125 protein-coding genes, 1 tRNA gene, 2 pseudogenes, 3 riboswitches and 1 other annotated feature (2 of these 132 only partly in view) are annotated in these 111,920 nt (G+C 46.7%); of the genes and pseudogenes, 81 read left to right on the top strand and 47 right to left on the bottom strand.

The features are described from left to right. The 4 genes from addA to HWY38_RS11425 all read left to right on the top strand — a co-directional run. Positions 1-927, top strand: partial view of a helicase-exonuclease AddAB subunit AddA gene (addA, locus tag HWY38_RS11440; protein ID WP_224181943.1) — the 3' end only. 2,778 nt of this gene lie to the left of the window's left edge; 927 of the gene's 3,705 nt are visible here — the last part of the coding sequence; the start codon falls outside the window, past its left edge; it ends in the stop codon at positions 925-927. Between the two features lie 64 nt (positions 928-991). After that, positions 992-2,164, top strand: coding sequence for an exonuclease subunit SbcD (gene sbcD, locus HWY38_RS11435; protein WP_003155146.1), 1,173 nt, complete (start codon positions 992-994; stop codon positions 2,162-2,164). Continuing rightward, complete coding sequence (gene sbcC, locus HWY38_RS11430; protein ID WP_224181872.1) at positions 2,161-5,553, top strand: exonuclease subunit SbcC; 3,393 nt, start codon at positions 2,161-2,163, stop codon at positions 5,551-5,553. Before sbcD ends, sbcC begins: the two co-directional genes overlap by 4 nt. A 15-nt stretch (positions 5,554-5,568) precedes the next feature. Further along, positions 5,569-5,862 carry a hypothetical protein gene (locus HWY38_RS11425; RefSeq protein WP_007610512.1) on the top strand — a complete coding sequence of 98 codons (294 nt, stop codon included), beginning with the start codon at positions 5,569-5,571 and terminating at the stop codon, positions 5,860-5,862. A gap of 43 nt (positions 5,863-5,905) precedes the next feature. Here HWY38_RS11425 and HWY38_RS11420 read toward each other — a convergent pair whose 3' ends face one another. The 7 genes from HWY38_RS11420 to HWY38_RS11390 all read right to left on the bottom strand — a co-directional run bounded on the left by HWY38_RS11420 (position 5,906) and on the right by HWY38_RS11390 (position 8,260). Beyond that, complete coding sequence (locus HWY38_RS11420) at positions 5,906-6,124, bottom strand: spore germination protein (protein ID WP_003155143.1); 219 nt, start codon at positions 6,122-6,124, stop codon at positions 5,906-5,908. A gap of 39 nt (positions 6,125-6,163) precedes the next feature. After that, a complete protein-coding gene (locus HWY38_RS11415) occupies positions 6,164-6,559 on the bottom strand; it encodes a spore germination protein GerPE (RefSeq protein WP_224181871.1) in 396 nt (131 codons plus the stop codon). Further along, positions 6,559-6,735, bottom strand: coding sequence for a hypothetical protein (locus HWY38_RS11410; RefSeq protein ID WP_003155141.1), 177 nt, complete (start codon positions 6,733-6,735; stop codon positions 6,559-6,561). The genes HWY38_RS11415 and HWY38_RS11410 overlap by 1 nt, the downstream gene beginning before the upstream one ends. Next, complete coding sequence (locus tag HWY38_RS11405) at positions 6,732-7,349, bottom strand: spore germination protein GerPC (RefSeq protein WP_003155139.1); 618 nt, start codon at positions 7,347-7,349, stop codon at positions 6,732-6,734. Before HWY38_RS11405 ends, HWY38_RS11410 begins: the two co-directional genes overlap by 4 nt. A gap of 35 nt (positions 7,350-7,384) precedes the next feature. After that, the gene (locus tag HWY38_RS11400) at positions 7,385-7,621 is read right to left on the bottom strand and encodes a spore germination protein GerPB (protein ID WP_007409164.1); all 237 of its coding nucleotides are present in this window, start codon (positions 7,619-7,621) and stop codon (positions 7,385-7,387) included. Positions 7,622-7,633: 12 nt separating this feature from the next. Further along, positions 7,634-7,855: a spore germination protein gene (locus tag HWY38_RS11395; protein ID WP_003155135.1), complete on the bottom strand. Its 222-nt coding sequence runs from the start codon at positions 7,853-7,855 to the stop codon at positions 7,634-7,636. A 189-nt stretch (positions 7,856-8,044) separates the two neighbouring features. Then, on the bottom strand, positions 8,045-8,260 hold the full coding sequence (locus HWY38_RS11390) for an aspartyl-phosphate phosphatase Spo0E family protein (protein WP_007610516.1): 216 nt from the start codon (positions 8,258-8,260) through the stop codon (positions 8,045-8,047). A 217-nt stretch (positions 8,261-8,477) separates the two neighbouring features. On the opposite strand from HWY38_RS11390, the gene HWY38_RS11385 reads away from it, so the two are divergent. Together HWY38_RS11385 and HWY38_RS11380 are read left to right on the top strand one after the other, a co-directional pair. After that, complete coding sequence (locus HWY38_RS11385) at positions 8,478-9,383, top strand: fumarylacetoacetate hydrolase family protein (protein ID WP_031378473.1); 906 nt, start codon at positions 8,478-8,480, stop codon at positions 9,381-9,383. Between the two features lie 93 nt (positions 9,384-9,476). Next, positions 9,477-9,833: a YisL family protein gene (locus HWY38_RS11380; protein ID WP_007409161.1), complete on the top strand. Its 357-nt coding sequence runs from the start codon at positions 9,477-9,479 to the stop codon at positions 9,831-9,833. Here HWY38_RS11380 and HWY38_RS11375 read toward each other — a convergent pair. Continuing rightward, a complete protein-coding gene (locus tag HWY38_RS11375) occupies positions 9,830-10,063 on the bottom strand; it encodes a hypothetical protein (RefSeq protein ID WP_224181870.1) in 234 nt (77 codons plus the stop codon). The two genes, HWY38_RS11380 and HWY38_RS11375, sit on opposite strands and share 4 nt — an antisense overlap. Positions 10,064-10,098: 35 nt before the next feature. Beyond that, positions 10,099-10,641: a DUF2777 family protein gene (locus HWY38_RS11370; RefSeq protein WP_038456447.1), complete on the bottom strand. Its 543-nt coding sequence runs from the start codon at positions 10,639-10,641 to the stop codon at positions 10,099-10,101. A gap of 175 nt (positions 10,642-10,816) precedes the next feature. On the opposite strand from HWY38_RS11370, the gene asnB reads away from it, so the two are divergent. Both asnB and HWY38_RS11360 read left to right on the top strand, forming a co-directional pair. Continuing rightward, positions 10,817-12,658, top strand: a complete 1,842-nt coding sequence (gene asnB, locus HWY38_RS11365; RefSeq protein WP_012117256.1) for an asparagine synthase (glutamine-hydrolyzing) — start codon at positions 10,817-10,819, stop codon at positions 12,656-12,658. An 85-nt stretch (positions 12,659-12,743) separates the two neighbouring features. Then, positions 12,744-13,484: a squalene/phytoene synthase family protein gene (locus tag HWY38_RS11360; protein WP_224181869.1), complete on the top strand. Its 741-nt coding sequence runs from the start codon at positions 12,744-12,746 to the stop codon at positions 13,482-13,484. A gap of 35 nt (positions 13,485-13,519) precedes the next feature. On the opposite strand, the gene HWY38_RS11355 is transcribed toward HWY38_RS11360, so the two are convergent. Then, the gene (locus HWY38_RS11355; protein ID WP_032875187.1) at positions 13,520-14,887 is read right to left on the bottom strand and encodes an MATE family efflux transporter; all 1,368 of its coding nucleotides are present in this window, start codon (positions 14,885-14,887) and stop codon (positions 13,520-13,522) included. A 122-nt stretch (positions 14,888-15,009) separates the two neighbouring features. On the opposite strand from HWY38_RS11355, the gene HWY38_RS11350 reads away from it, so the two are divergent. Beyond that, positions 15,010-15,873 (top strand): AraC family transcriptional regulator, encoded by an 864-nt coding sequence (locus HWY38_RS11350; protein ID WP_224181868.1) that lies wholly within the window; start codon positions 15,010-15,012, stop codon positions 15,871-15,873. 26 nt (positions 15,874-15,899) lie between these two features. Further along, positions 15,900-16,550 (top strand): annotated as a pseudogene (locus HWY38_RS11345) (Gfo/Idh/MocA family oxidoreductase); the annotation flags it as partial. A gap of 45 nt (positions 16,551-16,595) precedes the next feature. On the opposite strand, the gene HWY38_RS11340 reads toward HWY38_RS11345, so the two are convergent. The 5 genes from HWY38_RS11340 to HWY38_RS11320 all read right to left on the bottom strand — a co-directional run bounded on the left by HWY38_RS11340 (position 16,596) and on the right by HWY38_RS11320 (position 21,218). After that, positions 16,596-17,090, bottom strand: a complete 495-nt coding sequence (locus tag HWY38_RS11340) for a DinB family protein (protein WP_224181867.1) — start codon at positions 17,088-17,090, stop codon at positions 16,596-16,598. A 154-nt stretch (positions 17,091-17,244) separates the two neighbouring features. Next, positions 17,245-17,871 carry a pentapeptide repeat-containing protein gene (locus tag HWY38_RS11335; protein WP_224181866.1) on the bottom strand — a complete coding sequence of 209 codons (627 nt, stop codon included), beginning with the start codon at positions 17,869-17,871 and terminating at the stop codon, positions 17,245-17,247. A 179-nt stretch (positions 17,872-18,050) separates the two neighbouring features. Then, a complete protein-coding gene (locus HWY38_RS11330; protein WP_044802790.1) occupies positions 18,051-18,491 on the bottom strand; it encodes a GNAT family N-acetyltransferase in 441 nt (146 codons plus the stop codon). An 82-nt stretch (positions 18,492-18,573) separates the two neighbouring features. Further along, a complete protein-coding gene (locus HWY38_RS11325) occupies positions 18,574-20,415 on the bottom strand; it encodes a bifunctional homocysteine S-methyltransferase/methylenetetrahydrofolate reductase (RefSeq protein WP_224181865.1) in 1,842 nt (613 codons plus the stop codon). 89 nt (positions 20,416-20,504) lie between these two features. Beyond that, a riboswitch (SAM riboswitch) is annotated at positions 20,505-20,626 on the bottom strand. A 100-nt stretch (positions 20,627-20,726) separates the two neighbouring features. Then, entirely contained in the window at positions 20,727-21,218 is a 492-nt protein-coding gene (locus HWY38_RS11320) for a YajQ family cyclic di-GMP-binding protein (RefSeq protein WP_003155112.1), read from the bottom strand. Positions 21,219-21,317: 99 nt separating this feature from the next. On the opposite strand from HWY38_RS11320, the gene HWY38_RS11315 reads away from it, so the two are divergent. The 4 genes from HWY38_RS11315 to HWY38_RS11300 all read left to right on the top strand — a co-directional run bounded on the left by HWY38_RS11315 (position 21,318) and on the right by HWY38_RS11300 (position 26,393). Continuing rightward, positions 21,318-22,214, top strand: a complete 897-nt coding sequence (locus HWY38_RS11315; protein ID WP_176364447.1) for a S1 RNA-binding domain-containing protein — start codon at positions 21,318-21,320, stop codon at positions 22,212-22,214. Positions 22,215-22,386: 172 nt separating this feature from the next. Continuing rightward, positions 22,387-23,364, top strand: coding sequence for a BMP family protein (locus tag HWY38_RS11310; protein WP_224181864.1), 978 nt, complete (start codon positions 22,387-22,389; stop codon positions 23,362-23,364). Then, positions 23,361-25,010, top strand: a complete 1,650-nt coding sequence (locus tag HWY38_RS11305) for a methyl-accepting chemotaxis protein (RefSeq protein WP_224181863.1) — start codon at positions 23,361-23,363, stop codon at positions 25,008-25,010. Before HWY38_RS11310 ends, HWY38_RS11305 begins: the two co-directional genes overlap by 4 nt. A gap of 132 nt (positions 25,011-25,142) precedes the next feature. Then, a complete protein-coding gene (locus tag HWY38_RS11300) occupies positions 25,143-26,393 on the top strand; it encodes a cytochrome P450 (protein WP_224181862.1) in 1,251 nt (416 codons plus the stop codon). A 48-nt stretch (positions 26,394-26,441) separates the two neighbouring features. Here HWY38_RS11300 and HWY38_RS11295 read toward each other — a convergent pair whose 3' ends face one another. Together HWY38_RS11295 and HWY38_RS11290 are read right to left on the bottom strand one after the other, a co-directional pair. Then, positions 26,442-26,564, bottom strand: coding sequence for a hypothetical protein (locus HWY38_RS11295; RefSeq protein WP_003155105.1), 123 nt, complete (start codon positions 26,562-26,564; stop codon positions 26,442-26,444). 48 nt (positions 26,565-26,612) lie between these two features. After that, positions 26,613-27,464, bottom strand: coding sequence for a DegV family protein (locus HWY38_RS11290; RefSeq protein WP_014304769.1), 852 nt, complete (start codon positions 27,462-27,464; stop codon positions 26,613-26,615). A 125-nt stretch (positions 27,465-27,589) separates the two neighbouring features. Here HWY38_RS11290 and HWY38_RS11285 point away from each other — a divergent pair, with 125 nt between their 5' ends. Both HWY38_RS11285 and HWY38_RS11280 read left to right on the top strand, forming a co-directional pair. Next, positions 27,590-28,432, top strand: a complete 843-nt coding sequence (locus tag HWY38_RS11285) for a YitT family protein (protein ID WP_003155101.1) — start codon at positions 27,590-27,592, stop codon at positions 28,430-28,432. A gap of 14 nt (positions 28,433-28,446) precedes the next feature. Beyond that, positions 28,447-28,908, top strand: coding sequence for a BsuPI-related putative proteinase inhibitor (locus HWY38_RS11280; protein WP_003155099.1), 462 nt, complete (start codon positions 28,447-28,449; stop codon positions 28,906-28,908). A 37-nt stretch (positions 28,909-28,945) separates the two neighbouring features. Here the strand turns inward: HWY38_RS11280 and HWY38_RS11275 are convergent, their stop codons facing one another. The 3 genes from HWY38_RS11275 to HWY38_RS11265 form a co-directional block, all read right to left on the bottom strand. Next, positions 28,946-29,143 carry a DUF3813 domain-containing protein gene (locus HWY38_RS11275; protein ID WP_003155097.1) on the bottom strand — a complete coding sequence of 66 codons (198 nt, stop codon included), beginning with the start codon at positions 29,141-29,143 and terminating at the stop codon, positions 28,946-28,948. Next, a complete protein-coding gene (locus tag HWY38_RS11270; RefSeq protein ID WP_003155094.1) occupies positions 29,143-29,292 on the bottom strand; it encodes a hypothetical protein in 150 nt (49 codons plus the stop codon). The genes HWY38_RS11275 and HWY38_RS11270 overlap by 1 nt, the downstream gene beginning before the upstream one ends. Positions 29,293-29,378: 86 nt before the next feature. Continuing rightward, a complete protein-coding gene (locus tag HWY38_RS11265; RefSeq protein WP_007610550.1) occupies positions 29,379-30,191 on the bottom strand; it encodes a Cof-type HAD-IIB family hydrolase in 813 nt (270 codons plus the stop codon). A 120-nt stretch (positions 30,192-30,311) separates the two neighbouring features. Between HWY38_RS11265 and HWY38_RS11260 the strand changes: the two genes are divergently transcribed. Continuing rightward, the gene (locus tag HWY38_RS11260) at positions 30,312-31,079 is read left to right on the top strand and encodes a prolyl oligopeptidase family serine peptidase (RefSeq protein WP_007409140.1); all 768 of its coding nucleotides are present in this window, start codon (positions 30,312-30,314) and stop codon (positions 31,077-31,079) included. A 62-nt stretch (positions 31,080-31,141) separates the two neighbouring features. Continuing rightward, positions 31,142-31,450, top strand: a complete 309-nt coding sequence (locus HWY38_RS11255; protein ID WP_003155088.1) for a metal-sulfur cluster assembly factor — start codon at positions 31,142-31,144, stop codon at positions 31,448-31,450. A gap of 108 nt (positions 31,451-31,558) precedes the next feature. On the opposite strand, the gene fosB is transcribed toward HWY38_RS11255, so the two are convergent. Then, entirely contained in the window at positions 31,559-31,981 is a 423-nt protein-coding gene (fosB, locus tag HWY38_RS11250) for a metallothiol transferase FosB (protein ID WP_014304771.1), read from the bottom strand. Positions 31,982-32,317: 336 nt separating this feature from the next. Between fosB and HWY38_RS11245 the strand changes: the two genes are divergently transcribed. The 10 genes from HWY38_RS11245 (at position 32,318) to HWY38_RS11200 (ending at position 44,077) form a co-directional block, all read left to right on the top strand. Next, complete coding sequence (locus HWY38_RS11245; RefSeq protein WP_014304772.1) at positions 32,318-33,754, top strand: FAD-dependent oxidoreductase; 1,437 nt, start codon at positions 32,318-32,320, stop codon at positions 33,752-33,754. Then, the gene (locus HWY38_RS11240; protein ID WP_003155082.1) at positions 33,751-34,293 is read left to right on the top strand and encodes an MFS transporter; all 543 of its coding nucleotides are present in this window, start codon (positions 33,751-33,753) and stop codon (positions 34,291-34,293) included. The genes HWY38_RS11245 and HWY38_RS11240 overlap by 4 nt, the downstream gene beginning before the upstream one ends. 132 nt (positions 34,294-34,425) lie before the next feature. Beyond that, positions 34,426-35,463 (top strand): N-acetyl-gamma-glutamyl-phosphate reductase, encoded by a 1,038-nt coding sequence (gene argC / locus HWY38_RS11235; protein WP_224181861.1) that lies wholly within the window; start codon positions 34,426-34,428, stop codon positions 35,461-35,463. 22 nt (positions 35,464-35,485) lie between these two features. Further along, the gene (argJ, locus tag HWY38_RS11230) at positions 35,486-36,703 is read left to right on the top strand and encodes a bifunctional ornithine acetyltransferase/N-acetylglutamate synthase (protein WP_082997829.1); all 1,218 of its coding nucleotides are present in this window, start codon (positions 35,486-35,488) and stop codon (positions 36,701-36,703) included. 14 nt (positions 36,704-36,717) lie between these two features. Next, the gene (gene argB / locus HWY38_RS11225) at positions 36,718-37,494 is read left to right on the top strand and encodes an acetylglutamate kinase (RefSeq protein WP_038457598.1); all 777 of its coding nucleotides are present in this window, start codon (positions 36,718-36,720) and stop codon (positions 37,492-37,494) included. After that, complete coding sequence (locus HWY38_RS11220) at positions 37,491-38,648, top strand: acetylornithine transaminase (RefSeq protein WP_224181860.1); 1,158 nt, start codon at positions 37,491-37,493, stop codon at positions 38,646-38,648. The genes argB and HWY38_RS11220 overlap by 4 nt, the downstream gene beginning before the upstream one ends. A gap of 68 nt (positions 38,649-38,716) precedes the next feature. Beyond that, on the top strand, positions 38,717-39,775 hold the full coding sequence (locus HWY38_RS11215) for a carbamoyl phosphate synthase small subunit (protein ID WP_012117273.1): 1,059 nt from the start codon (positions 38,717-38,719) through the stop codon (positions 39,773-39,775). Then, entirely contained in the window at positions 39,768-42,863 is a 3,096-nt protein-coding gene (locus HWY38_RS11210; RefSeq protein WP_224181859.1) for a carbamoyl phosphate synthase large subunit, read from the top strand. Before HWY38_RS11215 ends, HWY38_RS11210 begins: the two co-directional genes overlap by 8 nt. Then, a complete protein-coding gene (argF, locus tag HWY38_RS11205) occupies positions 42,851-43,822 on the top strand; it encodes an ornithine carbamoyltransferase (RefSeq protein WP_082997831.1) in 972 nt (323 codons plus the stop codon). Before HWY38_RS11210 ends, argF begins: the two co-directional genes overlap by 13 nt. Before the next feature lie 75 nt (positions 43,823-43,897). Next, the gene (locus HWY38_RS11200) at positions 43,898-44,077 is read left to right on the top strand and encodes a YjzC family protein (RefSeq protein WP_003155070.1); all 180 of its coding nucleotides are present in this window, start codon (positions 43,898-43,900) and stop codon (positions 44,075-44,077) included. A gap of 36 nt (positions 44,078-44,113) precedes the next feature. Here the strand turns inward: HWY38_RS11200 and HWY38_RS11195 are convergent, their stop codons facing one another. Continuing rightward, complete coding sequence (locus HWY38_RS11195; protein WP_007409129.1) at positions 44,114-44,299, bottom strand: YjzD family protein; 186 nt, start codon at positions 44,297-44,299, stop codon at positions 44,114-44,116. 260 nt (positions 44,300-44,559) lie between these two features. Between HWY38_RS11195 and HWY38_RS11190 the strand changes: the two genes are divergently transcribed. From HWY38_RS11190 to HWY38_RS11175, 4 genes are all read left to right on the top strand, one after another. Next, a complete protein-coding gene (locus tag HWY38_RS11190; RefSeq protein WP_224181858.1) occupies positions 44,560-45,294 on the top strand; it encodes a hypothetical protein in 735 nt (244 codons plus the stop codon). A gap of 82 nt (positions 45,295-45,376) precedes the next feature. Further along, entirely contained in the window at positions 45,377-45,943 is a 567-nt protein-coding gene (locus tag HWY38_RS11185) for a hypothetical protein (RefSeq protein ID WP_224181857.1), read from the top strand. A gap of 89 nt (positions 45,944-46,032) precedes the next feature. Then, on the top strand, positions 46,033-46,986 hold the full coding sequence (locus HWY38_RS11180; RefSeq protein ID WP_007610578.1) for a BMP family ABC transporter substrate-binding protein: 954 nt from the start codon (positions 46,033-46,035) through the stop codon (positions 46,984-46,986). Between the two features lie 12 nt (positions 46,987-46,998). Continuing rightward, positions 46,999-47,190 carry a ComZ family protein gene (locus HWY38_RS11175; RefSeq protein ID WP_003155061.1) on the top strand — a complete coding sequence of 64 codons (192 nt, stop codon included), beginning with the start codon at positions 46,999-47,001 and terminating at the stop codon, positions 47,188-47,190. Between the two features lie 28 nt (positions 47,191-47,218). On the opposite strand, the gene HWY38_RS11170 is transcribed toward HWY38_RS11175, so the two are convergent. Further along, entirely contained in the window at positions 47,219-47,437 is a 219-nt protein-coding gene (locus tag HWY38_RS11170) for a hypothetical protein (protein ID WP_007409123.1), read from the bottom strand. Positions 47,438-47,604: 167 nt separating this feature from the next. Here HWY38_RS11170 and HWY38_RS11165 point away from each other — a divergent pair, with 167 nt between their 5' ends. The 9 genes from HWY38_RS11165 to HWY38_RS11125 all read left to right on the top strand — a co-directional run bounded on the left by HWY38_RS11165 (position 47,605) and on the right by HWY38_RS11125 (position 57,375). Continuing rightward, positions 47,605-48,543, top strand: a complete 939-nt coding sequence (locus HWY38_RS11165; protein ID WP_007409122.1) for a beta-ketoacyl-ACP synthase III — start codon at positions 47,605-47,607, stop codon at positions 48,541-48,543. Positions 48,544-48,565: 22 nt separating this feature from the next. Continuing rightward, positions 48,566-49,804 (top strand): beta-ketoacyl-ACP synthase II, encoded by a 1,239-nt coding sequence (gene fabF, locus HWY38_RS11160; protein WP_007610580.1) that lies wholly within the window; start codon positions 48,566-48,568, stop codon positions 49,802-49,804. 82 nt (positions 49,805-49,886) lie between these two features. Beyond that, the gene (locus tag HWY38_RS11155) at positions 49,887-50,672 is read left to right on the top strand and encodes a DUF2268 domain-containing protein (RefSeq protein ID WP_029325951.1); all 786 of its coding nucleotides are present in this window, start codon (positions 49,887-49,889) and stop codon (positions 50,670-50,672) included. Between the two features lie 172 nt (positions 50,673-50,844). Next, positions 50,845-51,831, top strand: coding sequence for an ABC transporter ATP-binding protein (locus tag HWY38_RS11150; RefSeq protein WP_105937873.1), 987 nt, complete (start codon positions 50,845-50,847; stop codon positions 51,829-51,831). After that, positions 51,828-52,817, top strand: a complete 990-nt coding sequence (locus HWY38_RS11145) for an ABC transporter ATP-binding protein (RefSeq protein ID WP_007610590.1) — start codon at positions 51,828-51,830, stop codon at positions 52,815-52,817. Before HWY38_RS11150 ends, HWY38_RS11145 begins: the two co-directional genes overlap by 4 nt. 77 nt (positions 52,818-52,894) lie before the next feature. Beyond that, a complete protein-coding gene (locus tag HWY38_RS11140; RefSeq protein WP_224181856.1) occupies positions 52,895-54,523 on the top strand; it encodes a peptide-binding protein in 1,629 nt (542 codons plus the stop codon). 66 nt (positions 54,524-54,589) lie between these two features. Beyond that, on the top strand, positions 54,590-55,540 hold the full coding sequence (locus HWY38_RS11135) for an ABC transporter permease (RefSeq protein WP_003155051.1): 951 nt from the start codon (positions 54,590-54,592) through the stop codon (positions 55,538-55,540). A 21-nt stretch (positions 55,541-55,561) separates the two neighbouring features. After that, positions 55,562-56,476, top strand: coding sequence for an oligopeptide ABC transporter permease (gene opp4C / locus HWY38_RS11130; protein ID WP_003155049.1), 915 nt, complete (start codon positions 55,562-55,564; stop codon positions 56,474-56,476). 146 nt (positions 56,477-56,622) lie between these two features. After that, a complete protein-coding gene (locus tag HWY38_RS11125; protein WP_014304784.1) occupies positions 56,623-57,375 on the top strand; it encodes a YjbA family protein in 753 nt (250 codons plus the stop codon). A gap of 32 nt (positions 57,376-57,407) precedes the next feature. On the opposite strand, the gene trpS is transcribed toward HWY38_RS11125, so the two are convergent. Beyond that, positions 57,408-58,400 (bottom strand): tryptophan--tRNA ligase, encoded by a 993-nt coding sequence (gene trpS / locus HWY38_RS11120; protein ID WP_224181855.1) that lies wholly within the window; start codon positions 58,398-58,400, stop codon positions 57,408-57,410. A 55-nt stretch (positions 58,401-58,455) separates the two neighbouring features. Continuing rightward, positions 58,456-58,667, bottom strand: a binding site (T-box leader). Positions 58,668-59,143: 476 nt separating this feature from the next. Here trpS and HWY38_RS11115 point away from each other — a divergent pair. The 8 genes from HWY38_RS11115 (at position 59,144) to spx (ending at position 67,302) form a co-directional block, all read left to right on the top strand. After that, positions 59,144-60,778: a peptide ABC transporter substrate-binding protein gene (locus tag HWY38_RS11115; RefSeq protein WP_224181854.1), complete on the top strand. Its 1,635-nt coding sequence runs from the start codon at positions 59,144-59,146 to the stop codon at positions 60,776-60,778. 104 nt (positions 60,779-60,882) lie between these two features. Further along, complete coding sequence (locus HWY38_RS11110; protein WP_014417417.1) at positions 60,883-61,818, top strand: ABC transporter permease; 936 nt, start codon at positions 60,883-60,885, stop codon at positions 61,816-61,818. A gap of 3 nt (positions 61,819-61,821) precedes the next feature. Then, positions 61,822-62,739, top strand: coding sequence for an oligopeptide ABC transporter permease OppC (oppC, locus tag HWY38_RS11105; protein WP_007409113.1), 918 nt, complete (start codon positions 61,822-61,824; stop codon positions 62,737-62,739). 12 nt (positions 62,740-62,751) lie between these two features. Continuing rightward, the gene (locus HWY38_RS11100) at positions 62,752-63,828 is read left to right on the top strand and encodes an ABC transporter ATP-binding protein (protein ID WP_003155039.1); all 1,077 of its coding nucleotides are present in this window, start codon (positions 62,752-62,754) and stop codon (positions 63,826-63,828) included. Then, on the top strand, positions 63,821-64,738 hold the full coding sequence (oppF, locus tag HWY38_RS11095; RefSeq protein ID WP_003155037.1) for an oligopeptide ABC transporter ATP-binding protein OppF: 918 nt from the start codon (positions 63,821-63,823) through the stop codon (positions 64,736-64,738). The genes HWY38_RS11100 and oppF overlap by 8 nt, the downstream gene beginning before the upstream one ends. 106 nt (positions 64,739-64,844) lie before the next feature. Beyond that, a complete protein-coding gene (locus HWY38_RS11090; RefSeq protein ID WP_088037069.1) occupies positions 64,845-66,032 on the top strand; it encodes a putative glycoside hydrolase in 1,188 nt (395 codons plus the stop codon). Between the two features lie 117 nt (positions 66,033-66,149). Next, complete coding sequence (locus HWY38_RS11085; RefSeq protein ID WP_003155035.1) at positions 66,150-66,728, top strand: GNAT family N-acetyltransferase; 579 nt, start codon at positions 66,150-66,152, stop codon at positions 66,726-66,728. 178 nt (positions 66,729-66,906) lie between these two features. Further along, positions 66,907-67,302, top strand: coding sequence for a transcriptional regulator Spx (spx, locus tag HWY38_RS11080; RefSeq protein WP_088037070.1), 396 nt, complete (start codon positions 66,907-66,909; stop codon positions 67,300-67,302). 57 nt (positions 67,303-67,359) lie between these two features. Here spx and HWY38_RS11075 read toward each other — a convergent pair whose 3' ends face one another. Further along, entirely contained in the window at positions 67,360-68,016 is a 657-nt protein-coding gene (locus HWY38_RS11075; protein WP_003155033.1) for a TerC family protein, read from the bottom strand. Between the two features lie 275 nt (positions 68,017-68,291). On the opposite strand from HWY38_RS11075, the gene mecA reads away from it, so the two are divergent. From mecA to pepF, 3 genes are all read left to right on the top strand, one after another. Next, entirely contained in the window at positions 68,292-68,948 is a 657-nt protein-coding gene (gene mecA, locus HWY38_RS11070; RefSeq protein ID WP_003155032.1) for an adaptor protein MecA, read from the top strand. A 150-nt stretch (positions 68,949-69,098) separates the two neighbouring features. Next, the gene (locus tag HWY38_RS11065) at positions 69,099-70,259 is read left to right on the top strand and encodes a competence protein CoiA family protein (protein ID WP_224181853.1); all 1,161 of its coding nucleotides are present in this window, start codon (positions 69,099-69,101) and stop codon (positions 70,257-70,259) included. A gap of 227 nt (positions 70,260-70,486) precedes the next feature. Continuing rightward, a complete protein-coding gene (gene pepF, locus HWY38_RS11060; RefSeq protein ID WP_003155028.1) occupies positions 70,487-72,316 on the top strand; it encodes an oligoendopeptidase F in 1,830 nt (609 codons plus the stop codon). Positions 72,317-72,353: 37 nt separating this feature from the next. On the opposite strand, the gene HWY38_RS11055 is transcribed toward pepF, so the two are convergent. The 5 genes from HWY38_RS11055 to HWY38_RS11035 form a co-directional block, all read right to left on the bottom strand. After that, positions 72,354-72,521 (bottom strand): hypothetical protein, encoded by a 168-nt coding sequence (locus HWY38_RS11055; RefSeq protein ID WP_003155026.1) that lies wholly within the window; start codon positions 72,519-72,521, stop codon positions 72,354-72,356. Between the two features lie 285 nt (positions 72,522-72,806). Continuing rightward, complete coding sequence (gene spxH / locus HWY38_RS11050; RefSeq protein WP_032874464.1) at positions 72,807-73,709, bottom strand: protease adaptor protein SpxH; 903 nt, start codon at positions 73,707-73,709, stop codon at positions 72,807-72,809. Continuing rightward, the gene (locus tag HWY38_RS11045) at positions 73,706-74,104 is read right to left on the bottom strand and encodes a thiol management oxidoreductase (RefSeq protein ID WP_032874466.1); all 399 of its coding nucleotides are present in this window, start codon (positions 74,102-74,104) and stop codon (positions 73,706-73,708) included. Before HWY38_RS11045 ends, spxH begins: the two co-directional genes overlap by 4 nt. A 228-nt stretch (positions 74,105-74,332) precedes the next feature. After that, entirely contained in the window at positions 74,333-75,019 is a 687-nt protein-coding gene (locus tag HWY38_RS11040; RefSeq protein WP_032874468.1) for a lytic transglycosylase domain-containing protein, read from the bottom strand. 4 nt (positions 75,020-75,023) lie between these two features. Next, entirely contained in the window at positions 75,024-75,596 is a 573-nt protein-coding gene (locus HWY38_RS11035; protein WP_224181852.1) for a CYTH domain-containing protein, read from the bottom strand. Positions 75,597-75,720: 124 nt separating this feature from the next. Between HWY38_RS11035 and HWY38_RS11030 the strand changes: the two genes are divergently transcribed. The 4 genes from HWY38_RS11030 to HWY38_RS11015 are packed head-to-tail and all read left to right on the top strand — an operon-like array spanning position 75,721 to position 78,475. Continuing rightward, positions 75,721-76,086, top strand: a complete 366-nt coding sequence (locus HWY38_RS11030) for a hypothetical protein (RefSeq protein WP_003155020.1) — start codon at positions 75,721-75,723, stop codon at positions 76,084-76,086. Positions 76,087-76,113: 27 nt separating this feature from the next. Continuing rightward, the gene (locus HWY38_RS11025) at positions 76,114-76,749 is read left to right on the top strand and encodes a GTP pyrophosphokinase family protein (protein WP_224181851.1); all 636 of its coding nucleotides are present in this window, start codon (positions 76,114-76,116) and stop codon (positions 76,747-76,749) included. Between the two features lie 17 nt (positions 76,750-76,766). Then, complete coding sequence (locus HWY38_RS11020) at positions 76,767-77,567, top strand: NAD kinase (protein WP_003155018.1); 801 nt, start codon at positions 76,767-76,769, stop codon at positions 77,565-77,567. A gap of 14 nt (positions 77,568-77,581) precedes the next feature. Further along, entirely contained in the window at positions 77,582-78,475 is an 894-nt protein-coding gene (locus HWY38_RS11015; RefSeq protein WP_007610628.1) for an RluA family pseudouridine synthase, read from the top strand. A gap of 33 nt (positions 78,476-78,508) precedes the next feature. Here HWY38_RS11015 and prpE read toward each other — a convergent pair whose 3' ends face one another. Further along, positions 78,509-79,258 (bottom strand): bis(5'-nucleosyl)-tetraphosphatase PrpE, encoded by a 750-nt coding sequence (gene prpE, locus HWY38_RS11010; protein WP_224181850.1) that lies wholly within the window; start codon positions 79,256-79,258, stop codon positions 78,509-78,511. A 228-nt stretch (positions 79,259-79,486) separates the two neighbouring features. Here prpE and HWY38_RS11005 point away from each other — a divergent pair, with 228 nt between their 5' ends. The 10 genes from HWY38_RS11005 (at position 79,487) to HWY38_RS10960 (ending at position 88,377) form a co-directional block, all read left to right on the top strand. After that, complete coding sequence (locus HWY38_RS11005) at positions 79,487-81,331, top strand: monovalent cation:proton antiporter family protein (protein ID WP_224181849.1); 1,845 nt, start codon at positions 79,487-79,489, stop codon at positions 81,329-81,331. A gap of 53 nt (positions 81,332-81,384) precedes the next feature. Continuing rightward, positions 81,385-81,493: riboswitch (TPP riboswitch) on the top strand. Positions 81,494-81,580: 87 nt separating this feature from the next. Next, the gene (gene tenA, locus HWY38_RS11000) at positions 81,581-82,288 is read left to right on the top strand and encodes a thiaminase II (protein WP_224181942.1); all 708 of its coding nucleotides are present in this window, start codon (positions 81,581-81,583) and stop codon (positions 82,286-82,288) included. Then, positions 82,266-82,883: a thiazole tautomerase TenI gene (gene tenI, locus HWY38_RS10995; RefSeq protein WP_012117296.1), complete on the top strand. Its 618-nt coding sequence runs from the start codon at positions 82,266-82,268 to the stop codon at positions 82,881-82,883. The genes tenA and tenI overlap by 23 nt, the downstream gene beginning before the upstream one ends. After that, on the top strand, positions 82,867-83,976 hold the full coding sequence (gene thiO / locus HWY38_RS10990) for a glycine oxidase ThiO (protein ID WP_224181848.1): 1,110 nt from the start codon (positions 82,867-82,869) through the stop codon (positions 83,974-83,976). The genes tenI and thiO overlap by 17 nt, the downstream gene beginning before the upstream one ends. Then, positions 83,973-84,176: a sulfur carrier protein ThiS gene (thiS, locus tag HWY38_RS10985; protein ID WP_150941122.1), complete on the top strand. Its 204-nt coding sequence runs from the start codon at positions 83,973-83,975 to the stop codon at positions 84,174-84,176. The genes thiO and thiS overlap by 4 nt, the downstream gene beginning before the upstream one ends. Beyond that, a complete protein-coding gene (gene thiG / locus HWY38_RS10980; RefSeq protein WP_224181847.1) occupies positions 84,173-84,943 on the top strand; it encodes a thiazole synthase in 771 nt (256 codons plus the stop codon). Before thiS ends, thiG begins: the two co-directional genes overlap by 4 nt. Further along, positions 84,940-85,950 carry a thiazole biosynthesis adenylyltransferase ThiF gene (thiF, locus tag HWY38_RS10975; protein ID WP_224181846.1) on the top strand — a complete coding sequence of 337 codons (1,011 nt, stop codon included), beginning with the start codon at positions 84,940-84,942 and terminating at the stop codon, positions 85,948-85,950. The genes thiG and thiF overlap by 4 nt, the downstream gene beginning before the upstream one ends. 22 nt (positions 85,951-85,972) lie before the next feature. Then, the gene (gene thiD, locus HWY38_RS10970) at positions 85,973-86,785 is read left to right on the top strand and encodes a bifunctional hydroxymethylpyrimidine kinase/phosphomethylpyrimidine kinase (protein ID WP_007610664.1); all 813 of its coding nucleotides are present in this window, start codon (positions 85,973-85,975) and stop codon (positions 86,783-86,785) included. A 130-nt stretch (positions 86,786-86,915) separates the two neighbouring features. Beyond that, positions 86,916-87,692 (top strand): enoyl-ACP reductase FabI, encoded by a 777-nt coding sequence (fabI, locus tag HWY38_RS10965; RefSeq protein WP_003155001.1) that lies wholly within the window; start codon positions 86,916-86,918, stop codon positions 87,690-87,692. A gap of 97 nt (positions 87,693-87,789) precedes the next feature. Continuing rightward, positions 87,790-88,377 (top strand): CotO family spore coat protein, encoded by a 588-nt coding sequence (locus HWY38_RS10960; RefSeq protein ID WP_317986219.1) that lies wholly within the window; start codon positions 87,790-87,792, stop codon positions 88,375-88,377. A 58-nt stretch (positions 88,378-88,435) separates the two neighbouring features. Here HWY38_RS10960 and cotZ read toward each other — a convergent pair whose 3' ends face one another. From cotZ to HWY38_RS10935, 5 genes are all read right to left on the bottom strand, one after another. Beyond that, positions 88,436-88,879 (bottom strand): spore coat protein CotZ, encoded by a 444-nt coding sequence (gene cotZ / locus HWY38_RS10955; protein ID WP_003154997.1) that lies wholly within the window; start codon positions 88,877-88,879, stop codon positions 88,436-88,438. A gap of 145 nt (positions 88,880-89,024) precedes the next feature. Further along, entirely contained in the window at positions 89,025-89,507 is a 483-nt protein-coding gene (locus HWY38_RS10950) for a CotY/CotZ family spore coat protein (RefSeq protein WP_003154995.1), read from the bottom strand. Between the two features lie 150 nt (positions 89,508-89,657). Then, on the bottom strand, positions 89,658-90,158 hold the full coding sequence (locus HWY38_RS10945) for a spore coat protein (RefSeq protein WP_017417463.1): 501 nt from the start codon (positions 90,156-90,158) through the stop codon (positions 89,658-89,660). Between the two features lie 92 nt (positions 90,159-90,250). After that, positions 90,251-90,565: a spore coat protein gene (locus tag HWY38_RS10940; protein WP_224181844.1), complete on the bottom strand. Its 315-nt coding sequence runs from the start codon at positions 90,563-90,565 to the stop codon at positions 90,251-90,253. 38 nt (positions 90,566-90,603) lie between these two features. Next, entirely contained in the window at positions 90,604-90,990 is a 387-nt protein-coding gene (locus HWY38_RS10935; protein ID WP_003154992.1) for a spore coat protein, read from the bottom strand. Positions 90,991-91,160: 170 nt separating this feature from the next. Between HWY38_RS10935 and HWY38_RS10930 the strand changes: the two genes are divergently transcribed. From HWY38_RS10930 to HWY38_RS10915, 4 genes are all read left to right on the top strand, one after another. Further along, positions 91,161-91,517 (top strand): DUF1360 domain-containing protein, encoded by a 357-nt coding sequence (locus HWY38_RS10930; protein WP_014417437.1) that lies wholly within the window; start codon positions 91,161-91,163, stop codon positions 91,515-91,517. Positions 91,518-91,803: 286 nt separating this feature from the next. Beyond that, a complete protein-coding gene (locus HWY38_RS10925; RefSeq protein WP_012117306.1) occupies positions 91,804-92,001 on the top strand; it encodes a hypothetical protein in 198 nt (65 codons plus the stop codon). Between the two features lie 91 nt (positions 92,002-92,092). After that, entirely contained in the window at positions 92,093-92,254 is a 162-nt protein-coding gene (locus HWY38_RS10920; protein WP_007610678.1) for a YjcZ family sporulation protein, read from the top strand. 165 nt (positions 92,255-92,419) lie between these two features. Then, positions 92,420-92,674 (top strand): stage VI sporulation protein F, encoded by a 255-nt coding sequence (locus HWY38_RS10915; protein ID WP_003154986.1) that lies wholly within the window; start codon positions 92,420-92,422, stop codon positions 92,672-92,674. Positions 92,675-92,742: 68 nt separating this feature from the next. On the opposite strand, the gene HWY38_RS10910 is transcribed toward HWY38_RS10915, so the two are convergent. Then, positions 92,743-95,028 carry an ATP-dependent helicase gene (locus HWY38_RS10910; protein ID WP_224181843.1) on the bottom strand — a complete coding sequence of 762 codons (2,286 nt, stop codon included), beginning with the start codon at positions 95,026-95,028 and terminating at the stop codon, positions 92,743-92,745. Between the two features lie 120 nt (positions 95,029-95,148). On the opposite strand from HWY38_RS10910, the gene HWY38_RS10905 reads away from it, so the two are divergent. Next, positions 95,149-95,403: a hypothetical protein gene (locus HWY38_RS10905; protein ID WP_032874485.1), complete on the top strand. Its 255-nt coding sequence runs from the start codon at positions 95,149-95,151 to the stop codon at positions 95,401-95,403. Positions 95,404-95,472: 69 nt separating this feature from the next. After that, complete coding sequence (gene bla, locus HWY38_RS10900) at positions 95,473-96,222, top strand: subclass B1 metallo-beta-lactamase (RefSeq protein ID WP_224181842.1); 750 nt, start codon at positions 95,473-95,475, stop codon at positions 96,220-96,222. A gap of 41 nt (positions 96,223-96,263) precedes the next feature. Here bla (HWY38_RS10900) and HWY38_RS10895 read toward each other — a convergent pair whose 3' ends face one another. The 6 genes from HWY38_RS10895 to HWY38_RS10870 form a co-directional block, all read right to left on the bottom strand. Beyond that, positions 96,264-96,986, bottom strand: a complete 723-nt coding sequence (locus HWY38_RS10895) for an ABC transporter permease (RefSeq protein WP_224181841.1) — start codon at positions 96,984-96,986, stop codon at positions 96,264-96,266. After that, complete coding sequence (locus tag HWY38_RS10890) at positions 96,979-97,716, bottom strand: ABC transporter ATP-binding protein (protein ID WP_224181840.1); 738 nt, start codon at positions 97,714-97,716, stop codon at positions 96,979-96,981. The genes HWY38_RS10895 and HWY38_RS10890 overlap by 8 nt, the downstream gene beginning before the upstream one ends. After that, on the bottom strand, positions 97,717-97,950 hold the full coding sequence (locus tag HWY38_RS10885; RefSeq protein WP_007409078.1) for an AbrB/MazE/SpoVT family DNA-binding domain-containing protein: 234 nt from the start codon (positions 97,948-97,950) through the stop codon (positions 97,717-97,719). Positions 97,951-98,108: 158 nt separating this feature from the next. Further along, positions 98,109-98,540, bottom strand: a complete 432-nt coding sequence (locus HWY38_RS10880; RefSeq protein WP_224181839.1) for a GNAT family N-acetyltransferase — start codon at positions 98,538-98,540, stop codon at positions 98,109-98,111. Positions 98,541-98,544: 4 nt separating this feature from the next. Further along, the gene (locus HWY38_RS10875; RefSeq protein WP_007610690.1) at positions 98,545-99,060 is read right to left on the bottom strand and encodes a YjcG family protein; all 516 of its coding nucleotides are present in this window, start codon (positions 99,058-99,060) and stop codon (positions 98,545-98,547) included. 25 nt (positions 99,061-99,085) lie between these two features. After that, positions 99,086-99,808: an esterase family protein gene (locus tag HWY38_RS10870; protein ID WP_224181838.1), complete on the bottom strand. Its 723-nt coding sequence runs from the start codon at positions 99,806-99,808 to the stop codon at positions 99,086-99,088. Between the two features lie 175 nt (positions 99,809-99,983). Beyond that, positions 99,984-100,109: riboswitch (SAM riboswitch) on the top strand. A 69-nt stretch (positions 100,110-100,178) separates the two neighbouring features. Between HWY38_RS10870 and HWY38_RS10865 the strand changes: the two genes are divergently transcribed. The 5 genes and pseudogenes from HWY38_RS10865 to HWY38_RS10845 all read left to right on the top strand — a co-directional run bounded on the left by HWY38_RS10865 (position 100,179) and on the right by HWY38_RS10845 (position 104,571). Next, complete coding sequence (locus HWY38_RS10865; protein WP_224181837.1) at positions 100,179-101,300, top strand: methionine biosynthesis PLP-dependent protein; 1,122 nt, start codon at positions 100,179-100,181, stop codon at positions 101,298-101,300. After that, positions 101,293-102,468: a cystathionine beta-lyase gene (gene metC / locus HWY38_RS10860; RefSeq protein WP_082997850.1), complete on the top strand. Its 1,176-nt coding sequence runs from the start codon at positions 101,293-101,295 to the stop codon at positions 102,466-102,468. The genes HWY38_RS10865 and metC overlap by 8 nt, the downstream gene beginning before the upstream one ends. 138 nt (positions 102,469-102,606) lie before the next feature. Continuing rightward, positions 102,607-102,679, top strand: a tRNA-Val gene (locus HWY38_RS10855). Positions 102,680-102,935: 256 nt separating this feature from the next. Continuing rightward, positions 102,936-103,742 (top strand): annotated as a pseudogene (locus HWY38_RS10850) (LysM peptidoglycan-binding domain-containing protein); the annotation flags it as partial. 253 nt (positions 103,743-103,995) lie between these two features. Next, positions 103,996-104,571, top strand: a complete 576-nt coding sequence (locus HWY38_RS10845) for a sce7726 family protein (RefSeq protein ID WP_224181836.1) — start codon at positions 103,996-103,998, stop codon at positions 104,569-104,571. A gap of 26 nt (positions 104,572-104,597) precedes the next feature. Here the strand turns inward: HWY38_RS10845 and HWY38_RS10840 are convergent, their stop codons facing one another. The 3 genes from HWY38_RS10840 to HWY38_RS10830 form a co-directional block, all read right to left on the bottom strand. Continuing rightward, positions 104,598-105,497 carry a beta family protein gene (locus tag HWY38_RS10840; RefSeq protein ID WP_224181835.1) on the bottom strand — a complete coding sequence of 300 codons (900 nt, stop codon included), beginning with the start codon at positions 105,495-105,497 and terminating at the stop codon, positions 104,598-104,600. A 761-nt stretch (positions 105,498-106,258) separates the two neighbouring features. After that, the gene (locus tag HWY38_RS10835; RefSeq protein WP_007610697.1) at positions 106,259-106,594 is read right to left on the bottom strand and encodes a hypothetical protein; all 336 of its coding nucleotides are present in this window, start codon (positions 106,592-106,594) and stop codon (positions 106,259-106,261) included. A gap of 21 nt (positions 106,595-106,615) precedes the next feature. Then, positions 106,616-108,454, bottom strand: coding sequence for a T7SS effector LXG polymorphic toxin (locus HWY38_RS10830; protein WP_224181834.1), 1,839 nt, complete (start codon positions 108,452-108,454; stop codon positions 106,616-106,618). A 516-nt stretch (positions 108,455-108,970) separates the two neighbouring features. Here HWY38_RS10830 and HWY38_RS10820 point away from each other — a divergent pair. The 4 genes from HWY38_RS10820 (at position 108,971) to HWY38_RS10805 (ending at position 111,678) form a co-directional block, all read left to right on the top strand. After that, positions 108,971-109,333, top strand: coding sequence for a hypothetical protein (locus tag HWY38_RS10820; protein ID WP_038457666.1), 363 nt, complete (start codon positions 108,971-108,973; stop codon positions 109,331-109,333). Between the two features lie 293 nt (positions 109,334-109,626). Further along, entirely contained in the window at positions 109,627-110,013 is a 387-nt protein-coding gene (locus HWY38_RS10815) for a VOC family protein (RefSeq protein WP_007407334.1), read from the top strand. Positions 110,014-110,354: 341 nt separating this feature from the next. Beyond that, the gene (gene bla, locus HWY38_RS10810) at positions 110,355-111,275 is read left to right on the top strand and encodes a class A beta-lactamase (protein ID WP_224181941.1); all 921 of its coding nucleotides are present in this window, start codon (positions 110,355-110,357) and stop codon (positions 111,273-111,275) included. Positions 111,276-111,396: 121 nt separating this feature from the next. Beyond that, positions 111,397-111,678, top strand: a complete 282-nt coding sequence (locus tag HWY38_RS10805; RefSeq protein WP_411908472.1) for a putative quinol monooxygenase — start codon at positions 111,397-111,399, stop codon at positions 111,676-111,678. Positions 111,679-111,777: 99 nt separating this feature from the next. Here HWY38_RS10805 and HWY38_RS10800 read toward each other — a convergent pair whose 3' ends face one another. Next, positions 111,778-111,920: the 3' portion of an MDR family MFS transporter gene (locus tag HWY38_RS10800; protein WP_224181832.1), read on the bottom strand. It continues 1,270 nt past the right edge of the window; the window shows 143 of its 1,413 coding nt (coding positions 1,271-1,413); the start codon falls outside the window, past its right edge; its stop codon occupies positions 111,778-111,780.

Genomic DNA, 111,920 nt, shown 5'->3' with positions numbered 1-111,920 from the left:
CACCGTGACATGGAGGCGCACAGGACGCCGGGACTTTCTTCGACTGAGGATATCGCGCGCGACCCGTCGCGTTTTCACATCCGGATGCTGCAGCAAAGTGAATTGCTGGAAGAGAATCCAAAAGAACGTGCAGAAGAAAAGAGCAAACGTCTCAAAGCGATTCAGCAGGGCGAGCCGATTCCTGATTCGTTTTCATTTGATGATCAGGCGCGCCGTCTGCTTGAATGGGAATATCCGTACCGAGAGCTGACGGCTATCAGAACGAAGCAGTCAGTTTCTGAGCTGAAGAGAAAGCAAGAATACGAGGATGAATACAGCGGCCGCTCTCTCATCAAACCGTCAGGAGACACGCTTTTATACAGGCGTCCCGGTTTTATGATGAAAAAAGGGCTGACAGCCGCCGAAAAAGGGACGGCGATGCATACGGTGATGCAGCACATACCGCTGACGCACGTTCCGACTGCCGAAGAAGCGGAGCAGACGGTCCGGATGCTTTACGAAAAAGAGCTGCTGACAGAAGAGCAGCAGGAAGCCATTGATATAGAAGAAATTGTTCAGTTTTTCGAAACTGAAATCGGGAAAGACCTTCTCGGGGCGCTGCGGATTGATCGGGAAGTGCCGTTCAGTATGGCGCTTCCGGCCGGCGAGGTGTACAAGGATGCCGAAACGGCCGGTGAACCGCTGCTCGTGCAAGGGATTATTGACTGCCTCTACGAAACTGCGGACGGTCTCTATTTGCTGGACTATAAAACAGATCGGATAGAGGGGAAATTCCGGAACGGATTTGAAGGCGCGGCTCCGATTCTGCAAAAAAGGTATGAAACACAAATCGAATTGTATACAAAAGCGGTTGAACAAATTACAAAAACGAAAGTGAAAGGGCGTGCGCTCTATTTCTTCGATGGAGGTCACGTTCTTACACTGTAACAAGATCCGAAGCTCCTTTTTGGAGCGGATCTTTTTTTCTATCAAAAAGTGAGGTGAATGCGGTATGCGCATTTTACATACAGCTGACTGGCACCTCGGCAAAACGCTGGAAGGCAGAAGCCGGCTGAGCGAGCAGGCCGAGGTATTGGAAGAGCTGAATACCATTGTCAAGGAAGAAAATATTGATGCGGTCATTATGGCGGGGGATGTATTTGATACGGTCAACCCGCCTGCGCTCGCTGAACAATTGTATTACGAAAGTCTTTCCGCGCTTTCTGACGGCGGAAAGCGCCCGGTTGTCGTCATTGCCGGAAACCATGATAATCCTGACAGGCTGGCGGCGGCTTCTCCGTTAACAAATGAGCGCGGTATTCATTTAATCGGCTATCCGCGGACAGAACCCGTGCATATTGAGGTGCCGTCGGCGGACGAGCTGTTAGCCGTAGCCGCGCTGGCATATCCGTCAGAGGCGAGATTAAACGAAGTGCTTTCTGATACGTTTGAGGAAAAGCTTCTTCGCGATCATTACGATGTCAAAATCAGAGAGGCGTTTGCTCACATGTGCGGACTGTGCCGGAACGATGCCGTGAAAATCGCGGCGAGCCACATTTATGTCGCGGGGGGAAATCAGACCGATTCAGAGCGTCCGATTGAAGTCGGGGGCGCTTACACGGTCGCCGCTGACAGCCTGCCGGCTGATGCGGCTTACGTGGCTCTCGGCCATCTCCACCGTCCGCAAACGATCAAGCGCGCCAAGACGGCTGCCCGTTATTCAGGCTCTCCGCTCGCATACAGCTTTTCAGAAGCCGGTTATGCCAAATCGGTGACGGTGGTAGAAGCGAAGCCCGGCGGAGAAGCGAAGTGGGAAGAGATTTTCCTGTCTTCCGGTAAACCGCTCGTCAAATGGAAAGCACAGGGGCTGAGCGAGGTTCACGGCTGGCTCGATGAAGGGCGTGACCGGAATGCCTGGATCGATCTTGATATCCATTTGACGGATCAGCTTTCTCTCGAGGAAATTCATCGGCTGAGAAAGGCGCATCCCGGCTTTATCCATATCAGGCCGGTTTTTGAAGAAAAAGAGACCGAAAATGACCGGATTGAAGTGAAACACACATCAATTGAGGATCGATTTAAGAAGTTTTATGAAAAACAAACGGGCGGCGGCGTGCCGGATGAGGAGATGGTCAAGCTGTTTTTAGAGCTTGCGTCAGCAGATGATGAGGAGGATGCGACATGAAGCCGATTCTGTTAACGATAAAAGGGCTCCACAGTTTCAGGGAGGAACAGACCATTGATTTTGCCGGACTGTCAGGAGCCGGGGTGTTCGGGATTTTCGGGCCGACCGGAAGCGGGAAATCGTCGATCCTTGATGCCATGACACTCGCTTTATACGGAAAAGTGGAGCGCGCCGCAAATAATACGCACGGCATCCTGAATCATGCCGAAGATCAGCTCGCCGTCTCATTTACATTCGCGCTTCAATCCGGTCACCGGGTTTCCTACAAGGTCGAGCGCGTTTTTAAGAGAACGGATGAAACGAAAGTAAAAACCGCCCTCTGCCGCCTGATTGAAATCAAAGATGAACAAACGGTGCTGGCCGATAAAGCGAATGAAGTGAACAAAAAGGTGGAAGAGCTTCTTGGCCTGACCATTGACGACTTTACAAGAGCCGTCGTGCTGCCGCAAGGAAAGTTTGCCGAGTTTCTGTCGCTTAAAGGCGCGGAAAGAAGACATATGCTCCAGCGCCTGTTTAATCTGGAACAGTACGGGGACAGGCTTGTCAAAAAATTGCGGCGGCGGGCGCAGGAAGCGGCAGCGAAAAAAAATGAAATGCTGGCCGAACAATCCGGCCTCGGAGACGCAGGAGAAGATGCGCTGAAGCAGGCTGAACAGCAGTTTCACGAAGCGAACGAACGGCTTGAAGAAGCTGAGAAGAAACGGGTCCGGGCAAAAGAGCGTTTTGAGAATCACCAGGAAATTTGGAACCTGCAGACAGAAAGAGATGAATATGAGCGCCGGGAGAAAAAGCTTGAGGAAAGACGCCCGTACATCACGGATTTGACTGAGCGTCTTAAAGAAGCGGAGACCGCTCTCGCCCTTGAGCCGTACGCAGACCGCTGCACAGAAGCCGTCCGCCGGAAGCAGCGCGCCGAACAGGAACACGAACTGGCCAAACGGAAATCAGAGGCGGAAATCGTTTCATTTACCCGGCAAAATGAAGCCTATGAAGCATGGCGGGCCCATAAGGCCGAACGGGAGCCGAAGCTTGTCAAGGAAGAAGAGCTGTATCAAAGACTTTCAGCCATTGAACAAAAACTGCTTGAAGCGAAAAAAGAAGCGGAAAAAACAAATGCGGAACACAGCAAAAAAGAGGAAGAATACGAAGCCGCCTCGAAACAGCTGGCCGCAGTGAAAGACCGCCTGACCCGCGGCCAAAACAGGCAGAATGAGCTGAAAGAAGAGCTGAAAGCAGTTCAAGTGACCGCCGATGAACGGAAAAAATGCCAGACCGCAGCACAGCTGGCGGCGGGCTTTCAGCAGACACAGGAACAAATCACGAAAGAACGGGCCAATCTGACAACGCAGCTGAAAAACATGGAGAAGCTGAACGGAGAAAGCGAGTCGCTCACAGCGAAAGCGAAAACGGAAGAGGAAGACATTACGCGCGCTTATCAAACGCTTCAAACCGTTTACCATATGGTCTGTGAAACGGAGCGTTCACTGAAAGCCGCAGCCGAACGGGCTGACAAAACGCAAGCCGATCTCCGCAGGCGCTCAGAGGAAGCGAGAACGGCTGCATTAACAAAAGAATTATCGGAAAAACTAATCGAAGGAAAGCCTTGTCCTGTATGCGGCTCGACACAGCATGACCGCCCGCGTTCCGCTCATGAAACATTCTTGCCTGATACAGCTGTGCAGGAACAGTTGCAGCAGGTTGAAGCGCTGCTTTCTGAGGCGGCGGCTCTTTCTCAGGAAGTGCTGACAGCCAAGGTTGCATTAGAACAACAGTCGGGGCGTTTTACCGAAGAATGTCCGTTTCTGCAAAGCGCCCGGGTTCCGGAGCTGGAAGCCGCTTCTTCCATCAGCGGACGCCCGCTTGATGAAACGTTCAGCGCCGTCCGCTTGGAGTGGAAACAAATGAAACAGGATATGCTGTCGGTAAAAGAGAAGGTCACAAGACTGATCAGCGCGCATCAGCAGACGGTGAGACAAGCTGAGCAGCTTGCCGAACGAATCCGCTACGAGGAAAAAGAAGCCGACCGTCTCAGACATTCATTAGAAGAGCTTGAATCGCTGTCAGAAAGCCGATTGAATCAGTACAACGAAGTCTGCGGTGATATTCCGCCAAACCGGATTGACGCCTGGCAGACTTCGATAGATGAGAAGGACAGGCAGGCAGAAGAATGTGAGAAGCGCATTGAAACAAGCATCGCATTCCTCAAGGAACATGAAGAGGAGAAAGAACGCCTGCAGGAGATGAAGCATCGGCTTGAACGGGAACGGCTTGAGCTTCACTATGCGTCTGAGCGCCTGCAGCAGGTGATTGACGGATATGAACAAGAGCTCGGAACAGCAGCTGAAGAAACATCAATTTCCGCAAAGCTTGAAGCGGTGCGGCAGGAATTACAGCTGTTAAAATCGAAAGAACAGTCCTTATTCGACGCGCTGAAGCAGGCGCAGCAATCACTGAATGACGCAAAAGGCCGGGAATCCGGCAGTCTCATGTCACTCAGGGATGCTGAGACCTCCCTTGAGAAAGCGCAAAACGACTGGCGTGTGAGGTCAAAAGACACCGGGTTTGCCGAGCCGGACCAAGTCAAAAAAAGTCTGCTTCCGCAAGGGCGTGCAGAGGAAATGAAAAAAGAAATTGATGAGTTCCTGGACACCTCAAAACAGCTATCGGCAAATATCAGCCGTGTTACTGATAAATTAGCCGAGCGCCGGATATCGGAGGAAGAATGGACAGCATCCGTTTCTCTGCTGAAGCAGGCAGAGGATGAGTCAGGCGCCGCCATGGAGGAAAAAGGAGCACAGGCAAAAGCCTTCGCGGTTATGCAAAAACAGCATAAGCGCTTTAAAGAGATTGAAGCCGAACTGAAAAGCTGGCAGACACAGATTGACAGGCTTGATAAGCTCCAGTCTGTATGTAAAGGCAATACATTCGTCGAATTTTTAGCGGAAGAACAGCTGGAAAGCGTGGCTCGGGACGCCTCTGCCCGTCTCGGAGCGCTGACAAGGCAGCGGTATGCCATATTAGTCGATTCAGAAGGCGGTTTCGTCATGCGTGATGACGCGAACGGAGGCGTCAAACGGCCCGTATCAAGCCTTTCCGGCGGGGAGACGTTTCTGACATCGCTGTCGCTTGCGCTTGCCTTGTCCGCCCAGATTCAGCTGCGGGGGCAATACCCGCTGCAATTCTTTTTCTTAGATGAAGGATTCGGGACTCTTGACCAAGGGCTCTTAGACACCGTTGTCACAGCGCTCGAAAAGCTGCAATCGGACAACTTATCCGTCGGGGTGATCAGCCATGTGCAGGAGCTGAGAGCGCGTCTGCCGAAAAAATTAATCGTTCATCCGTCCGAACCGGGCGGGAAAGGCACCCGGGTCACATTGGAGATCATGTAGAAAGGAGAAGGAATCATGGCCGATTCTGCCGAGGGCACATGTGAATTATGCGGCCGCCATCATGTGCGGCTGACGGAGCACCACTTAACGCCTAAGGAAGAAGGCGGGACATTCCTTCCGACCGCAATGCTCTGCATCCCTTGTCATAAACAGGTTCACGCGCTCTATACGAATCAGGAGCTTGCGGCAAGGCTCGCGGGAATAGAAGAGCTGCGGCGTGACCCGAAACTCGCGCGGTTTGTGAAATGGATCAGAAAACAGCCGCCGGAAAAGCTTGTAAAAACAAAAAAAGCAAATGAACGAACATAACGCTGAACCAAAAGCAGCCCTCTTCTGAAAGAGCGGCTGCTTTTTAGGCGTTTCCGACCACATTTTGATCGCTGACATCGGGGTCTATATAGTTTGTCGCATTGACAACGTTGTTTAATAACAGGAAATCTCCGGTATTGCCTGCTCCCGAACCGAGCGCAGATTTAGAAGAGCTTTTTGGAGAAAGGTAAAAGGAATCACCAAAGTTTACGACTCCGCCCGATATGGAATTGATAGCTATAGGTCCGGTAATTGCTGGCATAAACGACACCCTTTATAGAAGTCTCACCGTCATTATATGTCAGGGCTGCTGTGATTGTGAGCTTGGTGTGACAATCTGCCTAATATGTTTCAGCCGCGAATCTCCCAGAACGATCGACGTCGATCCGATTTGAACCACGGACGCTGACGATACCCCTTGAACTTTCAAATTCCTTACCCGAATTGAAGGGTTTTCATGGCAGAATGCGCTTTGGACTCCCGTTTCCGGTAACGGCATGACAGCCGGCTGCCGAAAGATCTGGTATTCTTTTTTGTTAAATGAGCCTTCATCGTCTCTGTATAAGGCAATAGTACGCTGATCGGCCAATACTTTGATCCGCATATTGATTTCATTCGTATCGCCTGCTTGAAAGACACTCGCAATCCCGACTGAATTGATTTTGGCGTTCCGGAGGCGTGAAATGCGCTTTAGCATTATTCCGGCGCCAGCGGCACATAAGGCCCGATAATAAGAGATTCCGGAGGTGTGTCAAAGATGGAAGACAGATAGACGGAATCGGTGTCGCCGATTAATAATAAGGAAGAACTGGACACACCGGTAGACCGGATGTCGCCGACTTCAATATTCCGGTTAATCACTGTAAAAATCATGACGGATCATCACCTTTCATTTCACCAGGTATGTGTTTAATAAAGTGCTCGACAGCCCTGACAATATCACGCTTCACATGTTCGGCAATCTGCTCGGCATATTGCGCGGGCGCCGTGTTTTCTTCTTTCGGGACATGGGACAGATAATACTGAATCCGGCTGTCCATCTGCTTTCTGATATCTTCAATAATATGATATTTGTTCGTTTCGTCCAGCCTGCTCTCATACTGAGTTTCGAGCTGTTCTAAAAGCGCGGGGATTTCTTCATTCAGGTACATATCGACGTTTTGACGGATTTGCTGCATTTGCTGGCCCGCCTGTTCCTGCTGCATCATTCCGACCTGCGGAGATGTCTGGCCGACTTCGAAGTTTTGCACGGCATTCGGATCAGTCGGATTCAATCCGATATTCAGCGTTCCTTCCAGCCGTTCAATTTTCAGCTGATCAAATTTATACTCGAGCCGATCGATTCTTGTAGAAGGCTGCTGTTTCAGCGTTGAAATTTCATTTTGGAATTCTTTCAGCTGCCGTTCGAGCTCCTGAATCTGCTGCGCCTGCTGCTGGACGAAAGAATTTAAATTCTGCAGGTAGGATGAAACGGATTGATCATACATGACATTCACCTCGCGTCTCGTTTCCTTCATTAAAACTACCGGCTTGGCGGCTGGAGCGGTACAAATGATGAGGTGCCGGGACCTCCCCCTGTTGTTACAGTCTGCTGCCCCGCGGTGACAGGCGGCGCCGGCTCAACATAACTCCCTGTATTGTACAGATTGGAAAGAGATTTAATTGAACCGGCGCTTCCGATTTGCAGTATGGAGGAATTGCTGACAGATTCTACACGCATGTAATTGATATGGATCGACTGATTGACGTAAAAATTCATACGGCGCCTCCTTTATGCGTTTCCTGCCATCGGCTGATCGATTACATCATTATCGTACACATTCGTTGAATTCCTGTAATTTGTCAGTGTGAGATTGTCTCCGGTATTGAAGCTGCCCGCTCCGGCAAATGTCTTAACCTCTGCTTTTGGAGAAATGGTGATGCAGTCGCCTATATGAACGACTCCGCTCGTACCGACGGCATTAATTTTAAACGCTCCGACAATTGCGGGCATACGAGCACATCCTTTTCGTGAAGATTTTCATGACTGCACTCCAGGAGCTTATCTGGGCTGCCTGCCTAAAATAGCTTATGACAAATGCACATTTTTGTGAGCGGAAAAAACTTTAGACGTAAAAACACCGGCGCTTTATGCATGCCGGGTCTTATACATAAATGATACAGATTTATATACATATCACGTTTATGAGAAAACCTCTTTTTTTCCTGCGGTGCGGCCGTGCTCAATCTGTGCGGACGGGTTCAGCCCGCTGTCTTTCGTTTGTTGAATGAGCCCGCCCCGGCACCCGTTTAAAAGGCTGTCCAGCTCCTGGCTGCACCTGATGGTCTCCGTCGCATTGATTCCGAATTTTTGCGCTGTCTCGAATAAAGTTAATCTTTTTTCTTCAATTTTGTTCATCGTGTGATCTCCAATTCTCGATTATTTTGGAAAACATAGGATGATAATAGTATAACCCATTTTGTGCAAGAAGGTTTTATTTCGTCAATATGACTAAAAAAGTGACAATTTTTGATACTCTTTTACACTTATTTTCAGCCTGTTTAAAAGAGGAATTTCCCGCCCGGAGGAAGAATACATAAAGGAATGCCAGATTTAAAAATGATGGGGGATTAACATGAAATTTGCGACAGGGGAACTGAACAGCCGAACATTTGTCGGTCTGATCATTGATGATGACAAAATCTTAGATCTGCAAAAGGCTGAAAAAAAATTGTTTGAACTTGAGACGATTCCGGGTTCGCTGATCGAGTGCATTCAAAAAGGAGATAAGTTTGTCGCGCATGCCGGACAGCTTGCGGAATGGGCGAAAAAACCGAATGACGAGTCGGGTTCATTTATGTATGCGCTGTCAGACGTAAAGCTTTGTGCGCCTATTCCGAGACCTTCAAAGAACGTGATCTGCATCGGGAAAAATTATCGTGATCATGCCGTTGAAATGGGGAGTGAGGCGGATATACCGGAGCATCCCATGGTTTTTACGAAAGCCCCCGCTGCCGTTACAGGACACGGAGAAACAGTGGACAGCCACTTGGACGTAACGGAGCAGCTTGATTATGAAGGGGAGCTTGCGGTAATCATATCAAAAAGCGGATCGCACATCTCCAAAGAACATGCGCTTGATCATATATTCGGCTATACAATTGTAAATGATATAACAGCGCGCGATCTGCAGAAAAAACATAAACAGTTTTTTATCGGCAAAAGCCTCGATACGACATGCCCGATGGGCCCGGTCATTGTACATAAGTCGGCCGTCAGTGATCCGCAAAGCTTGAAAGTTGAAACGCGGGTGAACGGAGAACTGCGCCAATCAGGATCAACGGGTGACATGATTTTTCCGATAGCTGAATTAATCGAAACACTGTCAAAAGGAATGACGCTTGAAGCCGGTGACATTATAGCGACGGGGACGCCGTCCGGTGTCGGAAAAGGATTTAAGCCGCCGAAATTTTTAAAGCCGGGGGACCGCATTGACATTACAATTGAACCGATCGGCACGCTGTCGAACCAAATCGGATAATTGTGTGTCTTTCGCACGATTGATAATGCTCCGATCGGCTTGTTGTGGTACCATAAGTGAGGCAGATTGATCTGATAGGGGGAATTGAACATAATGACACATTGGCATATTACTTCATGGGTCGTTGCGCTTATCCTGGTGTTTGTCAGCTACGGGCTGTACGGTTCCGGAAAAGCGAAGGGCGCAAAAATTACGCATATGATTCTGCGCTTATTCTACATTATTATTATTCTGACCGGAGCTGAGCTTTTCGTCCGTTTTGCGAATTGGAACGGTGAGTACGCCGGAAAAATGCTGCTCGGCATCATTACCATCGGACTGATGGAAATGCTCGTCATCCGCAAGAAAAAAGGCAAATCAACCGGCGGACTGTGGATCGGTTTTATTATCGTACTCGTCCTGACGGTGCTGCTCGGCCTTCACTTGCCGATCGGCTTTCACGTATTTTAATCAATCGCTTGAAAAACCCGGATGCATCCGGGTTTTTTTAGTTGCGCATACATTTTGCGCAACTGTGCCGCTGAATGAGAAATGCCGTGACAGGGGGATGTTGATGAGGCGAAGGAGATGTGCAGGATGCCAAAAGCGCCAATCACTCTCGTTACCGCAAAAGCTACGGCTGTGAAGGGTAAAAGCAAACGCCGGCCGTCAATCAGCGTGAAAAACAAAGCTGAATACATCAGGCGGCACCTATTTAAAAGGTGCGGCCTGTTTGTTACGCGGTGCCGTCTTGTCTTGCCGCTGAATACATAATGGAGCGCCGCCCGTCAGATGCCGTCCATTCAAATCTGTCGTGTTTACCCGAGCTGCCGCGGTGATGCTGCAGGGCGCATTGTGCGTCATCCGCCGAGAAGTGATAAAACGAAACGCCTTCACCGGAAAACAGCGCCTGATTGTAGGAAAATACGCAATCATATACAGACAGGCCGAACCCGTGAAGATGGCTGAGAAACAGCAGAAACGTTTCATCGTCCAGCGAATCGAGCAAGGTTAACAGCGGCCGTTTGACCGCCTTTTCATAACGGATTTCTTCCCCGCCGAGCAGGGGGATGGTGTCTGCGCCGATTTCGGCCGCACCGCCGCAAATCCGTGCCGGCTGCCATCTGCCGCCGCGTTTCATCAATACGTCTGCGTTTCCTAGACTGTCTGCAAGCAGGATATCGCCTTCATCGTTTTCGACGAGGCAGATGCCGTCCTCTATCATCAGGGTGCCGCGCCCCCATTTGTTTTTTTCTGAGAAAAGCTGTTTTCGTTTCATAACCGTGCCGGTCTCCTTTGTTTGTTTCTTCTCTTCCGTTCTTTCCAAATCGGGCTTGTCTCATACAACTCTTAGTGGGACAAATCAACTATCTGCGTTTCTTTGCATAAACTGGGTAAAGTGCTGATAGAAACGAATTTGATACCGACAGAAACGGGATTGGAGCTGATATCACATGTGTGGAATTGCGGGTTGGGTCGATTTTCAAAAGCAGCTCGTCCAAGAGAAACATATTATGAACAATATGATAGACACTCTTTCAAAACGAGGGCCTGATGATTCAAACGTCTGGGGAGAGCCCCATGTTTTATTCGGACATAAAAGACTTTCGGTCGTTGACATTGAAGGCGGCCGCCAGCCGATGGCCTGCACGCATCAAGAGGAAACGTACACCATCATTTATAATGGCGAGCTGTATAACACGGAGGAATTGCGGAAGGAGCTTCAGGCGAGGGGCCACCGTTTTGAGAGGACCTCTGATACAGAAGTGCTGCTGCACAGCTATATTGAGTGGCGGGAGGAGTGCGTGGACCGCTTGAATGGTATTTTCGCTTTTGCCATCTGGGATGAAAAGCGCAAGCGGCTGTTCGGGGCAAGAGACCGGCTCGGCGTCAAACCGTTTTTTTATAAAGAACACGGCTCTTCCTTTCTGTTCGGGTCGGAATTGAAAGCCATCCTTGCTCATCCTGATGTGAAAGCCCGCACAGACAGCGGCGGACTTGCGGAAGTATTCGGACTCGGGCCGTCCAGAACTCCGGGCTGCGGGGTGTTTAAAGGAATTCACGAGGTGCGTCCCGCCCATGCGTTCACTTTCTCAAAGGACGGTTTGTCCATATGGCGTTATTGGAATGTAAAGAGCGAAAAGCATACAGACAGCCTCGATGAAACCGCGGCTCACATTCGGTACTTATTTCAGGATGCAGTGACACGCCAGCTCGTATCTGACGTGCCGGTTTGCACGTTTTTATCAGGGGGGCTTGATTCGAGCGCGATAACCGCGATAGCCGCCGCTCATTTTGAGAAACAAGGCAGAGATCCCCTTCATACTTATTCAATTGATTATGAGGAGAACAGCAAATTTTTTAAAGCGAGCGCCTTTCAGCCGAATGATGACGGCCCGTGGATCGATAAAATGACAAATGCATTCGGCACACAGCATCATAAGTGCGTGATTACGCAGGATCAGCTGGTTGAACATCTGGAAGAATCCGTTCTCGTCAGAGACCTTCCGGGCATGGCTGATGTTGATTCCTCGCTATTATGGTTCTGCCGGGAAATTAAAAAAGATTTTGTCGTGAGCCTTTCCGGAGAATGCGCGGACGAAATTTTCGGCGGATATCCGTGGTTTCACACCGCGGCAGAAGAAGACGGATTTCCTTGGATGAGGTCGACTGAGGAGAGAATCACGCTCTTGGATGAAAAGTGGCAAAAACGGCTGAATCTTAGAGAATACGTGAATGCGAGATATGAAGAAACCATTGCGGAAACGCCGCTGTTAGATGGTGAGACGGGAACAGATAAAGCGAGACGGCAGCTGTTCTACTTAAATATGCTTTGGTTTATGACCAATCTGCTCGACCGCAAAGACCGCATGAGCATGGGCGCAAGTCTTGAAGTACGGGTGCCGTTCGCCGACCACAGACTTGTGGAATACGTTTGGAATATTCCTTGGGAAATGAAAATGCATGGCAGCCGGGAAAAAGGCATCTTGCGGAAAGCGCTTGAAGGACTGCTTCCTGAAGATATTTTGTACCGCAAAAAAAGCCCTTATCCGAAAACGCATCACCCGAAATACACCCAGGGGGTCACAGAATGGCTGAAAACGATTTTACAACAGAAAGATTCTGTGCTTCACACTCTGCTTGACAGAAAGAAGCTGGAAATGCTGTTGGAGACAGAAGGTTCATCTTTTCAGGTTCCGTGGTTCGGCCAGCTGATGAAAGGCCCGCAGCTGATCGCCCATCTTGCCCAGATCCATACATGGTTTGAGGCGTACCGTATCGATATAGAAGAATAACAGTGCTACGACCGGTTTCCGCTGAAGGATATCGGTCTTTTTATTGTGAAACATATGGTACACTAAAAAACAGAGGAGTGATACCATGACCGAATACGAAACATGCGCCCAGCTTGCCGAGGCGCACTTTCCTTTATATAAACGGACTTTCTCATCCCTGCCGCCAAAAAACAGGCGGGCCGCATGGGCGGTGCTTGCTTTGTTTCACGAAGCTGATCGGCTTGATGTGCAGGAACTTGGAGGATTTGAACAGGCGGCACAAGACTTTCTGAACGGGACACACGCCGACGGCTTTTTGTGGGAGGCGCTCACCGATGTGCGGCAGCAATTTGCGCTTGAAGAAGAGCCGTTACGTGAGTTTATCGCCGGCCAAATCTCTGACAGAGAAAAAGTAACTTATCAAGAGTTTGATGACCTGCTGATGTACGCGGGCCAAACAGGCGGAGCCCTCGGCCTGCTGCTGCTGCCGGTTTGCGCGCGCCGGAACCAAGAGAAACTCCGCCATGCAGCCGTTTCATTAGGAGCTGCCATTCAGCTGACCCGGGTGCTTCTGGGGGTCCATACGGATGAGCGGGCGAAAAAGCGTCTCCCGCGCCAGGTGATGAAGCAATTCGGCTATACGGAAGAAGAGCTGGAGAGCCATACCGTCAACAAAGCTTTTATGAATGTATGGGAGTACATCGCATTCGAGGCCGAGGCATATTTCGAGGAGGCGTCTGAAGAGCTGGAGCTGTTTCCGTTATACTCAAGGCCCGCCGTTACCGGTTTGCTGGCACATTACCGGTCAGAGCTCGGTGACATGAGAAAACAGCTTTCACAAGCATAAAAAAACGCCCGGCTTCATAACGAAGCTTCGGGCGTTTATGCAATCCCTTTTTGAATCCAAATCCGCGACCGCCATCTTCTGTACATAAGAATGCCTCTGACCCATTCATCCGCGATAAATGAAATCCAGATGCCCATAAGCCCTAATCCGAAATGAATGCCGAACAGATAAGCGAGCGGCAGTCCGATACCCCACATGGAAATCATCGCCATGTAGACGGGGAATTTTGCATCTCCGGCAGCCCGCAGTGAGTTGATGATAATGACATTAAATGAACGGCCAGGCTCAAGAATGATCGTCATGGCGATCAGCATGCTCGCCGTCGCAATAATGTCAGGGCTGCTTGTGAAAATTCCGATCAGCTGCTTTGAAAACAAGGTCATGATCACGGATGTCAAAGCGGCAATGCCAAGCGCCCAGTACAGACTTTTCATGCAGCGGTCATAAGCGTCGTCAAACCGTTTGGCGCCGATATATCTGCCGATCAAAATCTGTGTGCCCTGGCTGATCGCCGTTCCGAACAGCAGGATAAACATGGTGATGTTTTGTGTATAAACCTTTGTTGTAAGCGCCTGAGCGCCCATAATGGCGATAAAATAAGTGACAACCATTTGTGAAATGTTGTAAGACAGCTGTTCGCCGGCAGACGGAATCCCGATTTTCAGGAGTTTCCGCAAGTGCTCTTTATGGACGTGAAAAATCTTTTGCCATGTCAGACCGAGTCCGATGCGTTTTTTGACGATCACAATCATCGCGATCAGCCCGATGAACCGCGCAAAGGACGTTGACATCGCAACACCGGCGACGCCTAACACCGGAAGGCCGAGCGGCCCGAAAATGACAAGAAAGTTTCCGGCAATATTTAAAATATTCATCCCGATCGTAACGAACATCGTATCCTTCGTATGACCGTAGCTTTTTAAAATGGCGCTGAACGTCATAATCAAAGCCTGAATGAAGGACAGCCCGCCGACCACCTGCAAAAAGACTTTAGCATCCGGCATCAATTCATTGGAAAGACCCATCACATGAAGCAACGGAACGGCCGCAAAAAATATGGCGGCGCTGATGGCGAGACTGATGACAAAGTTCGCTCCTATTGATACATAAGCCACTTCCTGCGCCTCTTTTTTCTGTTTAGATCCTAAAAACTGTGAAATCACAATTGTCGTACCCGTTGCGATAAAGCTGAACATCACGATAATTAAATTTAAAATCTGATTGCTGACACCCACGGCCGCCACACTGTTGTCAGAGTATTGGCTAAGCATAAGAGTGTCGGCGTTTCCCATAAACATATATAATGAAACCTCAATAAATATCGGCCAAGTCAGCGCGTATAATGAGAGTTTGTGATCAGAGGATTGTTTGAATGCAGCCCGTTTTAAAATCGCTTGTTTCATTTCTTTTAACCCCTTTCCTGAAAAAATCAACGTTTAAAAGTGTACCTCCATTTTCTTATAATAAAAAGGGAGAGAAACGAAACTTCTTGCAAAAATCCGACTTAAAAAGGAGGGCCGGAAATATGTCCTTTCTCGAGTTCACAGTCCCTCCGTTCCCGGTCTTTATCGCTGCGGGAGAAGGAGTGTTCAAAAAAGGCGAAACCCATGTGAGACGGGTCTTCCCGGTGTTTGATCTGCTGTATGTGAAAGAAGGCGTCCTCTACATTACAGAAGACGAAAACGCCTTTTCCGTTGAAGCGGGAGAATATATTCTGCTTTCTCCCGGGCTTGAACATTACGGAACAAAAGGCAGTGAAGAAACGACATCCTATTCGTGGCTTCATTTTGAGGGAGCGGATTATGAGGTGACGGAAACAACCGGGAACAACTGGTCAGAGCTGAGGCGAAAAAAAGGGAGCTTTGAAGAGCCGTCCCGCTACCGCCTGTCCCTGCCGCAAAAAGGGAAGGTGAGACGTCCGCAGTTTATGGCCGGGCAATTCAGTGTGCTGACAGATGACAGCGCCGAGAACTCCGACCTGCCGCTCAGAAAGCAGATTCTGTTTGAAGAGCTGCTGCTCCATCTTCAGAAGGAGGCGTTCCAAATCCCGTCCGCAAAGGAAAGAGTCGCATGGGAGGCCGCCCGGTACCTGCAGGAGCACTATCAGGAGAAAATAACCATCAAAGCGCTTTCATCGGCTCTTCATTACAACCAAGACTACGTGACCCGCTGCATGCAGCAGGTGCTCGGCGTCACGCCCGGCCAGTATACGAATAAAGTCAGAATGACGGAGGCGAAACGTCTTTTGTCCGCAACCAATGACAAAATGGGGACAATCGCGGATGCCATCGGTATGGAAGACCCGACCTATTTTTCCAAACTGTTTAAACAGATTGAAGGCATTTCGCCGCTTGAATACCGCAAATTCGTAAGCCGGAAAACGGACTGACCTAATACCAGAGAACAGAAAGTAGGAGGCGGTCTGACCCGGTATACGACGCGAAAAGAAGAATCGGCGCAGGGGAAATCGGCCGACCCATTTATTATAAAGGATTTACAAGAGATCAAGGCGCACCGCCCGCGGAATTTATCAAACATAGCGGAGGGCTTTTCATTGACTGTTCGATTCATGATTACGACATCGCGAGATATCTCATGAATGCCGAAGTTACGTCCGTGAGCGGGCACGGGAGAATGTTAAAGCACCCGTTCATAGAAGAGTGCGGCGACGTTGATCAGGCATTAACATATCTTGAGTTTGATTCAGGCGCGGCCGGCGATGTGGAGGCAAGCCGAAATTCTCCGTGCGGCCATGACATCCGCGCCGAAGTGATCGGGACGGCGGGAAGCATCTTGGTCGGTACGCTGCGGAAAAGCCATGTCACCATTTTAACGGAGTCAGGCAGCAGCTGCGAAATTATTCCGGATTTTCAAGCACGTTTTAAAGACGCTTACCGTCTGGAGCTTGAGCATTTTTCCGAATGTGTGAAAAAAGGGGAAACGCCGATTGTGACAGACATCGATGCCGCGATTAACTTAGAAATCGGGATCGCCGCGACGGAATCTTTTAAAACCGGAAGGCTTGTAAAGCTCACCCCGGGCGCCTCCGGCTATGCCGGATTATGATAGATTCGAAGTAAAAAAGCAAAGGCCCGGGAGGCCTTTGCTTTTTTATGATTCGTATGAGAAAAAAATGTAGTCAGTCGGCACGCCTTTATAGCCCATTTGGTGAAGCATCGCGGTGATATTGCCGCGATGGTATGTGCCGTGATTCACAACATGCCGGATCACATCGGCATATGTCGTCTGAAGCGTCCCCAGGCGCGGATGAGAAATAGAGATCGGATCTTCCGGGTTCTCCATTTCTTTTAAAAATTCGCTGAATTCTTTGTCTAGTTCAGTCATTCTATGTTCAATCGCCTCAAAATCTCCGTCAAGCTTTTCAAATTGATCAAACTGCGAGACGATTTGTTCGAAAGTTTCTCCGTAAAGCACGTGAAGCCAAATGTAATCAGCCCGGTATATATGCACAAGCACGGCGTTCACAGTCGGAAAAACACTATCCAGTTTCTGCTGTAAGCTTGCCGCGGGGAGGGTCTTCAAATGCTGAATAACTTGCTCATTTGCCCATCTGTGGTAGTGATACAGTTTTAAAATGTCTGACATTCCAATTCCCCCTCTTCCTTCCGGTACATTCAACATAGCCTGGCCGAATTCCTTTTATCGAAACAAAAGCGCCGCAAAATAAAAAGCAGCACCCCACATTACCAATGCCGAGCATTTATTCAGGATGCCGACCGCCGTTTCGTTTAATAAAAGATCACGTCACAATGGCTCCGAGCGCTTCTGCGAATGTCACGGCATGCGCCGGAGAGATGCGGCATCCTTTCAGCTTATCAAGTGAGACGTGCAGGTGATCAAATGTGCACGTGCTGATATCCATATTAAAAAGAGACGTGCCGATAAAATTTGAGCCGTTCAAATCACAGGCGTCAAGATCTGTGTATTCAAGAACGGCATCATTCCACTCACTTTCTGAAAGGCCGCACGAGTCAAACCGGACATGCTTCATATTGGAATAGCTGAAGGAGCTGTAATGTGCGAGGCAGTCTTCAAACCGTACATGACGCATGGCGGAATCCGCCAGATTCAAGCCGAGAAGTTTTGAATGCTGAAACGCTGTTCTATGGATGATGCTTCCGCTGAAATCAGCGTTTGAGACATCACATTTTTCAAACAGGACATCCGTACATTCCATATGTCTGAAAGAGACATCCGTAAAAACGGTGTTTCTGAAAATGACTTTTTCGGCGCGCAGGCCGTCCAGTTTGCCGCTTATCACGGCGTTTTCTATGACGACTTCTTTGATGAGGTCGTCCTGAAGCGCTTCTGTGAAAGAAAGCACCGGCAATTCTTTCGGGATTTTCGGTTTTTGGATCGTATTCATCTCATACTCCCTTTTCTAAACATAATAGCTGAAATCGGCAATTGACAGATATCGTTTTCTGCCTGCCATTCTTGTTGTTGCGTAAAAGCGGGAAGGCGTCAATAATGTCGCATATAAAAGCAGACGTGACATTAAAAGTAATGCCCTTAGAGACATGTCCCCAAAGGCTTTAGTCTGTTTCAGGCGAGTTCTTTATACATGATCACATGCGGGCCGATGCCGGGTATGTCAAAGGGGCTGCCCGTGCTTTTCCAGCCGAGCTTTTCGTAATATCCCTTTACGTGACATCTGGCGTTGCACCAGACAAGCGCTGCCCCCATTTCTGCCAGTTTCCGTTCTGCATAGGCGATTAACGTGCTTCCCGCTTTTTGCGTCCGGTATTCCTCTAGCGTCGCCATGCCGCGCAGCTGGTAGGCGGGCGCTGCCTGTAAAGCCTGTTGGTTCTGCGGGTAGAAAGAAGCGATGCTGATCAATGTCCCGTCGTAAAAACCTCCGAGATGAAAGGCTCCTTTGACGCTGTCCTGATCATATTTACAATCCTCAATCGTCTGATGGGGGCGCAGCACACTGTGTCTGATCGCGTATGTGTCTTCTGCGGTGATGGGTTTTACTTCAACCATGAAAAAATCCTCCTTTGCTTGATTCTTTTTCTGTATCGTACCACGAAAAAGCCGCCTGTCATATCAGGCGGCCTCTTCCGCGTCAATGCAAATATACATCAGCCCGCTTTTCATCCTTTTGCTTAATATAAGCTGCAAGCTCTGACGTCAAATCAGAACGAAGAAACGGGGTGATTAAATAAATTCCGTTAAACAGTTCGCACGCCGTGTCGAGAAGCGATTTGGCGATGGCGAGGCCTTCGGCTTTCTGCTTTCGCTTGTCTTCACCGGCGAGCGCCATTTTTTCGCGGATGCTGTCTGACAGCTTAATGCCCGGGATTTCATGATGAATGAACTCTGCGTTGCGGCTGCTCGTTAACGGCATGATTCCGATATACACCGGTGTTTTGAGATGCTTCGTTTCATGATGAATGTCAATGAGCTGCTGCTCCGAGTAGACAGGCTGGGACACGAAGTAGTCAGCTCCGCACTCGATTTTTTTCTCCAGCCGTTTGACTGCCTTATCCAAATGGCGGACATTCGGATTAAACGCCCCGGCTACGGAAAAGTTCGTTTTCTTGCCGAGCGGTTTCCCTGATAAAGAAATACCCTCGTTGAATTGTTTAATCAGCCTGATCAAGTCAAAGGACGTTAAATCATAGACGGAAGTAGCCCCCGGAAAGTCGCCGATTTTTGAAGGATCGCCCGTGATGGCTAAAATGTCGGTGAGCCCGAGCGTATCCAGCCCCATTAAATGTGACTGAAGGCCGATGATGTTGCGGTCTCTGCATGTAATGTGGACGAGAGAACGGATATCAAGGCGCTCTTTCAGCAATGAACCGCAGGCGGCATTGCTGATCCGCGGTGTCGCCAATGAATTGTCGGCGAGCGTCAGCGCTTCTATGCCGGTTTCTTTTAATTCAGCCGCTGCTTGCATAAATTTTTCAAAATTCAATTTTTTCGGAGGATCAAGCTCCACGATAATTGACCGTTTTTGAGCGGCGATTTCGTTTAAACCCGGCTCGGTCCGTTCGTTGCTGACTGAGATGACTTCTTCTTCCCGTCTGATTTTCACTTCTTTCTCAGTGACGGGGGAAAGGCCGCGAACCGCTTCAGCCATGGCTCTGATATGGTTGGGCGTCGTACCGCAGCAGCCGCCGATAATGCGCGCGCCCTGAGTGCGGAACTGTACGGCGCTCTCCCGGAAATAGGCATCGTCCGTATCATAAACAAGCCGGCCTTCTTCTAAAGACGGAAGGCTGCTGTTCGGATAGACCGATAAATAAGCGTCACGGAAAATCGGCACTTCGGTGAGCGCTTCAATCATGTGGTACGGGCCGAGCCGGCAATTGATTCCCGTTATGTCAGCGCCGAGATCGGCAATTGACCTGAGGGCTTCCCGAAGCGGCGTTCCGTCCTGCAGCACGCCCTGTTCGTGCATGGATACGTTCAGCATAATCGGAAGTTCCGTTTCTTTTCTCGCTATCTTCAGCACTTCGCGGGCCTCTTCTAAATCATAGTATGTTTCCAGAAGCAGGCCGTCCGGCTCTTCGTGCAGCAATAAATAAAGCTGCTCACGAAAGCTGCGTTTAATCTCCTCCAGGCTGTAGGCGTTTTTGTTAAAGGTGCGGATACCGCCCATCGTTCCCAATACATAAGCGCCGTCTGAGGAAGCGCGCGCGATTCTGACCGCCTCCTGGTTGATTTTTTTCGTTTCATCCTCAAGTCCGTATCTTGAGAGCTTAATAAAATTCGCGCCGTACGTATTTGTCTGGATGATGTCTGCCCCGGCTTCCACGTAAGCCTTATGTATCCGCTTGATTTCTTCGGGCTTTGATACGTTCAGTTCCTCAAAACATCTGTCAATGCCGTAGGAATAGAGGAGAGTGCCCATCGCGCCGTCACCGATTAAAATCCGTTCTTTTAAGTCTTGTAATAGTCCCATTGTTTGCCTCCTTCGTCACATTCAGCAAGGAAAAAAGAGAAATAAAAAAAGTCTTCTTAAGAAGAAGACTTTGTAATCATTTGTCTCTCTTCTTATCTTCCAAGCTGTTTTTAGCTTGCTGGATTTAGCACCTTGGTCATGGTTTGGGTAAACCACTACACCGGTTGCTGAAGCGTCGTCGGGCCAGTCCCTCGGCTTCTCTTGATAAGAACGTTCATGTAATTGTCATGGGTTTCCAAAACTTAACCGTGAAAATCCCTTTCTCCAAATTTACCGAAAATAGAGACAATAATCAATAGGAATCACATAATTTATCTAAAATTAATAAATTGAACGTCAATCGGCAGGTCTGCTCCGCGGACGGCTGCGATAATCTGCTGCAGATCATCTTTATTTTTTCCGGTGACGCGTACTTGGTCGTCCTGAATCTGCGACTTGACCTTCAAGCCGGAGTTTTTGATCACCGCGTTGATTTTTTTGGCGCTGTCTTTATCAATGCCCTGTACAAGCTTCGCGCGCTGGCGCACCGTGCCTCCCGAGGCATTTTCGATTTTGCCGTATTCAATGTTTTTCGTCGGCACGTCCCGTTTGATCAGCTTGCCGCTCAGCACATCTTTGAGCTGATTCAGTTTAAACTCGTCATCAGAAATCAGGACAAGTTCTTCCTTTTCTAAAGTTACATCGCTTTTCGATCCTTTAAAGTCATAGCGCGTGCCGATTTCTTTCAGCGTCATCTGAATCGCATTCTGCACTTCGGGAAATTCAACTTTCGATACAATATCAAAAGAACTTTCTTTTGCCATGAGAAAACCTCCTATAACATTTCACTTATGAGTTGATTATAGTAGAATAAAGAGAAATGTCCAACAGCATAAAGCATGAATTTATGCATATTGGAAAAAATGAGAAAAACATCAGCCTCATACGGGCGAATCAGGAAGGACGATAACATGAGACCAGGGCAGCAGCTCACGCTTAGTATAGATCACCAAACCGATTTCGGTTATTTTTTAACCGACGGCGAGGATACGGTTCTTTTACATAACAGTGAAATCACAGAGGATATCGAAGACAGAGATGAAGTGGACGTATTTATTTACGTCGATCATCAGGAAAGACTCGCGGCGACGATGAAAAAGCCGCTCATCAGCTTTTATGACTACGGATGGGTGGAAGTGACGGACGCTGTGGAAGATATGGGCGTATTCGTCGACGTCGGTCTGTCAAAAGACGCGCTCGTCGCAACGGAGCACCTGCCTCCGTACAAATCCGTCTGGCCGCAAAAAGGAGACAGACTGTATTGCATGCTGAAGGTGACAAGCCGCGGGCGCATGTTTGCCAAGCCGGCGCCTGAAGATATCATCAGTGAATTATTTACGGATGCAGAGGAAGACGTCATGAATAAAGACCTGACAGGCACGGTGTACAGACTGATCGCATCAGGATCTTTTCTGATTACCGATGAAGGCATCCGCGCGTTTATTCACCCTTCAGAAAGAAAAGATGAGCCGAGACTCGGCAGCCGCGTGACAGGGCGTGTCATCGAGGTGAAGGAAGACGGCTCGGTCAACATGTCTCTGCTGCCGAGAAAGCAGGATGCGCTTTCGGTTGACGCGGAAGAGATTCTGACCTATCTGAGATCAAGAAACGGCGCGATGCCATACGGAGACAAAAGCCACCCTGACGATATCCGCGAACGGTTTCATTTAAGCAAAGCCGCCTTTAAGCGGGCGCTCGGGCACCTGATGAAAAACGGCAAAGTGTATCAGGAAGACGGCTGGACATACGAAAAACAATAAATTTTCTGCAAAAACATCGGTGAACCAAAACCGATGTTTTTTATTTTCTCAAAAGCTCCTATGGCCCTCATTTGTTTATCACCCTGCCGAACATACATATTTTATTGAAATAAAATATTCTGACATCCGAACCGATATATAACTATAGAAAAAAAACAAAAGGAGAGTTTCAATGAGAAAAATGGCGATATTTGCGGCTGTACTGCTGCTTGCGCTCAGCACGGCGGGATGTGCCGGCAAATCTGAGGAAACGGCGGCCGAAAAAACGAAAACAATCGGCATCATGCTGACAGACAACGGTCTCGGCGACCAATCATTTAATGATTCAGGCTTTCAAGGTTTGATGAAAGCGAGAGACGAGCTCGGCATCACATTTGACTATCGGGAAATAAAAGATACCGGTACATACGAAAAAGGACTGACCCAGCTTGTCCGGGAAGGCAATGATCTTGTGGTGGGGCTCGGTTACAGCATGCAGGCGGATTTAGAAAAGGTCGCCAAAAAATATCCGAAGCAGCGGTTTGTGCTGATTGATTCCGTATCAGACCTGGATAATGTTACCTCCGTCACATTTAAAGAGGATGAAGGAAGCTACTTAGCCGGAGCGCTGGCGGCTATGACGAGCAAAACCGGCACGATCGGATTTATCGGCGGTTCAGATGCCGACGTCATTAAACGGTTTAAGAAAGGCTACCTGAAAGGGGCGAAATCAGTCAAACCGAATATCCGCGTGCTGTCGGACATCAGCGGTACGTTTGACGATGATAAGCTCGGGAAGCGCATCGCCCAAAACATGATCCGAAAAAAAGCCGATGTCCTGTTTACGGCGGCCGGCTTCACGGGCGTCGGCGCTCTGAAAGAAGCGGAGGCGCAAAAAGTATACGCCATCGGTGTTGACAGCGATCAATATTACACCGCCGAGCACGCCGTTATCTCTTCTTTAGTGAAAAACGTCGACCAAGTCATCTATGAATTAGCGAAAGATTTAAAAGACAACAAGGAGATCAAAAGCGGAGAGATCGTTTACGGACTGAAGGAAAACGGCATGGACTTAGCTAAGATCAGAGTTGTCAAAAACGCAGGCGGGCTGACGAAAAAGATCACGGATATGAAAAACAGTCTGATTGAAAAAGGAGGCGATCTGAAGTGACATTACGGACAAGGCTGCTCGTTAACGCAGCCGTTACGATGATTTGCTTCGCCGCCGTCATCGGCTTTACCATTGTAAACATGATGAAGATTCAGGCTTCAAATGAAGATGAAGTGGACGCGCTGTTAAACGTCCAGGAAGCAAAAGCTGACCTTAATACGTTAAAAGAAAGCATCACCGGCTATTCCTATACGCTCGCAGACGCCCAGAAAGAAGATGTGCGAAGCTATATGAAAAGCAGCTCAGACAAACTGGCGGCGCTCAAAAAAACGATGACGGACGATGCGGACAAAGCCGCTTATGACAAACTCGCCAAAAAATACGAATCATGGCAGGCGGAGGCGGACGCTGCTCTTGATTCGAAAAGCCCGGCTGAAGCGACAAGGACGGCGGCCCGCATCAACGGTCTTCTGAATGATATTTATATGCTGAATCTGAAAAGCCGGGATCACTATGAAGACATGCAGAAGCAGACGGCTGACCAGATTCAGTTTATCGTTTACAGCGCAGCCGTGCTGACCATCGTGATACTTGCCGTCACCGTCATATCTTCCATCAGGCTGACGAAGAGAATCGCAGGGCCGATCCGCCGTATGGCTGAAAATGCCCGTCGTATTGCAGGAGGGAACCTTGCTGTTGAAATGCTTGATTATAAAGGGAAGGACGAACTGAAAGAGCTGAATGACTCATTCGGAATGATGGCTGAACAGCTCCGCACCTTAATTCAGGCGATCGGAGAGGTCGGCCGTGAAGTCGAGATTTTCGCGGAAGGTTTGACGAAGGAAAACCAGACGCTGAAGGACATGACCGAGCAGGTGTCCGTGTCGACGGAAGAAATGGCGCAAGGCTCCCAAACCATTTCAGAAGATCTGCAGCATGCGGTGCAATTCATTGAACAAATGGATGAACATTCAAAGGCGAACGCCGAACGTTCAAAACAAACGACGAGAAGCAGTGAAGAGACGATTGCGGCGGTGGCTGCGGGGCGCGGTGCTTTAGCCGAAACCAAGCAAGCCATTGATAAAAGCAATGAGACATCAAAAGAGATTTCCGAAGCCGCCGGTCTCTTCATAGAGCATGCGGCAGGCATCAGTATGATGGCGCAGACCGTTTCTGACATTGCGGGCCAGACCAATCTGCTGTCATTAAACGCCGCAATCGAGGCGGCCAGAGCAGGCGAGGCCGGAAAAGGATTTGCCGTCGTTGCCGAGGAGATACGGAAGCTCGCAGACGGATCAGCCAAAGCGACCGCGCAGATTTTCGATATGGTAAAGCAAATTGAAGCCGGCATCACATCTATTACCGGAGCTGTCACGACCGGCGTCGCTTTAGCGGACAGACAGCAGGAGCTGATGGAGAAAACATCAGAATCATTCGCCCATATTGAACAAAAAGCCGCCCATATTAAAGCGGAGCTTACTCAATTGGACGGACGGATCATCGAATCGAAACAGCTTGGTGAGCAAGTGCTGCATCATGCCGAGAGCATCAGCGCCGTCGTTCAGGAAACGGCTGCGGGAAGCGAAGAGATTTCTGCCTCCGCGCTTGAGCAACTGTCTTCTTTTCATAAAATGGCGGAAAGCGTCAATAATCTGGTGAGCCTGACAGAGCGGTTAAACGATCAGGTCCGCCGGTTTACTTTGTAACGGGCTTTTGCCCCGCCCCTGATTTTTGCAGCCTGACATGAGTAACTTCTGAATGAAACACAAATACTGAATATATATGTGTTTATATTTATTCTTTTTCGTGAAAGGTGAAAAAAGAAGGGAGGAATCGGGATGGATGAACAAATTCCGCAGGAAAAGGGTCTTGATAATAGTCTGGCTTTATTACGCGATGGTTATGTATTTGTGAAAAACCGAGCGGAGAATTATCGCTCAGATGTGTTTCGCGCCCGTTTATTAGGGAAGACATTCATTTGTATGAGCGGAGCGGAAGCCGCAAAGCTTTTTTATGACACAGAACGATTTCAGCGGCAGCAGGCCCTCCCCAAACGGGTGCAGAAAACGTTATTCGGAACAGGGGCAATCCAGGCAATGGACGGTGAACGGCATAAGCACAGGAAGCTTCTATTTATGTCGCTGATGACGCCGCCCCGGCAAAAACGGCTTGCGGAAGCGGTGGCAAAACAGTGGAAAGCATCTGCGGAAATGTGGGAGGGTTCAAACCGAATTGTCCTTTTTGATGAAGCGAAGAAAGTGCTGTGCCGGGCTGCCTGTGAGTGGGCCGGCGTCCCGCTGAAAGACTCAGAAGTGAAAGAGCGGGCGGAGGATTTCACCGATATGGTAGACGCATTCGGCGCTGTCGGACCGCGTCATTGGAAAGGCAGAAGGGCGAGGCTGAAAACGGAGAAATGGATAGAGGAGGTCATTGAGGATGTGCGGTCCGACAAGCTGCAAACGCCGGAGGGCTCAGCCTTGTATGAAATGGCTTTTCATACAGAACTTGACGGGAACAGACTTGATTCTCACATGGCTGCTGTTGAGCTTATTAATGTTCTGCGCCCGATTGCCGCCATTTCTTACTTTATTACGTTTTCAGCTCTTGCATTGCATGATTACCCTGAATATCGGGGCAAACTGAGATCGAGAGATGATCAGGAGGCCGAAAGATTTGCACATGAAGTTCGGCGGTATTACCCGTTTGCCCCGTTTTTAGGAGCCGTTGTGAAAAAAGATTTCGTATGGAAGAACTGTGAGTTTAAAAAGGGTGCCTCCGTCATGCTTGACCTATATGGGACAAACCATGATTCCCGGCTTTGGGAGAATCCGAATGAATTTCGCCCGGAACGTTTTCAGGGGCGGGAGGAAAATAAATTTGATTTCATTCCCCAGGGCGGAGGTGATCCGGCTAACGGCCACCGCTGTCCGGGTGAGGGAATAACCGTGGAAGTCATGAAAACTTCCCTTGCGTTTCTTGCCAATGAAATAGAGTACGATGTTCCGTCCCAAGATTTGAGCTTCAGCCTGTCCAGAATGCCGGCATTGCCTGAAAGCGGATTCGTGATAAGTGATGTTAGACGCATATAGGACAAAAAACAGCCCTCTATCTTCATACACAAGAGGGCTGTTTTGCTTTTACAGATGGTCCGGTTTTTTGGAATTCTGGTTTTTTCCCGCCTGCCGGTTTTTTTCGGCAAGCCGGTTCTTTTTCTGATTTACGGCGTTATTGTCCAACGGTTTTTTGTCATCATCTTTCATGCGGCAAAGCCTCCCTTCTGTCCGTTAGGATGCCCGCCCGCATTGAAATTATGGCTTCAGGAAAAAAATCGCGAGCGTGCCCGGCCCGGAGTGGGCGCCGATCGCAGAGCCGATTGAATGAAGAATGATCTCTTTCGGATGGAACGCTTCTTCAATCATTTCCTTCATCCCAATCGCCGTCTCTTCATTATCTGCATAGCTGATTCCCACGGTTTGATCCGCCCAATCGCCGCCTTCTTCCTTCATCATTTCTATAATCCGTTTAAACAGTTTCTTCTGTCCGCGCAATTTTTCGAGCGGCACGAGCCTGCCGTCATCCACATGCAGAATCGGTTTGATGTTCAAAAGCCCCCCGACAAAAGCGGACGTTTTTGAAATTCTGCCGCCCCGTGCGAGATAGGCGACGTCATCGACCGTAAATATATGTTTCATCCGTGCGCAAAAGTTCTTTACAGACGTTTCGATTTCTTGTATTGTATTCCCGTTAACACAGAGTGTTTGCGCGTGCATCACCGCGAGGCCGCAGCCCAATGAAGCGCATTTGGAATCTACAATCCGTAAATCAAAATCGGGAAATTCCTCTTTTACTTCATTGGCGATCATTACGGCCGTCTGATAGGTGCCGGAAAGACCTGAGGAAAAGGCGATGTATATCGCCGGTTCTCCCAGTTCCGCGTATTGTAAAAATACTTTTTTTATCGTATCCGGTGATGCCTGGGATGTTTTCGGAACTTTCCCGTCCCGCATCGCTTGAAAGATATGATCCGCCTGAATGGTGACCGCGTCCTCATATTCGTTTCCGTCAAGTGTTACGTGCAGCGGAATGAACCCGATCCGGTTTTCTTCAATATAAGATTTCGGCAGGTCAGAGGCGCTGTCAGCAATAAGGTGAACTGTCATCATAATTCCCTTCTTTCCGGTTGGTGAGAGTGATGCCAACTATATCATATAAATTTGGCAAAATAGTGTTCAAAACTTTATTTTAAGGGAAAAGCTAATAATGAAAATGAGCGGAGGAGCAAGCCATGGTACTAGAACAAGTAAAAAAATTAGCAATCGTCGTCATCGGCGCGTTTCTGTATGCGGCGGGACTGAATTTATTCCTGATACCGGCGAATGTATATGCCAGCGGTTTTACCGGTGTCGCCCAGCTGCTGTCAAGCGTCGTTGATCAATACGCCCCCTTTTATATTTCGACAGGAGTTCTCATGTTCCTCTTAAACATTCCCATCGGTGTGTTAGGGTGGCTGAAAGTCGGCAGATCATTCACCGTGTACAGCATATTAAGCGTAGCGCTGACGTCCGTCTTTATGGGGATTCTCCCGGAAATGAGACTGTCACACGATATTCTTCTGAATACCGTATTCGGAGGAGTCATCTCAGCTATCGGCATCGGTTTAACGCTGAAATTCGGCGCTTCGACAGGCGGTCTTGATATCGTGTCGATGGTGCTGGCCAAATGGAAGGATAAACCGGTCGGCACATATTTCTTCATTTTGAACGGGATTATCATTTTGACGGCAGGATTATTGCAAGGATGGGAGAAAGCATTATATACCCTTGTCGCTCTGTATGTCACAACAAGGGTGATTGACGCCATTCACACGCGCCACATGAAACTGACCGCCATGATCGTTACAAAAAAAGCTGATGAAATCAAAGAAGCGATTTACGGGAAAATGGTCCGAGGCATTACGACGGTGCCGGCAAAAGGCGCTTACACAAACGAACAGAAAGAAATGATGATCATCGTCATCACGCGGTACGAATTGTATGACCTTGAGAAAATCGTGAAAGAAGTCGACCCGAAAGCCTTCACAAACATCGTGCAAACGACGGGGATCTTTGGTTTCTTCAGAAAAGACTGATAGGAGCGGATAGAATGAAGTGGCTGTTTGGCCTGTTATTACCGGTCATTTTATTGATCGGATGCAGCAGTCAATCCGGGCAGAAGGAGCCCGCTGAGGAGGTATCCGGAGAGATGAATGAACAGCAAGCGGAATTAGCCGTAAATCCTGTGCAGACAGATCAGCAGATCGAATTTCAAATGTCTTTAAAAAACAAAAGCGAAAGCCCGATCGATTTCACATTCAGCTCAGGGCAGAAATTCGAACTGACCGTACATGACCAACATCACAAAGAACTGTACCGCTATTCAAAAGACAAAATGTTTACCCAGGCGTTTCAGACCGTGACCTTAATGCCGAATGAAACGTATGACTTTTCAGATGTGTGGAAGAACGTGCCCGGTCCGGGAACATACACGGTGACGGTGACGTTTTTAGGGAAGTCCGATCAGATCGGAAAAAGACTGAAAACGGTAAAAACATTTGAAGTAAAATAAAAAAGCGGCGCCCTCATCTCAAACGGGGCGCCTTTTTTTATTGCAATTTCTCCAGCTGATCCTGAAATTGGTGCAGCTGCTGACGTTCTGCATCCGTCGAATTGGCGTACGCGGAAGACACGGCATTTTTGGCGCGTGAGACAGCTTTTTCCTGGTCGCCGTCCTCGAAACCGTTAGCAATCATGACGGCCTGCTGGACAAATGACTTGGCTTGAGAAAACAGTTCGTTTCTCATTAAAAGTCAACCTGCCTTTCAGCCGAATCTTTTGCTGCATCATGCTGTGCTTCCTCTAATGTAGACCGATATGGAAATCTTGCGTCATGAAGACTGACAGAGTCCTTGCCTTGCTGAATAAACCGTTTTGATTTGTTTCGTTTACCCATTGCAAATGTCCCCCTTCCATATTTAGACGAGATGAGTCGTCTGTTTTAGTATGGGCGGAAGGTTTTGTGTTATGAGCGGGAAAACCTCACAGGGAGAAATAGGATTTTAAAAATTCGGCGATTCCGTCCGCTTCATTTGAACCCGTGACGCGATCGGCGGCCTGTTTGACTTCATCCGTGCCGTTTCCCATCGCTACGCCGCACCCGGCAAATCGGAGCATTTCAAGATCGTTGTCTTCGTCGCCGAACGCGATGATCCGTTCTCTCGGCACTTGGTAATAGTCGCTGATTTTCTTCAGGCCGACCGCTTTATTCATCCCGTGTTTAATAATTTCAATCACATGCCAAGGAGCCGCCCATCTTCTGTGGTCAATGACCTCGGCGTGCACATCGGATAAATGCGCGCGTATGTCCGCGACGTCCTCTTCCTTCGCGTGAATCAATACGGACGTCACATCCTCTTGGACCGTTTCGCGCAGATCGCCGAATGTGACATTCGCCGTATTCATATGAAACGCCTCAATTAAATGCTCATCATGATAATGGAAGTACACATCATCAATGATCTCAGCGAGCACATTATGTATTTGGTAGGTCTCTGTAAGTTCGGCAAGCTGTCTGACCACATCGACAGATAAAGACGTGTGGTATCGTCCCCATGACTCGTCTTTCGGGTGGTGGACAAACGCTCCGTTAAAATTGACAATCGGCGTTGTCAGCCCAAGCTCGTCATAATACATCGAACTGGAACGGAAAGGGCGGCCGGTTGAGATGCAGACATGATGGCCCGCTTCTTTCAGCGTCTGAATCGTCCGTGCCGTTTCAGGGGAAATGGTTTTATCATCTTTTAATAAGGTTCCATCCAGATCTAAGGCGATGAGGTAAGGTTTTGTCTCCATAAATAACTCCTTTTGTCATATAATTTGCTGTTTTTCTCTTATGTACAGTGTAGCTTTTTACCATCTTTATTGTCTACATGTTACACTTATGATTATGGTTATCCTAAGGAGGGAGTCAACGTGATTCTTATTGATCATCAAACCGTATCAGGCATTCCGTTTTTACATATTGTAAAAGAAGAAAATCGGGACCGTCCCGCTCCCCTTGTTTTCTTTATTCACGGTTTTACAAGCGCGAAGGAGCATAATCTTCATTTCGCTTACCTGCTTGCTGAAAAGGGTTTCAGAGCCGTGCTGCCGGAAGCTCTTTACCACGGTGAACGCGCTGAACAGCTGTCAGCAGAAGAGCTCGCCGTCCATTTTTGGGACATTGTCTTAAATGAAATCGAGGAGCTTGACGTGCTGAAAAAGGATTTTGAAGCGCGCGGTCTGATTGAAGACGGGCGGATCGGTCTTGCGGGGACGTCAATGGGCGGAATTACGACATTCGGCGCGATGGCCGCGTATGATTGGGTCAAAGCCGGCGTCAGTCTGATGGGAAGTCCGAACTATACGGCATTTTTTCAGCAGCAGATTGACCACATTCAAAAGCAGGACATCGACATTGACGTCACAAAAGAACAGGTCGATGAACTGTTTGCGCGGCTCAAACCGTTCGATCTCAGTCTGGAACCGGAAAAACTCCGCAGCCGCCCGCTGCTGTTCTGGCACGGTGTTCAAGACAAAGTCGTTCCGTATGCACCGACCCGCGGATTTTATGAAACGATTAAACCTCATTACAGCAGCCGGCCCGACCATCTTCAGTTTCTGAAAGACGAACGGGCTGATCATAAAGTCCCGAGATACGCCGTTTTAGAAACCGTCGCCTGGTTCGATAAGCATTTATAAAGCACAAAGGTGTTAACAAAAGCCGCTTTTACGTTATACTGAGGAAAAAGGAGTGATGGAACGTGGAAGAAGCATTAAAAGAAAACATCATGGGCGCCTTGGAGCAGGTTGTTGACCCTGAGCTCGGCGTCGATATCGTCAATCTCGGCCTTGTATACGACGTTGATATGGATGACGACGGCCTGACGCACGTTACGATGACACTGACATCAATGGGGTGCCCGCTCGCTCCGATCATCGTCGACGAGGTGAAAAAAGCGCTCGCCGACATTCCGGATGTAAAAGAGACGGAGGTCCACATTGTCTGGAATCCGCCGTGGACAAGAGACAAAATGTCACGCTACGCAAAAATCGCATTAGGGATTCAGTAATAAGAAAATGCACCCCGGATTTTAGGTACATCCTAAAGTTTGGAGGTGCTTTTCTTTTGTCTGCATATAAGCGACAGTGAGGGCTTGTTTTGGATCGCAAACGAACCCTTATATATAAAATTTCATATGAGGTTTATCTTTTTTGTAATAGGACAGTCTGTCCTGGAGTGTACCTGTGCGGAATTCAAATTTATGTCCATCGGGATCAGTAAAATAAATTGACTTTTGATCTTGCTTATCCCTAGGACGCCCATTTAATATATTTACATTTAGATTTTTTAACCTTTGAAGTATTGCATCAAAATCTTTTGGGTCAATTGTAAAGGCCGTATGCGTATAGGATTTATGTATTTCATTTCTTGGTATATCCGCCTCTAAGTTAAGTGCAAGCCAAAGCCCGTTCAGATCAAAATATGCTGTTTTTTGCCCTTTAACCAGAAGTTGTGCATGAAATACTTTCTCATAAAATTCTATAGATTTTTCCAAATCTGAAACAGAAAAAAGAAGATGATTGATCCCTTTTATGTTCATTTTCCCCACCTCATTTAACATCTTTGTTTTAAACAATCCCTTTGGTAATACATCTGCATATATATCGATTATATACTGACTAAAAAATCATTTTTAGGGATTTCTGTGTATTTTTTATGCCCGGTGTTTTCCGGATGACCGTTTTGAACTGTACTAAACATGATTCTGCCGGACGCGTCTGCTTTGTCGCTGCAGACCGGCGTGCGGAAAGAAGGGCAAGTCACTAAAAAAAACAAGTTTCCCGCCATTCGGGGTTTTTTGCGGTATCGGGTTAAAAAGGAAAAAAACGGACGGAGGCATGATATAATAGACCGGCTGCATGCGAGGGAGGAACCCATGAAGAAAAAATTACTTCTCATTATCCTTAGCATTCTTGTTTATACGGCGCTGTTCGCTGTTTCCGCCTTTCACAAAGAGCCGGAGCGGCAGGCAGGGACAATGACGGATGTCAGCCGTCTCATGCCCGTGAAAATTAAGCAGACGGTCAAAGGAAAAGAGAAAGAAACATTGGTCGAAACGATTAAGGAAGCAAAGAGAAAGCATTTGAAGATCTCAATCGCAGGCGCCCAGCACTCAATGGGCGGCCAGACGTATTATGAAGACGGTATCGTTCTCGACATGACGGGCTACAACAAAATACTCGGTCTCGACCGAAAGAAAAAAATCATCAGAGTGCAGGCGGGAGCGACGTGGAATGATATTCAGCGCTATGTCAATCCGTACGGGCTCGCGGTAAAAGTCATGCAATCGCAAAACATTTTTACGATCGGGGGCTCACTGAGCGCCAACGCCCATGGCCGGGATATCCGGTACGGTTCGCTGATTGATACGGTCAAATCGTTTCATCTTTTAAAGGCGGACGGCAAAGTCATCACCGTTACTCCGAAAGATGACCTGTTTTCAGCCGTCATCGGCGGCTACGGCCTGTTCGGCGTCATCCTTGACGCGGATATTGAGCTGACGGATGATGAGCTTTATGAAATGAAAACGAAACGCATGAACGCTGATACATACAGTCAATATTTTACGCAGCATGTTCAGCGCAACCCCGCCGTGCGCATGCATCTCGCGCGGATCGCAACAGGGGATAAAGGCTTTTTGCACGATATGTATGTGACTGATTACACACTCTCAGACAACCAGAAAGAATTAAAGCGGCACAATGAACTGAAAGAAGATGAGCATCCGGCGCTGACGAAATTCGCGCTCGGCCTCTCCCGCCGGTATGACTGGGGCAGAAATTGGTTCTGGTCAACTCAGCAGTCTTATTTTCTCAGCCAAAACGGCGTGAAAGTCTCCAGGAACAATGTCATGCGGTCAGAGTCGAAATTTTTGGAATATGAAAACACGGACAACACCGACGTGCTACAAGAATACTTCGTACCCGTCGGCGAATTTGCGCCGTACATTCATGATTTACGCAAGACGCTGTCACATGAAGATCTCAATCTCGTAAATATTACGATCCGCTACGTGCAAAAAAATGAAAAAGCCGATCTGTCATACGCAAAGGAAGACATGTTTTCACTCGTTCTTTTAATCAATGAAGGGTTTTCAAAAGACAGCCAGGCGAGTGCGGCGCGGATTGTCAGAAAAATGACGGATACGGCATTGCGCCACCGCGGCAGTTATTATCTCCCGTATATGCTGTATCAAACGAAAGAGCAGATGCGCGAGGCATATCCGAAAAGCGATATGTTCTTTCAGAAAAAACACAAATATGATCCGGATGACTTGTTTATGAATTATTTTTATCAGAGGTACAAATCATGAAACACAACCATTTAAAATGGCTGATCCTGTCACAGAGCAGTGTCTTTTTTGCCGGCAGCCTGATCTTTCCGTTTTATATTTTATTTATTAAAAACATCGGTTCCAGCTACACGCAATTCGGTCTCTCATACGGCTTGTTCGGCCTGAGCGGCGCATTGATTCATCCGCTGCTCGGCCGGCTGTCGGCAAGACTGGATCCCCGCTGGTTCCTTATGGCGAATTCGTGGGGGATGGCGGTGCTTCTTCTGACGCTCCCGCACATTACCGGCGTGCACCAGGTTTATGTTGTGCAGGTGCTTTTGGGCCTGTTCGGCGCGATGCAAAAACACGGCGAGAAAATCATGATCGCCGATTACACCGACGGCGGGGAGCGGGGAAAAAAAGTCGGCAGCTATCATTTCTGGACGGCCGTATTTTCAGCTGCCGCCATTATTCTCGGCGGGTTTCTCGCTGATTTCTTTACGGTTTATATTATTTTTTACGCCAGCTCCGTGCTGTTTTTTATAAGCGGGCTGATGATGCTGAAAAAAACAGGCTGATCCGATCAGCCTGTTTTTTGTCCGCAAAAGCAGATGGAAAATGAATGAAAAAATATTAAATATACAATTGAATTAATTTTTATTCATGTTATAATGTTAAATAATTTCACAAAAACCAAGAAGGTGAACCCGTTGAAAATAGGTATTATAGGCGCTACTGGTTATGGAGGCGCCGAACTTGTCAGGATTCTTAACCATCACCCTTATGCAGAGGATTGTATATTATATTCATCGAGCGACGAAGGGAAAGAATATGCCGCTTCATATCCGCATTTGAGGAATATAGCGTCACAATCACTTCAGCCGCTTCATATAGAAACGATCCGAAACGAAATTGATGTCATGTTCATAGCCGCGCCGCCCGGCGTCTCCGGAGAGTGGTCGCCCAAGCTGGCGGAGGCGGGCATTCCGGTCATTGATCTATCCGGCGATCTGCGGATTCAAAACCCGGCCGTGTATGAAAAGTGGTATAAGCGGAAGGCCGCTCCGAAAGGAACGATTCAAAGCGCGGTTTACGGTTTAGCTGAATTGCAAAAAGAAGAGATTCAGACTGCAAAGCTGATTGCCAATCCGGGATGTTTTCCGACTGCTGTACTGCTCGGGCTCGCCCCGCTGGCGAAGAATAAGCTTTTACAAGATTCATTTCTGATTGTTGATGCGAAAACAGGCGTATCCGGCGCCGGCCGAAAAGCATCAATGGGCACTCATTATTCTGAGCTGAATGATAATTTCAAAATTTATAAGGTTAATGAGCATCAGCATACTCCGGAAATTGAACAGCAATTAGCGGCTTGGCAGCCCGGCACAGGCCCGATCACGTTTTCCGCTCATTTGGCGGCGATGACAAGGGGCATTATGGCGACGATGTATACGGAGGCTCCTCCGGGTATGTCTGCTGCACAGGTAAGAGAATTGTATTCCGAATTCTACAAAGATTCATATTTTGTCAGAATCAGGCCGGAAGGTGAATTTCCGGCGACGAAAGAGGTATACGGCAGCAATTTTTGTGATATCAGTGTCACCGTGGATGAAAGAACAAACCGTGCCACCATCGTTTCTGTCATAGATAATCTGATGAAAGGCGCCGCAGGGCAGGCGGTTCAAAATTTAAATATCATGAATGGCTGGCAGGAAGAAACGGGACTTACGATGACGCCAGTCTATCCATAGAACGAAAGAGGGATTCGAAAATATGATTCAGCTGAGTGAGGAAATCACGAAAATAAAAGGCGGCGTATCCTCGCCGAAAGGGTTTGAGGCAAAGGGCGTGCACTGCGGTCTGCGCTATTCAAAAAAAGATCTCGGAGCGATTATCAGCGAAGCGCCTGCAGTCAGTGCAGCGGTATATACGCAGAGCCATTTTCAGGCAGCGCCCTTGAAAGTGACGCAAGCCAGCCTGAAAAAAGAGGGTGTGCTTCAGGCGGTTATCGTCAACAGCGCGATTGCCAACGCCTGTACGGGAGACCAAGGATTAAAGGACGCCTATGAAATGCGGGACGGCTTCGCGAGCCAGCTCGGCATTGAGCCGGAGCTTGTTGCGGTTTCGTCAACCGGGGTGATCGGCGAGCTTTTAGACATGAAAAAAATTCAAGCGGGTATTGAACAGCTCGGTCAAGCGCCGTCCGTGTCCGGAGCATTTGAAGAAGCCATTTTGACGACGGATACAGTGACGAAACAGACGTGTTATGAACTGGTGATCGGCGGAGACATCATCACGATCGGCGGAGCAGCGAAAGGCTCCGGCATGATCCACCCCAACATGGCGACAATGCTCGGCTTTGTCACAACGGACGCGGCCGTGGAAGAACAGGCGCTCAAAAACGCGCTCAGAGAGATTACGGATGTTTCATTTAACCAAATCACCGTTGACGGAGAAACATCGACGAATGACATGGTGCTTGTGATGGCGAACGGCTGCGCAGGGAATGATTGCCTGACGGAGGATCACCCTGACTGGCCGGCTTTTAAAAAGGGATTAAAGCTTGTATGCGAAGACCTAGCCAAAGATATTGCCAGAGACGGTGAAGGAGCGACGAAATTAATTGAAGCCAGAGTCGAAGGCGCGAAAAATAACCTTGAGGCGAATATTATCGCCAAAAAAATCGTCGGTTCAAGCCTTGTGAAGACCGCCGTTTACGGCACAGACGCCAATTGGGGGCGCATCATCGGCGCAATCGGGCACAGTGCGGCAAGCGTAACGGCCGAACAAGTGGAAGTTTTCCTCGGCGGTCAGTGTCTGTTTAAACACAACGAACCTCAGCCGTTTTCGGAAACTGATGCCAAGGAGTACTTATCAGGTGATGAAATTACGATTGCAGTCCGCCTGCAGGAAGGCTCCGGCAGCGGCCGGGCATGGGGCTGTGACTTAACCTATGATTATATCAAAATCAATGCGAGCTATCGCACATAACAAAGGGGAGCGGCATGAAGAAAACCATCGTTTTTAAGTGCGGCGGAAGCGTAATCCGCGAGTTATCCGCCGATTTTTTTCAAAATGTAAAAGAGCTTATGCAATCGGGCTGGAACATTGCCGTCGTCCATGGAGGCGGCCCGGACATTTCAAGAATGCTGAAAACATTGCAGATTGAAACGGAATTTGTCGATGGACAGCGGAAAACGACCAAACCGGTGCTGGAAACAGCGGAAATGGTCTTGTCAGGGACGATCAATAAATTTTTCGTAACCGAACTCGCGAAAAACGGGCTGAAAGCCGCGGGAATATCAGGAAAGGACGGCGGTCTCCTTCAAGCATCCTATCTTAATCAAGACAAATACGGAGAAGTCGGCGAAATACAAAAAACCGATCCGTCAATCATTCACGCATTAATGAAAGAAGGCATCATTCCCGTTATCGCTCCGCTTTCCATGACAAGTGATTTCGAAACGCTGAACGTCAACGCAGACGCCGCGGCATCGGCCGTCGCTTCAGCCTTACACGCCGATAAACTTTTATTTGTCACGGATGTCGAAGGAATTATGGACGGAGAGAACAGGCTGGATACTTTGACGCCGCAAGAGATTCAGGCCCTCATCGATGACGGCGTGATTTCAGGGGGGATGATTCCGAAGGTAAACTCGGCATTATCGGCACTGAGTGAAGATGTCGAGGAAGTGATGATCGTAAACGGAAAAGGAGCGTTTTTCACCGATCAAGCCTTCCAAGGAACAAAAATCGTCAAAGAAAAGGAGAGCGTGTCATGAGCAGTTTATTTCAAACCTACAGCCGCTGGCCCATCGATATCAAAAAAGCGAAAGGGACAATTGCAGAGGATGAAAACGGAAAAACGTATCTCGATTTCATTCAGGGCATCGCCGTTTCCAATCTCGGCCATTGTCATGATGCGGTGACAGAAGCGGTGAAAGCACAGCTTGACAGCGTATGGCACGTTTCCAATCTGTTTGAAAATGACCTTCAGGAAAAAGCCGCGGCAAAGCTGGCCGAACATAGCGCGGGGGATCTCGTTTTCTTCTGCAACAGCGGGGCCGAAGCGAATGAAGGCGCCATTAAGCTTGCCCGTAAAGCAACGGGAAAGACAAAAATCGTAACATTTCATCAATCCTTTCACGGACGGACCTATGCGGGGATGGCCGCCACCGGACAAGACAAAATCAAGACCGGTTTCGGACCGATGCTTCAAGGCTTTCACTATCTTCCGTTCAATGATCCGTCGGCATTCAGCACGCTTTCAAAAGAGGATGATATCGCCGCCGTCATGCTTGAGACGGTGCAGGGAGAAGGGGGAGTCAATCCCGCCGATCCGGAATTCATCGAAGCCTTACAGACATTTTGCCAAGACAAACAGGCGCTGCTTATCGCAGACGAGATTCAAACCGGAATCGGCCGGACGGGCAAGGCATTCGGCTATGAGCATTTCGGCATCTCTCCGGACATCATCACTGCTGCGAAAGGGCTTGGAAACGGTTTTCCCGTCGGAGCCGTGATCGGCAAAAAGAAGCTTGGCGACGCCTTTACGCCGGGTACGCATGGTACGACTTTCGGCGGCAATAAGCTTGCCATGGCAGCTGTGAAAGCAACCTTGGACATTGTGTTTCAGCCGGACTTTCTCCAGGCGGCGGCAGACAAAGGATCATTTTTAAAAGCGCAGCTGAACCGTGAACTGACAGGGCTTTTTGTAAAAGAAATCCGCGGAAAAGGGTTATTAATCGGCATTGAATGCGCAGGTCCCGTGTCTGGCATCATCGGAGATCTGCAGGAACGCGGACTTCTCGTGCTTCCGGCTGGACCGAATGTCATCAGGCTGCTCCCGCCGCTTACGGTTTCTGAAGAAGAAATGCTGTCGGCCGTCAGTATGCTGAAAGCAGCGATCGAAGCGCATTCGGCAGTGAAACGGTAATTTTTTTCGATATAAGAGTATAAAAATTCATATTTTTAATTAATTATTCATCAAGAGGTGGGCTTTAGATGAAAGGCTATTTAGTATTGGAAGACGGAACATCATTCGGCGGTGAACTTGAAAAAGAGGCCCGCTGTGTTGGCGAAGCTGTTTTTTTCACCGGTATGACGGGCTATCAGGAAGTGCTTACAGACCCGTCATATAAGGGCCAGATCATCGTCTTTACGTATCCGCTGATCGGAAACTACGGAATTAATGAAAAAGACCTTGAAAGTAAGATTCCTCAAGTCAAGGCTGTTGCCGTCTATGAAGCGTGTGAACATTTTTCTCACCATGAAGCAGTTTCAAGCTTGAGAGAGTATTTAAATAAATGGAACATCCCGCTCTTAACCGAAGTGGACACACGGGCCGTCGTCAAAACCATCCGCTCCGGCGGCACGATGAACGCTGCCGTGTCAACAACAGGAGAGATTCCCGCAGCATCCGGAACAGAAAACCCGGCGGAGCTGGCGCAGTCTGAAGACATCACATCAATGGGGAACGGAGACCGGCATATTGCGCTGATTGATTTCGGTTATAAAAAATCAATCGCCTCGTCACTTGTAAAGCGCGGCTGTAAAGTAACGGTCATTCCGTATCAGCAGATGAACGCTGTTTACGACATTCAGCCTGACGGAATCGTGCTCTCAAATGGCCCGGGCGACCCGAAAGCGATTGCGCCGTACATGAACCGGATTACATCATTACTCAGTGATTTCCCCGCACTCGGCATTTGCCTCGGGCATCAGCTGATTGCCCTGGCTTTCGGAGGAAATACGTATAAGCTGCCGTTCGGCCACAGGGGTGCCAACCATCCCGTCATTGACCGGAAAACGAAACGGGTGTTTATGACAAGCCAGAACCACAGCTATGTCGTCGATGAAGCATCAATTGACGAAAACGAGCTGTCCATCAGATTTCATCATGTCAATGATACATCAGTGGAAGGGCTCATTCATAAGCGCCTTCCCGTATTAAGCGTCCAGTTCCACCCTGAAGCTCATCCCGGACCGGCTGAGAGCGAGTGGATATTTGATGAATTTCTAGAGAAAGTGATACCAGCAAGGAGAGAAATCGCTCATGCCTAAAGATACAACCATTTCCAGCATATTAGTCATCGGCTCCGGCCCCATCATCATCGGCCAGGCGGCAGAATTTGATTATTCAGGAACGCAGGGCTGCATGGCTCTGAAAGAAGAAGGATACCGTGTTATTCTAGTCAACAACAACCCGGCAACGATTATGACGGATGAGGCGTTTGCCGATGAAATATATTTTGAACCGCTCACAACCGACAGCATCGAGGCTATTATTGAAAAAGAAAAACCGGACGGTCTGCTTGCCAATTTGGGCGGCCAGACTGCATTGAATTTAGCCGTTAAGCTTGAAGAAGCAGGCGTGCTGAAGAAGCATCACGTCAAGCTTTTGGGAACATCGGTGGAAACCATTCAAAAAGGCGAAGACCGGGAGCAGTTCCGCGCCCTGATGAAAGAGCTCGATCAGCCCGTTCCGGAAAGCGAAATCGTCGACAACGAAGAAGACGCCCTCCGCTTCGCTGAGTCTATCGGATTTCCGGTCATTCTGAGACCGGCGTACACGCTAGGCGGAAAGGGAGGCGGAATCGCGAAAACGAAAGAATCGTTTCAGACGCTTATTAAACAGGCGCTGTTAGCAAGCCCGATCAGCCAATGCCTCGTCGAAAAAAGCATCGCCGGTTTTAAAGAAATCGAATATGAGGTCATGCGCGACAGCAATCATACATGCATCACCGTCTGCAATATGGAAAACATTGATCCCGTCGGCGTGCATACAGGGGACTCCATCGTCGTCGCACCGTCCCAGACGTTAACGGATGAAGAATATCAGATGCTGCGTTCAGCAAGCCTGGCGATTATTTCGGCGCTGGATGTAGTCGGCGGCTGCAACATTCAATTTGCGCTGGATCCGTTCAGCAAACAGTACTATGTCATTGAAGTGAACCCGCGTGTCAGCCGCTCTTCAGCTCTCGCGTCAAAAGCGACCGGCTATCCGATTGCCAAAATGGCGGCGAAACTTGCCGTCGGCTATACGCTTGATGAACTGAAAAATCCGCTGACGGGCTCTACTTATGCAAGCTTTGAACCGGCGCTTGATTATGTCATCGTCAAATTCCCGCGCTGGCCGTTTGATAAATTTAAACATGCCGACCGCACGCTCGGAACGAAGATGAAAGCGACGGGAGAGGTCATGGCGATCGAAAGAAATATGGAAGCGGCTATTCAAAAAGCGGCGGCCTCCCTTGAGCTGAAAACGATCGGCACCCGCCTGCCTGAACTCGGCGGCTGTAGGATCAATCAGCTGTGGGAATTAGCGGTAACGCCGGATGACCGGAGATTTTTCGTCGTCATGGAACTGTTAAGCCGCGGTGAAACGATAGAAGACATCCATGCCAAAACGAAAATTGACCCGTTTTTTCTCCATGTATTCCGAAATATCATCACATTGGAAAACAAGCTGATGGAAGAAGGGGATCATCTGTCTGTGCCGCTTTTAAAGCAGGCGAAGGTAAAGGGCTTCACGGATGTCATGATCGCATCTCTCACGGGAAAAACGGAAGAAGACATCCGTGCTCTCAGAAAGAAATCAGGCATCGTCCCGTCGTTTAAAATCGTAGATACATGCGCCGCTGAATTTGATGCCAAGACGAATTATTTCTACTCCACCTACCTCGGGGAAAGCGACGGAGATATCAGCCGAAAAGAGAAAAAACGCGCTCTCATCATCGGCTCCGGCCCGATCCGCATCGGTCAGGGAGTGGAATTTGATTACAGCGCCGTCCACGGCGTTCTGACCCTGCAAAAGCTGGGGTATGAAACGATTATGATCAATAACAATCCGGAAACAGTAAGCACGGATTATGAAATCGCCGACCGGCTTTATTTTGAACCGCTGACGACAGAACATATTTTGAACGTGGCGGAACATGAAAACATTGATTTTGCCATCGTCCAGTTTGGGGGGCAGACCGCGATCAATGCCGCTGAACCGCTGGAAAAAGCGGGCATTCCGCTGCTCGGAACATCCTTTGAAACCCTTGATGCGCTGGAGGATCGGGATCTGTTTTATCAGCTGCTTGATGATCTTGACCTGAAACATGCCAAAGGCGAAACCGCTTATTCAAAAGAAGAAGCAACGGAAAAAGCAAGCCGAATCGGCTACCCCGTGCTGATCCGTCCGTCTTATGTCATCGGGGGGATGGGCATGATTATCGTTGATTCAGAAGCGCAAATGTCAGAACTGCTGGAAAATGAAGCGGGCATGCCGTATCCGATTTTGATCGATCAGTACATTACAGGAAAAGAATTGGAGATCGATCTGATTTCCGACGGACATGAAGTATTCGTGCCGACTTACACAGAGCACATTGAGCGCGCCGGCGTCCATTCGGGCGACAGTTTTGCGATTCTTCCGGGTCCGTCTGTCACACCTGATATGCAGCGGAATATAAAAGAGGCCGCCAAAAAAATCGCGGTAAAACTGGCTTTTAAAGGCATCATGAACATTCAGTTTGTCATTGATGACAAAGGGGATATTCTCGTTCTTGAAGTGAACCCGCGGGCAAGCCGCACAGTTCCTGTCGTGTCTAAGGTGATGGGGGTGCCGATGATTCCGCTTGCCGCCAGATTGCTGGCCGGCGCTTCCCTTAAAGACATCAAGCCCGAGGTTCAAAATCAGCACGGAACGGCTGTGAAATTCCCGGTTTTTTCTTCTCACGCCATTCAGGATGTGGACGTAAAGCCCGGACCGGAAATGAAGTCTACCGGAGAAGGCATGTGTGTCGCGTTTGACGCAGAAAGCGCCCTGAAAAAAATCTACGCGCACGTCTGGGAGAAAAAAGGCAGCATCTATCTGGAAGGCTGTGATGTGGAATTGGAACGTCAGGCTCAAGAGGCGGGATTTACCGTATGCAAAGATGCGTTCCCGGCATGGGCAGAGCGAAAGGATAAAGCGGTCCATATCAATTTCAATCACTCTGAAGAAGCGCGTAAACAACGGATCGAAGCCATGACGCACGGTGTGACGGTCTTTACTGAACCGGAAACCGTAAAGGCATTTTTAGCAAGCGGCTCCGGCAAACCTCAGCCTGTATCGCTCAAAGATCTTTATCAAAAGGAAGTGGCATCATGCACACAATAAAAGCGGAACACACATTAACCCATTTGTACGGCAAAGATTTTCTTTCCTTAAAAGATGTCAGCCCGTCAGACATCAATGCGCTTCTGACAGAAGCTTCATTATTAAAACAACATCCGATACAGCCGATTTTCCAAGGGAAAACATTGGCGATGATTTTTGAAAAATCTTCAACCCGCACACGCGTGTCTTTTGAAGCGGGAATGGCCCAGTTCGGGGGAACGGGACTATTTCTTTCAAGCAGCGACCTGCAGCTTGGGCGGGGGGAGACGGTCGCGGATACGGCGAAGGTGCTGTCCGGATTCGTTGATGCCATTATGATTCGCACCTTTGAACATGAAAAAGTCGAAGAGCTTGCCGAGCATGCAGACATTCCCGTCATAAACGGGCTGACCGACCGGTATCACCCGTGTCAGGCACTCGCGGATCTGTTAACGATACAAGAAATAAAAGGAGAACTGAAAGGAGTAAAAGTTGCCTATATCGGTGACGGAAATAATGTGGCGCATTCACTTATGATCGGCTGCGCAAAAATGGGCTGTGACATTGCGGTTGCTTCGCCGAAAGGCTATGAAGTAGAGGAAGAGGCGGTGAATGCCGCAAAAGAAGCGGCGGCTGTTTCCGGAGCGAAAATCACCCTTACCGAAAATCCGCAGGAAGCAGTGCGGGATGCAGACGTGATTTACTCCGACGTCTTCACGAGCATGGGGCAGGAGGAAGAGACGCAGCAGCGGCTGAATGTGTTTGCCCCGTATCAAGTCAACGCCTCACTCGTCAGTCTCGCCAAACCCGACTATACATTTTTGCATTGCCTGCCCGCGCATCGGGAGGAAGAGGTCACGTCCGAGATTATCGACGGCCCGAACTCTGCGGTATTTCAGCAGGCGGAAAACCGGCTTCACGCGCAAAAAGCGCTCCTGAAAGCTCTTCTTTACAAACAGGATGAACAAAAAAACCGCTGAATCTCATTCAGCGGTTTTTGATATTTCTCCGCATACAAGCGCATACTACATAAAAAAGAAAAAGGAGGAAATGACGTGGGACAGCAACATCAATTCCGCCCGGGACAAAAAGCGCCGAATAACGGTGTGTACGTTGAAATCGGCGAAACGGGAAGCATGGTCAAAAACCCGCAAAAAATCAAGCTTACGGTGGGAGAAATGTTCCCTGAAACTTCAAACCACAACAGATTGTGGACGTATCAACGAAAACCGTGAACACAAAAAAACCTGCTGAATAGCAGGTTTTTTTATTTAATGCTGGCTTGCATCCTGTTTGACAGGCATGATCTCCGCAAGAACAAAGACAAGCACCGCAATAACTACGGCAATAACGGATGATTGCTTGAAATTGTACGCCGCGCTGTTCATGGAGGCGACCAAATAACAGGCCATATGTGTTAAAAGGAACGTCCAAATAAAACCGATAATAAACCGCACGTTTCCACCTCGTCCTTCATTTTATTCTACGTTGTATCATACCATACATAAAGCGCGGGCGGAAGGTCATTTTCTCATCAAAAAGCGCGCCTGAAACTGACATGTGCCCGCCTGTCCGGCCGTCTGACGGAAAATTCGGTTCCTGTGCTTGGGATAATAGCCAAAACATAGCAGCAAATAGGAGTTTATCCGATCCGTTTTCATTCTTCTTACATATGATAGCCAATAGAGAGATTAGGAGTAAAAGGAGGCGGGCAGGCATGGGGATAACGGAAAGATTTTTCCACTTCGGATCTGAGCTGAACGTCATCCATCTGCCGTATCGGCCGAACGGCTTCTGTATCTTTATTCTGGGGGACAGAACCCACTTTGTCAGCCGGGACTCAAGCTTTTGGCTCGAACATGAAGGGAGAAAGCAGCTGTTACATGTGCTGCTTGACAGAGGGTACACCATTTTTAACAGCAATTTATACGGACGGCATTGGGGTTCGGAAAAAGCCGTCCTTTACGCCAGACAGCTGATGCATTATGTGCTGAAACAAGAAACCCTCAATCCGAAAATACACTTGCTCGCAGAAGGTATGGGCGCCCTTATCGCCGATCAATTGCTGCAGTCTTCACCGGAGCATATCCGTTCAGCCGCAATGTTAGATCCTTGTCTTGACCTTCAAGCCCATTTTGAATCAGAAAAAGAAAATAAGTTTTTTTATAAGCAGTTCCTGAGGGAAACGGCACAAAGCTTCGGTGTTTCTGAAAAAGAGGCAAGCTCACTGAGCTATCAGACCATTACCGGCTGCCGCACCCGCGTGCCGGTACATATATGGCAAAGAACGACCGGAGCGCCGTACCCGTACACCCTGCATGCGAACGCGTATAAAGAAGCCCGGGAAAAGACCGGAAGCAAGACTGATATCACGTATCACCTGCTTGAGAACCCTGCGCGTATGTACAGAGCCATCTGCCGGTTTTTCCGCAGTCATGAAAAAGACCTGTAATGAATAGAATACAACAGCCATCTCTTTTCAGAGGGCTGTTTGGCTTGTGTGCGAATGAAAAACCGGAAAGGCGGCAGATGTGATGAAGACAGCGCTGATCATTGGAGCAGATGAATTTCTCGGCCTTTCATTGTGCGAACGGTTGATGGATGAGGGTGTGCATGTCGATGTCATTTTGGCAGAACCGGAGGACAAAACGAGGCAGCTGTATTTAGAAGAACGTTTAATGTGGCTCGCGAGAAACGGGCTTTTTCAAATAATAGATGAAATCGGTGAAAAGGAATACGATCGTATCTGCGTTCAATACGGGAGCGGGTGTCTGCCTGAAGAAAGGGCTGAGCCTTTATATTGGATTGTTTACAGTGAGGATCACGGAGACTGGGAAAAAAACGGTCAGCGGGATACGGCAAAAGCGATTATCCTTCCTCCCCTTTACGGTCCGTGGACTGAAGCAAAAGAAGATGGCGAAAGCAGGATCTTTTTAGAAGACGCAGTCTGCGGGCTGATGAATCAGCTTGAGGCTGACGGCACAGAAGACGAAAATCAGATTATTACCCTGGAAATAAAAGAAAAAACGCAAAAAACGGAAGCGGAAGAAAAAATTCAAGAGTGGAAAAGACAATTTTCATCAATATTCGACAATTTTTAAGAAATACCTTCCATGTTATGTGCATTACCGCTACAATAAACGTATATCAATTATATATGTTATGAGTTTGAAAAGGGGTTGAACATGGCTTGATCACCAGGCTTGTCATGATCTTTTCTCTCCTCCTTTTATTGAGCGGATGCGCACAAACTCCGTTTAAAGGAAAAATTGAGAAGGTCGGAATGCTTTTTCCCGATACCATCAGTGACTTGGTATGGGGCACAAAAGGTTACAAAGGTTTATTAGCGATACAATCTGAATTTAACGTTGACGTTTATTATAAAGAAAATATCAGATCCGATGAAGATATTTTAAAAGCGATAGATGATTTTCATAAAAAAGGAGTCAATCTTTTATACGGGCACGGAAATGAATACGAGGAAATCTTCAATATGATCAGCAAGGATTATCCCGACATGGAATTCGTCGTCGCAAACGGAACGGCGAAAAGCGATAATGTCACAAGCGTTCACCTTATGGGTGAAGCAATGGGCTTTTTCGGGGGAATGACGGCCGCCCATATGTCAAAAACCAATGAGGTAGGCGTCATCGCCTCCTTTTTGTGGCAGCCTGAAGTAGACGGCTTTATCAAAGGGGCGAAATATGAAAAACCCGATATCACCGTCAATACTGAATTTACGGACCACTGGGATAACGGCAATGAAGCGCTGCATCTTTACGAAAAGTTAAAAGCGGAAGGCACGGATGTTGTATATCCGGCCGGAGACGGGTATAATGTTCCTGTCATTCAGCAAATCAAAAAAGACGGGCTTTACGCCATCGGCTATGTCGCCGAGCAATCGAATCTCGGCAAAAACACGGTGCTGACAAGCACGGTGCAAAACGTAGATAAAGCCTATACATTAATTGCCGAGCAATATAATAAAGGTACGCTCAAGAGCGGAGATCACAACTTTGATTTCAGGGAAGGAGTCGTTGAAATGGGGACGTTCAGCCCTCTGGTGGACAAAGCATTTCAAGACAAAATCTCAGACCTTGTAAAAACGTATAACCGAACAAATGAACTGCCGTCAAATGAATAGAGGTGGATACACATGCAGCATGAAAAGTCTCTTGAATTTATGCAGATCGCGATGAAATACCTGCCGGAAGCAAAGGCGGAGCTTGAGAAATCCGGCATAGATCTGTCTATGGAAATGATTCAGCCGTTTATGGACCTGTTTACATCGGTCATGGCGGAAGCGTATGAGCTTGGCAGATCTGATGCCGGGGAGCTGAATAAATAAAGAGAGCCACTTTTCATGAAGTGGCTTTTCACATGATTTTTTTCTTTATAGCGGACACCATCGGCGCGAAGTCTTTAAATACGGGCTTTAATTGATCCAGAGAGTTCATGATGGACCCCAGCTGATTCATCACGTGGTTGTAATCGATTTCTTCTTCGTTTTCAGCCTGAGGCTGCTCCGGGTTTTCTTCCGGTTCTTTATCCCGGTCTCTGGAATCGCCGAACATCATTTTGGAGAAAATATCCATAGTGAAGCCTCCTTTCGTCTTCCTTTTATTCTATGAGGAGAAGCGTCCGATAGTTTAGACGAATATATTGCCAACAGAAAAAAAATAGGGTAGAATTAGTACCTGATACTAATAATTGATCATAACTAATTAGTTTTAAATTCATTATAAAAAAGGAGTCTTTTCCAATGAAAGCTGGAATTCTTGGCGTCGGCCGTTACATCCCGGAAAAAGTGCTGACAAATCATGATCTTGAACAAATGGTAGATACATCGGACGAGTGGATTCGTACGAGAACAGGTATAGAAGAAAGAAGAATCGCCGCGGAAGATATGTATTCATCCGGCATGGCCGCTGAGGCTGCGCAAAAAGCGCTTGATCAGGCCGGCATTTCCGCTGAGGAGCTTGATATGATCCTCGTGGCGACGGTTACTCCTGACCAGTCTTTCCCGACCGTTTCCTGTATGATACAAGAGAAGCTCGGGGCCAAAAAAGCGTGCGCGATGGATATCAGCGCCGCGTGTGCGGGTTTTATGTACGGTATCGTAACCGCCAAACAATTCATTGAATCGCAAACATACAAACATGTCCTCGTGGTCGGCGTGGAAAAGCTCTCAAGCATTACCGACTGGGACGACCGCAATACGGCTGTGCTGTTCGGAGACGGAGCCGGAGCGGCGGTCATCGGACCGGTCAGCGACGACAGAGGCATACTGTCATTTGAGCTCGGAGCAGACGGTACAGGCGGCCAGCACTTGTACTTAGATGAAAAAGGGCATACAATCATGCATGGAAGAGAAGTATTCAAATTCGCCGTCCGGCAAATGGGTGAATCGAGTGTAAATGTCATTGAAAAAGCCGGCCTCTCCAAAGAGGACGTAGACTTTTTGATTCCGCATCAAGCAAACATCCGCATCATGGAAGCGGCACGGGAACGTTTGGAGCTTCCGGTTGAAAAGATGTCTAAAACAGTCCATAAATATGGAAACACATCCGCAGCATCCATTCCGATTTCATTAGTAGAGGAACTGGAAGCAGGCAAAATTAAAGACGGCGACGTCATCGTCATGGTCGGTTTCGGCGGAGGATTGACATGGGGCGCCATAGCAATACGCTGGGGACGATAAAAAAAAGTGAGGTGCACACAAGATGAGTAAAAAAAGAGTAGTCGTTACAGGGCTTGGAGCCCTGTCTCCGCTTGGAAACGACGCCGAAACAAGCTGGAAAAATGCAATCGGCGGCGTATCCGGAATCGGACCGATCACACGTGTGGAATCGGACGAGTATCCGGCGAAAGTAGCTGCTGAACTGAAAGATTTCAATATTGAAAATCACATGGATAAAAAAGAAGCGCGAAAAATGGACCGCTTCACGCAATACGCTGTCGTAGCCGCGAAAATGGCCGTTCAAGATGCCGGTCTTAACATCACAGACGAAATCGCGCCGAGAGTCGGCGTTTGGGTCGGGTCCGGAATCGGCGGTCTTGAAACGCTTGAATCCCAATTCGAAATCTTCCTGACAAAAGGGCCGAGAAGGGTCAGCCCGTTCTTTGTTCCGATGATGATTCCTGATATGGCGACAGGCCAAATCTCAATCGCTCTCGGAGCAAAAGGAGTCAACTCCTGTACGGTGACGGCATGTGCGACGGGAACGAACTCTATCGGTGACGCGTTTAAAGTCATTCAGCGCGGCGATGCCGATGCGATGATTACGGGCGGAACAGAAGCGCCGCTGACAAGAATGTCATTTGCGGGCTTCAGCGCAAACAAAGCCCTTTCTACAAATCCTGATCCGAAAACGGCAAGCCGCCCGTTTGATAAAAACCGTGACGGCTTTGTCATGGGAGAAGGCGCGGGGATCATCGTGCTTGAAGAGCTTGAGCATGCCCTTGCCCGCGGTGCGAAAATCTACGGGGAAATTGTCGGCTACGGCTCAACGGGTGACGCCTACCACATTACCGCGCCTGCCCAAGACGGGGAAGGCGGTGCGAGAGCGATGCAGGAAGCCATCAAAGATGCGGGCATCAAGCCTGAAGAAATTGATTACATCAACGCTCACGGCACAAGCACGTACTACAATGATAAATACGAGACAAAAGCCATTAAGACCGTTTTCGGTGATCATGCGTACAAGCTTGCCGTCAGTTCGACAAAATCAATGACGGGTCATTTGTTAGGCGCTGCCGGAGGAATTGAAGCAATCTTCTCCGTCATGGCCATTAAAGACGGCATTATCCCGCCGACGATTAACATCGAAACACCTGATGAAGAGTGTGATTTAGATTATGTACCGGACAAAGCGCGCGAGCAGGATGTCAACGTCGTTCTCAGCAACTCGCTCGGCTTCGGCGGACATAATGCCACTTTGATCTTTAAAAAATATCAATAATACAGTTTTGACCGGCTGCCTGAAAAAGGTGGCCGGTTTTTTTGCGCGTGCATATGATAACAACAAGAGGAGGCGAACCGGTATGAGCGTCAAGCAGACATATCAATGGATGGAAAAGGCGGCATCCGTAAATGATCTGGCCCCGCATCTTTTGCCGCTTTTTTCAGGGGCCGATAAGAAAGAGTGGAAGCCGATACTCGGGATGCTGCAAAACCACGGCATGTTCCGCCATTTGAAGGATGGCGTCAGGACCAGTAAACGGCTGAAAGAAAAAGGATGCTACAGTCATATTCAAAAGGAGGAAGCCTATTTAAAGGAGAAGTGGAACGGGCCGGACGTGCCGATCGTAGTTTTGCCCGTCGATGAACGAAACCGGAAAATCCGTCAGGAATTCGGATCAAAATCCGGTCTGGCCTTTCGGGACAAAATGTTCCTCTTTCTATCGTCGGATAGTTCCAATTCAGCTGTATCCGCCCTTATGACACATGAATATAATCACGTCTGCCGGTTAGAACATGTGACAAAGGACGAAAAAGATGAGACATTTCTTGATACAATCATGATGGAGGGGCTGGCAGAATATGCTGTATATGAGCGGTTCGGCTCAAGTCTTACGGCGGAATGGACGTCATACTATACGCCTGAGCAGCTTGATTTTCTGTTTGAAAAAAGAGTCAAGCCGAACCTCCGCTTAACGAGAGACAGCAGAATGTTTTCCCAGCTGTTATACGGAAAAGGATACTTCCCCTCAATGCTCGGCTATGCTGTCGGATTCAATATAGTAAAAAAATATTTAACCGACCATCAAAAAACAGTAAAAGAAGCATTGGCCATCCCTTCAAAAACCTTTCTGGAGGCAACGCATTAAAGATTAAAAGAATGGAAATTATTTAACGATATTACATTTATCCTAAAAAATTCTTGCTTTTGTAATAATGATGTAATAATATACAACTATAAAATTTTTCGACTATTCTATATTTTGTGATAGCGAAACGTATGTTTCCCTCTGCTTCAGCGGAATGAGAAAGGGGCGTATCATGAGCACACTATTAGAAGTGAATAATTTAAAGACGTATTTTTTCAGAAAGAAACAGCCGATCCCCGCAGTCGACGGGGTTGATTTTCACATTAACAAAGGCGAAACCGTCGCTCTTGTAGGAGAATCCGGCTCGGGCAAAAGCATCACCTCGCTTTCTATTATGGGACTTGTCCAAGGCTCGGGCGGAAAAATTATGGACGGCTCGATTAAGCTTGAAGGCAGGGACCTGGCCTCCTTCACCGAAAACGAATATTGCAAAATCCGCGGCAATGACGTCTCTATGATCTTTCAGGAGCCCATGACTTCCCTGAATCCGGTGCTGACCATCGGCGAACAAATTACCGAAGTGCTTGAATACCATAAAAAAATGAATAAAAGAGAAGCGGCTAAAAAAGCCGTTGAGCTTCTGGAACTCGTCGGATTCTCCAGAGCGGAACAAGTGATGAAAGAATATCCGCACCGTCTTTCCGGAGGGATGAGACAGAGGGTGATGATCGCCATCGCGCTCAGCTGCAATCCGAAGCTTCTGATCGCTGATGAGCCGACGACGGCGCTTGATGTGACGATACAAGCCCAAGTATTGGAGCTGATGAAAGACCTCTGCAAAAAATTCGATACTTCCATTCTGCTGATCACTCACGATTTAGGTGTTGTTTCCGAAGCCGCCGACAGGGTGATCGTGATGTACTGCGGACAAGTCGTAGAGAGCGCGAGTGTGGAGGACTTATTTTTAAACCCTCTTCATCCGTATACCGAAGGGCTGTTAAACTCCATACCGGTGATAGATGGAGAGATTGATACATTAAAAGCGATCAAAGGCAGTGTCCCGACACCGGATAATCTTCCGGAAGGCTGCCGATTCGCCCCGAGGTGTTCAAAAGCGATGGACAAATGCAAAACAGGGCAGCCGGCGCTGATAACGCATGAAAGCGGCCGTTCTGTAAGATGTTTTTTATATGAGGAAGAGGGTGCCCAATCAAAATGACAGCTGCAGGCCAAGAAACGATTTTAGAGCTGAAAGACGTAAAAAAATATTTCCCGATCCGCTCCGGTTTTTTTCAAAGGAAAGTCGGTGATATAAAGGCTGTTGACGGCGTTTCTTTTTCATTGAAGCGCGGGGAGACGCTCGGCATCGTCGGTGAATCAGGATGCGGCAAATCAACGGCGGGAAGGACGATGATCCGTTTATACAAGCCGACAGACGGCCGGATTCTTTTTAAGGGTCAGGATATCTCCGGCTTATCTGAAGAAAAGCTGAGAAAAAGCGTCCGCAAAAACATCCAGATGGTCTTCCAAGATCCCTTCGCATCCCTTAATCCGAGAAAAACGCTGCGCTCCATTATTAAAGAACCGTTCCAGACTCACCATATGTACAGCATGAGCGAGCGGAACGAGCGAGTGGAGGAGCTGCTGGCGAAAGTCGGCCTTCATCCGAGCTTTGCAAACCGCTATCCGCACGAATTTTCCGGGGGGCAGCGCCAGCGGATCGGGATTGCGCGGGCTCTGACATTGAATCCCGAGCTGATTATTGCGGATGAACCCGTTTCCGCACTCGATGTCTCCATTCAGGCCCAGGTCATCAATCTGATGGAAGAACTGCAGGAAGAATTCAACCTGACCTATTTGTTTATTTCTCATGATTTGAGTGTTGTCCGCCATATCAGCGACAGAGTCGGCGTCATGTATCTGGGGAAAATGATGGAGCTGACCGATAAACACGAGCTGTACGGCAATCCGCTTCACCCTTATACGCAAGCGCTTTTGTCTTCAGTGCCCGTCACGAGAAAAAAAGACGCCGTCAAGCGGGAACGAATCATCCTGAAAGGAGAACTGCCAAGCCCGGCAAACCCGCCGAAAGGCTGCGTGTTCCACACGCGGTGCCCGATGGCCAAACCGATCTGCAAGGAACAAATCCCGGCATTTGAAGAAGCCGCTCCCGGCCATTACGTCGCCTGCCATTTATATGCCTGAAATGACAAGCATCGAGAGGGGGTATGCCGGATTACATAACCAGTTTGCTGCATATATATCACAAAGGGGGAATTGATATGAAATTACGTAAAAGCGCACTGATGATGCTAAGTGTTTTTATGGCGCTCGCCATCTTCCTGTCCGCCTGCTCCGGCTCAAAATCCACAAGCACCGAATCCAAACCGGCAGGAAAACCGCAAAAAGGCGGAGATTTGGTTGTCGGGTCAACCGGGGAACCCACACTTTTTAATCCACTTTATTCTACCGATGTTGCAAGTTCTGATATTGAAGGAATGATTTACAGCACATTATTGGAAACTGATGAGAAATTAAACGTCAAGCCGTCGCTGGCTGAAAAAGTAACAGAAGCAGACGGGGGATTAACGTATAATGTAAAACTGAAAAAAGGCGTTAAATTCCATGATGGAAAAGAGCTGACGGCCGATGATGTTGTTTTCACCTACAGCATCCCTCTTAACAAAGATTACAACGGTGAGCGTGGCTCGGGTTTCGAGTCCCTTAAATCCGTAACGAAAAAAGGAAAATATGAAATTCAGTTTAAAATGAAGAAAAAAGATGCCTATTTCTATAATGTTGTTCTCGACAGTTACGGCATTTTGCCAAAACATATATTGGGTAAGGTGCCGGTTGCAGATCTGGGAGAGAATGAATTTAACCGTAAAAATCCAATCGGTTCCGGTCCGTTTAAGTTTGTTGAGTGGAAAAAAGGTGAGTATGTCAAACTGGAAGCAAATGATGATTACTTTGGCGGCAGACCTTACCTTGATACAGTGACAGTCAAAACAATTCCTGATTCTAACGCGGCCGTGGCCCAGTTAAAAGCGGGAGATATTGATTTCTTCGTTGTGCCGGGCACAGATTTTGATACGGTTAAAACGTTTGGAAACGTGAAGGTCAAATCTGATCTTGGCTTAAACTACAGCTATATCGGCTGGAATGAGAAAAAAGAGCTTTTTAAGGACAAAAAAGTGCGTCAGGCATTGACTTACGCTCTTGACAGGCAGGCAATGGTGGATCAAGTGCTGAACGGAGACGGTAAGGTAGCGGATGTTCCTGAGAGTCCGCTGTCATGGAATTATCCGAAGTCTAAAGTGCCGACATTTGATTATAATCCGAAAAAAGCAAAGCAGCTGCTAAAAGAAGCCGGATGGGAAGACCATGACGGTGACGGCTACCTTGATAAAGACGGAAAAAAATTCTCATTTGAAATTAAAACGAATCAAGGCAATAAAATTCGTGAAGATTTAGCTGTTGTCGTTCAGCAGCAATTAAAAGAAGTGGGAATCGAGGCTAAACCGCGAATTGTTGAATTCAGTGCGTTAATCGAACAGACAAGTGCCCCTAATTGGGATTATGACGCTCTTCTTCTCGGATGGAGTCTTGCAACGTTCCCGGATCAATTCTCTATCTTCCATTCAAGCCAATCGAAAAACGGGCTGAATAATATCTGGTATAAAAACCCGAAAGTCGATAAGCTGCTTGAAGAAGCGAAGACAATTACAGACAGAAAAGAATACCAAAAGAAGTATGAAGAGATATACAAATTGATAGCTGAAGATCAGCCGTACAGCTTCTTATTCTATTACAATTACCACAGAGCGATGCCGAATAATTTACAAGGCTATGTATTCCACCCTAAAAATGACTTGTACAATATTGAAAAATGGTGGCTGGATCAAAAATAGCAAAAGCCCTGGAGAGGGAAGGAGGTTCCTTTCCTCTCTTATCCTATTTAAAAAGGGGACAAGAATATGGTTACATATATTTTACGGCGAACATTAATGTCCTTGCCGATTCTCTTAGGCATTACAATTTTGTCGTTTGCCATCATGAAAGCAGCGCCGGGAGACCCGATGTCACTTATGATGGACCCTACAATCAGTCAAGCGGACAGGGCGAAATTCATTGAAAAATACGGGTTGAATGATCCGGAACCTGTTCAATATGTGAAATGGCTGGGGAATATGCTGCAAGGGGATTTTGGGACTTCTATCGTCAAGAAAGGCACTCCGGTTTCTGAACTTATCTTATCCCGCTTACCGAATACGATTGTGCTTATGCTTTTCTCAACCCTTGTCGCTCTTCTGATTTCTATTCCATTTGGTGTTCTGTCAGCGAAACGTCCTTATTCAAAATTGGATTACGGGATAACTGTTACTTCATTTTTAGGGCTTGCCATTCCGAATTTTTGGTTCGGTTTGATTTTAATCATGGTTTTATCTGTAAATCTGGGGTGGTTTCCCACTGGCGGAGTAAGCACTTTGAATGCTGACTTTAACATATTTGACCGATTGCATCACTTGATTCTGCCTGCTTTTGTGCTCGCCACGGCAGACATGGCAGGGATAACGAGATACACAAGATCCAGTATGCTTGATGTGTTAAAACAGGATTATATACGAACGGCGCGTGCGAAAGGATTCCGAGATAATAAAGTGATTTTTAAACACGGTTTGAGAAACGGACTTCTTCCTGTCATCACTATTTTTGGTTTGATGATACCGTCATTTATCGGGGGAGCGGTAGTGGTAGAACAGATTTTTACTTGGCCGGGTCTCGGCAAATTGTTTATTGATTCAGCCTTTTCGCGGGATTATCCGGTTATCATGGCCATGACGGTCATTTCAGCTGTTTTGGTTGTAGTGGGGAATTTAATTGCGGACATCTTATATGCGCTGGTTGATCCCCGCATTGAATATTAACAAAGAGAGGTGAGAGGTCAAATGTTACAGCCAAATACCGGCACACCCCCCAGCGAAGTGAAATTAAAGGAAAATATTCAATCCAAACCGGAAACAATGACGAAGATTTTTTTCGAAAAGTTCTTTCAAAATAAACTAGCTGTAATCGGAGCCGTTATATTAACCATCATTATCTTGTCAGCTTTATTCGCTTCGGTAATCGCTCCTTACTCTCCGGAGAGTCAATCTCTCATCAATCGTTTGAAGCCGCCGAGCTTAAAACATCTAATGGGAACTGATAAATTCGGAAGAGACATCTTTACGAGGGTTCTGTACGGGGCGCGCGTCTCCTTGCTTGTCGGATTCGCTTCTGTGATCGGCGCGATTACAATCGGGACAGTTGTCGGAGCCGTTGCCGGATATTTTAAAGGGTTTGTCGATGCCGTTCTCATGAGAACCGTTGATATCGTATTATCCATACCTGATATATTTTTGCTTATTACACTTGTTACGATTTTTCAGCCCGGAATGGATAAATTAATTTTAATTTTCTCCCTTACAGGCTGGACAACAACGGCACGCCTTGTCCGAGGAGAGTTTTTATCGCTTCGTTCCAGAGAGTTTGTATTAGCTGCAAAGACGATCGGTACAAAAAACCATCACATCATCTTTTCTCATATACTGCCGAATGCGCTCGGACCGATTATCGTCTCAGCCACATTAAAGGTGGGAACGGTTATTTTGGCGGAATCTACATTAAGTTATCTCGGTTTCGGGATTCAGCCGCCGATCGCAAGCTGGGGCAATATGCTTCAGGATGCACAGAACTTTACGCTTATGATTCAGGCTTGGTGGTACCCGTTATTCCCGGGTTTGTTGATCCTTCTTACCGTATTGTGCTTCAACTTTGTCGGAGACGGGCTGCGTGATGCGCTTGATCCGAAAAATGTGAAATGATCTCCCGGACGAACGGGAGATTTTTTTGTTGCAATGCAGTCGGAAATCCAGCTCCGTAAAACGGAAATCTCATATTGAAATGGAATAATTTATCTATCCCTTGCCTATACTGTGGACAACAGTTTTTATAAAGTGAGGGGTCGAATATGTTATTTCTTCATGATGTATGGGTTAATTGGTTTGAAGGGGAAGAAAACGGCTACAATGTATGCCATTTTCACGAATGGCGGAAGGAAGACACGGTTGAGCTTTTGGATCAGACGCCGCTGCTCAGAGTGCCGTCGGTATTATTTCATTACATAGAAAACGACTTATCAGAGCTTCCGAAAGAGCTGCTTGACCAAGTCCACCAGAAGTCATACGTGCGAAAAAATCATGAGCGGACAAAGCTGGAGTACTGTTTTGTCGTGACAGACGGGATCGGCATCATTGCCGTGGATACGATCGGGTATACCATTCCGGTCAGAAAGAGCCGCCTGATTCCGAGACAGGAGCAGCTTGTTTATGAAATGGTAAAGGATGTAGAACCGGAATCGTTTCAATTTGAGCCGTCGCAATTGGAGTCTTCAAAGGAATATCACATTTTGTCATTGGCGCCGGAGCATGTCAGAGGTCTGACGAGAAAAGAGCGGCAGATCAAGCAGCTGATGTTTATGGCGCTCGACCAGCTGAAAGGGCTGAAAAACCGTGCGGAAATTGTGTATTGGTACACGGAATGGAATCCGCATATGTATGAGCAGATCAAACGGATGAGTTTTGAAGAGATCTGGGACATGCTTTACAATGAAACAATTGAAGGCTGGTCGGATAAACATCTTGCGTTCTGTGAAAATTTGATTAAAGGGCAGCCGTTTTTCGAAAAGCTTTGGGAAATGGAACAGGAATCAAAAGTGAACTAAAAAAAGAGGCGGGAGAATCCCGCCTCTTTTCTTTATCTTCTTTTCCGTCCGAGACCCATGGCGTTTTCCATTTTCTTTACCATTTTGCCGGCCATTTTGTTTGCGCGCGCCGCTCCTTCGTCGAGAATACGGTCAAGCTCGTCGCTCTCAATTAATTCACGGTAGCGCTCTTGGATCGGTGTCAATGCGCCGATAACGACTTCGGCTAAATCGCTTTTGAATTCACCGTACCCTTTGCCTTCATATTTAGCTTCTAATTCTTCAATTGATGTGTTTCCTAAAATAGAATAGATCGTCAAAAGATTAGAAACGCCCGGTTTGTTTTCTTTATCATACTTTACAATGCCTTCAGAATCAGTCACGGCGCTCTTGATTTTCTTCTCGAGCTGCTTCGGCTCATCAAGCAGCGTGATGTATGCCTTTTGGTTCGGATCTGATTTGCTCATTTTTTTGAGCGGATCAGCCAGTGACATGATGCGCGCGCCTGATTCGGGAATTTTCACCTCAGGAATCGTGAAGATGTCATTGTATTTTTTATTGAAGCGTTCCGCCAGGTTGCGGGTCAGTTCAAGATGCTGTTTTTGGTCTTCTCCGACCGGAACAAGATCCGTTCCGTACAGTAAAATATCGCCGGCCATCAGCGGCGGATAGGTTAACAGTCCTGACACGACGGCTTCTTTGCCCTTTGACTTATCCTTAAATTGCGTCATCCGCTCAAGCTCGCCGATATATGCGACGCATTGGAGCATCCACCCCGCCTGGGCATGAGCGGGAACCTCGGATTGGATAAAGAGGGTCGCTTTCTCAGGATCAAGTCCGACGGCCACGTAAAGAGCCGCGAGATTGCGGATGTTCTTCCGCAGTTCAAGCCGATCCTGCGGAACCGTAATCGCATGCTGATCGACAATGCAGAAGTAGCCGTTGTAGTCATGCTGCAAATCGACAAATTGTTTCATTGCGCCGATGTAGTTGCCGAGGGTAACGGAACCGCTCGGCTGAATGCCAGAAAAAATCGTTTTCTTCATAGTTCTTACCTCATTTCTTAAAACATAATAAAAAAAGCCCATTCTTCCCGTAGAAAAAAGGGACGAATGAACCGTGGTGCCACCCTGATTATTCCATTACAATGGAATCGCTCGAGACGTTGGTAACGGAGGCTGCTCCGGCTGGGCCTACTAACGTTCGGTCAGCTGCTCAGAAGTCCATTCCACATCGCCCGTTACCTGCTCCCAGCACCGCAGACTCTCTTCAAACGGATGAAAATGTGTACTATTCTTCATCATCGCAATCACAACAAATGTATTTGATTGATCTATTATAAATCAATTATAGCCAAATGTCATCAGAGGAATACAAGCTTATTTCCAGTTTGCTTAAGGGCTGGAAATCCTCAAAAAGAACTGAAAATGCTTAAATGATAACGTATATCAACATTTCGTATAACGAATATTATATGTAAAAAGCAATATGAACTGGAAATTGCAATAAAAAAATTTAGTTAGGTCATGCTTTAAACTATAGAAGTGTATCACCTTTTTGACAGAAAAACTGACCAAATTTAAATATTTTAAATTGAGAAAATAGTATTGCAATAAATTATTCATTTCATTATAATGAACTTGTTCACTCTATTGTTACAGCTTCTTTACATAAAATAATCAGAAAAGACGGAACACAATTAAAGTTTAGAAAAATATTAAGTTATTTTGTCTGATATTTCTGAGTATTTAGTAGTAAAGGCTGAAAAATTTGATTAGGGGGTTAGTGCATGAAAAAGCGTTGGTCTATTGTAGGTTTAATGCTTATCTTTTCGCTTGTATTAAGTGCGTGCGGCGGATTCAGCGGCGGATCAGGCGGCGGTAAAAAAGACACCAAAGGACAGACTTCACTTAATATCAATATTAAAACCGAGCCGTTCTCACTGCATCCGGGTTTAGCGAATGATTCCGTGTCAGGAGGCGTAATCCGACAGACTTTTGAAGGATTGACACGCGTAAACTCCAAAGGTGAGCCTGAAGAAGGAATGGCATCTAAAATTGAAACAAGCAAAGACGGAAAGACCTATACATTTACGATTCGTGACGGTGCGAAATGGTCTAACGGCGACCCTGTGACGGCGCAGGATTTTGAATATGCGTGGAAATGGGCGCTTGACCCGAACAACGAATCACAATACGCTTATCAGCTCTACTACATCAAAGGCGCTGAAGCTGCCAATACAGGAAAAGGCAAGATTGATGATGTAGGCGTAAAAGCCGTAAATGACAAAACATTAAAGGTTGAACTGAATAACCCGACACCTTATTTCACGCAATTAACTTCATTCTATACGTATATGCCGGTCAACAAGAAAATTGCGGAAAAACATAAAAACTGGAACACAAACGCGGGCGAAAATTATGTGTCAAACGGCCCGTTCAAAATGACGGCCTGGAAACACAGCGGTTCCATCACGCTCGAAAAGAACGATCAATATTGGGATAAAGACGCTGTGAAATTGAAGAAAATCAACATGGTGATGATTAACAATAACAACACCGAACTGAAAAAATTCCAGGCCGGTGAGCTTGACTGGGCAGGAATGCCGCTCGGCCAGCTTCCGACTGAATCTCTGCCGACATTGAAAAAAGACGGATCTCTTCACGTTGAACCGATCGCAGACGTGTATTGGTACAAATTCAACACAGAAGAGAAACCGCTGAACAATGTCAACATCCGTAAAGCCCTTGCTTATGCGATCGACCGCTCGTCCATCGTGAAAAATGTAACGCAGGGCGAACAAATCCCGGCCATGGCTGCGGTGCCGCCGTCAATGAAGGGATTCAAGGATAACACAAAAGGTTATTTCAAAGACAATGACGTCAAATCAGCTAAAGAATTCTTAAATAAAGGACTGAAGGAATTAGGCGTCAAGAATGCCTCTGACCTTCCGGCGATCAAACTGTCCTACAATACGGATGACGCGCATGCGAAAATCGCGCAGGCCGTACAGGAAATGTGGAAAAAGAACTTGGGCGTCAAAGTTGAGCTTGATAACTCCGAATGGAATGTTTACATCGACAAGCTGCACAGCCAGAACTACCAAATCGGGCGTATGGGCTGGCTCGGCGATTTCAACGATCCGATCAACTTCCTTGAATTGTTCCGTGATAAAGAAGGCGGAAACAATGATACCGGATGGGAAGATCCTGAGTTTAAAAAGCTGCTGAACCAATCTCAGCTTGAAACGGATCCGGATAAACGTATCGAAGAGCTGAAAAAAGCAGAAAAGATCTTTATTGACGCAATGCCGGTCGCGCCAGTTTATTTCTATACGGATCCTTGGGTGCAGGATAAAAACCTCAAAAATGTGATCTTGACAGGAACAGGCGAAGTTTACTTCAGAAACGCTTCTTTTGAATAAAAGACGGTTCTGAAAACAAAAGACCAGGTATATGGGGAGGATGTCCCCATATACCTTTCTTACTGATTAAGTATAAAATTGTAAAAAACATGGAGGTGTTCACCTTGCTGAAATATATCGGTAAACGATTCATTTACATGATCATCACATTGTTTGTGATTGTGACCGCCACATTCTTCTTAATGCAGGCAGCGCCGGGCGGACCATTTTCCGGCGAAAGAAAGCTGCCGCCTGAAATTGAGGCAAACTTAAACGAACACTATGGCCTGGACAAGCCTCTTTTCGTTCAATATGCCAGCTACTTAAAATCTGTGGCGATGTGGGACTTCGGACCTTCTTTTAAATATAAAGGCCAAAGTGTTAATGATTTAATCAATTCAGGCTTCCCCGTCTCATTCACTCTCGGTGCAGAAGCTATTCTCCTCGCTTTAGCGTTCGGTGTGCTTTTCGGGGTGCTTGCTGCCCTGTACCATAATAAATGGCAGGATTATACCATTGCGATTTTAACGATCTTTGGGATCTCAGTTCCGAGCTTTATATTGGCGACGATTTTGCAATATATTTTCTCAATTAAATTAGAACTGTTCCCGGTCGCAGGGTGGGAATCCTGGGCATACACCTTTCTGCCCTCTATTGCGCTCGCTTCCATGCCGATGGCGTTCATTGCCAGACTCTCCCGTTCAAGCATGATTGAAGTGTTAAACAGCGATTACATACGGACTGCAAAAGCTAAAGGACTTTCCCGTCCGTCAGTCACCGTGCGCCATGCGCTGCGAAACGCGCTTTTGCCGGTCGTGACATATATGGGGCCGATGGCGGCATCCATTTTAACGGGAAGTTTCATCATTGAATCCATTTTCGGAATTCCCGGTTTAGGCGCGCATTTTGTAAACAGCATTACAAACCGTGATTATACGGTCATTATGGGAGTTACCGTGTTCTTCAGCGTGCTCCTACTTTTATGCGTATTAATTGTAGACGTGCTGTACGGATTAATCGATCCGAGAATCAAGCTTTCCAAAGCAAAGAAAGGAGCCTAGACCATGCAGAACATTCCTAAAAATATGTTTGAACCAGCTTCAGCTAATGCCGGCGATGCCGAAAAAATAAATAAAAAAAGCCTTTCCCTCTGGAAAGACGCCATGCTCCGCTTCCGCAGCAATAAGCTTGCGATGGTCGGGTTCGTACTGATCGTTCTTATTATTCTGATGGCGATTTTTGCGCCTGTCTTTTCAAGGTATGATTATGCGACTACCAATCTATTAAATGCGGATAAAGCGCCGTCGAAAGATCATTGGTTCGGCACGGATGACCTTGGAAGGGATATATTCGTCCGGACATGGGTGGGCGCGCGGATTTCCATCTTTATCGGTGTCGCAGCTGCCGTGCTTGATTTATTAATCGGCGTAATCTGGGGCAGCATTTCCGGATTCCGCGGCGGACGCACAGATGAAGTGATGATGCGCATCGCCGACATTCTGTGGGCTGTTCCTTCATTATTAATGGTTATTTTGCTGATGGTTGTCCTGCCGAAAGGATTGCTGACCATTATCGTCGCCATGACAATCACGGGCTGGATCAATATGGCGAGGATCGTCCGCGGACAGGTGCTGCAATTAAAGAATCAGGAGTATGTGCTTGCTTCACAGACACTCGGCGCCAAAACCGGCCGGCTTTTGTTTAAGCATATCGTTCCGAACGCGATGGGCTCTATCCTCGTAACAATGACACTGACGGTTCCGACGGCGATTTTTACAGAAGCGTTTTTAAGTTATTTGGGCCTCGGCGTACCTGCGCCGCTTGCGAGCTGGGGAACGATGGCCTCAGACGGATTGCCTGCATTAACCTATTACCCTTGGCGTCTGTTCTTCCCTGCCGGCTTTATCTGCCTGGCGATGTTCGGCTTTAACGTTGTCGGCGATGGGTTAAGAGACGCGCTGGATCCTAAGTTACGCAAATAAGGAGTGATATGAGTGACACGTTTGCTAGAAGTAAAAGACTTAGCCATTTCATTTAAAACATACGGCGGAGAGGTACAGGCAATCCGCGGCGTGAATTTCCATTTGAATAAAGGAGAGACGCTTGCGATCGTGGGGGAGTCAGGTTCCGGAAAAAGTGTGACCTCCCAAGCGATTATGAAGCTGATCCCGATGCCGCCGGGCTACTTTAAAAGAGGACAGATTCTTTTTGACGGACGCGATATCGTGCCGATGTCCGAAAAAGAAATGCAGGCCATCAGAGGAAAGGACATCGGAATGATTTTCCAAGATCCGATGACCTCTCTGAACCCGACGATGAGAGTCGGCAAACAAATTACGGAAGTGCTTTTCAAACATGAAAAAATCTCAAGTGAAGCCGCGAAAAAGCGCGCCATAGAGCTGCTTGATCTCGTCGGGATTCCGATGCCCGAAAAACGGATCGGCCAATTCCCCCATGAATTTTCAGGCGGGATGAGACAGCGTGTCGTCATCGCGATGGCGCTTGCGGCAAATCCGAAACTGTTAATTGCCGATGAACCGACAACAGCTCTTGATGTGACGATTCAGGCACAGATCCTTGAGCTGATGAAAGATCTGCAAAAGAAAATTGATACATCTATCATTTTTATCACGCATGATCTCGGCGTTGTCGCCAATGTCGCCGACCGGGTCGCCGTCATGTACGCGGGTCAGGTCGTCGAATCGGGCACGGTGGATGAAATCTTTTATGATCCGCGCCATCCGTATACGTGGGGGCTGCTTGCCTCAATGCCGAGTCTGGACAGCACCGATCAGGAAAAACTGACGGCCATCCCGGGTACGCCGCCTGATCTGACGAATCCTCCGAAAGGGGATGCATTTGCGCTCCGCAGCTCATATGCGATGAAAATTGACTTTGAACAGGAACCGCCGATGTATAAAGTGTCTGATACGCATTTTGTGAAATCGTGGCTTCTGCATCCTGATGCGCCTAAGGTCGAGCCGCCTGAAGCGGTGAAGGCTAAAATCCGTCAGCTTCCGAATACGTATCAGCATCCTGTTTTAATGAAGGAAGGTGAAAAAAATGACTGAGAAACTTCTCGAAATCAAACACTTAAAACAGCATTTTTTCACGCAGAAAGGAACGGTAAAAGCCGTAGATGATTTGTCATTTGATATTTATAAAGGCGAAACGCTCGGCCTTGTCGGAGAATCGGGCTGCGGTAAATCAACGACGGGCCGCAGTATTATCCGGCTGTATGAGGCAACCGGCGGGGAAGTTCTCTTTAACGGGGAAAATGTCCACGGGAAAAAATCCCGCAAGAAGCTGCTGGAGTTTAACCGGAAAATGCAGATGATTTTCCAGGATCCGTACGCATCTTTAAATCCGAGAATGACAGTCGCCGACATTATTGCCGAGGGAATAGATATTCACCGCCTGGCAAAAACGAAAAAAGAGCGGATGCAGCGGGTTCACGAACTGCTGGAAACGGTCGGTTTAAATAAAGAGCACGCCAACCGCTACCCGCATGAATTTTCAGGCGGACAGCGCCAGCGTATCGGAATCGCCAGAGCGCTGGCGGTTGATCCGGAGTTTATCATCGCGGACGAACCGATTTCGGCGCTTGATGTCTCCATTCAGGCGCAAGTCGTCAATTTAATGAAAGAATTGCAGAAAGAAAAAGGGCTTACTTACCTGTTTATCGCCCATGATTTATCAATGGTCAAATACATCAGCGACCGCATCGGCGTCATGTATTTCGGAAAATTGGTGGAGCTTGCGCCGGCGGATGAGCTTTACGAAAACCCGCTTCACCCATATACGAAATCATTGCTGTCCGCTATCCCGCTCCCTGATCCGGATTATGAAAGAAATCGCACGCGAAAGAAATACGATCCGGCAGTTCATCAGCTCCAAGAAGGAGAAAAAATGGAATTCAGAGAAGTGAAACCGGGACATTTTGTCATGTGCACAGAAGCTGAATTTAAAACCTATCTATAAACGTATCATCCTCCAAGACTCAGTCTTGGAGGATTTTTTTGCGCACATTCAAGTTTATTAAGCCTGCTCCCGTTTTTCTATAATGGAAAAAAAGGGGGAGATCAGTATGAAAACCATTTTTTGCGCCATTTGTGCGGGACTGTTTATCAGTGCAGCCGCTTATCCGGCCCATGCCGCTGTGAAAGAGGAGCAGCCGCTTGTAAAAGTAGCACTGGCTGAAAAAGAACTGCCGAAATCAAATGCACGGTTCGCTTATCCGTCAGGGCTGCATTTTTCACAACCTGATAAGGTGCGGGGCATTTACGTCACAGGGCATTCAGCGGGAGGAAGCAAATTCGGGGAGCTGACAGACTTTGTGGACAAAACGGAGCTCAATACAATGGTCATTGATGTCAAGGACGACAACGGGAACCTCACCTTTAAGCCGGACGGCCATTCTGAGTATGCAAAAATCGCCAAGCCGTACATCAAAGACCCAAAAAAGATGATGAAAAAGCTGGAGGAAAAAAAGATCTATCCGATCGCGCGTATTGTCGTATTTAAAGACAGCGAACTCGCGAACAAAAAGCCCGAGTGGTCCTTTAAAGAAAAAAACGGAAGTGTCTGGAAAAACGGCCGCGGCGAATCGTTCGTCAATCCGTTTATGAAAGAAGTATGGGATTACAATGTAAAGATTGCAAAACAAGCCGTAAAGATGGGTTTTCAAGAAATTCAGTTTGATTATGTCCGTTTTCCTGAAGGGTTTGAAAAACGTGATGACGAACTGACATACGGACACGGCGATTACGGAAAAACAGCAGACAGCAATGTGCAAAAACGCGTTCACGCCGTCACCGATTTTGTCGGTTATGCGAAGAAAAAACTCAAGCCGTACGGCGCGGATGTGTCGGTTGATATTTTCGGCTATTCAGCCACGCTGCCTGAAGCGCCTGGTATCGGCCAGAATTTCAGCAAAATTTCAGACCAGGTCGATGTCATTTCATCCATGATTTATCCGAGCCATTGGACAAGCTATTTCGGCATTGATAAACCGGATCTTGAGCCCTACAATGTCGTCAAAGAATACGCGAAGTTGGAAAATAAAAAGCTGTCCAAGCTGAAACACCCGCCTGTATCGCGTCCGTGGCTTCAGGACTTCACGGCATCTTATCTCGGCAGCGGAAATTATCAAAAGTACGGGAAACGCCAGGTGGAGGACCAGGTTAAAGCGTTGCATGATGAAGGTATTGACGAATTTTTATTGTGGGACGCGGCAAACCGTTATACCAAAAACGTCGATTACACACCATTTTAAAAAAATTGAAACCATGGTAAAGGATCACACGTCTTAATAGATGTAAGATTGTTTAAACAATCGGAAATGGGGTATATCTAAAAGTGTGAAGACAACGAACCCATAAGGAGCAAATGAATGAACTGGTACGAAAAGCTGAGTGAATATTTTCCGATTGAAGAAATGAAATCAAAAGCGCATATGGAAGCTCTGTTAAAGGAGCAAAGCGATGTTTATCATAAAGAAGAGGGGCAGTACCACGTGCTGATGTATGCGGAATTTGACTCTTTCATCTTTATTGATTACCTGTTTGTGTCAAAGAAATCCAGAGGACAAGGCCTCGGAAGCAAGCTGATCGGCAGACTGAAAAAGAAGAACAAGCCGATTCTGCTTGAGGTGGAGCCTGTTGACGAGGATGACACGGATACACAGAAACGCTTGCGTTTTTATCAAAGAGAGCATTTCAAGCACGCGCAGTCAATCGGGTATCGGCGCCGGTCATTGGCTACGAATGAAGTGAACAAAATGGAGATTCTGTACTGGTCACCTAAGACGGAATCAGAAGAAGAAATATTTGAAGCGATGAAACAGACATATGAAAACATTCACACTTATAAAGATGAAAAATGGTACGGAGAATCATACGAAAAAACGGATGAAGTTCTCAAAGTCATTGATGAGAAAAAACAAAAAAACATTTTCGATCAGCTGAGCTAATTGAGAATGGAGAAAAATCCTCCAGCCGTAAATTTGCCGGATTGACACATTTTTTTCTCAGGAGACTGTTCACACTTACTTTTTTATAGTATAATACCTATAAAGATTCCTTTTTTAAAGTCATTTCAATTTGAGAATACAAACATGTTCATCCTACTAATTAGAGGAGTGAAGATTAATGGTTACATTATACACATCACCTAGCTGTACGTCATGCAGAAAAGCAAGAGCTTGGCTTGAAAAGCACGAGATTCCGTTTGTAGAAAGAAACATTTTCTCCGAGCCGTTATCAATTGATGAGATCAAGCAGATTCTGCGTATGACTGAAGACGGTACGGATGAAATTATCTCTACCCGTTCTAAAGTATTCCAGAAACTGAACGTAAATGTTGAATCTATGCCGCTTCAAGACTTATATACTTTGATCAATGAGCATCCGGGACTGCTCCGCCGTCCGATCATCATTGATGAAAAACGTCTGCAAGTCGGCTATAACGAAGATGAAATCAGACGATTCCTGCCAAGAAAAGTGCGTTCTTTCCAATTAAGAGAAGCACAGCGTCTTGCCAACTGATATAAGCTTACGATAAGCATGAAAAAAGCCCAAAACCATCGCGGTTTGGGCTTTTTGTTATTTTTCAGTCTGCTGGTAAATCATACTGGCGAGGATAACAAAAACGACGGTCAAAATCGGCAGCATCATCTGTATCATGCCGTGTTCTGCCATGAAAAATGACAGCTTGCTGTCTCCGGCAATCATTTCACCGCCGGTAAATGCGAGAAGACCGCTCCCGGCATACATCAATAAAGGCATTTTTTCCATGGCGGCATGAACGAGCTTGCTGCCCCAAATAATAATCGGCACCGAGATGAAGAGACCGATCACTACTAGTGTCAGCTCACCGTGAGAAGCGCCGGCTACTGCGATGACATTGTCAAGCGACATAAAGATATCAGCCAGAACGATTGTGCGGATGGCTTTCCAAAGAGAAGAACTGCTTTTCACATGCTGCGCATCTTTCTTCTCAATCAGAAGCTGATAGCCGAGATACAATAAAAATACCCCGCCTGCGCATTGTAAAAAAGGAACATTCAATAAATAGACCGCAGCGCTCGTCAGAACGATTCTCAAGACGACTGCGATAAATGTTCCGAAGATGATCGCTTGCTGTCTTTGTTTATGGGCCAGATTCCGGCTGGCCATCGCGATGACGACGGCATTGTCACCGCCGAGAATAAGGTCAATCCCGATAATAAGCAGAAGGGACAGCAGATAATCGTGCGGCATGGTAACACCTCGCTTATAGATCGATTGCTTGTACAGCTAATATATGAAGCAATGCGCTATTTATGATGGGAACCGGGAGAAAGCCTGTTTTTCGGTGTGAAAATGCTTTTTTATTTCTTTTATAACTGTTTTATCATAAAATAGAAATATAAAGAATTTGCGCTGTCTTCTATAAGGTTAAGATGTGGACGGAATGGGTAAAGTGTAGTAAAGTACTATTCATCGGGAGCTTAGATGTCCCTTCAACATCTTATAAAGAAGGGAAGGTTGGCAAAATGGAAATAGAAAGAATTAATGAGCATACTGTAAAATTTTATATGTCTTATGGTGATATTGAAGATCGCGGTTTTGACAGAGAAGAAATCTGGTACAATCGCGAGCGCAGTGAAGAACTGTTCTGGGAAGTCATGGATGAAGTGCATGATGAAGAGGAATTCGCTGTCGAGGGTCCTCTTTGGATTCAGGTTCAGGCATTGGACAAAGGACTGGAAATAATCGTAACAAAAGCCCAGCTTTCCAAGGACGGACAAAAACTCGAACTGCCGATCCCGGAAGATAAAAAACAAGAGCCGGCAGATGAAAATCTCGATGCTTTACTTGATGATTTCCAGAAAGAAGAGCAGGCCGAGAGCCGGGAAGATAAGGAGCAAAAGCTTCAGTTCACTTTGCGGTTCGATGATTTTGAGGATCTCATCTCGCTATCAAAATTGAATCTTAACGGAATCAAAACGACCCTGTATTCGTTTGAAGACCGATATTATTTATATGCAGATTTTTATGAGCAAACTGATGAAGAGGTTGAAAATCAGCTAAGCATCCTGTTGGAGTACGCGCACGAATCATCAGTCAGCATTCACCGTCTTGAAGAATACGGAAAATTGGTGATCGCTGATCATGCGTTATATACAATAAAAAAACACTTTGCATCGTAACAAACCGATTTCTCTCAGCAGAAATCGGTTTTTTTTGTTCTGAATGACAGGATGAACGGCTGAAAACCGTATAACGGCTCTCATCCGCAAACAGGATTATGCCTTCTTTCTGCTGAATACAACAAGATTCAGGAAAGGAGAAGATGCAACATGTTCAGTGCAGTGACTGCCGGCGGGCGGCTCATTCAGCTGGCCGGAAGCTATTCAAAGGAAAAAGCGGCGGAGCTGAGAAAGAAACGCTGGTTCTGCCCCGTTTGCAAAAGTGAGCTTGATATCAAACTGGGACGCGAAAAACTGCCGCACTTCGCTCATAAAAAAAGCAGGCTGTGTCCCGGGGAATCCGAACCTGAAAGCGAATACCATCTGGAAGGAAAAAGACAGCTTTTTCTCTGGCTGAAGACACAAGGGTGCAGTGTCAGCCTGGAACCGTATCTGACTTCCGCTGGACAGCGGCCTGACTTGACGGCAGAAAGCGGAGAAGAAAGGCTGGCTTTTGAATTTCAATGTGCGAACCTTTCGGCGGACTCTTTAAAGAGCCGGACGGCAGGCCTGAAAAACGCCGGGTACCGGCCGGTCTGGATCATTGGGGCAAAACGGTTAAAACGGATGGCCGCGCAATTTTTCCGGCTTTCTGCTTTTCACTGGCAGTTCTTTGAAGTCAATTCATTTTCCTCCTTAATGTTTTACTGCCCCGACGCCCGCTCCTTTTACAGGCTGCATTCCATCACTCCGTTTTACACCGGCTATTCTTATGCCGGCTTAACCGCAATCCCTCTTCACAAAGCAAACCTGAAAGACATTTGTCATCCGGAAGGGCGGCACAGCGTCAGACTTTCCTCGTGGGGGCGTGCCGTTGCCGGATTCCGCAACAAAGGCGGGCGGTTTTTATCTGAAGATGCCGGTCTTATCCGGCGTCTTTTTTACGAAAGACATCAGGTTGCATTTCCATTTCTCCCCTCTGAAGTGTTTATTCCCGTTTCAGCAGGCTTTGTGTTTGCAAGTCCCGTTTTTGTGTGGCAGGGCCATTTATACTTGCGGCTTGCGGAACTTTCTAAAAAAGGCGCGCCGATCCGATTATCCGGCATGGTTCATGATTTACGGCAAAAAATCAGGCATAAGGAGATCCGGATGCGGTATGGTTCACAAGACAGCCTTATCGGAATGGCGGTAAAACAATATGCTGATTTCTTATGCTTGCAGGATTTTTTAAGGGAAATTGAGAATGAAGTATATATGCCCTCATCTCAACGGAAGCTCCCTCAAACGGCAGAAGAGCTGCGCCGGCGGGATCTGCTCTTTTTTGGGGAATGAGAATGCTTCATTTCGTTCACCCTAACGTCAAGGTGGTGGCGAATGTGAGGGGCGTACAAGCATTTTGTTTTCGTTTTTTCACTGTATTATTGGTATGCTCGGTCTTATATGCCGCATATGATTTGACAAAAGGCAGTGAAAAGCCGGAAGATAATCACAACACAAGTTTTTGGAGAAACAATCGTTTTTTCAATTGGCTTGAAGTAAAGAAAACGAGGGGGATCACCATGACTGAGGAAAATAAAGCAGCACAGCTGCCTGACAGAAGTGAAGTAAAGGCAGAGCATACATGGAGACTAGAGGATATTTTTCCTAGTGATGAGGCCTGGAATAAAGAATTTCAAGCAGTTAAAGAATTAATCCCGAATTTATCTTCTTTTAAAGGCACGCTTGCTCATTCGGCTGATAATTTATACGCTGCGCTTACGGCACAGGATGAAGTGACGAACCGCCTTGGGAAACTTTATGCATACGCGCATATGCGCTCAGACCAGGATACGGGAAATTCTTTCTACCAAGGGCTGAACGATAAAGCCGCAAGCCTGTATTCTCAGGCTGCCAGCGCGACTGCTTACATTGAACCGGAAATTCTGGCGATTCAGGAGGACAAGCTGCACCAGTTTATTCTGGAAAAAGAGGAGCTTAAGCTTTACTCCCATGCAATTGAAGAAATTACAAAACAGCGTCCGCACGTGCTGAGCGAACAAGAAGAGGCCCTGCTTGCGGAAGCCTCTGAAGCGCTGTCGTCGCCTTCCAATACATTCAGCGTTTTAAATAACGCCGATATTACGTTTCCGTCGATTAAAGATGAAAACGGCAAGGAAACTCAAATTACACACGGCAACTTTATTAATTTCCTGGAAAGCAGCAATCGTGAAGTCCGCAAAAACGCATTTGAAGCCGTATATAAAACATACGGACAGTATAAAAACACGATGGCGACTACACTCAGCGGCACTGTGAAAAAAGATAATTTTTACGCCCGTGTGAAAAAGTATAAATCAGCACGGGAAGCGGCTTTATCCAATAACAGCATCCCTGAAGAAGTTTACGATAACCTTATTAAGACGATCAATAAACATCTTCCGTTATTACACCGTTACATTGACCTGCGGAAAAAGGTTCTCGGCCTTGATGAAGTCCATATTTATGACCTGTACACACCGCTTGTAAAAGATTCGGGAATGAAGGTCACATATGAGGAAGCGAAAGATTATATGCTCAAAGGACTTGCTCCGCTGGGCGAGGAATACGCGTCTATTTTAAAAGAAGGACTTGAAAACCGCTGGGTCGATGTATACGAAAACAAAGGAAAACGCAGCGGTGCTTATTCGTCCGGTACATACGGCACGAATCCGTACATCTTGATGAACTGGCATGATAATGTCAATAATCTGTTTACGCTCGTTCACGAGTTCGGCCATTCCGTGCACAGCTACTATACGAGAAAATATCAGCCGTATCCGTACGGTAACTACAGCATTTTTGTCGCTGAAGTCGCTTCAACGACTAATGAAGCGCTGCTCGGTGAATATATGCTGAACAGCTTAAAGGATGAAAAACAGCGTCTGTACCTGCTCAACCACATGCTTGAAGGATTCAGAGGCACAGTGTTCAGACAGACGATGTTCGCTGAATTTGAGCATCTGATTCATACGAAAGCGCAGGAAGGCGAGCCGCTAACGCCTGAACTGCTGAACGAACTTTATTATGATCTGAATAAAAAGTATTTCGGTGACAACATGGTGATTGATAAAGAAATCAGTCTGGAATGGTCAAGAATTCCGCATTTCTATTACAATTATTATGTGTATCAATATGCGACAGGCTACAGTGCGGCCCAAGCGCTGAGCAGCCAGATCTTAAAAGAAGGCAAGCCTGCGGTGGAGCGCTATACCGAATTCTTAAAAGCGGGAAGCTCGGAATATCCGATCGACATACTGAAAAAAGCGGGAGTCGATATGACATCGCCTGAACCGATCGAGGCGGCCTGCAAAATGTTTGAAGAGAAACTGAACGAAATGGAAGAGCTTCTTTCGAAAGTGAACCCTTCGTAATTCAAAAAAGCCTGTGCATAAGTTGCGCAGGCTTTTTCTAAAACCCTTTAAACGTTTTTCTGTGATTCAGCCGGTACAAGGCAAACAATATGGACAGAAACAGCAGGGGAGATGTAATGTAAATCGGCAGCATGTGCATCATGGCCAGCAGATTTAAAAAGAAGAAAAACACAATCATTCCGATGATCAATACAGTGCGGAGCATTGATTTCCCTCCTTGTTTTTCATTGATATATTCTATGAAAACAAGCAGTCAGTTATGTTTTGTGACAAAAATATGAACATTAATCTTATGGCTTGTCAAAACTCGACAAGATTTGATATGATAAGGATGTGAAATTGATCACAAACAAACATTACCCCTTTGTTTGACCGTGAAAAATTTCTCCCATCCCCTTTGTTGTCGTTAAGACATATGAAACCGCGCTTATCCCGGCGCGGTTTCTTTATTTGCACAAAAAAAGCCGGCTCCGTAAGGAATCAGCTTTTTTTAATGATCACAACAGGTGACATCCTCCTGGGTGCCGGAAAGAGACTTCCAAAACAGACCGTGCTTTGCTTCCACTCTGGCGACCTTTTTCGCGAATGCCAGTTTTTTCATTTCTTTTTCAACTTCTTCTAGACTCAAATCATAAACGAGTGCGATTTCTTTCGATGCGACAAACCGGAAATATTCAATGAAACATTCCAAAGGCGGCGTTTCAGAAGGCTTCGGTTCATCCCCGAGCATTTCGAATAAGATCTCTTCGTACACGTCATAAGAATAGTTGCCGGGAACCTTCAGCCCTTCATCATCATGCAGGCTGTTAAAGAACGTCAATGTCGGGTTGACGGTGACATCCATTTCCGCCGCGATTTTCATATCGCACTGAAGCGCTTTTACCGCGCTTTGCGAATGGAGGTCGCGCTTGAATTCTTCAACATCTAATTTCGTCTTTTCGGCAATTTCTAAAAGAACGTCTTCATCCGTAATATTCTGCTTGGAAACAAACAGGCTTTCCTGCATGCTGCGGAGAAACAGAATGCCCGCTTTTCTTCCCTGCAGTTCGGCCGCTTTTAAAGCGAGTGCGGCAAGGTAGGGCGATGAAAGAGGCTGATCTTGCTCAAGCCAAAGGCTTCCGTCACAGGGCATCCCGGAACGGTTCGCAATTTTTTCCCAAGCTTCGGCAAGAAGGTGTTTTTTCCGCTTTTGCTTATTCAGCGATGTAATGCTCGCGGAAACAATGATCCGCAGCGTAAAAAAACGTCCGTATTTGATTTTTAATTTTTTTATGGCGGGCTCCAGCGACCAGCATTCAGGACATAAAGGGTCGACAAACATGTAAATTTCGAGCGGTTTTTTTGGATGTCCGTGGCAATGGGCGAAGTATTGCTCATGCTGATAATTCGTCAATATGATCGATCCTCCGCTTCTGCCTGGTTTACCATATGCCTGGCCGTTAGTTCCAGACGCCCGTACAGAAATTCACGAATATCGCCCTCCAGCCCGACATCATCCATCGCTTTGCTCATACAGCTTAGCCACGCATCAGCCCTCTCGTCCGTAATCGGAAAGGGGAGATGCCTTGCCCTGAGCATGGGGTGTCCGTGCTCTTCAGTATAAAGAGGAGGTCCGCCCAAATACTGGGTTAAAAATTGCTTTTGTTTTCTGGCCGTTTCAGTCAAATCACTTGGAAATATCGGCTTCAGCAAGGGATGAGACGAGACACGCTCATAAAAAGTATCAACAAGTTGCGATAGAAGTTCCTCTCCAATCGCTTCATATGGTGCGTTAAACGATTGTCCCATGTTGACTACTCCTTTATATGGCTAATAGGAATCATAATTCCCATTGCGAATTTATCTTTCAGTTTTACTATCTTCAGTTACTGTATATTTTAGCAATAACATTTTATTTCTACAAACAAAGTGCCTTTCTGTCAGGCGCTTGTATTTCATATCATATCACATCGCCTTCATTCATGTGTAAGATTTCACTCCGCAAAAAAACCAGAGGGCGAAGGAAGCCTCTCTGGTTTACGCGTAATACTGTTTGGTTATGTTTTTAACATATTGCTGTGTTTCCTTAAACGGCGGAATGCCTCCGTACCGATCTACGTTGCCGGGGCCTGCGTTGTAGGCGGCTAACGCCAGAGATACATTTCCGTCGTATTTCGTGAGCATCTGCTTTAAGTACTTTGTGCCGCCCTCAGCGTTCTGGACGGGATCAAGCGGGTTTGACACCCCGAGTGATTCTGCCGTGGAAGGCATGAGCTGCATCAGTCCCATTGCCCCCGCACCGCTGACCGCTTTCGGATTAAAGCCTGATTCCTGTTTAATAACCGCGCGGATCAGCTTTTCGTCCACTCCGTATTTTTCGGCCGCTTTCTGAATGGCGCTGTCTATTGAAAAGTTTCCGGTGCTGATATCAGATGCCGCATCCGGAGACTTTATGCCCGGGGAAGCGGTCTGTGAAGCAGCCGCGGAGCCGGATGAAACGGGAATTCTCGGTGAATATGAAGCGTGAGCGGTCCGCACACCGTTTAAAATTCCTGATTCCGGCTGCTGCCGGACGGCTGTGTCCGTATACTGGCTGAGAAGCGCGCTGAAATTGGCAAGCGGGCTTTCTGAAGATTGTCCGCCTGAAGCCGTGCTTGTATGAGAGATTGATTGCAGCGCCACTGATTGCAACTGGAGAAGGGCCGCCCAATTCGTTATATTCACTGTGTCATTCCACCTTTTTTTGTTTCTGTTCATAAAAACGCTGGATTTTATTTTTCGTGATCCGCTCTGGGATGCAGAATTGCTTGAGCAATTGTTCAAACGCCCGTTTTCCTTCATCCCAGTCAGCAGCTTCGAATTCCAATTCAAAGTCTTCTTTCTCTAAATATCGGCTGTGATCTAAAATGATTAAGCCTTTTTCTGATTCTTTTTCCGAGCGTGCGGTCGACAGCGTCCCGAAATAGCAAATGTGTTCTGAGTTGATTCCGAGACCTTCCAGCTGACGTTTGACGGGGCCTTCCGGAATCTTGAAGACGTCAAGATCAGGTGCCGCAAGCTCTTGGTGGGTTTCCAGCAGACCGACCGCGGCAGGCTCTTTTAACGTCAGAACGAACGCGCCGTCTTTTTCTCGGATGCGGAGTGCTGATTTTTTTTGTTTCAGGGAAAAATCTTTCGTGTCGAAATAATGATTGACCTGCTGTTTAAAATCATGTTCTTTCATGCAGAGTGCTTCACTCAGCTTCAGAAATTCTGATTTTGTCAGCAGGTTTTTGAATTCAATTTCTATTTCTTGGGTCATGACAGTCTTCCTTTCAGGACGAAAAATTGTATAATTCCCATTATCTCTTTAGAGGTTACGTTTATCAATATCGACCTTGATATGATAAAATAAATGCTGTACTTTGTTAAAAAAGGAGAACATTATGCAAAAGAGAATTGAAATCCAAAATGCATCATTAACAGAAGACGCGCTCCGCTTAAAGTGCGGAGAGGACTTAAGCGGAGCGGAACGCAAAGCCTCAGGTCAAATGCTTGTTGATTCCGATCACTTTGCTTTTGTATACATACTTGAATCAGCTGACTCTTTTGAATATGTCATTATAAAAGAACATATCTGGCCGGATCTGAAAGAAGCCTTAGACCAAAGAAAACCGGCGGTCCTTGAGGCCGGCGGAAAAACGGTTGAACTTTCAGGGCTGCATGAAGAACTCGATTATCTTCTTGAAAATATTAAAGATAATGCAAACTACGGAGATATGGAAGAAAAAGTGAAAAGCGTATTTCTTTAGAACAGGTTCGGAATTGGGGGATGTACGATGGATGACAAACAATGGGAGCAATTTCTAGCGCCATACCGCCAGGCTGTTGACGAATTAAAGGTGAAGCTGAAAGGCGTCAGAACCCTTTATGATTATGAAGATGACCACTCACCGATTGAGTTTGTTACAGGCCGCGTGAAGCCGGTGGCGAGCATACTTGAAAAAGCGAGACGAAAAAGCATACCGCTTCATCAGATTGAAACGATGCAGGATATCGCGGGGCTGCGTATTATGTGCCAATTTGTCGATGATATCCAGATCGTCAAAAATATGCTGTTTGCCAGAAAAGATTTTACCGTTGTCGATAAGCGGGATTACATAGCAGAGCATAAGGAAAGCGGATATCGGTCTTACCACCTTGTCGTTTTATATCCTTTACAAACAACGTCCGGAGAAAAGCACGTTCTTGTGGAAATACAGATTCGGACGCTTGCCATGAACTTTTGGGCAACCATTGAGCATTCACTGAATTACAAATACAGCGGGAACATTCCCGAAAAAGTAAAGCTGAGGCTGCAGCGGGCCTCAGAAGCCGCATCACGGCTCGATGAAGAAATGTCAGAAATCCGCGGAGAAATCCAGGAAGCCCAAGCCGCGTTCTCGCGAAAGAAAAAAGCGGGAGACCACCAGTAGGAAAGGAGGGGAATGGCATGAAATTTGCCGTTTCTTCAAAAGGAGACGAGGTTTCAGATACACTGAAAAGCAAAATACAGGCGTATTTACTCGATTTTGATATGACCTTGGATGAAAAGGAGCCGGAAATCGTTATTTCCGTCGGCGGTGACGGAACGCTTCTTTACGCATTTCACAGGTACAGCGACCGTCTTGATAAAACGGCGTTTGTCGGAGTTCACACGGGGCATTTGGGTTTTTATGCCGATTGGGTTCCGCAGGAGATAGAAAAGCTCGTTCTGGCCATTGCCAAAACGCCGTATCATACCGTGGAGTATCCCCTTCTTGAGGTGATTGTCACTTATCATGATGAAGAGCGTGAGGAGCGGTATCTGGCTTTGAACGAATGTACGATCAAAAGCATAGAAGGCAGTCTCGTCGCTGACGTGGAAATTAAAGGCCAGCTGTTTGAAACGTTCAGGGGAGACGGTTTATGTCTGTCCACGCCTTCCGGAAGCACGGCTTATAATAAGGCGTTAGGCGGCGCAATCATCCACCCTTCCATCAGGGCGATTCAGCTTGCGGAAATGGCATCCATCAACAACAGAGTGTTCAGGACTGTCGGCTCGCCGCTTTTGCTTCCCGATCATCATAACTGTGTCATCAAACCGAGAAACGACGTCGACTTTCAAGTCACAATTGATCATTTAACCTTGCTGCATAAGGATGTCAAGTCCATTCTATGCCGTGTGGCAAATGAAAAAGTCAGATTTGCAAGATTCCGCCCTTTCCCGTTTTGGAAAAGGGTGCAGGACTCCTTTATCGGAAAAGGCGAATAGAAAGAGGAAACGGATTGGACAACTTTTTTATCCAAAAGAACATGACTGCCCGGGAAGCCGGCATGACGGTAAAAGAATATACGGCGCAGCTCGGCATTTCAAAGCGGCTTCTCGCTGACATTAAATTCGGCGGGGGAGACCTGCTTGTGAACGGAGAGCATGTAACCGTCCGCACCGTGTTAGCGGACGGAGACGTGCTTAAGATTGAATTTCCGAAGGAGCATGTGAGTGAAACGCTTTTGCCTGAGCCGGTTCCGCTTGATATTCTTTATGAAGATGACCATGTGCTTGTGGTCAATAAGCAGCCGTATGTCTCCTCAATTCCATCAAGAGAACACCCGTCGGAAAGCATCGCTAACGGAGTGATCAGCCACTACCGAAAAAGCGGCGTGCAATCAACGGTTCATCTTGTCACCCGCCTTGACAGGGATACATCGGGGGCGATGCTCATCGCCAAACATCGGCTTTCCCATTCTCTTTTGTCGGCAGCGCAGAAGAAGGGGCTTGTCAGCAGGCGGTATCTCGCTGTCGTACACGGGATCATGCTGCAGAAGGAAGGAACGGTGGACGCGCCCATCGGAAGAAAACACGACAGTATTATTGAGCGGATGGTAACGCCGGAGGGACAACGAGCGGTGACGCATTTTCAAACGGAAAAAGCGGGACATGCGTTTACGCTTGCAGCCCTGCGGCTGGAAACGGGGCGGACGCATCAAATCCGGGTGCACATGAGCTACCTCGGCCATCCTTTAGTCGGTGATACACTGTACGGCGGAAAAAATGAGGGAATTGCGCGGCAGGCTCTTCACAGTGAGCGGCTTTCATTCGTACACCCCATGACCGGAGAAACGCTCGTTTTTCACGCTCCGGTGCCTGACGATATGAAAACATTAATTGAACACATGTAAAGCCCGAACCGTTTACCGGTTTCGGGCTTTTTTTCATGCCTGCCTTCCGTGATCCTCGCGAAATCGTGAAGCGTCATAGGGCATTGAGCTTTCCACAGAGACGGTTTCATGCTCCGGAAAGCGAAAGCCTGTCAGCTGATTCCCGAAGACGCATCCTGTATCAATGTTGATTGTACGGTTGATGATCCGGGGGCGTTTTACCGGGGTATGCCCGTAAACAATCCATGCCTTGCCTTCGTAAGCGGCGGCCCAGTCTCTTCTGACGGGCCTGCCGTCGGGATACGTTTCACCCGTGATATCGCCGTACAGAACAAATTCTTTTACCTTACGCGAGTATTTACCGATATCGTCAGCTTTTATGCCGGCGTGGGCGACAACGAGATCGCCATTATGTAAAATGTCATAAAGCGGCGCTGACTCATATAATCGGATGAATTGTCTGGAGACTTCCGTTCTGTCGGCGGGAGACAGCTCTTTCAGTTCGGCTGCCGTCGTTTCCAGTCCGTGCATCACTTTTACGGGGTTTCCTTTTAAGTAACGATACAGTTTGTTGCAATGATTTCCCGGGACATAACGGACGGCTCCTTTTTCATATGCTTTTGCCGCAAAACGCATCACTTCTACGGATTTTGGGCCTCTGTCCGTTAAATCCCCCGCAAAGACAAGCGTCCTGCCTTCAGAATGAACGGGCGTTCCGTCTTTGACTTCATATCCGAGCTTTTGCATTAACGCGATCATTTCGTCATAACATCCGTGTATATCGCTGATGATGTCATAAGCCATTCGTGTCAGCCTCCTTATTAACGGTTTTTTATTTATTATGGGGCTAATTCCTATACCTAATTACGCTGTTTTTGCACAAATTAAAAAAAGAATTAAAGAAATAAAGCCTTATCACTTTTTTTTCGCGTTCAGCCTTGTTAGAATATGCGTTATGTTTTTAAAAAAAAGTAAGGTTTCGCCCGCTTTAAGCGGGCTTTTATAACCCTTGTTTTAAGGAGGTATTTACGAATGGAACACACATCAGTCGCATCTTTAGTCGTCGTTCTGATCGTCGCTTTTTTGACGCCGCTCCTTTTACATCGGTTTAAGCTCAGCATCCCCGTCGTCGTCGCGGAGATCATCATGGGGCTTATTATCGGAAAAAGCGGCCTGAATCTTGTCGTTCAGGGAGATACGTGGCTGGAGACGCTGTCTGTTCTCGGCTTTATCTTTTTAATGTTTTTAAGCGGCTTGGAAATTGATTTTTCTTCATTTGAGAAAGGAAAGAAAAAACAATTCCTTCCGAATGGCAAGGAAGCGCCCAACACGTTTTCTGCCGCACTGATTATCTTTTTCGGCATCTTTATTTTATCATTGCTGCTGTCCTATGCCTTTGTATTAGCCGGTTTTATACAAAACGCATTTTTAATGACGCTTATTATTTCGACGATATCACTCGGTGTGGTGGTCCCGACTTTAAAGGAAGAACGGATCATGAACTCCAATATCGGCCAGATCATCCTGCTTGTCGCCGTTATCGCGGACTTGGCTACGATGATTCTGCTCGCTTTTTTCTCTTCTCTTTACGGAGAAGACAGCGGAAATATGTGGCTTCTGTTGATTCTCTTTGCCGCGGGGGTCGTGCTGTATTTCTTCGGCAGGATCTTTAAACACCGTTCATTTGTGCAGTCGATGTCTAAAGGCACCGTGCAGATCGGGACGAGAGCCATTTTTACACTGATTATCGTGCTTGTCGCTTTATCGGAATCTCTCGGGGCGGAAAATATTCTCGGCGCGTTTTTGGCAGGCGTTCTGGTATCGCTTCTGTCTCCGAATAAAGAAATGGTGGAACAGCTGGATTCATTCGGCTACGGGTTTTTAATTCCGATCTTTTTCGTCATGGTCGGGGTGAAATTGGACATTTGGACGCTTTTCCAAGATCCGAAAACATTAACGATGATTCCGCTGCTTCTGCTTGCGCTGTTTATCAGCAAAATGTTTCCGGTGTTTTATTTAAAGAAATGGTATGACAAAAGAACCGTGTTTGCTTCGGGCTTTTTGCTGACGTCCACGCTGTCGCTTGTTATCGCGGCGGCTACGATCGGAGAAAGGCTCCACATTATCAGCGCCAATATGTCCGGCGCGCTGACTTTAGTTGCGGTTATTGCCAGCATCATCACGCCGATCGGCTTTAAGAAATTATACAAACGGCAAAGTGCGCCGCAGGAAAAAAAGCGCATTACATTTATCGGCGCCAACCAAATGACGCTTCCGGTTACGCTGGAATTGCCTGAGGAGGAATATGAAGTACGGGTCGTCCATGTGTTTCAGGAAAATGCCGGGGAAACGCTTGCGGAATCCGTTTTTTCGGTTGACACGATTTCTGATTACGAGCCCGGCACGCTTGAGTCGCACGGTATTTTCAAAACGGATATTCTTGTCGTGGCGACGGGAAATGAAGATGTGAACGCCGAAATCGCCTTAATAGCGAAAGAGAAAGGGACTGAGCGTATCATCGCAAGCGTCGGCTCGGTTGAGCATGAAACAAAACTGAAAGAAGAGGGCATCAGTATTTTTTCTATCCTTCTGTCTACAAAGACACTCTTGCGCGCATTAATTGAGGCGCCGGGCGTGATGAGCCTCCTGACGAATGAGGAGTCTTCGTTATATCAGATCAATCTGGAAAACCCGGCGTATAACGGCATCATTCTGCGGGAATTTCCGCTGATGGGCGATGTGATTTTCGTCCGGATTTTCAGAGGTGTGGACAGCATCGTTCCGCACGGAGACACGCGGCTGAAAACAGGAGACCGTCTCATCGTCACGGGCTCGCGCAACTACGTGTCGGAACTGAGAAAAATTCTTGAAGCTTGACCAAATTGCAATTCGTGATAATATAGAAGGCATAACAAATAAATCATTAATCGTATGACCACTAGGGGTGTCCTTCATAAGGGCTGAGATAAAAGTGAGACTTTTAGACCCTCATAACTTGAACAGGTTCAGACCTGCGTAGGGAAGTGGAGCGGTATTTTTTTTGGGTTCCTTTTATCCATTTAAATTCCAAACCACTTTTCCGATGCGGGAAAGTGGTTTTTTTATTTTAACAGGGGGGAAGACATGATGACATTTTCTGAAGAATGCAGACAGGCGGCTTCCGAATGGTGGGACGGAAGTTTTGTTCATCCGTTTGTAACGGGAATCGGTGACGGAAGCCTGCCGATAGACCGTTTCAGTTATTACGTGCTGCAAGATTCCTACTATTTGACGCATTTTGCAAAAGTTCAGGCGTTCGGCGCCGCATATGCCGAAGACTTGTTTACGACGGGCAGGATGGCGGGCCACGCTCAAGGGACATATGAAGCGGAAATGGCGCTGCACCGCGAGTTTACGGAGCTTTTAGGGATTACGGAAGAAGAGCGTGCGGCATTTAAACCGGCACCGACCGCCTATTCTTATACGTCTCATATGTACAGATCGGTGATGAGCGGCAATTTTGGAGAAATATTAGCTGCGCTTCTGCCCTGTTATTGGCTTTATTATGAAGTCGGCGAACACTTAAAAGAGTGCAAACCGGAGCATCCGATTTATGAAAAATGGATCGGTACATACGGCGGAGACTGGTTCAGACAGCAAGTCGAAGAACAGATCAGCCGTTTTGACGAGATTGCTGAAAACAGCACAGAGGACATCCGCGCGAAAATGAAAGAGAATTTTGTGATTTCAAGCTATTATGAATATCAATTTTGGGGAATGGCCTATCAAAAAGAAGGCTGGTCCGAGAAGGGCGGAAAAGAGGTGGAATCTTTTGGAGCTGCACGCGGTAACTGATAATCGCAAACCCGTTGCCGAGCTGGCCGAGGATATTCTTTCGATTCAGCGCGAAGTAAGCTTTATCCATATCCGTGAGCGGGATAAAACAGCGGGAGAAATCATGCAGCTTTTGTCCCTTTTGAAAAAGGGCGGTGCGGATAAGGACAAATTGATCATCAATGACAGGGCGGATATCGCGCTTTTTGCCAATATACACCGTGTTCAGCTTCCGTCCCGCAGCTTTTCCGTAAAGCAGGTGCGAAGCAGATTTCCCCATCTTCATATCGGACGTTCGGTTCATTCGCTGAAAGAAGCCATCCAAGCTGAAAAGGAAGATGCGGATTATGTGGTGTTCGGCCATGTATTTGAAACCGAATGTAAACAAGGACTTGAAGCAAGAGGCATCAGCCTGCTTTCAGAGATCAAACGCACGCTTTCCATCCCCGTCATCGCAATCGGCGGAATGACACTGCAGACGATCGGACACACAAAGCAGGCGAAACCGGACGGAATTGCCGTCATGTCAGGTATTTTCTCAGCTGAAAATCCTGAGGAGGCGGCAAAACGGTATGCACGCGCGGTAAGGGAGGCCGATTATGAAGAAGCACTATGATACGGCGGTGATCGGCGGCGGAATTATCGGGTGCGCCATTTCTTATGAGCTGGCGAAGACGCAGCAGAACGTTGTCTTGTTTGAAGCCGGGGAAGTCGGCCGAAAAACGACAAGCGCTGCCGCGGGAATGCTGGGCGCTCATGCGGAATGTGAAAACCGGGATGCGTTTTTTGATTTTGCCATGCACAGTCAAAGGCTGTATGAAGCGGCGGGGCAAGAGCTTGAGGAAGCTTCCGGCATTGACATCAGGCGCCATAGCGGCGGAATGCTTAAACTGGCGTATACCGAAGAAGATATCGCCCGTCTACGGAAGATGGATGATCTGCCTTCCGTCACCTGGCTTTCAGCGGAAGATGCCTTTGAAAAAGAGCCTTACGCTTCAAAAGACATTCTCGGCGCAAGTTTTATAAAAGACGATATCCATGTCGAACCGTACTATGTCTGCAAAGCGTATGCAAAAGGGGCGCGTCGCTATGGCGCTGATATATATGAGCATACACAAGTCACCTCCGTAAAACGGGTGAACGGAGAATATTGCATCACAACGTCCGGCGGGGATGTTTACGCTGACAAAGTCGCAGTTGCAAGCGGGGTATGGAGCGGCCGGTTTTTCAGCCAGCTTGGCTTGGGACAGCCTTTTTTTCCTGTGAAAGGAGAATGCCTTTCCGTGTGGAATGACGATACCCCGCTGATCAAAACCCTTTACCATGATCATTGTTATGTTGTCCCGAGAAAAAGCGGCCGGCTTGTCATCGGCGCCACGATGAAACAGGGTGACTGGAGCGATACGCCTGACATCGGTGGAATTGAGGCCGTCATTGCAAAAGCGAAAACCATGCTTCCCGCCATCGAACATATGAAAATAGACCGGTTTTGGGCGGGTCTCAGGCCGGGAACAAGAGACGGAAAGCCGTTTATCGGGCGGCATCCTGAAGACAGCGGCATCATCTTCGCCGCCGGCCATTTTCGGAACGGCATCCTGTTGGCGCCGGCAACGGCTGAAATGGTGCGGGATATAATCTTGGGGCAACAAGTCAAACAGGAATGGGAAGAAGCGTTTCGAATTGATCGCAAGGAGGCTGTTCATATATGATCCTTCAGCTGAACGGAAAACAAATTAATTGGAATCGAAAAGAGGGGACGGTTCAGGATTTGCTTGAATCGTACCAGCTTGATCAAAGAATCGTAGTTGTGGAGAGAAATAAAGAAATCATTGAAAAAAAGAATTATGAAAATATAAGTTTGTGTGACCGCGATGTCATAGAAATTGTCCATTTTGTAGGAGGCGGATGAGGATGTTAACAATAGGCGGAAAACAGTTTCAGTCAAGATTGCTGTTAGGAACGGGAAAATATCCGAGTTTTGAGATTCAGAAAGAGGCGGTGGCCGTCTCGGAATCAGATATTTTAACCTTTGCGGTGCGGCGGATGAACATCTTTGAACAGTCTCAGCCTAACTTTCTCGAACAGCTTGATTTGTCTAAATACACGCTTCTGCCGAATACGGCCGGCGCCGCAACGGCTGAAGAGGCGGTCCGAATCGCAAGGCTTGCCAAAGCTTCAGGGCTTTGTGACATGATAAAAGTAGAAGTCATCGGATGCAGCCGATCACTTTTGCCTGATCCGGTTGAAACGCTGAAAGCATCAGAACAGCTGCTCGAAGAGGGATTTATCGTGCTTCCGTATACGTCAGACGATGTCGTGCTCGCAAGACGTCTTGAGGAGCTCGGAGTGCATGCCATTATGCCGGGCGCTTCGCCGATCGGTTCCGGTCAGGGAATTTTAAATCCGCTGAATCTATCCTTTATCATTGAACAGGCGAAGGTGCCGGTCATTGTCGATGCCGGCGTCGGATCTTCAAAAGACGCAGCCTACGCGATGGAGCTCGGGGCTGACGGCGTGCTGTTAAATACCGCTGTGTCAGGCGCTGATGATTCGGTCAAAATGGCCAGGGCGATGAAGCTTGCCGTAGAAGCGGGCCGCCTTTCTTATGAAGCCGGGAGAATTCCGGTGAAAGATTACGGAACTGCAAGCAGTCCGCGAGACGGTCTTCCGGTATGACGGACAGATATTCCAGACAGGAGCTGTTTCAGCCGATCGGTCCCACCGGCCAAGAGAAGCTCCGGTCGTCTCATGCCGTGATTATCGGCGCAGGTGCGCTTGGGACGGCAAGTGCGGAGATGCTTGTCAGAGCAGGGGTCGGGAAGGTAACGATCGCTGACAGAGATTATGTGGAGTGGAGTAATCTCCAGCGCCAGCAGCTTTATACCGAAGACGATGTCAGACAGGAAATGCCGAAAGCCGCGGCGGCTGAAAAACGGCTTCGGTCTATAAATAGCGATGTAGAGGTCGAGGGATTTGTCATGGATGTCACTGCGGAAAACGCACCCGGATTGATTCGTGGCGCCTCCCTCATCGTGGATGCCGCCGACAACTTTGAAACGAGGCTGATTGTGAATGATGCGGCTGTGCAGAAAGGGATTCCCTTTCTGTACGGCGCCTGTGTCGGCAGCTACGGGCTCTCTTTTACCGTCATTCCCGGTGTCACGCCGTGCCTTCACTGTCTGCTTGAGACATTGCCTTTAGGCGGTATGACATGCGATACGGCGGGAATCATCAGCCCGGCTGTATTGCAGACGGCCGTTTTTCAGGCAGCAGATGCGCTGAAGCTGTTAACGGGCGGATCTATCGAGCATGTTCTCCGTTCCTTTGATTTATGGAAAAATGAACGGTCAGAAATAAACGTTGCCCGTCTTAAGTCGGCTGATTGCCCAAGTTGCGGCACAAACGATTTTCCATTTTTATCCTATGAAAATCAGACAAAAGCGGCGGTTCTGTGCGGGCGGAACACGGTGCAGATCAGAACGGGGATCTCCGAACAGTTTGATCTGCAAAAACTTGCGGGACAGCTCAGACAGGCAGGGCTTGATGTTTCAGCCAACCCGTATTTAATTTCGTTTTGCACAGACAATTTCAAGATGGTACTGTTTCGTGACGGCAGAGCATTAATACACGGCACAAGTGATATCAGCAGAGCGAAATCCTTTTATCATAAATGGATCGGATAATGCGAAAGGAGAGAAAAACATCATGAGCATATGCAAAGCATTGACGATTGCCGGATCAGATTCAGGAGGCGGCGCCGGTATACAGGCGGATCTCAAAACCTTTCAGGAGCTCGGCGTTTTCGGGATGTCAGCCATTACAGCGGTAACCGCCCAGAACACTTTGGGCGTCCACGGCATTTATCCGCTCACCCGGGAAGCGCTGGGCAGCCAGATTGACGCGGTGGCGGAAGATTTGCGGCCTGACGCTGTAAAAACGGGAATGCTGTGGAGCGCGGAAATGATTGCGGAAATTGCGGAAAAAACGGATCAGTACGGGCTTGATCATGTCATCACCGACCCCGTTATGATTGCCAAAGGAGGCGCTTCCCTGCTGCGTGAGGAATCTCAGGCCGCGTTAAAAGAGCTGTTAATTCCGCGCAGCTATGCGGTGACGCCGAATGTTCCGGAAGCTGAGGTGTTGACGGGAATGGAAATCCGCACGTTTGAGGACCGGAAAAAAGCGGCCGAACGCCTTTGCAAGCTTGGTGCAAAGCATGTCATCATAAAAGGCGGACATCAGCCTGAACAGGGGAGAATCGTTGATTTATTATTTGACGGTTCGTCTTTTACCCAAATCAGCCACGCTTATATTGACACGAAACACACCCACGGAACAGGCTGCACGTTCGCAGCCGCGCTGACGGCGGAAACGGCAAAGGGGAAAAACATTCAGACCGCGTTTGAGACAGCCGTCAATTTTGTGCGGGAAGCCGTGGAACATACGCTCGGCATCGGAGCGGGACACGGCCCGACCAATCATTTTGCCTTTAAAAGGAACAGTCTGCAGACGAGATAAAAAAGAGACCGCTTCAACATCCGCGGTCTTTTTCCCATGCTTTCAATCTGGACAAGGTTATGATATGATAAAAATTAAGATCAGGTACTAAAACTATGTCTTTAAGACGATTACAGGAGGCTTTATACATATGAATTTCTCACTTGAAGGCCGCAACATCGTTGTGATGGGCGTTGCCAATAAACGCAGTATCGCATGGGGAATCGCCCGTTCGCTGCATGAAGCCGGAGCGCGCCTCATTTTCACTTACGCGGGAGAGCGCTTGGAAAAATCAGTTCATGACCTTGCGGCTACATTAGAAAGAAATGATTCTATCATCCTTCCGTGTGATGTGACAAATGACGCTGAGATCGAAACTTGCTTTGCAAGCATTAAAGAACAGGTCGGCGTGATTCACGGCATCGCGCACTGCATCGCGTTCGCAAACAAAGAAGAGCTTGTCGGCGAATATTTAAATACGAACCGCGAAGGATTCCTGCTTGCGCATAACATCAGTTCTTACTCTCTGACAGCGGTCGCAAAAGCGGCGCGTCCGATTATGACTGAAGGCGGAAGCATCGTTACACTCACTTACCTCGGCGGAGAGCGCGTCGTTTCAAACTATAATGTAATGGGTGTGGCAAAAGCGTCTCTTGATGCGAGCGTGAGATATTTAGCCGCTGACCTAGGAAAAGAAAACATCCGCGTCAACAGCATTTCAGCAGGACCGATCCGTACGCTGTCTGCAAAAGGAATCAGTGATTTCAACTCTATCCTGAAAGAAATTGAAGAGCGCGCGCCGTTGCGCCGCACGACAACACCTGAAGAAGTGGGCGACACGGCTGCATTCTTGTTCAGTGACCTGTCAAGAGGCATCACGGGCGAAAATCTTCACGTTGATTCAGGATTCCATATTACCGCACGTTAAATAACAAGCAGTCCCTTTCAGGGATTGCTTTTTTCTTTCTTCTGATTTTAATCATTCCGTCATATAAATAAAACATGACAGAATCGGAGGGATGAAGATGTCAAAACAAAACAGAAACGCGGAAAAAAAACCGCTCATGTATATTGTTCAGGCGGATTATTCAGACACGCAATCATCAATGCAGGACATATTAATCAAAAAAAGGAAAGCGCCTCAGCCGCCGGAAGAAGAGCCGATGCATGGAAAGCGGGAGGAAGAATGTAAAACTCAGCCTGAAGGAGCAGTGGCTGTCGAACCAGAAAAGCAAGTACCTGAACAGCACAGCCGCGCAGAAGAAGCCGTTCAAGAAGTTCCGGCGCAAGCGGAGCAGGACAATGCCAAGCCCGACGCCGCTGAAAAAGAGCCTGAAGCGGTTCACAATGCCGCCCCAGAGGAAAAGGTTCCGCCAAAGCGCGTGAAAAAGCCGATGAGCAGAATGTCCATTCTTGAAAAAATTGATTTCTTAACGAAGCTGCCGCATAATATGCCGCGGACCCTTTGTCTGATAGAAGCCAACGGGAAAACCTACAGAGGCGTAATCGTCGGCAGGAAAAATAATGCGATCTTCCTGCGGACGACAAATAACGGAGCGCCGGCAGAACTCGCAATAGACGATATTACCTCGCTGCATCCGCTTGGATTTTAACCATACAAAAAGCTGCCTGAATTCTTTAATCCGGCAGCTTATTTTTATGCTTTTTGATTTAAGAATGTGTGCGGTTGATCAGTCTCGGGTTCAGGCAATTGATGGCGCAGAAGCTATGGAGATCGACTTCAACGCAATAGTTCGTTTTTTCTAAACGGAATACATCGCAGAGAGAGTCTTTATCTGTAAAATCAAGAATGTGCTTATGCTCGTCAAAAGCAATAAGCAGGCTTAATGTGGCACAGCCGTCACAGACCCTTTCAACTCTGAAAAAAACGGTGTTAAAACACGGTCCGTTATCCAGCTCGCCGACATTTCCGAATGCGGTAAACGGTGATGATTTAGAAGTGAAAAGCACAAACGGCACTGTATCGCCTAATGAAAAACCCGGCGATAAAAGGTTGGAATAGCATCCGGCCGGGCAATCTTCCTCAACCGCATTTTGCAGGTCTTCAATATTTTCTACCGCTTCACGCACACAGTATGTTGTATGCTTGCTCATAATATCCCTCCTGACTTCACGTTTTATATACCGGATTAAACGATATCGGAGAGTCAGCCGCCCGGAAGTCCGGGCGGGCTGATGATTGCATCTGTAATAGAAGGTTGGAAGGGGATTCTTCTTTAGGAAAGATGCGAATCAATGACTATCCGTGATGCTTTTTCTCTTTGTGCGGCTCAGGCCGGTCAACAAGCTCCGGTGAAAGGCATTGAATGGCGCTGAAGCAGCTCAGATCAACTTCAATGCAAAAATCTGTTTTTTCTAAACCGAAGAAATCCGGGTCACAAGGATGGCAGACGCTGAGGGTGTCGCCGTGCACATCTACGGGGCGCAATACTGAAAGCGTTGCGCAGCAATCACAAACTCTTTCTGCCCGGAAGAAAATAGACTCGAAGCACTGGCTGTCATCCGCAAAGCCTCCGACGTTCCCGAATGTGGAGAACAAACCGCCTTTTTTATCAAACAAGAGAAACGGGATGGTATCTTTACCGGTAACCGTCGGGCTTAACAGATTGGTATAGCATCCAGTCGGGCATTGTTCTTCAACAGCCTCTTGTTCTGCTAAAATCTTCTCGACTGCATCGCATACACAACTTTCATCTCGGCCATGGTGTTTTCCGCAGCTCATGGATTTCAGCTCCTTCTTTTAGGGTATTTGACTTTTGTCTTTAACAACATATGTACGCGAGCCTCACTTGGTGTGGGTGAACGTCTATATATTCATCATATGCGGAGAAAATAAGAAAAAGCAGAGCATTTTTAGCTCTGCTTTTTCTTTTTAGAGGACAAGGGTGATGACTAAGACGGCAATCAGTAAATTTGTCGCTGTTGAGATCAACACTGCGATATCGGCATCTACTGTTGTCACGTTTACGCCGCGGGAGTTTTCGATGAGCAGTTTTTGACGGTTGATTTGTTTGTTAGCTGTTAGCTGCAATAAGTCTTGTGCGACCAATTCAGCGATGACTCCGTCAGCGATTGAAGTGAGAGTGGCCGTTACGACTGCTGCATTAATCGCTGTCATGACTGAAGCGACTGCTTGAACGTCTGTTGACGTCACGTTAATATCACAAGAGTCTCTGATAATAATCGCTTCTTCAGAAACTTGTTTGTTGATATTCGCCTGAGCCAGGTCTTGGTCAAGGAAGGCATTATCTTCGCCGAATCCGTTTCCGTTACAGCAAACACTGCATCTTCTGCCTTCTTTTTCTTCTTTTTCTTCTCGCGGATGTTCGCATTCAGGATCAAGTGCAACCCAAGAGTATGGTCTGCTTTCCATATCTATTCCTCCTTTTCTTTTACTATTATTAAATGAGCCGGCCCCTTATTTTGACTCAGGCATCTATCCTGATAAAAATCACTATTTTTTAGTTATTGACCGGGATTTTGGCGTCTTTGCCGGAGCTGTTCGATTAATTGTTCTCTGCGGGTTTGCGGATTGGTCGGCTGATCTTGCGCTTTTTCCTGCTCTTTTTTCTGTTTCTGGCTTTCAAGAAAAGCTTCTGTTTTTGCCTGCATGTCTTTGACTAATGCGATCAGCATTTCTTTTTCTTCATCAGGTATTTCCCGCATTTTATCTTTTGTCACGCCATGTTTTTTGAAGACATTGCTGACAAGCACTTTTAAAAGCGGATCCACTTCTGGTAGATTTTCGAGTTCTTTTTTTAATTTTTCGTTATCTGCCATTTGTTCTCACCTCTATTTAAATATTTGAAAAGAAAGAGTTAAAGGATGTCTAGTTCAGCAAAAAGTATATTTAATAATTGAAACAAAATTTGTACAAAGGCCATAATATCGTCTGCAGTCAGTGTGATTTTAATATTGCGGCTGTTCAGGACTTGAATGACGGTCCTCTTTTTGATTTGGCAATCATCCAGGATCAGCAGTTCGGTTGCTATTTGGTCGGCTGTGTCTTCATCTGCGATCGCGAGCTGTGTCGCGAGGATAATCGCCGTAGTAACTGAGGCTTGTATAGAAAGAGCGGCCGTTATATGTGTTGTATCTATTGTGACATTTTCGCAATCAATCACTTCGATCGTCTGCTCGAATTCGTTGGATAATTGTTCGTATATTTGCGGTTGCAGTGTTTCGACTTTTTCTTCAAACGACATAACCTTCACTCCTTTCTCATTCATACTTTATATAATGCAAATGAAACGCCGAGCGGAATAAGAAAAACAACTAAACCGCACCTATTTTTTTACCGGACAAGGTGCGATTCATGAAGATCAGGGTTTTCGCATATGTATAAAGAGGTCAAGTTTTGAAAAGGAGTGAACAGGTGGTTATCAATTGGCTTTCATTTATTCTGTTATCGTTTGCCGTTTTCCGGCTGGCCAGGCTTTTCGTATTTGACACCATTATGGCGCCGCTTCGGAGCCTTTTTCACGAGGAAAAAACAGAAACCGCACCCGACGGCACGACAGAAACCTACATTGTCATAAAAGGAAAAGGCATCAGGGCATTTATCGGTGAACTTCTCAGCTGCTACTGGTGTACGGGCGTGTGGTGTGCCGCCTTTTTAATTGCGGCGCAGATTGTGGTGCCCGAGGCCGCGCAATGGCTGATTTTGCTGTTAGCCATAGCCGGCGCGGCCGGGATCATTGAAGCTGCGGTTTCTCGTCTTCTGCAGGAATAAGGCGGTTCCACCAGCAACTTACCGTCACTTTCGGCATAAACTGGCATATATGACATAAGGAAAGGAAGGATCACCATGAATCAATCAAGCAAACCTTCCCAACATTCTCCATACAAAACAACTGTGCATCAGCCTTACGAAAAAAAAATTAAGAAAAAAGGCTGCGGCTGCGGCCAAAAGAAAAAACCGAAATAGCCGTTCTCTAAAAAACCGGAGCTTCCGGTTTTTTTGTTTTTTGCCGAACGCCGGCCTCTGTTCGGCATAGATCATAGGAGGAGGGGATGTTATGAATATATTTGAATCATTCATAAACGGTAAATACCGCCGGCACAATCAAAACCAGCGGGAGCATGACAAATATATCTTATCTATTGAAAAACAGCTGTCTGAGTTTGATGAAGCGGGATCGCGCTTTGAGGAATGGATAGATGTATTTGCCGCCGAAACAGAAGCAAAACTGAAGAAAAATGAGCATTCTCACTAAAATGAATGAAATCCGCACCGGCCCTATGCATTTATCCAAGCCAAACAAGTCGGCTCACATAGAGTATAGAGAGTAAAGGAGGTGCTTAGATATGGGATTCGGATATGGCGGATTCGGCGGCGGCTACGGCGGTTATGGCGGCTGCGGCGGATACGGAGGCGGCTATGTCGGAGGCGGATACGGCTCAACATTTGTTCTTGTTGTCGTATTGTTCATCCTTCTGATCATTGTCGGTGCATCCTTTTTTGGCTAAACCTTAGCAAGAGCTTGGATAAGCGCGGGACCGTTCAGTCCCGTGCTTCCCTGATGTATGAAGGAGTATAGAGACGGGCACTCGGAATTTTTTCCTTGTCTTACGGGCACATGTTCCGCTCTTTATTCATACAATATCGTATTACTCCACAAAAGGAGGCACACCATGGATAATCAATTTTTCAAAAATATTGAGAAGAAAACAGGCGTCAGCATGAAGGATGTCATGAACCTTGCAGGATCATTGCAAAATGCCAATTTCAAAGATGAAAACACGGTGAGAGGCGTCATTCAGAAGGTGTCCCAGCTGGCTAACAAGCGTGTTCCGAAAGAATTGGAAGACAAAATCGTTCAATCTATTACAAGCGGTAAAGAGAAACTTGATTTTGGCACCATTTCTAAAATGCTGAACAATAAATAGGCGTCAGCCGGCCTTGCTAAAAAGGCCTTTTTATGTGAGAAGAACCCGGCAGTGATCTGCCGGGTTCTTTATATCCTGAGTGCGCTCCGTCTGTCCGTCCGAAGAAGGGGCTCGAGAAATCTTGAGCTGCGCGCTGTTTTTCCCCGCCTGTACGCGGGACAAGATACATATAAATGCTGCATGGCCCTTGTCATTGCGACATACAGAAGCCGTCTTTCTTCTTCGAGCGGAGCGGGATCGCCCTGTCTCGCCGTCTCAAGCGCGAAGTCGTGGGGGATCGAGCCGTCAGCCGCGCCTAAAATATAGACCGTATTGAATTCAAGACCTTTAGAGCGATGAATGGTCAGCAGTTCGACGCCGTTTTCATCGGTTTTCAGATTCTCAGCGGCGCGCATATGATCGACATGCGCAAGAAAATCGGGAATGGTTTTGAATTTTTTGGCGGCCACTTTGACATCCCTGAGATCATCAGAGCCTTTTTCCAGTTTGTTTCCCTCATTGCCCCGTTTTTTTAAATACTCGGAAAAACCCATTTTGCTTTCTGCAAAGGTGATGGCTTCAACCGGCTTCATTGTCCGGATGCTTGCGAAAAACGGAACGATCTGCTTGATCTTCCCTATTTGAAAAGGCTTCAGGTCAGGCAGTTTCGTCAGGGCCTTAATCATCGTGCAATCTTCCGTGATTGACAGCGCCTTTAACGTTTGCAGGGCGGATTGTTTTAAAAATAAGGCGGGCAGCAGGTCTTTCACCGCATCCGGATCATCTTCATTCTGACTCGCATATAAGTAGGCGAGGATCTGGCGTACGATTCTGCGGCTGTAGAACGTCTGCACGCCCCGGTCGGCATGATAAGGAATCGATGATTGATGCAGTCTTTCATAAATGGCCCGTCCGGCGCTGTTTGTCCGGTAAAGCACGGCAAAATCGTCAGGACTCGCCCCGTTTTGAATTTTCTCTTTCATATCTGAAACAATCATGGTCGCTTCTTCTTCTTCATCGTAAGGATAAAATATCACGGGATTGTGAACGCCGTCTTTGACGGCAGATAGTGTTTTTTCATACCGTTTTTTATTTTTCTTTACGACGGCATGAGCGCTTGAGACGATCGGATGCGGCGATCGGTAATTTGCCGTTAAGTAAATGGTCTTTGCTGCCGGATAATCCTTTTGAAAATCAAGAATGAAAGACGGGCTGCTGCCGCGGAACGCATAAATGGATTGGTCGTCATCACCCACGCAGCACAGGTTATTCTCTGGGCTTGCGATCATTTGCATAATGTTGTACTGGACAGGATTGATATCTTGAAACTCATCAATCAAGATATGAGAAAATCTGTTTTGGTACTGCGCGAGAATATCAGGCCGGCTTTGAAACAGTTCATAACAGCCTTGGGCCATGTCATCAAAATCAAATTGGTGTTTTTCCCGCTTCTGCCGTTCGTAATGTTCGTAGAGCCTGTACACTTTTTTCTCCCAGTCGTCCGCAAGCGGAATGGTCTCATGGGGGAGATACGTGTTTTTCCAGCAGCCGATAAGCTGAAGCGCCTGGTCGACGGGAAACTCTTTTTCATCCAAATTTTCTTCATATAGCGCCTTTTTCACATATTGCTCTTTTTGCCATTCCATTTTTAAAAGCTGGCTGCCATTCCATTTTGAAGAATCATAATGATAGAGTATTTTATAGAAAAAACTGTGGAATGTTCCGGTCACGAGACGGGAGACTTTTCCGGCTGCCAGACCGTACTCATTCGCCATCCGCTCTTTCATTTCGGCGACGGCTTTTGTCGTAAAGGTCACAAGCAGCATATTCTCGGGTGAAATGCCGAGGTGTTCAATCATATGGGCGGCGCGTGCTGTCAGCACCCTTGTTTTTCCGCTTCCCGCTCCGGCAAGCACTAACAAAGGCCCGTCCGTTTCAGTAACTGCCTTCATCTGTTCACGGTTCAGGCCGATGCCGGGGAACAAAGATGTATCAGCCGCCTCGGATGTTGGTGAAAACGGTTCGGCCGCAGGCACTTTTTTCGGGCTTTTCCATTCTGAGACGATCGGTTTCGGATTCTCTGAAATCGCTTTTCCTTTCGGCAGGCGGAACATGCCGGCTTCCTTATACTCTTCTTTTTCTTTCTCCGCTTGCGGTTCCTCGGCCGCGCATGCTTTTTCACAGGCGGTGAAGTCTCCCTTTTGCCGGTGATAAAATGCCGGCTGCTCTAAAATCGAAAGCCGCATCAAGACGGGCTGGTCACAATGTGCGCAAAAAATATTTCCTTTTTGAGCTTCTTCAAAAAGGAATTGGTAATGTTCTCTGGAATATGTATGTAAATGTATCGTTCGGTTATTCAGTCGGGCGCATTTCAAAAAGGGGTCCTCCCATTAAAAGGTGTTCATCCATTTGATAGACAAAGAATATCATAACAAAAGAACAGCGTTTCAAAAAGTAAGATTAAGGGAAATGAAAAGCGAAGGGGAGGGGTACATATGATTTATGCAGGACGGATTCAAAACCAGCAGTATTCTCAATACGCAAACCGGGCAGCGGGTTATAAGCCTGATTACGCCGGCATTACGAAAGCGGCCGCCCTCGCCAATGACAGGTTGTACAGAGAGGTGGAGCGCCGCCAGGAAAACACCGCAGCCGCAGAAAAGAAAGTACATGAGGAAAAACGTAAGCGCTCTCTTTCCCGTCTGCCGCAAATCATGGGAAAAGGCCGGCTGATAAATCAATACGTGTGAAAAAGCCCGGATATATCCGGGTTTTTTTTGGGTCGTATATATGAAAGATGCGGAAAGGAATGATTCAATTTGAGAAAGCTTTCATTATTAATTGCGGGGTTATTTCTATTCGGCCTCTTTACTGCCGGAATGAAACCGGCACACGCGGCGGAGAGCTTCGCAGCAAAAGATGTCACTCTCACACAGCTGGCGCCGCATGTCTGGATGCATACAAGCACCGGTACGGCAGACGGAAGTCCCGTCCCTGCGAACGGATTGCTTCTTGAGACTTCAAAAGGAATCGTACTGATTGATACTCCGTGGAATGACAGTCTCACAGGGCAGTTAATGACACAAATAAAACAGCGGTTTCCCGGCAAAAGGATGACCGATGCCATTGTGACACACGCCCATGACGATCGTATCGGCGGTCTGAACTCCCTGTACAAATACGGTGTAAAGGTGCACAGCACGAAGCTGACCGCCGACTTCGCCCGACAGCAGGGATATGACCGGCCGCTCGGAGATTTGAAAAACGAGACAAAGCTGCAGTTTGGCGATATGAAAATTGAAACGTTTTATCCGGGAAAAGGGCATACGGAAGACAATATGACCGTCTGGCTGCCTGAGGATAAGCTCTTATTCGGCGGATGCTTAATCAAGGCTTTGGAAACAAAGGAAATCGTGCCTACTCCGGGTTTTTATCCGGATCAGTGGCCGCGCGCCGTCAGCAAAGTCATGAAAAGATATCAGGACATCAGCATTGTCGTTCCGGGCCATGGCAGTCCAGGGGATGACCGTCTGCTGCCGCATACGATAAACCTTCTGAAAGAAACGTAATAAAGAAGACCTGCGCTCCCATTACGGAGTGCAGGCTTTTTTTATCTCTTCCTGATTTTCATAAAACTGAGGAAAGCAAGTGCAAGCGCCAAAACGGTATATCCCGTTATCGGCCAAATATGCTGATGAAAGGAAGAATAATCTCCGGATATGACTTCCTGGGCCAGCTCGATCGAGTGAATAAACGGTAAGGCATAAGCGATATGTTTGAATGTGTCACCGAGCAGGCTCACCTCCATCCAAGCCCCGCCCAGAAATTGCACGAGTGTAATATAAATCGTTCCGATACCTGAAATTTGTTTGTCCGTAAACACAGCCCCTAAACATAAACCGAAGAAAACGGACATCATCGCAATCGGCAGCAAGACAGCGATACCTGCGAGAAGATTCATCCACTCGGCGGATAAACCGGCAGCCGCTGCTGCGATAAAACAAATGACGATTTGTAAAATGGCTAACGGCAGCATCGGCAGTGCATAACCGATGACATAATCGGCTGTTTTTAAAGGGGAAGCAAACAAACGGGTCAAAAGGGCGGTCTGTTTGTCTTTTGCGATCAGCAATGCAGAGAACATCGTAAGGAAAGCGAAACCGAAAACAATGAGTCCGGGTGCTAAGTGCTGAATTTTAAAGGTATCAAGCGGCGCATTTTTTTCAATCGCCGTAAACAGAAACAATAGAATAACAGGCAGTGCGATTCCAAGGATAATAGACAGGGGGTCACGAAAAATTTCTTTGCGGTTGCGAATGGCGAAATCAAGCATAAAGACCCGCCTCTCCGTCACAAATCGCTAAAAAGGCATCTTCAAATGTGGCTGAATGAGTTTGCTTTTTCAAGGCCTCCGCCGTGCCCAGTGCTTTTAAAGTCCCATTTTCTAAAATGCAAATACGATCTGCCAGGGCTTCAGCCTCTTCTAAATAGTGTGTCGTTAAAATAATCGTCATGTCACCCTTTAATGCCTCAAGATTTTTCCACAACTCACGGCGTGAACGGACGTCCAGCCCTAATGTCGGCTCATCTAAGAAATAAATATCCGGTTTTGTAATCATTCCCATTGCGATGCTGAGGCGGCGCTGCATTCCTCCTGATAATGTTTTTGTTTTTGCTCTTTCTTTCTCTTTTAATTGAAACAATTCGAGCATCTCATCTGTTCTTTTTTTTGCTTCTTTTTTTGGAATTCCGTAGACTCCGGCTATAAACTCTAAGTTTTCCCGTACGGTTAGATGAGGAGCGATGGCTGTTTCCTGCGGGGACATATTCAATTTCGGTTTTATTTTATCCAAATCAGTCAAAATACTGTGTCCAAACACTGATGCATCACCGTCATCCGGAGAAAGGAGTCCGCAAAGCATACTGATTAATGTCGTTTTTCCGGCTCCGTTCTCACCGAGTAAAGCGAAAAATTCCCCTTTCTCAACTGAGAATTCAAGACGGTCAACGGCGGCGGTTTCTTTATAATGTTTCGTTAATTGCTTCAGCTCAATCGCGTGCATTTACTCATCCTCGCTATCTTCATCTATTTGCTTAGCGTTTAAAATATCTTTTGCAAATTCGAAAAAGAGTTCTTGTTTAACAAGTGCGATACCTTGCTGGTCATCCCCAAGCATAAGCAGTGAATCCCCCGGATTTATATCGAAAACATCTCTTGCTTCTTTAGGAATGACAATCTGTCCTTTTGTACCCACTTTAACAGTCCCGAATATGTGTTTTCCTTTTGGTGCCGTCATGTTTATCCCTCCGAAATATGAATTGTATTTTTTGTATGAATTGTAATACTTCGTATACTAAACATACATTAACCTTCCATAAAATGAAATAAATTTCATGAAATAGTATGATTTTCATAAAAAAAACACTCCTGTTTATAGCAGGAGTGCTTTTGATTTTATCGTTTGTGTTCCTTTATCATTTCCAGATGGGGGATGCCCGCATCGAGAAATTCTTCGCCGGATGTGACGCGGTATCCTTGTTTTTCGTAAAACGGAACTGCCTGCGTCTGCGCATGTAAGATAAAGCTGTCGGCGCCCTTGGCTGCCGCCGCTTTTTCAAGCGCCTGCATAATGATGGCTCCGACGCCTGAAGAACGATGGCTTTTCATCACGCAGATGCGTTCTAATTTTCCATGCCCGTCTTTCATGCGCCATCTGCCGGCTCCGACCGGCTGGCCGCCGTCATATATGACTATATGCTCTGACGTGTCCTCGAATTGATCAATCTCTTCTTCTTCCGGAACGTGCTGTTCTTTAACGAAGACCTCTTTTCTGACGAAAAAAGCGTCGTCTAGCTGTTTTTCAGTTTTTGCGATGATGGATTCCAAACAGTTATTCTCCTCCGCCTAATAAAAATGTTTCGTACACAGTCCATGAGCCGTTATCCAGCTGATAGAGCAAGTGAAAACGGTCGATGACTTCTTCGTGGGAAATGTCCTGCATTTTCAGCTGTCCGAGTACGTCGGAATGTTCATCTGACGACAGCTTCTGGCCGACCGTGACATGCGGAACGAAGCTGTATTCCGGCTCGCCGGATAATGCTCCTGAGTAGCATTTCTCACTCAGAGATTTTAATTCCTCCGTCGGCTCCGCTTTCATATATATCACATTATTCACAGGAGAAAACGAGCTGTATTTTGTGATTTTCAGAACGAGCGGATGCGACTCTTTCGCCGTCTGTCTCAGCTGTGACACGACCTGCTCGATTTCCTGTTCTGTCGCTTCAAACGGATCTCTTAGCGTCAGGTGCGGAGGAATGAGCGCGTAGCTCGGGTCGTAGCGTTTCCGGTACGAATTTGCGAGATCCTGTAATTTTTTTGATGGAAATAAAACAATACCGTATTTCATGAAAGTTCCCTCCTTAAATGAATGGTTACAGCATTTTTTTCAGCGCCGGCGTGATGAGCGGCTGCCAGTAGGTCCATTTATGATCCCCGTCGAAGGTTTCATACGTGTATTCAGACTGTTTGCTTTCCAGCAGCTGTTTGAGCTCTTCGTTCGGCACGGTGAAATCAAGAACCTGGCCGTCTGTCGTGTGAACGCCGGTTTCTTTTTCTCCGATTTGATGATAAACGGAAATCTGTTTGAGATCCTCCGACTGCCGGACGGCATCCAGCACGTGTCCGTCAACATACGGAGACTGCATGATGACGTTTCCAAACATGTTCGGATAGTCAATCGCCGTCATGAGCGAAACGGTTCCGCCGAGGGAATCCCCGATCATGGTGCGGCCGTATCCGACTTGATAAGTCGGGTATTCTTTGTCGATAAAAGGAACGAGCTCATTTGCGATAAACCGCTTATATGAGGCGAACTTAGAGCCTTCTGGATGGTATGTGTTTCTTCGCTCCCGCACATTTTTATAAGGGACGCCGATAATGATGCAGCGGTCAATCTCCCCTTTTGACATAAGCTCTTCCGCCTGCCGCCCGATTCTCCCTAATCTGAAATAATCATGGCCGTCCTGAGCGATGACCGTATGATATTTATACAGGGGGGAGAAGGTGGCGGGCAGGTAGACCAAAACGGTCATTTCCTCTTCAAGCTCATGGGAGAAAAGTTTTTTCTCATGAATGATTCCGTTTTTTGATGCCACATCGCATTCCTCCAGGCCGCTTCTTGTCTTGATGGTTTTTTCCTATTGTACCATGAATTATTAGAAATTTCTTTCTTCAGATGCACTTCTTGCGAGAGTTCAGATAAATAAAAAAGTTATTGAAATTCATTTTATAGTGCGTTAATATAGAACAATCAGAAAATACAAAACAATATTCTTATCACGAGAGGTGGAGGGACTGGCCCTTTGAAACCTCAGCAACCGGTTTGCTTTGCCGCGGGAAGGCAAAGTGCCAAGGTGCTAAATCCAGCAAGCGATTCACATGCTTGGAAGATAAGAGGAAGAGAAAAGCTCCTTCTTCTTATGAAGAGGGGGCTTTTTTATTTTTGAAAAAGGATGGTGCTTACTGATGACGCAGCATGTTGATACAAAATTAGCCCAAATCGGAAATAGAAGCGAAGAAGCAACGGGAACGGTCAGTCCGCCGATTTATCTGTCCACCGCTTACCGCCATAGAGGAATAGGAGAATCTACAGGTTTTGATTACGTGCGCACGAAAAACCCGACACGCCAGCTCGTCGAAGACGCCATCGCCGTGTTGGAAAACGGTGCGAGAGGATTTGCCTTCAGCTCGGGAATGGCAGCCATTCAAACCATTATGGCGTTGTTTAAAAGCGGGGATGAATTGATTGTATCCTCCGATTTATACGGAGGCACGTACCGTTTGTTTGAAAACGAATGGAGAAAATACGGCTTAAGCTTTATTTACGATGATTTCAGCGATGAAGACTGTTTACGCTCCAAAATAACGGAAAATACGAAAGCGGTATTTGTTGAAACACCGACAAACCCGTTAATGCAGGAGGCGGACATTGAAAAAATCGCCCGGATTACGAAAGAAGCCGGCCTGCTTTTAATTGTGGATAATACGTTTTATACCCCGGTGCTACAGCGCCCGCTTGAACTGGGAGCGGACATCGTCATTCACAGCGCCACAAAATATTTAGCGGGGCACAATGATCTCCTTGCCGGTCTGGCTGTCGTTAAGGATGAAGAGCTCGGCGAGATCATGTTTAATCACCAAAATGCGATCGGCGCGGTTCTCCCGCCGTTTGATTCGTGGCTTTTAATGAGAGGGATGAAAACACTCGGACTCAGAATGCGCCGTCATGAAGAAAACGCCCGTGAACTTGCAGAATTTTTAGAACAGGAAGAAGAAATCGCCGACGTGTTATATCCCGGAAAAGGCGGGATGCTGTCTTTCCGGCTGCAAAAAGAGGAATGGGTCAATCCGTTTTTAAAGGCGCTGAAAACGATCTGTTTCGCAGAAAGTCTCGGCGGGGTGGAAAGCTTTATTACATACCCCGCGACACAGACGCACATGGACATTCCGGAAGACATCCGTATCGCAAACGGCGTCTGCAACCGTCTGCTGAGATTCTCAGTGGGCATTGAACATGCAAAAGATTTGAAGCGGGATGTAAAGCAGGCATTACAGCAAGTAAAAGAGGGGGCCGTGTCATATGAGTAATCACAATTGGACGCTGGAAACCCAGCTCGTGCACAATCCATTTAAAACAGACGGAGCCACCGGAGCCGTCAGCGTCCCGATCCAGCATGCTTCCACATTCCATCAGTCTTCATTTGAAGAATTCGGGACATATGACTACAGCCGCTCAGGCACACCGACAAGAACAGCGCTTGAAGAAACGATCGCAGGTCTTGAAGGCGGAACGAGAGGTTTTGCTTTCAGCTCAGGAATGGCGGCGATTTCGACGGCGTTTCTGCTCTTATCCCAAGGCGACCATGTTCTCGTCACGGAGGATGTGTACGGCGGAACATTCCGCATGGTGACTGAGGTTCTGTCCCGTTTCGGAATCGAACATACCTTTGTCGATATGACGGACACAGAAGCTGTCGCGCGCGCCATCCGGCCGAACACGAAAGCCATCTATATGGAAACACCGTCAAACCCGACGCTCGGCATCACGGATATTAAGGGCGTCGTCAAACTGGCAAAGGATCACGGCTGTCTGACATACCTTGACAATACTTTCATGACGCCTGCTCTGCAGCGTCCGCTTGATCTCGGCGTAGATATCGTGCTCCACAGCGCGACGAAATTTTTAAGCGGCCACAGTGACGTGCTGTCAGGCCTTGCCGCCGTAAAGGATGAAGAGCTCGGCAATCAGCTGTATAAGCTGCAAAACTCATTTGGAGCGGTGCTCGGCGTTCAGGACTGTTGGCTCGTATTGAGAGGCTTAAAAACATTGCAGGTCAGACTGGAAAAAGCGAGCCGGACTGCTGAGCGGCTGGCTGCCTATTTTAACGGGCATCCTGCCGTCAAAAACGTTTACTATCCCGGCCTTGCCGGACACCCGGGAGCTGATACCCATAAACGGCAAGCGAGCGGTGCGGGCGCCGTCCTGTCCTTTGAATTGGAAAGCAAAGAAGCCGTCAAAAAGCTGGTCGAAAACGTATCGCTTCCGGTATTTGCCGTCAGCCTCGGCGCCGTCGAATCCATTCTCTCATATCCTGCAGCCATGTCGCATGCCGCCATGCCGAAAGCAGAGAGGGAGAAACGCGGCATTACAGACGGCCTTCTGCGCTTGAGCGTAGGAGTCGAAAACGCCGAAGATTTAGAACGGGACTTCGAACAGGCATTGAAAAAAATAACCCCCGCCCAAGTGAGATCATAAACGAAAAGGGCGCCGTCAATTTTATGACGCGCCCTTTTTTTATTTTAGATAAAAAAAGTGTTGACGAATGAGAAACCAGGATATATAATTATAAATGTCAGAGAGACAACAACATACCCAGCAACACATACATATCATGATTCCGTAGCTCAGCTGGGAGAGCGCTACCTTGACAGGGTAGAGGTCGCTGGTTCGAGCCCAGTCGGAATCATAGCCAAAACCCTTGCGTAGCAAGGGTTTTTATTTTTGTCTTTAGTATTTTTATTTATCTAAATAGGGACGGAACTGCTTTTTTGGGCTGATTTTGAAGTACATTCGCTGTATACTGCAAGGGAGATGAACATCGCCTTTAAGGCGGCGGTCTTTGCCGAAGCCTGTTCATTACAGAGAAATACAAAAATTCTGTATCACTGAACGGCTAAAGTGATAACTATCAGCAGTTGGTTAATCCTGCTGTTTTTTGGCATTTGAAAAACAGAATATTTAGTTTAGTTTTGTATGACAAATACAGCGGCAATCCGAAAATCATTCACAATACAAGAAATGACGCCGGCGGTCTCCAATGAAATCAGAGTTATATGATCGGTAACAGAATAGATGAGCTGTCATTTTGCCCTCGGTGATATAGAAGTGATTCAGGGAATTCCGCTGAACCGGAATGCTTGGCACTCTGGCGACGGCACAAACGGAACCGGGAACCGTAAGTCTATTGCAGTAGAAATCTGCTACAGTAAGTCAGGTGGCGCGCGGTACCGGACAGCAGAGGCGTTGACGGGATCAGAAAGCCACTGGACTGGAATGGAAAATACTGTCCGCACCGTATTTTAAATGAGGGGCGCTGGGATGAAATGAAAGCGGCCATCGTTGCAGAACTTGAACGCCTTGGAGGTAAAAAAGTATCCAAACCACAAAAACAGATTCTAAGACCAGCAGGGCGACGTGCACCGTCAAGAAAGGTGATGCCCTTTCTGTAATTGCACAAAAAACAGGCGTAAGCATGGCAACCCTGCTAAGCTTGAACGGCATCAAGGACCCGAACTTGATTAAAGCCGGTCAAGTATTAAAGCTGACCGGATCTGCCGGTTTTCCATCCGGCGGCAAAAAATCATTCTTCCGCCTGCCTGCGGGCATTTTTAAAGTCACAAGCCCATTGACCCGAGGGGAGGCCGTAAAACAGATACAAACGGCGCTGGCGGCTCTTCATTACTACCCGGATCTTCGGAATCGACGGCGCATATGGTGCGAAGACAGCGTATGCAGTAAGACGATTTCAGGAGTTTGGAATGGGATGTTTTAAGGTATAAAAAAGGCCTGCCTACGAATATGGAAAGGGCCTTTTTCAGCTTATAGACTGAGGATTTGTTGCAGTATTTCTTCAATTTGGATCATAATATTTGCAGCAAATGATACTTTAAAAAGCATAAATGTAAATTGTAGAGGATATGTTCAAATTTTAAATTGAGTTCACTTATAAGTAATTGATAAATTCGAAATCGATGTATAGAATATGGAGTAGTAGGTGATAATATGAAAAAGATTGATGATAAAGAAATACGCTCAACTCTCATTTCTAGACTAACCACTTATAAAGACTGTAGAGTTTTCGAAGAGGTAACTGTCCCCTCTGGAAAAGCCCGGGCAGATATAGTAGCTGTAAATGGACATGTGGTTGCATACGAAATAAAAAGTGATTTTGATTCAATAAAACGACTAACTACGCAAATACCCGAGTATGACAAGAACTTTGAGATGAATTACGTAGTAGTGGGGCAGAAGTTTGCAGAATCAATCACTAAGTTCGTACCCGAACATTGGGGGATTATTGTAGCTGAAAAAACCAGAGTAAATACTGTTCGTTTATCCTTTATAAAGAAGGCAAGATTAAACCCGAATCTTTCTTTTAAAGACTTTATATCTTTGTTATCTTCGGAAGATGTGAAAAAAATAGCTTTGATGGATGATTACCTTGGGAAAAAGCTTCCAAAAAGGAAAATAAGAGAGCTTTTTAAACAAGAAGTTATAAAAAGGTTAGACGAAACAGTTCCTAACTCACTTAAGAATAAGCTTAAGAATAGAGTGCGACTCTTACTGAAAAATGTCTAAAAACAGGTGATTAATCACCTGTCCCCTTATATCTCATTTAAACAAGCCACGATATGCTTGTTAATTCCTATTGAGGTCCACACTGAAGGATTACCTTTATTTACATTTTCATCGACTACAGATTGAATGAATGAATCCCCCCAACAATTTTGTTGATCAAAATCAAAGGAATTAGAGATTTCTTTGCAAACATCCACAAAGTCGTAATTTCCACGACGTAAACCATTTCTTACAAACCAGTAATCATCTTTAAGAGTGTATTTTATTTGCACAATAGCTCTTCCACCAGTTGAGAGAATTGGACTAACTGAAGTGTAGTCACCGAAGTAAAGTTTAGAATTGGTTGGTGCTAGAGCTTCAATCTTTTTAAAAAGGTCTTTTTCAAAACGTCTTAGCGTGTAGTTCTCTTCCGAAGAGACTGGTATAGTTTGTGGAACAGCACCACTCATGATGATAATCTCGTGTTTCTTTAAAGATTCTAGCACCGATTTGAACTCGGATATTTTTGAACTTTCGCTGTCTATAAATTCAAAGTCTAACATAACTCTGTTAGGCAAGGAAGATTGGTTTTGATTTAACCATTTAATAAAGAACTGGTTAACAACAGACTCGTCAATCCGGACATATTTTTTGTCTTCTTTTCTGTTATCATCCACTATGTATTCCACTGGATACATGATTTCAAAATCTTTATTTAAATTGTTCTCAAGAAGCTCTTCTAAAACAACTATGTCTTCTGGTTCACAATCTCTTACATCTAGCAAAACAAATCCCTTGTAACTCTTTCTAATATCATCTAAACAATCTTGGTTCGCATCCTTAATAATTATATTAGGCACGAATTTAGATATATCATTTCCAAACTCTTCAAGCTGCTTTAAAGCTCTGCATTCCCCTTGTTTTTGACGAAGTGTTGCATAGTACATTAATATCACCTCATGAATTATTATAATTCCCCTACAAAGTATATAGTTGGTTATAGTGGGAAATATTATAATAATTATTACATAATTTAGTTTAGATTAAAATGATTTAATTACATATTTTTATATATATTGAAAGAAAATTGTGCAAATAGACATAGATTCTCCAGATTTCAAACTTTTAATAGAAAGGTGACTAGGTCTATACCGTGGAAAAAGAATATATTATTAGAGAGCCGAGTAGTCTGAACGTCCGCCAGTGCTCTGTGTAATTTAAATAACATCAGGAATCCAAACTAGATTTACGGTGGAAAAAATTGTTTTATGATTTAACTTCAGATGGGATGCAAACAAAGTATGATATATTACCTTTTGGGGTCAAACTCTTCATTTTTGGTCAAAAAAGATAATTTTTCATCAGAATCACTTGAGAGAATACCTCTGTTTCTTTCAGAAGTTAATCACTACCTTGACAGGGTAGAGGTCGCTGGTTCGAGCCCAATCGGAATCATAATCAAAACCCTTGCACAGCAAGGGTTTTTTACATATCCGTTTGCTGATGAAACTTTTTTGAGCTGATTTTTAAGTACATTCGCTGTATACTGCAAGGTTCTTTGCCGCCAGCCTGATGCTGATGGGATCTACGGACTGAAGAAAGTCTATCCTATTGAAAACACAGATAAAGCCCCTCTCTTATGAGAAAGGCTTTAATATTTTGGTCCTCTGGGAAATTTGAATACCGGCTCGTAGAATAATGAATGTACTTAATCTTTAAATATCTCAGGAATTTTATTTCTCCATATTAATAACAACTCTTTAAATTGGTCTGTTTCTATTGAGTTTTTATAAGGGTCATCGATTAAAAAAGGGTTTTCAACATCGGTAACATCTTTTTTTATCAATACACTTATCCCATTTAAATCAATTTCAAAATCCTCATGTATCCCATTTAAAACATTCTGAATGTATTCTATATACTCATCAGTTTGTTCTATTGTGGTAATATTTTCAATGAAGTCAGAGAAAATGCTGATTTCTTCTGGTAGAACTATTTTTATATCACCAAATGGATCTTTATCAAACCTGTATGAATATTTCATGTGTCACGGTCACCTTTAAGATTATTTTTTATATAACGGATATGCTGTTGCTATTGTTCCGTCACTATTTAAATACATTTCAATTTTAATTCCTGTTGAAGTGATTCCCCTATACTTATTTGAACGTACTTGTTTTCTAGTATGATAAGCTTCGTCAATTGCTTTTAATACATCAGCGCGGTTCCATTCTCTTGGAAAGAAACTTGAATCCGCTATCTTTTTTACAGACCCGACTTCAACTTTCGCCATATACACTCCATTTTTGTCAGGTTTCTTTTCTGTACCTGGTATAATCTTCCCGCCCATCATGCTTTCATGGTGGTAGCCAACTGCTTTACCGCGTTTATTAACTTCTCCATGATAAATATGTTTCATTGTATCGGCGGTATACTTGCTTTTTCCAGTACTAAAATTTGAAGTCACAGATTTACTGAGAACACTCTCTTTCTGATCTTCAATAATACTTTTCAACAAAGGCGTATTTTTCACATTGTGAGTATTTTCAATATCCTGTGCTATTCCGGCAAGTACGGGTTGGTACTTATTTTTCGAAACGGAATTGATATAGTCTTTTCCTTTTTTAATCCCGGTTTTTACATGTTTTGCAGCCGCTTTTTCACCGGCTTCCAAGACGTTATCCACTTTGGCGGCACCTGTTTTCGCGAGCTTGCTTGATACTTTTACAGCTGAGCCGGAACCTTTGAGTCCGACAATGCTCCCGATGGCGTAGGTGATGTAATGTGATCTTGAATACGCATCCCCGTTAACCATTTTATCATTCCATGAATCGGCTAGGTTTGTCCATATGATTTTTGCGTAGGAAGGCGTGTTCAGCACAGCCGATATGGTTTTAGCGACTTTTTGTTCATCGGAGAGATGGTAAAAATCCCATGCGCCGACAGCCAGATCTTTGACGCCGGTTATGGTGTCTTTTCCCACATCATAAAGGCCGACGCCTATTCCTTTGACGATATCCCAAGCTGTTTCTCCGACTTCTTCGAGCTGCTTTGCTTGTTCAAGCTGCATCACATATTGCACCTGAGCGGGTTCAAGATTTTCATAGCCGATCTTTTTCGCGATTTCCAAATATTCATCCGGATCGGTGACACCAGCGGCCAGCTTTTTCTTCAGATCCTGGATTTCCCGCTCTTTCGCTTCTTCCTTTTTAATCGTCAAATAAGCATCCGAATGTCTTGCAATCTCGCCTTTTTTCTTATGGATGTCGCTTTCACGGTACGCCTTAGCGTTGTAGTGAAGCGGCGTGGCGCTTTTTCCTTTGCCTGTGGCGTTTTGGAGCTGCTGAAAATCGGCCTGGATGAACTGTTCGTTCGCTTCGGTTTCTGTGTATTCCTTCGTTAGATCGTGATCAAGCTTGCCGAGCTTATGTATCGTTTCGCTTCTTTTTTTGTCAGCTGAAGAAAGCTTCTGATCTGTGCTTTCGGTTGAAAATAATTCGAGCGAGATGATGTCTTCGATCTCTCCGAGGATGGACCCCATGTCCTTTTTTTGCCCTTCCATAATGGCCTTTGATTTACTGAGGGCGTGGGTAAGCTCATGCTCCAGAAATGATTCCTCCAGATGCGAATTGGAAAGTCCGGCGTCTTCGACCTTACCGGGAAGGCTTGTGAGAAATGCGATTTTCATATCGATCAGATCAAGCCAGCTGTCTGTGACGCCGGCGTGGTCTTGGAAAAAGGCTTTGATGTTGTCAGCGCCCCGGCCTGAGAAGTCGCTGTCACCGAGATCAGCCATGCCTTGAAACGCTTTTTTCAGATTGACCATCTGGCCGCGCAGTTTTTTGTATTCACCCGCGCGCTGTTTGGCAGCGGCCAGCAGGGTGGTTGCTTCGAAAACTTTCATGACCATATCCTTTCATTCGAAATACTTTAACAAGATATTATCATGTAGGAATGAAGGGGAAGACAAATAAGTATTTTGAAAGTGCAAAATGATTAATTTGTTCTGGGTAAATTTACTTATTTTATGATCGGGAATTGGAGAAGAGTTAGCTTCAGGTTGAATCGGTTGTTAGAACATCATGTGATGCACCTCCTTTAAAAAGCATAGCATACACACATATTAGAGGGCTGAAATTCACCCGTATGAATTGGGATACGACTTTTCGCACGGAACCAACATGCGGCAACTGGTCAACAGCTTTAGAAACTTCAACCTAACAGGGAAGTACGGCAAGCATTGGGAATATAAAGGAATATAGGCTTACAGCTATGAAGGATGTATGAAAATCCGTCAGACGGCGAAGGAAAGGCAAATCTCCATGTATTGTGACGGTTATAATGCGGGTGCATGGAACTTCCCGTTCATCTACCGCTATGTCAGAGGGACGAAAAGACTTTTTTTTGAGGAGGAAGCGGCATGATTGAATTTACACGGCCATCACCTATGAAGAAAACATGCACGATGCACCCGGAAAAGGAATCTGTCAGAGCGGTTTCGTTTACTGATTTTAACGGCAATTCTGTAACAGTAACCCTTTGTCAAATGTGTCTGGCTGAATTAAAAATGAAAGCCGCGACTGAATACAGGAGCATGACCGAGGAGCGGGCCAAACTGAATCGTTTCAAGATTGGTGATCATGTGTATTTAGAGCATTTGGGAGTAGTCAGCGAGATAAAAAACATGGAAGGCGTTCAAGTGGCAAACAGGACAGACACAGACGGAGTCCGAAAGGCTACCCCTAAGGAAATCGCAGAATATAAAAAGCAGGGGAAGCAATGACGGTGATAAAACGATTCAGTCAATCATTCTATCAGCTGTATTACTTACAGAAGCGGGGGGCCGGATGTTTACGGATGCGCGACTTACATGGCCGGAGCCTTCACGGTGGAGAGGAGGAGAATTCAAACTAAGAATGTGAATTGATCAAACGCAGTTTCATGAATCTCCGAAGGCTTTCACCCGAAATTTTGGTGCAGTATGGGAAATTTTTTTATGCAAACTTGACATAATGCTGTCAGGTCCCTATTGTATGATTAAATGAATGGCTAGTAAAATGATAGGAGGCGTTCAATATGAAGTTGCTGCAAATTAGACTATTGGTTAATGATTTTAAGAAAAGCGTCGAGTTTTACAAAGATTCATTAGGACTTCCAATAAGTTGGTTAGAGAAGGAAATGGAATATGCACTTTTCGATAATGGAGAAACGAAAATAGAGCTTTTATCTCGAGAAAATATGGCTGAAATAGTTGGAGAAGAAAGAAAATCTTTAGACGGAGATGCGCAATCGAGATTTTTGCTTCAATTTAAGGTAGAAGATGTTGATAAAACGTATGACTATCTGCACAAGCAAGGGATTAAATGCGTCAATGAACCACATGATCGTCAGGAATGGCGTGCACGAGTTGCTCATTTCAGAGATCCAGATAATAATCTTATTGAAATATATAAAATGATATAATTTTTTGACTGGCGAGATTAAGGTAATGCGTTTGTTAACTTACCTTATGATTTTTATAGTCTGCAAGAGAACATATATAGGTCCAAGACGGAAAGCCTGCGGACACTGATCATTGCACAGCTCACTGTGCTCTGACTGTGTCCGTTTTTATTTGCACGGAGGGATAACAAGTAGATGATGAACACGAAACATGCAAACATTTAAACGCGGCAAGGGCGGCGCATTTAATAAGGAGAGGAATCAGAATGCAGGATTTAATCGTTCAAAGGAAATATATTGACTGTTTTCCTGTTTGTGTTGTTTATTAGAAGATGTATACAAAAACATTATAATGAGGAGGCCTGAATGTGAAAAATAAAGCGGGAATACAAGTTGGACTATGCATTGGACTTTTATGTTTAAGCTTTACCGGTTTCAATCCTTTATTCGGCTCAGCGCATGCTGAAGCGAAGTCTATAGAAAACACAAAAATGACAAGCTGTATAACGAATCAGAAATTTGTTCAGCTTGAGAAAAAATTTGATGCCAGGCTCGGCGTTTATGCGATTGATACAGGTTCAAACAAGACAATCGCTTATCGGCCGAATGAACGGTTTGCTTACGCATCAACCTATAAAGTTCTGGCCGCGGCTGCTGTTCTGAAGAAAAGCTCAAATGAAAAACTTAATGCCATCATCCGCTACAGTAAAGACGATTTAGTTACATATTCTCCAATCACAGAAAAACACCTGGATACAGGCATGAGCCTGAAAGAAATCTCAGAAGCCGCTGTCCGTTACAGCGATAATACCGCCGGGAACCTATTGCTGCAGCAGCTTGGCGGCCCTAAAGGTTTCGAAAAGTCATTGAAACAGATCGGGGATCATGTAACGAAAGCTGATCGATTCGAGACGGATCTAAACTCGGCGATTCCCGGGGATCGTCGTGACACAAGCACCGCAAAAGCACTGGCAACTGACCTTAAGACTTTCGCTTTGGGTAACACTCTCACGACTGACAAGCGCACGATTTTAACGGATTGGATGCGGGGCAACGCTACCGGCGACGAACTGATTCGGGCAGGCGCTCCTGCAGGATGGGAAGTCGGCGATAAATCCGGAGCCGGAAGCTACGGCACACGAAACGACATTGCGATCGTTTGGCCGCCTGACAGAGCCCCAATTGTTTTGGCAATTCTGTCAAACCGGTTTACGGAAGATGCCGATTATAATAATACTCTTATCGCTGAGGCTGCAAAAGTCGCTCTTAATGCTCTTAAATAAACATTGCCGTTCATTTTTTATGGACGGTTTTTTATATGTTGAGAATGCGGTATGCCGGTTTCGTTTTTCGATACATGTTATAATGTAAAGCCATAAAAAGATGGGAAGAGGGCGAATTTCGATGCATTACATAACGGCATGCTTAAAAATCATCAGCGACAGAGACCTTAATGAAATAATGAAGGAATTCAAAAAACTTGAGGAAGAAACGAACAAAGAAGAAGGCTGTATTCAGTTCCATGCTCATCCGCTCGAACCATCAGAACGCAAAATCATGCTTTGGGAGATTTGGGAAAACGAAGAAGCTGTTAAAGTCCATTTTACGAAAAAACATACAAAAGACGTTCAAAAACAAGAATTAACGGAAGTAGAATGGTTAATGAAAAGCAATGTGAATGAGTAAAAGGCTTTGTCTATTGTTGGCTGACTCTGCCGGCAACAATCATCAGTTTCATTCACTAAAACCCTTGCTGCGCAAGGGTTTTTTACTTTAAAAAGTTCTTTATACTGCAGTCTTTTTATGGGTAAGGAACAGACTTGGAATGAAGATAGCCGCAAGGATGATGACGGATACTAAGAATCCGGCATGGTAGCCTTTTAAACTGTTCGGAATCGTCGGCTGCAATCCTTGTATGACAGTTGCGG

Source organism: Bacillus sp. KS1 (assembly GCF_020075515.1).
GTDB classification, from domain to species: Bacteria; Bacillota; Bacilli; order Bacillales; family Bacillaceae; genus Bacillus; species Bacillus velezensis.
The sequence above is the reverse complement of the archived record's forward strand: the minus strand, read 5'-3'. Positions and strand labels throughout refer to the sequence as shown.

Bases quoted from the DNA above. Each gene is read 5' to 3' on its own strand.
- sbcD (WP_003155146.1), top strand. From the start codon at position 992: ATGCGCATTTTACATACAGCTGACTGGCACCTCGGCAAAACGCTGGAA.
- sbcC (WP_224181872.1), top strand. From the start codon at position 2,161: ATGAAGCCGATTCTGTTAACGATAAAAGGGCTCCACAGTTTCAGGGAG.
- HWY38_RS11425 (WP_007610512.1), top strand. From the start codon at position 5,569: ATGGCCGATTCTGCCGAGGGCACATGTGAATTATGCGGCCGCCATCAT.
- HWY38_RS11420 (WP_003155143.1), bottom strand. From the start codon at position 6,124: ATGCCAGCAATTACCGGACCTATAGCTATCAATTCCATATCGGGCGGA.
- HWY38_RS11415 (WP_224181871.1), bottom strand. From the start codon at position 6,559: ATGCTAAAGCGCATTTCACGCCTCCGGAACGCCAAAATCAATTCAGTC.
- HWY38_RS11410 (WP_003155141.1), bottom strand. From the start codon at position 6,735: ATGATTTTTACAGTGATTAACCGGAATATTGAAGTCGGCGACATCCGG.
- HWY38_RS11405 (WP_003155139.1), bottom strand. From the start codon at position 7,349: ATGTATGATCAATCCGTTTCATCCTACCTGCAGAATTTAAATTCTTTC.
- HWY38_RS11400 (WP_007409164.1), bottom strand. From the start codon at position 7,621: ATGAATTTTTACGTCAATCAGTCGATCCATATCAATTACATGCGTGTA.
- HWY38_RS11395 (WP_003155135.1), bottom strand. From the start codon at position 7,855: ATGCCCGCAATTGTCGGAGCGTTTAAAATTAATGCCGTCGGTACGAGC.
- HWY38_RS11390 (WP_007610516.1), bottom strand. From the start codon at position 8,260: ATGAACAAAATTGAAGAAAAAAGATTAACTTTATTCGAGACAGCGCAA.
- HWY38_RS11385 (WP_031378473.1), top strand. From the start codon at position 8,478: ATGAAATTTGCGACAGGGGAACTGAACAGCCGAACATTTGTCGGTCTG.
- HWY38_RS11380 (WP_007409161.1), top strand. From the start codon at position 9,477: ATGACACATTGGCATATTACTTCATGGGTCGTTGCGCTTATCCTGGTG.
- HWY38_RS11375 (WP_224181870.1), bottom strand. From the start codon at position 10,063: ATGTATTCAGCTTTGTTTTTCACGCTGATTGACGGCCGGCGTTTGCTT.
- HWY38_RS11370 (WP_038456447.1), bottom strand. From the start codon at position 10,641: ATGAAACGAAAACAGCTTTTCTCAGAAAAAAACAAATGGGGGCGCGGC.
- asnB (WP_012117256.1), top strand. From the start codon at position 10,817: ATGTGTGGAATTGCGGGTTGGGTCGATTTTCAAAAGCAGCTCGTCCAA.
- HWY38_RS11360 (WP_224181869.1), top strand. From the start codon at position 12,744: ATGACCGAATACGAAACATGCGCCCAGCTTGCCGAGGCGCACTTTCCT.
- HWY38_RS11355 (WP_032875187.1), bottom strand. From the start codon at position 14,887: ATGAAACAAGCGATTTTAAAACGGGCTGCATTCAAACAATCCTCTGAT.
- HWY38_RS11350 (WP_224181868.1), top strand. From the start codon at position 15,010: ATGTCCTTTCTCGAGTTCACAGTCCCTCCGTTCCCGGTCTTTATCGCT.
- HWY38_RS11340 (WP_224181867.1), bottom strand. From the start codon at position 17,090: ATGTCAGACATTTTAAAACTGTATCACTACCACAGATGGGCAAATGAG.
- HWY38_RS11335 (WP_224181866.1), bottom strand. From the start codon at position 17,871: ATGAATACGATCCAAAAACCGAAAATCCCGAAAGAATTGCCGGTGCTT.
- HWY38_RS11330 (WP_044802790.1), bottom strand. From the start codon at position 18,491: ATGGTTGAAGTAAAACCCATCACCGCAGAAGACACATACGCGATCAGA.
- HWY38_RS11325 (WP_224181865.1), bottom strand. From the start codon at position 20,415: ATGGGACTATTACAAGACTTAAAAGAACGGATTTTAATCGGTGACGGC.
- HWY38_RS11320 (WP_003155112.1), bottom strand. From the start codon at position 21,218: ATGGCAAAAGAAAGTTCTTTTGATATTGTATCGAAAGTTGAATTTCCC.
- HWY38_RS11315 (WP_176364447.1), top strand. From the start codon at position 21,318: ATGAGAAAAACATCAGCCTCATACGGGCGAATCAGGAAGGACGATAAC.
- HWY38_RS11310 (WP_224181864.1), top strand. From the start codon at position 22,387: ATGAGAAAAATGGCGATATTTGCGGCTGTACTGCTGCTTGCGCTCAGC.
- HWY38_RS11300 (WP_224181862.1), top strand. From the start codon at position 25,143: ATGGATGAACAAATTCCGCAGGAAAAGGGTCTTGATAATAGTCTGGCT.
- HWY38_RS11295 (WP_003155105.1), bottom strand. From the start codon at position 26,564: ATGAAAGATGATGACAAAAAACCGTTGGACAATAACGCCGTAAATCAG.
- HWY38_RS11290 (WP_014304769.1), bottom strand. From the start codon at position 27,464: ATGACAGTTCACCTTATTGCTGACAGCGCCTCTGACCTGCCGAAATCT.
- HWY38_RS11285 (WP_003155101.1), top strand. From the start codon at position 27,590: ATGGTACTAGAACAAGTAAAAAAATTAGCAATCGTCGTCATCGGCGCG.
- HWY38_RS11280 (WP_003155099.1), top strand. From the start codon at position 28,447: ATGAAGTGGCTGTTTGGCCTGTTATTACCGGTCATTTTATTGATCGGA.
- HWY38_RS11275 (WP_003155097.1), bottom strand. From the start codon at position 29,143: ATGAGAAACGAACTGTTTTCTCAAGCCAAGTCATTTGTCCAGCAGGCC.
- HWY38_RS11270 (WP_003155094.1), bottom strand. From the start codon at position 29,292: ATGGGTAAACGAAACAAATCAAAACGGTTTATTCAGCAAGGCAAGGAC.
- HWY38_RS11265 (WP_007610550.1), bottom strand. From the start codon at position 30,191: ATGGAGACAAAACCTTACCTCATCGCCTTAGATCTGGATGGAACCTTA.
- fosB (WP_014304771.1), bottom strand. From the start codon at position 31,981: ATGAACATAAAAGGGATCAATCATCTTCTTTTTTCTGTTTCAGATTTG.
- HWY38_RS11245 (WP_014304772.1), top strand. From the start codon at position 32,318: ATGAAGAAAAAATTACTTCTCATTATCCTTAGCATTCTTGTTTATACG.
- HWY38_RS11240 (WP_003155082.1), top strand. From the start codon at position 33,751: ATGAAACACAACCATTTAAAATGGCTGATCCTGTCACAGAGCAGTGTC.
- argJ (WP_082997829.1), top strand. From the start codon at position 35,486: ATGATTCAGCTGAGTGAGGAAATCACGAAAATAAAAGGCGGCGTATCC.
- argB (WP_038457598.1), top strand. From the start codon at position 36,718: ATGAAGAAAACCATCGTTTTTAAGTGCGGCGGAAGCGTAATCCGCGAG.
- HWY38_RS11220 (WP_224181860.1), top strand. From the start codon at position 37,491: ATGAGCAGTTTATTTCAAACCTACAGCCGCTGGCCCATCGATATCAAA.
- HWY38_RS11215 (WP_012117273.1), top strand. From the start codon at position 38,717: ATGAAAGGCTATTTAGTATTGGAAGACGGAACATCATTCGGCGGTGAA.
- HWY38_RS11210 (WP_224181859.1), top strand. From the start codon at position 39,768: ATGCCTAAAGATACAACCATTTCCAGCATATTAGTCATCGGCTCCGGC.
- argF (WP_082997831.1), top strand. From the start codon at position 42,851: ATGCACACAATAAAAGCGGAACACACATTAACCCATTTGTACGGCAAA.
- HWY38_RS11190 (WP_224181858.1), top strand. From the start codon at position 44,560: ATGGGGATAACGGAAAGATTTTTCCACTTCGGATCTGAGCTGAACGTC.
- HWY38_RS11185 (WP_224181857.1), top strand. From the start codon at position 45,377: ATGAAGACAGCGCTGATCATTGGAGCAGATGAATTTCTCGGCCTTTCA.
- HWY38_RS11175 (WP_003155061.1), top strand. From the start codon at position 46,999: ATGCAGCATGAAAAGTCTCTTGAATTTATGCAGATCGCGATGAAATAC.
- HWY38_RS11170 (WP_007409123.1), bottom strand. From the start codon at position 47,437: ATGGATATTTTCTCCAAAATGATGTTCGGCGATTCCAGAGACCGGGAT.
- HWY38_RS11165 (WP_007409122.1), top strand. From the start codon at position 47,605: ATGAAAGCTGGAATTCTTGGCGTCGGCCGTTACATCCCGGAAAAAGTG.
- fabF (WP_007610580.1), top strand. From the start codon at position 48,566: ATGAGTAAAAAAAGAGTAGTCGTTACAGGGCTTGGAGCCCTGTCTCCG.
- HWY38_RS11155 (WP_029325951.1), top strand. From the start codon at position 49,887: ATGAGCGTCAAGCAGACATATCAATGGATGGAAAAGGCGGCATCCGTA.
- HWY38_RS11150 (WP_105937873.1), top strand. From the start codon at position 50,845: ATGAGCACACTATTAGAAGTGAATAATTTAAAGACGTATTTTTTCAGA.
- HWY38_RS11145 (WP_007610590.1), top strand. From the start codon at position 51,828: ATGACAGCTGCAGGCCAAGAAACGATTTTAGAGCTGAAAGACGTAAAA.
- HWY38_RS11140 (WP_224181856.1), top strand. From the start codon at position 52,895: ATGAAATTACGTAAAAGCGCACTGATGATGCTAAGTGTTTTTATGGCG.
- HWY38_RS11135 (WP_003155051.1), top strand. From the start codon at position 54,590: ATGGTTACATATATTTTACGGCGAACATTAATGTCCTTGCCGATTCTC.
- opp4C (WP_003155049.1), top strand. From the start codon at position 55,562: ATGTTACAGCCAAATACCGGCACACCCCCCAGCGAAGTGAAATTAAAG.
- HWY38_RS11125 (WP_014304784.1), top strand. From the start codon at position 56,623: ATGTTATTTCTTCATGATGTATGGGTTAATTGGTTTGAAGGGGAAGAA.
- trpS (WP_224181855.1), bottom strand. From the start codon at position 58,400: ATGAAGAAAACGATTTTTTCTGGCATTCAGCCGAGCGGTTCCGTTACC.
- HWY38_RS11115 (WP_224181854.1), top strand. From the start codon at position 59,144: ATGAAAAAGCGTTGGTCTATTGTAGGTTTAATGCTTATCTTTTCGCTT.
- oppC (WP_007409113.1), top strand. From the start codon at position 61,822: ATGCAGAACATTCCTAAAAATATGTTTGAACCAGCTTCAGCTAATGCC.
- oppF (WP_003155037.1), top strand. From the start codon at position 63,821: ATGACTGAGAAACTTCTCGAAATCAAACACTTAAAACAGCATTTTTTC.
- HWY38_RS11090 (WP_088037069.1), top strand. From the start codon at position 64,845: ATGAAAACCATTTTTTGCGCCATTTGTGCGGGACTGTTTATCAGTGCA.
- HWY38_RS11085 (WP_003155035.1), top strand. From the start codon at position 66,150: ATGAACTGGTACGAAAAGCTGAGTGAATATTTTCCGATTGAAGAAATG.
- spx (WP_088037070.1), top strand. From the start codon at position 66,907: ATGGTTACATTATACACATCACCTAGCTGTACGTCATGCAGAAAAGCA.
- HWY38_RS11075 (WP_003155033.1), bottom strand. From the start codon at position 68,016: ATGCCGCACGATTATCTGCTGTCCCTTCTGCTTATTATCGGGATTGAC.
- mecA (WP_003155032.1), top strand. From the start codon at position 68,292: ATGGAAATAGAAAGAATTAATGAGCATACTGTAAAATTTTATATGTCT.
- HWY38_RS11065 (WP_224181853.1), top strand. From the start codon at position 69,099: ATGTTCAGTGCAGTGACTGCCGGCGGGCGGCTCATTCAGCTGGCCGGA.
- pepF (WP_003155028.1), top strand. From the start codon at position 70,487: ATGACTGAGGAAAATAAAGCAGCACAGCTGCCTGACAGAAGTGAAGTA.
- HWY38_RS11055 (WP_003155026.1), bottom strand. From the start codon at position 72,521: ATGCTCCGCACTGTATTGATCATCGGAATGATTGTGTTTTTCTTCTTT.
- HWY38_RS11045 (WP_032874466.1), bottom strand. From the start codon at position 74,104: ATGGGACAATCGTTTAACGCACCATATGAAGCGATTGGAGAGGAACTT.
- HWY38_RS11035 (WP_224181852.1), bottom strand. From the start codon at position 75,596: ATGACCCAAGAAATAGAAATTGAATTCAAAAACCTGCTGACAAAATCA.
- HWY38_RS11030 (WP_003155020.1), top strand. From the start codon at position 75,721: ATGCAAAAGAGAATTGAAATCCAAAATGCATCATTAACAGAAGACGCG.
- HWY38_RS11025 (WP_224181851.1), top strand. From the start codon at position 76,114: ATGGATGACAAACAATGGGAGCAATTTCTAGCGCCATACCGCCAGGCT.
- HWY38_RS11020 (WP_003155018.1), top strand. From the start codon at position 76,767: ATGAAATTTGCCGTTTCTTCAAAAGGAGACGAGGTTTCAGATACACTG.
- prpE (WP_224181850.1), bottom strand. From the start codon at position 79,258: ATGGCTTATGACATCATCAGCGATATACACGGATGTTATGACGAAATG.
- HWY38_RS11005 (WP_224181849.1), top strand. From the start codon at position 79,487: ATGGAACACACATCAGTCGCATCTTTAGTCGTCGTTCTGATCGTCGCT.
- tenA (WP_224181942.1), top strand. From the start codon at position 81,581: ATGACATTTTCTGAAGAATGCAGACAGGCGGCTTCCGAATGGTGGGAC.
- thiO (WP_224181848.1), top strand. From the start codon at position 82,867: ATGAAGAAGCACTATGATACGGCGGTGATCGGCGGCGGAATTATCGGG.
- thiS (WP_150941122.1), top strand. From the start codon at position 83,973: ATGATCCTTCAGCTGAACGGAAAACAAATTAATTGGAATCGAAAAGAG.
- thiG (WP_224181847.1), top strand. From the start codon at position 84,173: ATGAGGATGTTAACAATAGGCGGAAAACAGTTTCAGTCAAGATTGCTG.
- thiF (WP_224181846.1), top strand. From the start codon at position 84,940: ATGACGGACAGATATTCCAGACAGGAGCTGTTTCAGCCGATCGGTCCC.
- thiD (WP_007610664.1), top strand. From the start codon at position 85,973: ATGAGCATATGCAAAGCATTGACGATTGCCGGATCAGATTCAGGAGGC.
- fabI (WP_003155001.1), top strand. From the start codon at position 86,916: ATGAATTTCTCACTTGAAGGCCGCAACATCGTTGTGATGGGCGTTGCC.
- HWY38_RS10960 (WP_317986219.1), top strand. From the start codon at position 87,790: ATGTCAAAACAAAACAGAAACGCGGAAAAAAAACCGCTCATGTATATT.
- cotZ (WP_003154997.1), bottom strand. From the start codon at position 88,879: ATGAGCAAGCATACAACATACTGTGTGCGTGAAGCGGTAGAAAATATT.
- HWY38_RS10950 (WP_003154995.1), bottom strand. From the start codon at position 89,507: ATGAGCTGCGGAAAACACCATGGCCGAGATGAAAGTTGTGTATGCGAT.
- HWY38_RS10945 (WP_017417463.1), bottom strand. From the start codon at position 90,158: ATGGAAAGCAGACCATACTCTTGGGTTGCACTTGATCCTGAATGCGAA.
- HWY38_RS10940 (WP_224181844.1), bottom strand. From the start codon at position 90,565: ATGGCAGATAACGAAAAATTAAAAAAAGAACTCGAAAATCTACCAGAA.
- HWY38_RS10935 (WP_003154992.1), bottom strand. From the start codon at position 90,990: ATGTCGTTTGAAGAAAAAGTCGAAACACTGCAACCGCAAATATACGAA.
- HWY38_RS10925 (WP_012117306.1), top strand. From the start codon at position 91,804: ATGAATATATTTGAATCATTCATAAACGGTAAATACCGCCGGCACAAT.
- HWY38_RS10920 (WP_007610678.1), top strand. From the start codon at position 92,093: ATGGGATTCGGATATGGCGGATTCGGCGGCGGCTACGGCGGTTATGGC.
- HWY38_RS10915 (WP_003154986.1), top strand. From the start codon at position 92,420: ATGGATAATCAATTTTTCAAAAATATTGAGAAGAAAACAGGCGTCAGC.
- HWY38_RS10905 (WP_032874485.1), top strand. From the start codon at position 95,149: ATGATTTATGCAGGACGGATTCAAAACCAGCAGTATTCTCAATACGCA.
- HWY38_RS10895 (WP_224181841.1), bottom strand. From the start codon at position 96,986: ATGCTTGATTTCGCCATTCGCAACCGCAAAGAAATTTTTCGTGACCCC.
- HWY38_RS10890 (WP_224181840.1), bottom strand. From the start codon at position 97,716: ATGCACGCGATTGAGCTGAAGCAATTAACGAAACATTATAAAGAAACC.
- HWY38_RS10885 (WP_007409078.1), bottom strand. From the start codon at position 97,950: ATGACGGCACCAAAAGGAAAACACATATTCGGGACTGTTAAAGTGGGT.
- HWY38_RS10875 (WP_007610690.1), bottom strand. From the start codon at position 99,060: ATGAAATACGGTATTGTTTTATTTCCATCAAAAAAATTACAGGATCTC.
- HWY38_RS10865 (WP_224181837.1), top strand. From the start codon at position 100,179: ATGACGCAGCATGTTGATACAAAATTAGCCCAAATCGGAAATAGAAGC.
- metC (WP_082997850.1), top strand. From the start codon at position 101,293: ATGAGTAATCACAATTGGACGCTGGAAACCCAGCTCGTGCACAATCCA.
- HWY38_RS10845 (WP_224181836.1), top strand. From the start codon at position 103,996: ATGAAAAAGATTGATGATAAAGAAATACGCTCAACTCTCATTTCTAGA.
- HWY38_RS10840 (WP_224181835.1), bottom strand. From the start codon at position 105,497: ATGTACTATGCAACACTTCGTCAAAAACAAGGGGAATGCAGAGCTTTA.
- HWY38_RS10835 (WP_007610697.1), bottom strand. From the start codon at position 106,594: ATGAAATATTCATACAGGTTTGATAAAGATCCATTTGGTGATATAAAA.
- HWY38_RS10830 (WP_224181834.1), bottom strand. From the start codon at position 108,454: ATGAAAGTTTTCGAAGCAACCACCCTGCTGGCCGCTGCCAAACAGCGC.
- HWY38_RS10820 (WP_038457666.1), top strand. From the start codon at position 108,971: ATGATTGAATTTACACGGCCATCACCTATGAAGAAAACATGCACGATG.
- HWY38_RS10815 (WP_007407334.1), top strand. From the start codon at position 109,627: ATGAAGTTGCTGCAAATTAGACTATTGGTTAATGATTTTAAGAAAAGC.
- HWY38_RS10805 (WP_411908472.1), top strand. From the start codon at position 111,397: ATGCATTACATAACGGCATGCTTAAAAATCATCAGCGACAGAGACCTT.